The organism is Micromonospora sp. WMMD882 (assembly GCF_027497255.1).
Lineage (GTDB): Bacteria > Actinomycetota > Actinomycetes > Mycobacteriales > Micromonosporaceae > Micromonospora.
On sequence record NZ_CP114903.1, the window covers coordinates 4718529 to 4833871 of the forward strand.

At 71.7% G+C, this 115343-nt stretch carries 116 protein-coding genes and 1 pseudogene (2 of these 117 cut by a window edge); 55 read left to right on the forward strand and 62 right to left on the reverse strand.

Annotated elements, in window-relative coordinates; translation table 11 throughout:
- From O7606_RS20020 to O7606_RS20075, 12 genes are all read right to left on the reverse strand, one after another.
- A protein-coding gene (locus O7606_RS20020) for a choice-of-anchor M domain-containing protein (protein WP_281595556.1) crosses the window boundary here: on the reverse strand, window positions 1–391 show its 5' portion. The gene continues 257 nt to the left of window position 1, outside the view; 391 of the gene's 648 nt are visible here — the first part of the coding sequence; its start codon is at window positions 389–391; the stop codon falls past the left edge of the window.
- A 539-nt stretch (window positions 392–930) separates the two neighbouring features.
- The gene (locus O7606_RS20025; RefSeq protein ID WP_281595557.1) at window positions 931–1839 is read right to left on the reverse strand and encodes an anchored repeat-type ABC transporter permease subunit; all 909 of its coding nucleotides are present in this window, start codon (window positions 1837–1839) and stop codon (window positions 931–933) included.
- Entirely contained in the window at window positions 1839–2582 is a 744-nt protein-coding gene (locus O7606_RS20030; RefSeq protein ID WP_281595558.1) for an anchored repeat-type ABC transporter ATP-binding subunit, read from the reverse strand. The genes O7606_RS20025 and O7606_RS20030 overlap by 1 nt, the downstream gene beginning before the upstream one ends.
- Window positions 2579–3571, reverse strand: a complete 993-nt coding sequence (locus tag O7606_RS20035; protein ID WP_281595559.1) for a choice-of-anchor M domain-containing protein — start codon at window positions 3569–3571, stop codon at window positions 2579–2581. The genes O7606_RS20030 and O7606_RS20035 overlap by 4 nt, the downstream gene beginning before the upstream one ends.
- Window positions 3571–5124: an anchored repeat ABC transporter, substrate-binding protein gene (locus O7606_RS20040; protein ID WP_281595560.1), complete on the reverse strand. Its 1554-nt coding sequence runs from the start codon at window positions 5122–5124 to the stop codon at window positions 3571–3573. The genes O7606_RS20035 and O7606_RS20040 overlap by 1 nt, the downstream gene beginning before the upstream one ends.
- 29 nt (window positions 5125–5153) lie before the next feature.
- On the reverse strand, window positions 5154–6740 hold the full coding sequence (locus O7606_RS20045; protein ID WP_281595561.1) for a TIGR03773 family transporter-associated surface protein: 1587 nt from the start codon (window positions 6738–6740) through the stop codon (window positions 5154–5156).
- Between the two features lie 11 nt (window positions 6741–6751).
- Window positions 6752–7870 (reverse strand): DUF916 domain-containing protein, encoded by a 1119-nt coding sequence (locus tag O7606_RS20050; protein WP_281595562.1) that lies wholly within the window; start codon window positions 7868–7870, stop codon window positions 6752–6754.
- A 126-nt stretch (window positions 7871–7996) separates the two neighbouring features.
- The gene (locus tag O7606_RS20055) at window positions 7997–9469 is read right to left on the reverse strand and encodes a choice-of-anchor M domain-containing protein (protein WP_281595563.1); all 1473 of its coding nucleotides are present in this window, start codon (window positions 9467–9469) and stop codon (window positions 7997–7999) included.
- A gap of 48 nt (window positions 9470–9517) precedes the next feature.
- Window positions 9518–9823 carry a 30S ribosomal protein S14 gene (gene rpsN, locus O7606_RS20060; RefSeq protein WP_281595540.1) on the reverse strand — a complete coding sequence of 102 codons (306 nt, stop codon included), beginning with the start codon at window positions 9821–9823 and terminating at the stop codon, window positions 9518–9520.
- Window positions 9823–9990, reverse strand: a complete 168-nt coding sequence (gene rpmG, locus O7606_RS20065; RefSeq protein ID WP_281595564.1) for a 50S ribosomal protein L33 — start codon at window positions 9988–9990, stop codon at window positions 9823–9825. The genes rpsN and rpmG overlap by 1 nt, the downstream gene beginning before the upstream one ends.
- Window positions 9990–10226 carry a 50S ribosomal protein L28 gene (rpmB, locus tag O7606_RS20070; RefSeq protein ID WP_281595565.1) on the reverse strand — a complete coding sequence of 79 codons (237 nt, stop codon included), beginning with the start codon at window positions 10224–10226 and terminating at the stop codon, window positions 9990–9992. Before rpmB ends, rpmG begins: the two co-directional genes overlap by 1 nt.
- A 68-nt stretch (window positions 10227–10294) precedes the next feature.
- Complete coding sequence (locus tag O7606_RS20075) at window positions 10295–10804, reverse strand: winged helix-turn-helix domain-containing protein (protein ID WP_281595566.1); 510 nt, start codon at window positions 10802–10804, stop codon at window positions 10295–10297.
- Window positions 10805–10927: 123 nt separating this feature from the next.
- Here O7606_RS20075 and O7606_RS20080 point away from each other — a divergent pair, with 123 nt between their 5' ends.
- Genes O7606_RS20080 through O7606_RS20090 form a run of 3 tightly spaced genes read left to right on the forward strand, consistent with a single transcriptional unit; the run spans window position 10928 to window position 11809 of the window.
- Window positions 10928–11176: a type B 50S ribosomal protein L31 gene (locus tag O7606_RS20080; protein ID WP_281599770.1), complete on the forward strand. Its 249-nt coding sequence runs from the start codon at window positions 10928–10930 to the stop codon at window positions 11174–11176.
- The gene (locus O7606_RS20085; protein WP_281595567.1) at window positions 11173–11385 is read left to right on the forward strand and encodes a hypothetical protein; all 213 of its coding nucleotides are present in this window, start codon (window positions 11173–11175) and stop codon (window positions 11383–11385) included. Before O7606_RS20080 ends, O7606_RS20085 begins: the two co-directional genes overlap by 4 nt.
- A 1-nt stretch (window position 11386) precedes the next feature.
- Window positions 11387–11809 carry a transcriptional repressor gene (locus O7606_RS20090; protein WP_281595568.1) on the forward strand — a complete coding sequence of 141 codons (423 nt, stop codon included), beginning with the start codon at window positions 11387–11389 and terminating at the stop codon, window positions 11807–11809.
- A 184-nt stretch (window positions 11810–11993) separates the two neighbouring features.
- On the opposite strand, the gene O7606_RS20095 is transcribed toward O7606_RS20090, so the two are convergent.
- The 18 genes from O7606_RS20095 to O7606_RS20180 all read right to left on the reverse strand — a co-directional run bounded on the left by O7606_RS20095 (window position 11994) and on the right by O7606_RS20180 (window position 30014).
- A complete protein-coding gene (locus O7606_RS20095) occupies window positions 11994–12845 on the reverse strand; it encodes a methyltransferase domain-containing protein (protein WP_281595569.1) in 852 nt (283 codons plus the stop codon).
- Window positions 12832–13209: a hypothetical protein gene (locus O7606_RS20100; RefSeq protein WP_281595570.1), complete on the reverse strand. Its 378-nt coding sequence runs from the start codon at window positions 13207–13209 to the stop codon at window positions 12832–12834. The genes O7606_RS20095 and O7606_RS20100 overlap by 14 nt, the downstream gene beginning before the upstream one ends.
- A gap of 26 nt (window positions 13210–13235) precedes the next feature.
- A complete protein-coding gene (locus O7606_RS20105; RefSeq protein ID WP_281595571.1) occupies window positions 13236–13403 on the reverse strand; it encodes a hypothetical protein in 168 nt (55 codons plus the stop codon).
- Between the two features lie 364 nt (window positions 13404–13767).
- Window positions 13768–15000, reverse strand: coding sequence for a GTP-binding protein (locus tag O7606_RS20110; protein WP_281595572.1), 1233 nt, complete (start codon window positions 14998–15000; stop codon window positions 13768–13770).
- Window positions 14997–15176 (reverse strand): 50S ribosomal protein L32, encoded by a 180-nt coding sequence (rpmF, locus tag O7606_RS20115; protein ID WP_281595573.1) that lies wholly within the window; start codon window positions 15174–15176, stop codon window positions 14997–14999. Before rpmF ends, O7606_RS20110 begins: the two co-directional genes overlap by 4 nt.
- A gap of 186 nt (window positions 15177–15362) precedes the next feature.
- Window positions 15363–16046: a serine hydrolase domain-containing protein gene (locus tag O7606_RS20120; protein WP_281595574.1), complete on the reverse strand. Its 684-nt coding sequence runs from the start codon at window positions 16044–16046 to the stop codon at window positions 15363–15365.
- Between the two features lie 96 nt (window positions 16047–16142).
- Entirely contained in the window at window positions 16143–16613 is a 471-nt protein-coding gene (locus O7606_RS20125; RefSeq protein WP_281595575.1) for a MerR family transcriptional regulator, read from the reverse strand.
- Window positions 16614–16628: 15 nt separating this feature from the next.
- A complete protein-coding gene (locus O7606_RS20130; RefSeq protein WP_281595576.1) occupies window positions 16629–17648 on the reverse strand; it encodes an NADP-dependent oxidoreductase in 1020 nt (339 codons plus the stop codon).
- 683 nt (window positions 17649–18331) lie between these two features.
- The gene (locus O7606_RS20135) at window positions 18332–19015 is read right to left on the reverse strand and encodes a TrkA family potassium uptake protein (RefSeq protein WP_281595577.1); all 684 of its coding nucleotides are present in this window, start codon (window positions 19013–19015) and stop codon (window positions 18332–18334) included.
- Window positions 19008–20306, reverse strand: a complete 1299-nt coding sequence (locus O7606_RS20140; RefSeq protein ID WP_281599772.1) for a potassium transporter TrkG — start codon at window positions 20304–20306, stop codon at window positions 19008–19010. Before O7606_RS20140 ends, O7606_RS20135 begins: the two co-directional genes overlap by 8 nt.
- Window positions 20307–20614: 308 nt before the next feature.
- Window positions 20615–20773, reverse strand: a complete 159-nt coding sequence (locus tag O7606_RS20145; RefSeq protein WP_281595578.1) for a hypothetical protein — start codon at window positions 20771–20773, stop codon at window positions 20615–20617.
- 16 nt (window positions 20774–20789) lie between these two features.
- Window positions 20790–21473, reverse strand: coding sequence for a response regulator (locus O7606_RS20150; protein WP_281595579.1), 684 nt, complete (start codon window positions 21471–21473; stop codon window positions 20790–20792).
- Window positions 21473–24025 (reverse strand): DUF4118 domain-containing protein, encoded by a 2553-nt coding sequence (locus O7606_RS20155; protein WP_281595580.1) that lies wholly within the window; start codon window positions 24023–24025, stop codon window positions 21473–21475. The genes O7606_RS20150 and O7606_RS20155 overlap by 1 nt, the downstream gene beginning before the upstream one ends.
- A gap of 83 nt (window positions 24026–24108) precedes the next feature.
- Window positions 24109–24990, reverse strand: coding sequence for a potassium-transporting ATPase subunit C (locus O7606_RS20160; RefSeq protein WP_281595581.1), 882 nt, complete (start codon window positions 24988–24990; stop codon window positions 24109–24111).
- Complete coding sequence (gene kdpB, locus O7606_RS20165) at window positions 24990–27197, reverse strand: potassium-transporting ATPase subunit KdpB (protein ID WP_281599773.1); 2208 nt, start codon at window positions 27195–27197, stop codon at window positions 24990–24992. The genes O7606_RS20160 and kdpB overlap by 1 nt, the downstream gene beginning before the upstream one ends.
- A gap of 20 nt (window positions 27198–27217) precedes the next feature.
- The gene (kdpA, locus tag O7606_RS20170; protein ID WP_281595582.1) at window positions 27218–28873 is read right to left on the reverse strand and encodes a potassium-transporting ATPase subunit KdpA; all 1656 of its coding nucleotides are present in this window, start codon (window positions 28871–28873) and stop codon (window positions 27218–27220) included.
- Complete coding sequence (gene kdpF / locus O7606_RS20175) at window positions 28873–28962, reverse strand: K(+)-transporting ATPase subunit F (protein ID WP_088984567.1); 90 nt, start codon at window positions 28960–28962, stop codon at window positions 28873–28875. Before kdpF ends, kdpA begins: the two co-directional genes overlap by 1 nt.
- Before the next feature lie 647 nt (window positions 28963–29609).
- A complete protein-coding gene (locus O7606_RS20180) occupies window positions 29610–30014 on the reverse strand; it encodes a hypothetical protein (RefSeq protein WP_281595584.1) in 405 nt (134 codons plus the stop codon).
- A gap of 190 nt (window positions 30015–30204) precedes the next feature.
- Here O7606_RS20180 and O7606_RS20185 point away from each other — a divergent pair, with 190 nt between their 5' ends.
- Window positions 30205–30696: an FAD-dependent monooxygenase gene (locus tag O7606_RS20185; RefSeq protein ID WP_281595585.1), complete on the forward strand. Its 492-nt coding sequence runs from the start codon at window positions 30205–30207 to the stop codon at window positions 30694–30696.
- Window positions 30696–32846, forward strand: coding sequence for an MMPL family transporter (locus O7606_RS20190; protein ID WP_281595586.1), 2151 nt, complete (start codon window positions 30696–30698; stop codon window positions 32844–32846). Before O7606_RS20185 ends, O7606_RS20190 begins: the two co-directional genes overlap by 1 nt.
- A 110-nt stretch (window positions 32847–32956) precedes the next feature.
- Here the strand turns inward: O7606_RS20190 and O7606_RS20195 are convergent, their stop codons facing one another.
- Window positions 32957–34330 (reverse strand): HAMP domain-containing sensor histidine kinase, encoded by a 1374-nt coding sequence (locus O7606_RS20195; RefSeq protein ID WP_281595587.1) that lies wholly within the window; start codon window positions 34328–34330, stop codon window positions 32957–32959.
- 74 nt (window positions 34331–34404) lie between these two features.
- Window positions 34405–35088, reverse strand: coding sequence for a response regulator transcription factor (locus O7606_RS20200; RefSeq protein WP_281595588.1), 684 nt, complete (start codon window positions 35086–35088; stop codon window positions 34405–34407).
- Between the two features lie 786 nt (window positions 35089–35874).
- Here O7606_RS20200 and O7606_RS20205 point away from each other — a divergent pair.
- From O7606_RS20205 to O7606_RS20220, 4 genes are read left to right on the forward strand one after another with little or no spacing between them, the layout of a single operon-like run.
- Entirely contained in the window at window positions 35875–36222 is a 348-nt protein-coding gene (locus tag O7606_RS20205) for a PadR family transcriptional regulator (RefSeq protein ID WP_281595589.1), read from the forward strand.
- 2 nt (window positions 36223–36224) lie between these two features.
- A complete protein-coding gene (locus tag O7606_RS20210) occupies window positions 36225–36608 on the forward strand; it encodes a DUF1048 domain-containing protein (protein ID WP_281595590.1) in 384 nt (127 codons plus the stop codon).
- Entirely contained in the window at window positions 36605–37417 is an 813-nt protein-coding gene (locus O7606_RS20215) for an ABC transporter ATP-binding protein (RefSeq protein ID WP_281595591.1), read from the forward strand. Before O7606_RS20210 ends, O7606_RS20215 begins: the two co-directional genes overlap by 4 nt.
- Window positions 37414–38178, forward strand: coding sequence for an ABC transporter permease (locus O7606_RS20220; protein ID WP_281595592.1), 765 nt, complete (start codon window positions 37414–37416; stop codon window positions 38176–38178). Before O7606_RS20215 ends, O7606_RS20220 begins: the two co-directional genes overlap by 4 nt.
- A 418-nt stretch (window positions 38179–38596) precedes the next feature.
- Here the strand turns inward: O7606_RS20220 and O7606_RS20225 are convergent, their stop codons facing one another.
- The 12 genes from O7606_RS20225 to O7606_RS20275 form a co-directional block, all read right to left on the reverse strand.
- The gene (locus tag O7606_RS20225; RefSeq protein ID WP_348651112.1) at window positions 38597–39598 is read right to left on the reverse strand and encodes an IS3 family transposase; all 1002 of its coding nucleotides are present in this window, start codon (window positions 39596–39598) and stop codon (window positions 38597–38599) included.
- A gap of 5 nt (window positions 39599–39603) precedes the next feature.
- Window positions 39604–40038, reverse strand: a complete 435-nt coding sequence (locus O7606_RS27660) for a transposase (RefSeq protein WP_348651111.1) — start codon at window positions 40036–40038, stop codon at window positions 39604–39606.
- A gap of 47 nt (window positions 40039–40085) precedes the next feature.
- Window positions 40086–40700, reverse strand: a complete 615-nt coding sequence (locus tag O7606_RS20230; protein WP_281595593.1) for a hypothetical protein — start codon at window positions 40698–40700, stop codon at window positions 40086–40088.
- Between the two features lie 140 nt (window positions 40701–40840).
- On the reverse strand, window positions 40841–41749 hold the full coding sequence (locus O7606_RS20235) for a hypothetical protein (protein ID WP_281595594.1): 909 nt from the start codon (window positions 41747–41749) through the stop codon (window positions 40841–40843).
- Window positions 41746–42045, reverse strand: coding sequence for an HAD hydrolase-like protein (locus O7606_RS20240; RefSeq protein ID WP_348651171.1), 300 nt, complete (start codon window positions 42043–42045; stop codon window positions 41746–41748). The genes O7606_RS20235 and O7606_RS20240 overlap by 4 nt, the downstream gene beginning before the upstream one ends.
- Window positions 42046–42054: 9 nt before the next feature.
- Window positions 42055–42666, reverse strand: a complete 612-nt coding sequence (locus O7606_RS20245) for an HAD family hydrolase (protein WP_281595595.1) — start codon at window positions 42664–42666, stop codon at window positions 42055–42057.
- Window positions 42660–43922 (reverse strand): acyl-CoA dehydrogenase family protein, encoded by a 1263-nt coding sequence (locus tag O7606_RS20250; protein WP_281595596.1) that lies wholly within the window; start codon window positions 43920–43922, stop codon window positions 42660–42662. The genes O7606_RS20245 and O7606_RS20250 overlap by 7 nt, the downstream gene beginning before the upstream one ends.
- Before the next feature lie 208 nt (window positions 43923–44130).
- Complete coding sequence (locus tag O7606_RS20255; RefSeq protein ID WP_281595597.1) at window positions 44131–44691, reverse strand: GAF domain-containing protein; 561 nt, start codon at window positions 44689–44691, stop codon at window positions 44131–44133.
- A complete protein-coding gene (locus O7606_RS20260) occupies window positions 44688–45305 on the reverse strand; it encodes an ATP/GTP-binding protein (RefSeq protein WP_281595598.1) in 618 nt (205 codons plus the stop codon). The genes O7606_RS20255 and O7606_RS20260 overlap by 4 nt, the downstream gene beginning before the upstream one ends.
- Window positions 45280–45657, reverse strand: coding sequence for a DUF742 domain-containing protein (locus O7606_RS20265; protein WP_281595599.1), 378 nt, complete (start codon window positions 45655–45657; stop codon window positions 45280–45282). The genes O7606_RS20260 and O7606_RS20265 overlap by 26 nt, the downstream gene beginning before the upstream one ends.
- On the reverse strand, window positions 45654–46076 hold the full coding sequence (locus O7606_RS20270; RefSeq protein WP_281595600.1) for a roadblock/LC7 domain-containing protein: 423 nt from the start codon (window positions 46074–46076) through the stop codon (window positions 45654–45656). The genes O7606_RS20265 and O7606_RS20270 overlap by 4 nt, the downstream gene beginning before the upstream one ends.
- 71 nt (window positions 46077–46147) lie before the next feature.
- A complete protein-coding gene (locus tag O7606_RS20275; protein WP_281595601.1) occupies window positions 46148–47455 on the reverse strand; it encodes an ATP-binding protein in 1308 nt (435 codons plus the stop codon).
- A gap of 439 nt (window positions 47456–47894) precedes the next feature.
- Between O7606_RS20275 and O7606_RS20280 the strand changes: the two genes are divergently transcribed.
- From O7606_RS20280 to O7606_RS20290, 3 genes are read left to right on the forward strand one after another with little or no spacing between them, the layout of a single operon-like run.
- Window positions 47895–48998, forward strand: coding sequence for a radical SAM protein (locus O7606_RS20280; RefSeq protein ID WP_281595602.1), 1104 nt, complete (start codon window positions 47895–47897; stop codon window positions 48996–48998).
- Between the two features lie 8 nt (window positions 48999–49006).
- Window positions 49007–49642, forward strand: coding sequence for a dTMP kinase (gene tmk, locus O7606_RS20285; protein WP_281595603.1), 636 nt, complete (start codon window positions 49007–49009; stop codon window positions 49640–49642).
- Entirely contained in the window at window positions 49627–50430 is an 804-nt protein-coding gene (locus O7606_RS20290; protein ID WP_281595604.1) for an endonuclease/exonuclease/phosphatase family protein, read from the forward strand. Before tmk ends, O7606_RS20290 begins: the two co-directional genes overlap by 16 nt.
- On the opposite strand, the gene O7606_RS20295 is transcribed toward O7606_RS20290, so the two are convergent.
- Window positions 50427–51020 (reverse strand): class IV adenylate cyclase, encoded by a 594-nt coding sequence (locus tag O7606_RS20295; protein WP_281595605.1) that lies wholly within the window; start codon window positions 51018–51020, stop codon window positions 50427–50429. The two genes, O7606_RS20290 and O7606_RS20295, sit on opposite strands and share 4 nt — an antisense overlap.
- A gap of 465 nt (window positions 51021–51485) precedes the next feature.
- Between O7606_RS20295 and O7606_RS20300 the strand changes: the two genes are divergently transcribed.
- On the forward strand, window positions 51486–52079 hold the full coding sequence (locus O7606_RS20300; protein WP_281595606.1) for an ATP/GTP-binding protein: 594 nt from the start codon (window positions 51486–51488) through the stop codon (window positions 52077–52079).
- A gap of 428 nt (window positions 52080–52507) precedes the next feature.
- Entirely contained in the window at window positions 52508–53299 is a 792-nt protein-coding gene (locus tag O7606_RS20305; protein ID WP_281595607.1) for a hypothetical protein, read from the forward strand.
- A gap of 226 nt (window positions 53300–53525) precedes the next feature.
- Here the strand turns inward: O7606_RS20305 and O7606_RS20310 are convergent, their stop codons facing one another.
- The 9 genes from O7606_RS20310 to O7606_RS20350 form a co-directional block, all read right to left on the reverse strand.
- Complete coding sequence (locus O7606_RS20310; protein WP_281595608.1) at window positions 53526–54995, reverse strand: tyrosine-type recombinase/integrase; 1470 nt, start codon at window positions 54993–54995, stop codon at window positions 53526–53528.
- Between the two features lie 99 nt (window positions 54996–55094).
- Window positions 55095–55352, reverse strand: coding sequence for a DNA-binding protein (locus O7606_RS20315; protein ID WP_281595609.1), 258 nt, complete (start codon window positions 55350–55352; stop codon window positions 55095–55097).
- A gap of 93 nt (window positions 55353–55445) precedes the next feature.
- Window positions 55446–55706: an XF1762 family protein gene (locus O7606_RS20320; protein WP_281595610.1), complete on the reverse strand. Its 261-nt coding sequence runs from the start codon at window positions 55704–55706 to the stop codon at window positions 55446–55448.
- Entirely contained in the window at window positions 55684–56049 is a 366-nt protein-coding gene (locus tag O7606_RS20325) for a hypothetical protein (protein WP_281595611.1), read from the reverse strand. The genes O7606_RS20320 and O7606_RS20325 overlap by 23 nt, the downstream gene beginning before the upstream one ends.
- Window positions 56046–56936 carry a hypothetical protein gene (locus O7606_RS20330; protein ID WP_281595612.1) on the reverse strand — a complete coding sequence of 297 codons (891 nt, stop codon included), beginning with the start codon at window positions 56934–56936 and terminating at the stop codon, window positions 56046–56048. Before O7606_RS20330 ends, O7606_RS20325 begins: the two co-directional genes overlap by 4 nt.
- On the reverse strand, window positions 56914–57465 hold the full coding sequence (locus O7606_RS20335) for a DNA cytosine methyltransferase (RefSeq protein WP_281595613.1): 552 nt from the start codon (window positions 57463–57465) through the stop codon (window positions 56914–56916). Before O7606_RS20335 ends, O7606_RS20330 begins: the two co-directional genes overlap by 23 nt.
- Entirely contained in the window at window positions 57462–58328 is an 867-nt protein-coding gene (locus O7606_RS20340) for a hypothetical protein (protein WP_281595614.1), read from the reverse strand. The genes O7606_RS20335 and O7606_RS20340 overlap by 4 nt, the downstream gene beginning before the upstream one ends.
- Window positions 58325–59302: a DNA methyltransferase gene (locus O7606_RS20345; RefSeq protein ID WP_281595615.1), complete on the reverse strand. Its 978-nt coding sequence runs from the start codon at window positions 59300–59302 to the stop codon at window positions 58325–58327. Before O7606_RS20345 ends, O7606_RS20340 begins: the two co-directional genes overlap by 4 nt.
- Window positions 59286–60218, reverse strand: coding sequence for a hypothetical protein (locus O7606_RS20350; protein ID WP_281595616.1), 933 nt, complete (start codon window positions 60216–60218; stop codon window positions 59286–59288). Before O7606_RS20350 ends, O7606_RS20345 begins: the two co-directional genes overlap by 17 nt.
- 828 nt (window positions 60219–61046) lie before the next feature.
- Between O7606_RS20350 and O7606_RS20355 the strand changes: the two genes are divergently transcribed.
- Window positions 61047–61925, forward strand: coding sequence for a hypothetical protein (locus O7606_RS20355; protein WP_281595617.1), 879 nt, complete (start codon window positions 61047–61049; stop codon window positions 61923–61925).
- Between the two features lie 193 nt (window positions 61926–62118).
- On the opposite strand, the gene O7606_RS20360 is transcribed toward O7606_RS20355, so the two are convergent.
- Window positions 62119–63015 (reverse strand): hypothetical protein, encoded by an 897-nt coding sequence (locus O7606_RS20360; RefSeq protein ID WP_281595618.1) that lies wholly within the window; start codon window positions 63013–63015, stop codon window positions 62119–62121.
- 731 nt (window positions 63016–63746) lie between these two features.
- On the opposite strand from O7606_RS20360, the gene O7606_RS20365 reads away from it, so the two are divergent.
- From O7606_RS20365 to O7606_RS20485, 25 genes are all read left to right on the forward strand, one after another.
- Window positions 63747–64118 (forward strand): pilin, encoded by a 372-nt coding sequence (locus tag O7606_RS20365; RefSeq protein WP_281595619.1) that lies wholly within the window; start codon window positions 63747–63749, stop codon window positions 64116–64118.
- Window positions 64119–64124: 6 nt separating this feature from the next.
- Entirely contained in the window at window positions 64125–65039 is a 915-nt protein-coding gene (locus O7606_RS20370) for a conjugal transfer protein TrbL family protein (RefSeq protein ID WP_281595620.1), read from the forward strand.
- A gap of 38 nt (window positions 65040–65077) precedes the next feature.
- Window positions 65078–66004 carry a PrgI family protein gene (locus tag O7606_RS20375; protein WP_281599775.1) on the forward strand — a complete coding sequence of 309 codons (927 nt, stop codon included), beginning with the start codon at window positions 65078–65080 and terminating at the stop codon, window positions 66002–66004.
- On the forward strand, window positions 66001–67788 hold the full coding sequence (locus O7606_RS20380) for a DUF87 domain-containing protein (protein WP_281595621.1): 1788 nt from the start codon (window positions 66001–66003) through the stop codon (window positions 67786–67788). Before O7606_RS20375 ends, O7606_RS20380 begins: the two co-directional genes overlap by 4 nt.
- Window positions 67789–67901: 113 nt before the next feature.
- A complete protein-coding gene (locus O7606_RS20385) occupies window positions 67902–70307 on the forward strand; it encodes a DUF87 domain-containing protein (RefSeq protein WP_281599776.1) in 2406 nt (801 codons plus the stop codon).
- Window positions 70308–70516: 209 nt separating this feature from the next.
- Window positions 70517–71392: a replication-relaxation family protein gene (locus O7606_RS20390; protein WP_348651115.1), complete on the forward strand. Its 876-nt coding sequence runs from the start codon at window positions 70517–70519 to the stop codon at window positions 71390–71392.
- Window positions 71393–71869: 477 nt separating this feature from the next.
- Entirely contained in the window at window positions 71870–72586 is a 717-nt protein-coding gene (locus O7606_RS20395) for a hypothetical protein (RefSeq protein ID WP_281595623.1), read from the forward strand.
- A 25-nt stretch (window positions 72587–72611) separates the two neighbouring features.
- On the forward strand, window positions 72612–73043 hold the full coding sequence (locus O7606_RS20400) for a hypothetical protein (RefSeq protein ID WP_281595624.1): 432 nt from the start codon (window positions 72612–72614) through the stop codon (window positions 73041–73043).
- A gap of 434 nt (window positions 73044–73477) precedes the next feature.
- Window positions 73478–74602, forward strand: a complete 1125-nt coding sequence (locus O7606_RS20405) for a hypothetical protein (RefSeq protein ID WP_281595625.1) — start codon at window positions 73478–73480, stop codon at window positions 74600–74602.
- Window positions 74603–74657: 55 nt separating this feature from the next.
- Entirely contained in the window at window positions 74658–74948 is a 291-nt protein-coding gene (locus O7606_RS20410; protein WP_281595626.1) for a hypothetical protein, read from the forward strand.
- A gap of 353 nt (window positions 74949–75301) precedes the next feature.
- Entirely contained in the window at window positions 75302–75646 is a 345-nt protein-coding gene (locus O7606_RS20415) for an Lsr2 family protein (protein WP_281595627.1), read from the forward strand.
- A gap of 232 nt (window positions 75647–75878) precedes the next feature.
- Window positions 75879–76037 (forward strand): hypothetical protein, encoded by a 159-nt coding sequence (locus O7606_RS20420; RefSeq protein ID WP_281595628.1) that lies wholly within the window; start codon window positions 75879–75881, stop codon window positions 76035–76037.
- A 45-nt stretch (window positions 76038–76082) separates the two neighbouring features.
- Window positions 76083–76475: a hypothetical protein gene (locus tag O7606_RS20425; protein WP_281595629.1), complete on the forward strand. Its 393-nt coding sequence runs from the start codon at window positions 76083–76085 to the stop codon at window positions 76473–76475.
- Window positions 76476–76633: 158 nt separating this feature from the next.
- Entirely contained in the window at window positions 76634–77521 is an 888-nt protein-coding gene (locus O7606_RS20430) for a winged helix-turn-helix domain-containing protein (protein WP_281595630.1), read from the forward strand.
- An 89-nt stretch (window positions 77522–77610) separates the two neighbouring features.
- The gene (locus O7606_RS20435; protein WP_281595631.1) at window positions 77611–78288 is read left to right on the forward strand and encodes a GGDEF domain-containing protein; all 678 of its coding nucleotides are present in this window, start codon (window positions 77611–77613) and stop codon (window positions 78286–78288) included.
- 103 nt (window positions 78289–78391) lie between these two features.
- Window positions 78392–78976 (forward strand): hypothetical protein, encoded by a 585-nt coding sequence (locus tag O7606_RS20440; protein WP_281595632.1) that lies wholly within the window; start codon window positions 78392–78394, stop codon window positions 78974–78976.
- 177 nt (window positions 78977–79153) lie between these two features.
- A complete protein-coding gene (locus O7606_RS20445) occupies window positions 79154–79573 on the forward strand; it encodes a hypothetical protein (RefSeq protein ID WP_281595633.1) in 420 nt (139 codons plus the stop codon).
- A gap of 58 nt (window positions 79574–79631) precedes the next feature.
- Window positions 79632–80672: a hypothetical protein gene (locus O7606_RS20450; protein WP_281595634.1), complete on the forward strand. Its 1041-nt coding sequence runs from the start codon at window positions 79632–79634 to the stop codon at window positions 80670–80672.
- A gap of 275 nt (window positions 80673–80947) precedes the next feature.
- Window positions 80948–82033, forward strand: coding sequence for a M23 family metallopeptidase (locus tag O7606_RS20455; RefSeq protein WP_281595635.1), 1086 nt, complete (start codon window positions 80948–80950; stop codon window positions 82031–82033).
- Window positions 82034–82094: 61 nt separating this feature from the next.
- Window positions 82095–83198, forward strand: a complete 1104-nt coding sequence (locus tag O7606_RS20460; RefSeq protein ID WP_281595636.1) for a hypothetical protein — start codon at window positions 82095–82097, stop codon at window positions 83196–83198.
- Window positions 83199–83353: 155 nt separating this feature from the next.
- On the forward strand, window positions 83354–84232 hold the full coding sequence (locus O7606_RS20465; protein WP_281595637.1) for a hypothetical protein: 879 nt from the start codon (window positions 83354–83356) through the stop codon (window positions 84230–84232).
- Between the two features lie 225 nt (window positions 84233–84457).
- A complete protein-coding gene (locus O7606_RS20470) occupies window positions 84458–84868 on the forward strand; it encodes a hypothetical protein (protein WP_281595638.1) in 411 nt (136 codons plus the stop codon).
- Between the two features lie 391 nt (window positions 84869–85259).
- Window positions 85260–86360, forward strand: coding sequence for an AAA family ATPase (locus O7606_RS20475; RefSeq protein ID WP_281595639.1), 1101 nt, complete (start codon window positions 85260–85262; stop codon window positions 86358–86360).
- 13 nt (window positions 86361–86373) lie between these two features.
- Complete coding sequence (locus O7606_RS20480; RefSeq protein WP_281595640.1) at window positions 86374–88002, forward strand: VWA domain-containing protein; 1629 nt, start codon at window positions 86374–86376, stop codon at window positions 88000–88002.
- A gap of 275 nt (window positions 88003–88277) precedes the next feature.
- The gene (locus O7606_RS20485; protein ID WP_281595641.1) at window positions 88278–89228 is read left to right on the forward strand and encodes an HAD domain-containing protein; all 951 of its coding nucleotides are present in this window, start codon (window positions 88278–88280) and stop codon (window positions 89226–89228) included.
- A 231-nt stretch (window positions 89229–89459) separates the two neighbouring features.
- Here the strand turns inward: O7606_RS20485 and O7606_RS20490 are convergent, their stop codons facing one another.
- From O7606_RS20490 to O7606_RS20505, 4 genes are all read right to left on the reverse strand, one after another.
- A complete protein-coding gene (locus O7606_RS20490; RefSeq protein WP_281595642.1) occupies window positions 89460–90935 on the reverse strand; it encodes a hypothetical protein in 1476 nt (491 codons plus the stop codon).
- Complete coding sequence (locus O7606_RS20495; RefSeq protein WP_281595643.1) at window positions 90932–93847, reverse strand: BTAD domain-containing putative transcriptional regulator; 2916 nt, start codon at window positions 93845–93847, stop codon at window positions 90932–90934. The genes O7606_RS20490 and O7606_RS20495 overlap by 4 nt, the downstream gene beginning before the upstream one ends.
- 233 nt (window positions 93848–94080) lie before the next feature.
- Window positions 94081–96150: a hypothetical protein gene (locus O7606_RS20500; RefSeq protein WP_281595644.1), complete on the reverse strand. Its 2070-nt coding sequence runs from the start codon at window positions 96148–96150 to the stop codon at window positions 94081–94083.
- 41 nt (window positions 96151–96191) lie between these two features.
- Window positions 96192–98042: an Hsp70 family protein gene (locus O7606_RS20505; protein ID WP_348651116.1), complete on the reverse strand. Its 1851-nt coding sequence runs from the start codon at window positions 98040–98042 to the stop codon at window positions 96192–96194.
- Between the two features lie 210 nt (window positions 98043–98252).
- Between O7606_RS20505 and O7606_RS20510 the strand changes: the two genes are divergently transcribed.
- Window positions 98253–98735, forward strand: a complete 483-nt coding sequence (locus O7606_RS20510) for an NUDIX hydrolase (protein ID WP_281595646.1) — start codon at window positions 98253–98255, stop codon at window positions 98733–98735.
- A gap of 108 nt (window positions 98736–98843) precedes the next feature.
- Here O7606_RS20510 and O7606_RS20515 read toward each other — a convergent pair whose 3' ends face one another.
- A complete protein-coding gene (locus tag O7606_RS20515; RefSeq protein WP_281595647.1) occupies window positions 98844–99479 on the reverse strand; it encodes an AAA family ATPase in 636 nt (211 codons plus the stop codon).
- Between the two features lie 26 nt (window positions 99480–99505).
- Window positions 99506–100756: a methyltransferase, FxLD system gene (gene fxlM / locus O7606_RS20520; RefSeq protein ID WP_281595648.1), complete on the reverse strand. Its 1251-nt coding sequence runs from the start codon at window positions 100754–100756 to the stop codon at window positions 99506–99508.
- 419 nt (window positions 100757–101175) lie between these two features.
- On the opposite strand from fxlM (O7606_RS20520), the gene O7606_RS20525 reads away from it, so the two are divergent.
- The 13 genes and pseudogenes from O7606_RS20525 to O7606_RS20585 all read left to right on the forward strand — a co-directional run bounded on the left by O7606_RS20525 (window position 101176) and on the right by O7606_RS20585 (window position 114558).
- Window positions 101176–102627: a helix-turn-helix domain-containing protein gene (locus O7606_RS20525; protein WP_281599778.1), complete on the forward strand. Its 1452-nt coding sequence runs from the start codon at window positions 101176–101178 to the stop codon at window positions 102625–102627.
- Entirely contained in the window at window positions 102624–103547 is a 924-nt protein-coding gene (locus O7606_RS20530; RefSeq protein ID WP_281595649.1) for an aminoglycoside phosphotransferase family protein, read from the forward strand. Before O7606_RS20525 ends, O7606_RS20530 begins: the two co-directional genes overlap by 4 nt.
- 398 nt (window positions 103548–103945) lie before the next feature.
- Entirely contained in the window at window positions 103946–105181 is a 1236-nt protein-coding gene (gene fxlM, locus O7606_RS20535) for a methyltransferase, FxLD system (protein ID WP_281595650.1), read from the forward strand.
- Window positions 105182–105193: 12 nt separating this feature from the next.
- Window positions 105194–105334 (forward strand): FxLD family lanthipeptide, encoded by a 141-nt coding sequence (locus O7606_RS20540; protein ID WP_281595651.1) that lies wholly within the window; start codon window positions 105194–105196, stop codon window positions 105332–105334.
- Between the two features lie 68 nt (window positions 105335–105402).
- Window positions 105403–108141 carry a lantibiotic dehydratase gene (locus O7606_RS20545; protein WP_281595652.1) on the forward strand — a complete coding sequence of 913 codons (2739 nt, stop codon included), beginning with the start codon at window positions 105403–105405 and terminating at the stop codon, window positions 108139–108141.
- Window positions 108138–109211 carry a lanthionine synthetase C family protein gene (locus O7606_RS20550; RefSeq protein WP_281595653.1) on the forward strand — a complete coding sequence of 358 codons (1074 nt, stop codon included), beginning with the start codon at window positions 108138–108140 and terminating at the stop codon, window positions 109209–109211. The genes O7606_RS20545 and O7606_RS20550 overlap by 4 nt, the downstream gene beginning before the upstream one ends.
- Before the next feature lie 14 nt (window positions 109212–109225).
- On the forward strand, window positions 109226–109993 hold the full coding sequence (locus O7606_RS20555; protein WP_281599779.1) for a thiopeptide-type bacteriocin biosynthesis protein: 768 nt from the start codon (window positions 109226–109228) through the stop codon (window positions 109991–109993).
- On the forward strand, window positions 109990–111546 hold the full coding sequence (locus tag O7606_RS20560; protein WP_281595654.1) for a helix-turn-helix transcriptional regulator: 1557 nt from the start codon (window positions 109990–109992) through the stop codon (window positions 111544–111546). Before O7606_RS20555 ends, O7606_RS20560 begins: the two co-directional genes overlap by 4 nt.
- 43 nt (window positions 111547–111589) lie before the next feature.
- A complete protein-coding gene (locus tag O7606_RS20565; protein ID WP_281595655.1) occupies window positions 111590–112681 on the forward strand; it encodes an asparaginase in 1092 nt (363 codons plus the stop codon).
- Window positions 112674–113132 (forward strand): DUF296 domain-containing protein, encoded by a 459-nt coding sequence (locus tag O7606_RS20570; RefSeq protein WP_281595656.1) that lies wholly within the window; start codon window positions 112674–112676, stop codon window positions 113130–113132. Before O7606_RS20565 ends, O7606_RS20570 begins: the two co-directional genes overlap by 8 nt.
- 72 nt (window positions 113133–113204) lie before the next feature.
- Entirely contained in the window at window positions 113205–113408 is a 204-nt protein-coding gene (locus O7606_RS20575) for a hypothetical protein (protein ID WP_281595657.1), read from the forward strand.
- Window positions 113401–114060, forward strand: a pseudogene (locus O7606_RS20580) (dihydrofolate reductase family protein); the annotation flags it as partial. The gene O7606_RS20575 and the pseudogene O7606_RS20580, both read left to right, overlap by 8 nt.
- Window positions 114061–114093: 33 nt before the next feature.
- Window positions 114094–114558 carry a deaminase gene (locus O7606_RS20585; protein WP_281599780.1) on the forward strand — a complete coding sequence of 155 codons (465 nt, stop codon included), beginning with the start codon at window positions 114094–114096 and terminating at the stop codon, window positions 114556–114558.
- A 217-nt stretch (window positions 114559–114775) separates the two neighbouring features.
- Here O7606_RS20585 and O7606_RS20590 read toward each other — a convergent pair whose 3' ends face one another.
- A complete protein-coding gene (locus O7606_RS20590; protein ID WP_281595658.1) occupies window positions 114776–115084 on the reverse strand; it encodes a GNAT family N-acetyltransferase in 309 nt (102 codons plus the stop codon).
- Window positions 115085–115135: 51 nt separating this feature from the next.
- Here O7606_RS20590 and O7606_RS20595 point away from each other — a divergent pair, with 51 nt between their 5' ends.
- On the forward strand, window positions 115136–115343 hold the 5' portion of the coding sequence (locus tag O7606_RS20595) for a helix-turn-helix transcriptional regulator (RefSeq protein WP_281595659.1). Its footprint extends 128 nt past the window's final position; 208 of the gene's 336 nt are visible here — the first part of the coding sequence; it begins with the start codon at window positions 115136–115138; its stop codon lies off the right edge, out of view.

The window sequence follows — 115343 nt, forward strand, 5'->3', positions numbered from 1 at the left end:
GGCTGAGGGTAAGGGTATCGGCGGTGAAGGTGCCGGTCTCGACCTCCTCGGCGGCGATGCCGGGCCAGACCAGACTGGTGTTCTGGATCTCGGGCAGGATCCAGACCTTCGACACGCCGGGCGTACCGAGGAAGCCGAAGGCGGGGTCGTTCGGGACGGTGACCTTGGCTTGCCGCTTCACGACGACCTTGACCTCGTCGGCGGCGTACTCGACGTCGTTGTCCTCGTCGTGGACGCCGAGTTCCAGCGCACCGTCCTCGTAGGCGATGTCGACCAGGTCGAGGTGCCCGGAGTTGAACGTCACCAGGGATGCCTGCACCGGTGGTGCCGCCGCGAGCAGTGCCACGGTCGCCGCCCCGGAGGCAAGCAGCAGGCGGATGGGCTTGCGCACGAAGATCTCCTTCTCCGCGGTCCCGCATGGACCGCAACTAATGCAAACGATAGTCGTTTCTATTAAGCCGGGGAAGGGCTGATCGGTGGAGGCGATCACGGCAACACGTCACGGCACCTGTGGCGGCGACCTGTCACGGTCGGGCCGGTCACCGTCCTCGGCCCACATGGCCTTGCGGCACGTGCGGTCGGTACGCGTCGAGGCGCACGTACTCGCCAGTGCCGTCGGCAGACCTGCCAGACCGTCTCAGCCTCGTTGTCCGGCGCCGCGTCACGGCATGCGAGGCGTACGCGGACGTCGGACGCTGCGCCACGTCGGGTGGCACCTGCCCGACCTGACAAGGCGGCATGTCTGCGGGCCCGGCGGCGCGCAACGACGAAGCGCGCGTCCTGACGATCGCTTCGCAGGAGGCGCCCGAGCCCCAGCCGGGTCGCCACCCTACGACGTGGCGGCCTCGTCACCGAGACCGCCACGTCTCCCCTGATCCGCCCACCGGAGGTACCACGCTCCTCGGCGGATCACGGAAATGATAACGGAATTCATGAGATTCTTCGGGGAGCGGGGTCAGGCGACGACGGCAACAGGTCCTGCCCCTGCGGACGCCGCCACCGTCTGGTCAGCAGGCCGTGGCGGGGGGCGAGCAGCCAGGCGGCGAGAAAGACGGCGGTCGCGACCAGGACGATGGTGCCGCCGACCGGTGTGTCGTAGCTCCAGGACAGGTACAGCCCGACGACCGCTGACGTGCCGCCGATCACCGGGGCGAGCAGCATCATCACCCCGAGGCGGTCGGTGAGTAGGCGGGCCGCCGCCGCGGGGGTGATCAGCAGGGCCAGGACGAGGATGTTGCCGATGGTCTGCAGGGAGATCACCACGGCCAGGGTGACCAGGACGTAGAGCACGATGTCGAGCCAGAAGACGGACAGCCCCATCGCGCGGGACATCTCCCGGTCGAGGCAGACGGCGACGAACTCCTTGTGCAGGGCGAGCACCAGACCGAGGATGACCAGACCGGTGCCGCCGACGACGTAGAGGTCCCGGTCGGGGATGCCGGTGATCGAGCCGAACAGGAACTGTTGCAGCGACCCGGCGTACCCGGGGGCCTGCGAGATGATCACGATGCCGAGGGCGAACGCGCCGACCAGGAAGACACCTATGATCGAGTCTTCCTTGATCCGCCGGTTCTGGGAGAAGACCGCGATCAGCAGGGCGGTGGCGACACCGGCGACGGCCCCACCGAGCACCAGGCTGCCCTGCAGCACGAAGGCGACCGCGATGCCCGGGAAGACCGCGTGGGCCACCGCGTCGCCGATGAAGGCCATCCCTCGGAGTACGACGTAGCAGCCGACGACGCCACAGACGATGCTGGACATCACCGCGATCGCCAACGCCTTGGGCAGGAACGCGAGGTCCGGGTTGAGCAGGTCGGTGAGGAAGTCGGTGATCGACATCAGGCTGCCCTCACGAGTTTCAGCAGGGGGGAGGTCGCGCTGACCCCGAAGGTCGTCGTCCACAGCTCGGGGTCCTGCAGGTCCGCCGGTCGCCCGTCCGCGACGATCCGGCCGTTGAGCAGGACCAGGCGCGTGCAGGAGTCGACCGCCGCGACCAGGTCGTGGGTGGTCATCAGGACCGCGCGGTCCTCCCGCGCCAGACTGGTGAACAGGTCGCCCAGCAGTTCCTGGGTGGGCATGTCCAGCCCGGTGAACGGCTCGTCGAGCAGCAGGATGCTCGGCGCGAGCGCGAGCGCCCGCGCGACCAGGACGCGTTGACGTTGTCCACCGGACAACTCACCGACCGGCCGGCGGCGCAGCCCGGTCAGCTGTACCCGGTCCATCGCCTCACCGACCGCCCGCCAGTCGCCGACGCCGGGCCGGCGGAGCAGGCCCATGCGACCGGTACGACCGGTCATCACGGCCTGCTCGACGGAGATCGGGAAGTCCCAGGTGAACTCGTGACGCTGCGGTACGTACCCGACTCCGGAACGGCCGGGGCGCGACGGCTGGCCCTCCACCGTCACCGTGCCGCCGCGGGTCCGGATCAGGGCAAGGATGGCGCGCAGCAGGGTGGTCTTCCCGGCGCCGTTGGGTCCGAGCAGCCCGACCAGCTCACCCCGGTCGAGATGCAGGCGGATGTCCCGCAGGACCGCCCGGCCACCGAGGTCCACGTCCAGCCCTTCGATGTCGAGTGCTCTCACCGCTGGTCCTCCGGCAGCGCTGCGGCGCGTTCCCGTTCGGCCCGCCGCTTCGCACCGCGTCCACGCACCAGCAGGAACACCAGTCCCCCGACCAGCAGGACGGCCACGCCTGCCAGCGCCGCGAGCAGCACCGCCGGTGACGTGTCGGCCGGTCCGGTGGCCCCGGCCACGTCCTCGTCGGCCGGCGCCGGCTCGGCCGCCGCGGGGATGTCCGCGGTGGCCGCGTACGCCTCGTCGGCGCTGGTGGCGTCGCCCACGGCGAAGCGCAGCGTACGGGTCGCCGAGACCGTCTCGCCGTTGACCAGGTCGGCCGACGCGCGTACGGCGACCAGGTAGACGCCGGGTGCGCTGAACACCCAGTTGGCGTGGGTGTGGGTGTTGACCGCGGCCCAGAAGGGCTGGGCCTTCGGGTCGGTGGATCGCCACAGCGGCTGCGGGGCGGTGAAGTTGCCCGCCTGGAGATAGGTCGTGAGGCTTCCGGGCCCGCGTACGCCGAGCAGGGTCAGGGTGACGCCGCGGTCGATGGTCTGCATCACCCGGGGGTCCTGGGTGTTCCAGCCGAGCCACACGATGTCGGGGTTCTGGACCTGCGGCACCACGTATACCCGCTTGCCGGCGTCGACGCCGAGGAAGGCGTACGCCTGGTCGTCCGGGACGGTCTGCAGTGCGGCGTCGGAAACCCGGAGCAGGACCTCGTCCGGGTTGCGCCACACCGGTCGCTCCTGGGTGCCGTCGTGGATCAGCACCGTCCATCGGTCGTCGACGTAGCGGGGGCCGATGTCGACGTGTCCGGTGGCGAGTTCCGTCCGGCCGGCGGCGAGTGGCTGGTCGGCGGCGATCGACTGGCCGAGGCCCGGTGTCGGTTCAGCGGCCCGCGCCGGAGCCGGGAGCGCCGACAGCACGAGCAGCGCGGCCAGTGCGAGCCGTGGGACGGTGGTACCGGGGCGCCGGCCGAACAGCGTCCGTCCGGTCGTCACTGTTTTCTCCATCAGTTGTCTCCGGTCAGGCAGTCGTGCAGGGAGTCGGCGTTGAACCGCATCATCTGCGTGTACGTGGTGACGTCCCGGTCGAAGGTGTCGCCGTAGATCGGGCAGACCCGCAGCCCCTGTTCACGGGCCACCTCGGTCAGGGTGGTGGACCGGGCGGCCAGGTTCGGTTCCAGGAAGACGGCGGGGATCCTCAGGTTGCGGATCGTCTCGGTGAGCCGGCGGCGATCGGCGAGACTCGGCTCGGTGGCGGGGTTCGGAGTGACGAAGCCGGAGATCTGGATTCCGTACGCCTGGCCCAGGTAGCCGAACGCGTCGTGGGTGCTGACCAGGTGACGCCGCGACGCCGGGATCCGGGCGACGGTCTCCCGGACGTAGGTGTCGACCTTCTCCAGTTCCCGGATGTAGGCGGAGGCGTTCGCACGGTAGACCGTCGCTCCCCGGGGGTCGACCCGGATCAGGGTGTCCCGGATCAGTTCCACGTAGGAGATGGCGTTGCGGACGTTCTGCCACAGGTGCGGGTCGATCTCGCCGTGCACGTGCTTGCCGAGGACCGCCTGCGGAAGCTGGTGGACCGGGGCGCCGGGCCGACCGAGGAACCGGAACCGGCGGTCGCCGGGCACCTCGCGCAGCGCCTTGTTCGGTACCTCGATGACGGTGGTGGTCGGGTCGTGCACCCGCTGACTGGCCTCGCCGCTGCCTTCCGGGTCGGCGAACAGGTAGAGCCGCCGCTCGTCGAGGTCGACGGTGACGTCGGCGTGCCCGGAGTCGAGTACGGTCGCTCCGGTCATGCCCGGCACCGAGCGCGGATCCACCCCGACGGCGAAGGTGAACGCCTGCTCGCCCAGCGGGACGGGCGCCGTGTCGGGGGTGACCGCCAACTGTGCCCGCATGGTCAGCCGGTAGACGCCCGGCTTGGTGAACGCCCAGCTCATGTGCGTGTGCGCGTCGGGTGGCAGCGTGGCGGTGTCGTCCCGGTACCCGTTGGCGGCGTCGAACCCGTCGCCCGAGTCGACGTAGAACGACGGGTTGCCGAACGACTCGGTCAGGTACGCGAACACCCGACCCGGCCCGTCCGCCGCGGTCGCGCTGAGCAGGACGTCCGAGGAGCGGTTCGCGCCCTGCGCCGCCCCGGTGCCGCGCACCCGCATGCCCAGCCAGATGGTGTCCAGCGACACGTCCTCGACCAGCGGGATGATCTCCGCGGCGTACTTCACCGCTCCCTCGGCCAGGGAGATGTTCGGTACGCCGTCGCGCAGGTTCGCGTCCAGCGCCTTGATGACGGCCTGCTCTTCCAGGAGCAGGTAGTTGCTGAACGCGACGTCGGCGTAGACCACGTCGCGGACGTCCCGCAGGGACGGCTCGTAGCTGTGCGGATCGGCGCCGTCCGGCACCAACGAACTCACCGCCACCCGACCACCACCGACGTTGCTCACCAGGTCCCGCAGGATTCCGGTGGTGGTGACGACCTGGACCCGCTCGTCGTTCGCGCTCAGTGCCACCTCCGAGCGGCAACCGGTGCCCAGCAGGACGATCAGCAGCGCCGGTACGAGCATCCGCCACCCCGTGCGCGACAGGTGGACCGTCACGCGGACACCCCGCCGGGCGGATCGGGCAGGACGGTGTGCCGGCGACGGGCGAACACCACAAGCAGGGCGCCGACCGCCACCAGGACGATGCCGGCCGCCGCGGCCGTCAGCACCCAACCGGCACCGGTACGCGGCAGGGGCCCGCCGCCACCCTGATCCGCACCGCCGTCCCCGGAGCCGGTGCCGGCCACCGAGCCGAAGCCGCTGTTCGGGTCGGTGCTGTCGCCGACGGCGATGGTGAGGGTCTTCGTGTCGGTGACCGACTTGCCGGCGGTGGTGGTGCCGCTCATCTGCACCGCGAGGCGGTAGAGGCCGGGCTTGGCGAACGCCCAGTTGCCGTGCGCGTGGGTGTTGAGCGGGATGCTCAGCTGCTGCGGGAACGGCTTGGCGGAGTCGAACAGCACGTCCGCCTTGCCGAACGAGCCGGTGAGGAACAGGGCGTACCGGCCGGGCCCGGTGACCCCCTTCAGCGTCCAGGTGACGTTGCCCTTGACGCCGGACACGACCGTCTCGTGCTGGGTGTTCCAGCCGGGCCAGACGATGCCCGCCTGCTGCGACTGCGGCAGCAGCCACACCGTGTCACCCTGTTCGCCGAGGAAGTCGGCGTCGGCCGGCACGGTGATCTTCGCGTTGTCCTTGACGTGCAGCACCACGTCGGCGGTCTCCCGCCAGACCGGAGGGCTGGTCCGGTCGTCCTTGATCCGGATCGTCCAGCTGTTTCCGGACAGTTGCGGGCCCATGTCGACGTGCCCGTCGGCGATCACCTGGCGGGCGCCGGTCGCGGGCGCTGCTGCCTTCGCGGGCGGCGCGGCGGCGGGCTTCGGCGCGGCTTCCGGCTTCGGTGCGGCGGGGGGTGGGGGTGCGGCCAGTTGCCGCGTTGCCGACTGCCCGCCGGGCCGCGCCGCCGGCTGGGGCAGGGCCGGCAGCGGAGCCTGTCCACCGGGGCTGATGGCCGGCACACGTACCCGGTACGTCGCGTCGGCGCTGACCTTCCGGCCCGAGCGCAGGGTGGCCGAGCCGGTCAGGGTGAGCCGGTAGTCGCCTGTTGCGTCGAAGGCCCAGACCACACCGCCGGTACGCGTGCCCACCGGTAGCTGCGCCGTCTGCGGCACGCCGGGGCGGCTGCCGAGTATCGGGCTCGCCCCGCCGATACCGGCCAGGGCGTAGGCGGTGAAGTGACCGGGCCCCTCGACCGAGCGCAGGGTGAGGGCCACCGTGTCGTCGGTGACGACACCCGGGCGTACCCCGGTGGTGTCCAAGGCCGGAAAGCCGGTGTCGCCGGCGGCCAGTGACCACACCGGCTGGCCCGGCGCGCCGAGGAAGGCGAAAACCTTCCCGGCCGGCACCCGGCCGGCCAGGCCGCCGTCCGGGCCGAGCACCACATCGGCTGGGTCGTGCCCCGGCGCGTCGCCGGCCACCTGCGCGGCATCCCGGATGCGCAGCGACATCGAGTCACCGCCGAGCGTCACCGCGACCAGGTCCGCGCCGGCCGCGGTGACCACGGAAGGTTCGGCCGCCGCCGGCGTCGCCCCGGCGGCCAGCGCCAGAACGGCCATGGCCAGGCCGGCGGCGCCGACACGCATACTTCTCGTCCTCATTGCTTGCTCCCCAGGCGAGGTGGCGTTAAGTCCTGCCGCGAGGTCCGGTCGTCGATCGTCGCGGAGTCGTTCGGGTCGGTCTGCCGGCTGGCCTCGGCGCGGCCCTCCTCCCGGGCGGCTGCCAGCGCCTGCGCGACCTGTCGGGCCCGTCGGCGGCGGGCGGCCACCAGTGCCCAGCCGACGAGGGCCAGCAGCGCCAGCAGGACCAGCTGCGGCCAGGGCACCGCCCAGACGGTGGTCTGCGCCGTGCCGCCCTGCGGCGGCGGGTCGAGAACCTGGTCACCCACGGTGGCAGGTGTGACGGCGGCGCTCGCGGTCAGCCGGAACAGCGGCGGGACGCCCGTCATGCGTACGGTGGTGATCAACTCGCCGCCGGGCAGGATCTCCGGTAGGGCCGCGGCGTCGATCGAGCGCCGACCGACGCCGAACGGGCCGGCCGCGGTGAGCGTGGGCTGCCCGGTGAGCCGGACGTTGCCGGTGTTGCGGATGGTGAAGGTCGCGGTCAGCGTGCCCCCGCCGAGGGGGTTCAGCGAGCCGGCGTGCCGTACCCGGAGATTCTTGACGGTGAGCGCGGGTCGCAGCTCACCGGTGACCCGCAGGTAGATGCGCGCGCCGACCCGGTGGTCCACGGCGACCTGGTTGCCCTGGGCGTCCGCCGTGGTGGCGGCGAGCGAGGCGACGATCCCTCCGGCGTGGTCCCCGGGTGTGGCGTTGGCCGGCACGGTGAGGGTGAACGGGACGTTCAACCGGGATGTCGACGGGATGGTCAGGGTCCGCTGGGTGAAGCGCACCCAGGCGCCGACGTCGGTGGGTCGCCGGTCACCGGCCAGCAGGTCGAACCCGCCCTGTGTGGTGGTGAACGCGTCGCTGGCGTAGAGGTTCAGGGTGAGCGGGCGTGCCGAGTGGTTGGTGACCGCGACGTAGTCGGTGAGGGTGGCGCCGGGGTCGAGCTTGTAGGCGAACGCCGGCCGACCGTTCGGACCCTTCGCGGTCGACGGTGCCACCCCCCAGGTCACGACGGACGGCGCAGAAGCTGCGGGAGACGCCGGTGTAGGTGGCGTCGGGGCCGCACCGAGCAGGGCGATGCCGATGGCGACGGCGGCGAGCAGGCGCATGGCGGAGACGGTTTCCGTTCCTCAGGGTGCGAGAGGTGAGGCGGGTGGGCGGGTCGCGGCAACGGCCCACCCACCCGCGACCGTCCAGCGGCCGGCTCGTCGCCGGTCGCCGGACGGGTCAGGCGATCAGATCGCGGTGAGGGTGAGGGTTGCGGTGTAGGTTCCCGCGGCCGTCTCGGTGGGCAGGCTCAGTCGCAGCCCTGCACCGAGCTGTGCGGTACCCCGACCGGCGCCGCCCGGCGCCGAACCCAGCACCGCGCTGTTGCCGAGGCCGCCGCCGGTTCCGACGACGTACGGCGCCACCTCCGGGCCCGGCACGACACCCTGCCCGGAACCCTGGGCCAGCACCCGGGGGCTCCAGCCGAGGTAGCCGGAGCTGAACGTCGCACCGCCCGGACCGGTGAAGTCGGCCGGGATCTGGCCGGACGCGCTCCAACCCGGTTGGCCGGCGCGGGTGTCGGTCACCGTGACCGGCCGGAGTTCACCGTTGCTCTCCCACCGGTCGCCACCTGCGTTGAGCTGTGCGGGCGGCAGCACCACGGCCCGGTCGTCCGGGTCGACGCTGATCACCAGAGCGCCCTGAGTCTCGTCGATCGACGCGGTGATCGTCTGTGAGGTGCCCGGCTCCTGCGGCGGGAATGCCACCCACAACGTCACCGGTTCGCTGCTCGCGACCACACTGTGGCCGTCGCCGTACAGCTTGGCCACGTATTCGCAGGCGTTGAGCTCCCGGGTCGCGGTGAAGGAGTAGCTCGCGCCGGCCTCACCCGGGACGATGGTCCAGTCGTCCGCACCGGGGCACCTGCTGAACCAGTGGTAGTGGTCCAGCTCGGTCTGTGGGGTCTGCACCGCGTTGAGCGTGACGGTGTCGTTGGGCTGGTACTCGTCGGCCATGCCACTGACCGACAGACTCACCTCCGGCCCGCCGCCGGACAGCTCGCCGACGACGAACGAGTAGTCGACCGGCCCGGTGCTGACCGTCGTGCCGTTGGTCAGCGTGGCGTCGGCCTGGAACTTCAGCGTGTAGTTGCCCAGCGCGCTGAACGCCCAGTTCGAGTGCGCGTGGGTGGGCACCGGCACGTCGATCGCGTCCGGCAACCCGTCGTCGGAGCGGAACTTGATGACCGGATTGGCGAACGAGTCCTGCGTGTACAGCGTGACGTTGCCCGGTCCCTGCACGTCGACCAGGCTAAGCCGCACCTTGTTGCCCTCGAAGACTCCCGTCTTCAGGGTGGTGGTGTTCCAGCCCGGCCAGAGCAGGTCCGGGTCCTGGGTCAGCGGCAGCAGCCAGACCTGGCTGCCCGCGGGCCCGAGGAAGGCGAACCGGGGATCGGCGGGAACGGCCATGGCCGCCTCCGGCAGCACCTGGAACGTCACGTCCGCCGGATCCCGCTTCACCGGGGAGCTGCCCGTGTCGTCATTGACCTTCAACGACAGCGCACCACCCTCGTAGTGCACGTCGACCGCGTCGGTGTGCCCCTTGGAGAGCACCACCTTCTCGGCCGCCGACGCGGCGGTGGGCGCCAGCAACGTGCCGGCGACCACCACCGCCCCGGCCATCAGGGCCGCGAAGCCGCGAGCCCTCCCTGTCACATTCATTCCTCCCCTTTCACCCCGCGCCTACGCGCGGTGGTATCTGTGGTGAGATCACCACGACGCCTTGCGTATCCCGGGGAGCTCGCCGCGTAGGGCCAGCTCGCGGAAGCGCACCCGGGACAGTCCGAACCGGGACAGCACCCCGCGCGGACGGCCGTCGATCTGGTCCCGTGACCGCAGCCGTACCGGGCTGGAGTCCGGTGGCAGCCGGCTGAGCCGGCGGGCCGTCTTGGCGCGTACGTCCGGGTCGGTGTCCGGATGGGCGACCACCCGCTTGAGTTCCGTCCGCGCCGGGGCGTGCCGGGCTACCAGTTTTTCGCGGCGGGCTTGCCGGTTGACCAGGCTTTTCTTGGCCATCAGCGGGCCTCGCGGAACTCGACGTGGCGGCGCGCGATCGGGTCGTACTTGCGCAGCGAGAGGCGGTCCGGGTCGTTGCGGCGGTTCTTGCGGGTGACGTAGGTGTAGCCGGTGCCTGCGGTGCTGCGCAGCCGCACGATCGGGCGGACGTCGGTCTGGCGGGCCATCAGAGCTTCACCCCTCGGGCGCGCAGCTCGGCGACGACCTTCTCGATGCCCTTGCGGTCCACGGTCTTGAGTGCCTTCGCGGTCAGGGTGAGGTTGACCCACCGTCGCTCGGACGGCAGCCAGTAACGGTGGTTCTGCAGGTTCGGGTTCCACCGGCGGCGGGTGCGCCGGTGGGAGTGGGACACGGCGTTGCCGAAGCTCGGCTTCGCGCCGGTGACGTCGCAGCGTCGGGACACGGTGCTCGCTCCTTGATGAGATCCATACGGTAACGAAAACGGTTTTCAGTCTTACATCAGCCGTTCGGTCACATCCCCACCGGGGTGTCGACGATCTCGACGGCGCAGTCGGCGCCGAGGCGGTAGCCAACACCGCGCAGCGTCGTCACCACGGGCACATCCGTGCCGATCTTGGCGCGCAGCCGCCGGACGTGGACGTCCACGCTGCGCGGCCCCGTGTAGGGATGCCCCCAGACCTGGTCCAGCAGTTGCCGTCGGGTGAAGACCTGGCGTGGATGTTCGGCCAGGCAGAGCAGCAGGTCGTACTCCCGACGGGTCAGGACGACCTCGGCCTGGCCGCGGTAGACCGCCCGTGCTCGAGGATCGATCCGCAGGTGAAGGCCCGTCGCTCGCGCCGACGGTGACACCGGTCCCGGGTCGCCGCGCAGAAAGGCCAGTAGGGCAGCGAGTCGATCGACGTCCTCATCGCAGCCGCCCGGGCCGAGCTTGAGGTGGACCGTGACGGTGAGAACCTCACCGGCCTTCCACGCCTGTGCCGCACCCACCCGCGCATCCCTGTTCGCTTCGACGGCTCGCATGCGCTTAGAATGACAATCGTTTCCAGTTAAGTCGAGAGGAAGCCGATGTCGTCGTCACCACAGGCCCCGACCCACACCGGGACACACCGACACCGACGGAGCGCAACCCGCACGAAGCCCGGAATCCACCCCGAGTACCGGCCCGTCGTCTACCGCGACAAGGGCGCCGACCTCGCCTTCCTCACCCGCTCCACCGCCACCAGCGACCAGACCGTCGAATGGACCGACGGCAACACCTACCCCGTCATCGACGTCCAGATCTCCTCCGCCAGCCACCCCTTCTGGACCGGCAAGCAACGCCTGCTCGACACCGCCGGCCGGGTCGAGAAGTTCCGCCAGAAGCACGCCCGCCGCGGACCCCAGAGCGGATGAGCACCGGGACCCCGGTCGACTGGGCCGCGCTGGCGCCACAGCTGGTCGACGCCGCCCAGGACCGGTTGCGGCCCACCGGCCTGTTACCTGCCGTCGACCTCGACGCCTGGGACTGCCTCCTCGACCCGGCCGACGAGGCATGGCCCGGTCACCGCGCCGACCTGTTCCGGCTCTCCGCCCGTAGCGTGCGCCTCGGCGTACGCCCCTGAGATGACCGCCCCTCTCGTTCCGGACGCGCAGCTGCGGGTCGTCGGTCTGACGCCCACCGCGCAGCGCCGTGCCGTCCTGGCGCTGCTGGTCGGAAGATCCCGCCCGCTCACCGCTCAGGAGGTGCACACCGAGCTCACCAGGACCGTGCGGCACATCGGCCTGACCACCGTCTACCGCGCGTTGCACAGCCTCGCCGACGCCGGCCTCCTGCACAGCTTCGACCTCGACGGTCAGCGCGCCTACCGGCACTGCGGCACCGCACCGCACCAGCACCTCATCTGCACCTGCTGCGAGACGGTGACCGAGTGCCCGCCCGAGATCGTGACGAGCTGGCTCACCGAGCTGCATCAGCACACCGGCTTCACCCCGCACCCCGACCGGCTCGACCTCCGGGGCGTCTGCGCGACCTGCGCCGGCACATGACGGCGGCGTCGCGGATCGGGTCGAGGTAGGGCGGATCGCTGTCCCTGCCCGGCGGAGGTCAGCGGGAGCGCGCCGTGTGGACGCCGAAGATCTCCAGGGTGCGGTCTCACCTTCTACCTGCCACGACACCGTCATGCGTCGCGGAACCCGTCACCCCGCGTGGAGTACGCTCGCCGCACGCTCGTTACGACGGCTCCTGTGGCTCGACGCTGAGGTGCGGCGTCGCGACGGTGATCCGGATCGCGGTGGTCAGGGTCAGGCCGTCACCGGGCCGGCGGGCTGGTCCGAGCGCGCGAGCGGCGTCGGTGGTCGCGGCCTGCAGCCGGTCGGTCGGGATGTGCCGCAGCAGGGCGCGTCCGCCGTGGGACCACATCCACTCCATCCAGTGGTCCACGTCCCGGAAGTGGCTGTCCACCCGGTGCTCGGTGATCGTGGTGACGGTGAGGCCGGCGGCCGCCATGGTCGCGGTGATCGCGCCGTCGTCGGCGAACGGGTCGGCCGCCGGCGCCGGTCGGGGCCGGTCGGCCGGCAGATGCCCGGCGAGGGCGTCCAGGGCGGCGACGAACGCCGGGTCCTGGGCGGCGAAGGTGCTGACCGCCAGCCGGCCCGCCGGTCGGAGCAGCCGCGCGTACGCCCGAAGGGCCTGCCCGGGGTCGGATAGCAGGAAGACGACCAGCCCGGCCAGGACCGCGTCGAAGCTGCCGGCCGGGAATTCCGGCTGCTGGGCGTCGCCCATCCGCACGTCTACGTGGGTCAGCCCGGCGCGGCTGACGTCCTCGGCGGTGAGTGCCACCATGGCCGGCGCCAGGTCGATGCCGGTGACCTGACCGGCCGGCCCGGTCGCCCGCGCCGCGGGGAACAGGACCGCTCCCCGGCCGCAGCCGACGTCCAGGACCCGCTCTCCCGGGCGGATGCCGGCACGACGGACCAGTTCAACGCCGAAGGGCCCGAAGAAGGACACCCCGGTGCGGTCATAACTCGTCGCGGCCTGTTCGAACACATCGACGGTCCCGTTCGACCGCTCACCGCTGCTCATCGTCACTACTCCCGTCCTCGTGTCGCACCCGGCTTCCCGTCTGTCGGCACGCGTCGTCGCCAGCGCGGCGGTCACACTGGCTGTTCCGGATGAGGTCGACCACCGCGTCGACGTGCTGGCGTTCCTCGACTGGCCCGACCAGCATGCCGCGCCGGCCGGTCGGGTCGGAACCGGTGAGCAGGAGCAGGGTGGGTGCGCGGTGGCAGGCGCCGAGGCACTCCGTCCGGACCAGGACACCACCGTGGCTGGCCCGGACCGCCTGCCCGAGAACCTCGGCCAGATCCGCCGGCTCGTCGGGCACCTGCGGAAAGGCGCGGTGGCGTAGCGCGCGGCAGCGGTGGCCGTCGCAGTAGGCGACGGTCACGCGGGCACCACGTGGTGAGGGCCGGCTCATCGGCGGAACGCCATCAGGGCATGGCCGGCGTACTGGTACGGGACCGTCGCATCGGTGAACCCGGCAGGCCGGGCCGCCTCGCCGTGCCAGTCCGTCGACGCGACGCACTCCGCCGAGCAGAGGCCACTGAGCGTCGCCGTGCGTTCGGTCAGCAGCGGTGCCATCGTCGGTTCCCCGGCCAGGGCGGTCCACCACGTGGTCCACGGGTCGGTGTCGCCGCTCCATGGCTTCGCCGCGAAGGGCGCGTCGGGCATGGCGTCGGCGACCAGGAGCAGCCCGGTCGGGGCGAGCAGGTTTCGGGCCTCGGGGTACCAGTCGCGGACCCGCTCCGCAGGACCGCCTCGGCGGTGGTGCCCGGCCCGCCGCCGGTGTCGAGCACCCGCTCAGGGGCGCGTCCCTGGGCCTGTTCGGCGGCGGTGAGACCGGCAGCGAGGCGGTCGTCGCGGCCGGGTTGGTGGTGGCGCATCATGGTCTCCCAGTCGCGCCGCCACCGGACCACATCATCGGCTCCCAGGGTGGTCGCCGTCGTCATACCGGGACCGGATCGGTGTGATCATGGTCGTGCAGGTCACCCAGGTCCCATTCGGGGAACGGGTCGGGCAGGACCCGCCAGGCGTCCTCCCCCGCGGCGGTCTCCGCGTCGGTGAGCAGACACGCCGCCAGGGCGGCCCGCAGGCCGTCGCCGTCGAGGTGGACGCCGATGAGGACGAGTTCCTGCTGCCGGTCACCGAAGACGGGATGCCAGCGGGACTCCAACTCGGCCCGCTCGTCGGGATCCTCCGGCCACTCCCCGGAGGCCGTCACCGGCACGCCGACCGGGTCGCACCGCCCGGACGGCCCGGCCTGCGACCACAGCGCCTGGACGTCCGGGCGGCTGGCCAGCCACAGGAACCCCTTCGACCGGACGACCCCGAAGGCGTCCAGACCGGCGGTCAACAGGTTCCACAGTCGCTGCGGGTGGAACGGGCGGTGGTCGCGGAACACGATGCTGGAGATGCCGTACTCCTCGGTTTCCGGCACGTGCCCGCCGTTGAGCTCCGCCACCCAGCCGGGCGCGGTCTCCGCCCGCTCCAGGTCGAACCGGCCGGTGTGCAGGATCTCCGCCGGCGGCACCCGCCCGTGGACGGCGCGGATCTGCCGGGCGGCCGGGTTCAGCCGGGCCAGCAGCGCCTCGACCACCGCCAGGTCCTCCGGCGCGATCAGGTCCGTCTTGTTGACCACCAGCACGTCGGCGAACTCGATCTGGTCCACCAGCAGATCCGCGATTCCGCGGTCGTCGCCCTCGTACGCGGCCAGCCCGCGCGCCTCGAGGGTCTCCCCTGCCTCGATCATGGCCGTCAGGCCCGCCGCGTCGACGACCGTGACGGTGGTGTCCAGCCGGGCCAGGTCGTCGAGGACCTGGCCGTCCTCGACGCCGAAGGCGAAGGTGGCGGCGACCGGCATCGGCTCGGAGATACCGCTGGACTCGATCAGCAGGTAGTCGAAGCGGCCCTGCCGGGCCAGCCGGGCCACCTCGTCGAGCAGGTCGTCGCGGAGGGTGCAGCAGATGCAGCCGTTGGTCAACTCGACCAGCCGCTCCTCGGTCCGTGACAACGCGCCGCCGTCGCGCACCAGGGCGGCGTCGATGTTGACCTCGCTCATGTCGTTGACGATCACCGCCACCCGCAGCCCGTCCCGGTTCGCGAGGACGTGGTTGAGCAGGCTCGTCTTCCCCGCGCCGAGGAACCCGGACAGCACGGTCACCGGTAGCCGGTCCGTCACGGCTGGTCCACCACCGGACGACCCTTGTACAGGCCGCAGTGGGCACAGGCCCGGTGTGGCACCACCATCTCCTTGCGCGGACACGGGCACGGGGTCAACTGCGGCACGCTGGCCTTCCACTGCGCCCGCCGGTGCCGGGTGTTCGACCGCGACATCTTCCGCTTCGGTACGGCCACGAGATCTCCTACGTCGAGAGGGTGGCGTCCAGCATATCGGAACTGATTTTCGTTTTCCTGTTCGCCCCGTGGCGGGCTCTGCCCTCACCTCCCGGCGGCCAGACCGCAGCCGATCGCCGTGCCGGTACCAGGCCGGTACCGGCACGGCGATCAGCGTGGCTCAGGGGCGTACTCCTGCCGCGCCGGTCACCTCGCGCAGAGCGCGGCGTCGACGAGGGCGGCCCGGTCGGCGGCGACAGAGCCGTCCACGACCGACCCGTTGAGCGAGGTGACCACCAGGGTCGCCGCGCGACCGTCGTCGGTGGCGCCGTCGACGGTCGAGTAGCCGGGGATGTCACCGCCGTGGCCCCACGCCACCCCGCCGCAACTCAACGGGGTACGGAAGAGACCCAGCCCGTACCGCACGTCCGACTGCGGATGCACGGCGACGGTGGTCCGCAGCTCGGCCAGTTGCGCGGGTTCGAGCAGCCTGCCAGCCAGCAGGGCCCGCAGGAACGTGTGGAGATCGGCCGGGGTGGAGACCAGTTGGCCGGCGGCCCAACCCCAGCTCGGGTCCATCCGGGTGAAGTCGAGCAGTTCACCGGTGGCTTCGTCGAGCTGGTAACCCTGGGGATGCCGGCCGCGGATGCCTTCCTCACCGACCCCGGGCGCGTAGGTGTCGCGCAGGCCGATCCGCTCGATGACCCGGGTGGTGACCAGCTCGTTGAACGGCCGGCCGGTGACCCGTTCGGCGATCAGGCCGGCAAGCAGGTAGTTGGTGTTGCTGTAGGCCCAGTCGCCGGCCGGCCCGCCCGCCCTGGCATTGGCCATGTCGAGCAGGCCCCGGGGCTCGAAGTAGGCCGAAGCGCCAGCGGCGTCCCTGCGCGGCATCGGCGTACCTTCCGGCAGAGACGATAGCGACGCGGGGCCGACTCCGACGCGCTGCGGCCCGGAAAACAGCCTGCTGTACCAGTCTCCGGGCATCCCTCAGGGCCGGCCCTGTCCCGGTGCGCGGTCGCCGGGTCCGGCAGGTTGCCGATCATGGTCTGGCGCGCGGCTCTCGTCGGCGGGCGGCGCTGTCCCGGCCAACTGGGCGTGGCAGACGGACAGCAGTTGCCGCAGCCTGGTCAGCCGGGCGATGTGCCCGTCGACGACCGCCAACCGGCGGCGGAACATCTCACTCGCCTGGGGCAGCCGGATGCGGTCGGGCACGGTGTGTTCGGGCAGCGTGTCGCCGTCGAGCAGATGAAGGTGGTCGCTGAGCGTGGCGATGTCGTCGACGGTCAGGCCGAGCGACAGCAACTCACGGATGATCTTCACCCGGGCCACGTCGGCAGTGCGGTAGGTCCGCTGCCCGGCGCGGGTGCGTACCGGTGGTGGCAGCAGTCCTCGCTGTTCGTAGAAGCGCAACGCCCGCGGTGTGGTTCCCGCTGCCGCCGCGGCGTCACCGATACGCACCGTGCCTCCCGGCTGTCAGAGCTCCACCAGGACGGCGCCGACATGCCGCCCCTCGACGGCCTCCTGGAACGCGTGAGCGGCCCGGTCGATTCCACGGACGCGGGTATGCGGAAACCGGATGCTGCCGGTGGACAGCCAGGCGCCGAACCGCTGCGTCCACTCGGCGAGCGCGTCGGGATGGTCGGCGGCGTTGAACCCGCGCATGCTGATCCGCTTGAGCACGATGGGCACGAGGTCCAGTTCCAGCGTCGCGGTCGTGCCGGCGCCCTCGGCGGCGAGTTGCGCCGACAGCGCGCCGACCAGGACGATGCGGGCGTGGGGCCGAGCGGCCTGCACCGCCGCCTGGAGTTGTTCGCCGCCGACGGTGTCGAGCGCCACGTCGACGCCGTCCGGAGCGGCGTCGGCGAGCTGCCCGGTGATCGGTTCCGCTCCGCGTACGACGACCGCGTCATAGCCGAGTTCCGTGGTCAGGAACCGGGCCTTCGCCGGTGAGCCGGTGGTGCCGACGACCCTGGCCGCGCCGAGACGACGGGCGATCTGGCCGGCGAGGGAACCGACGGCGCCGGCGGCCCCGGTGATCAGCACCGTGTCGCCGGGCCGGACGGCGGCGGCGCGGGTCAGCGCCGCGTGAGCGGTCCAGCCCTGCGACAGGTGGGCCAGCGGATCCGGCAGCGAGTCGCCGAGCCGACGGCACCTGTCGACCGGGAGGACCGCGTACTCGCGCCAGCCGAGGTCGTGCCCGACCAGCTCGCCCGGACGCAGGCCGCTGGCGGCGGGGGCGGCGACGACCTCGCCGATCGCGGGGCCGGGCAGCGGATCGCCGGGTCGCGGGCCGGGCAGTCCCGCCGCGGCCGCGCCGATGAGGGTCCGGAGCAGGGCCGCGGTGACCAGGAAGGCACGGTTGCGGACCAGGACCTCGCCGGACGCGCGGGGAGGCGCCGGGACCTCGACGACGGTGAAGTCCTCCGGGCGAGGCAGGCCGTCCGGAGTCGTGAGCAACTGGACCTGACGATGGACGGAAGGCAGTGGACGCACCTGACGCTCCTTGTTCGGGTCGGTGGAGCGCGACCGTAAACCCTGACCCATGCGTCAGACGCAAGACCGAACGAGTTCCTGCCCGCCAGCCTTCTTCCGCCCATCGCCGACGACCTGACCGTCTCCATCGGCGCGGCCGGACAGGCCGTCAGCGTCACGGCTCTCGCCGCAGCCCTGTCAGCGCTGTTCATCGCGGTGGTCCTACCCAAGGCCGACCGGCGACGCGTGATGATCAACCTCACACTGCTGGCCGTGCTCCCCAATGTGGCCGTCGCGGTGAGTGGCCACTTCAGCGGCCTAAGCCACATCCGGCCCGCCGCGGAGAGCCTGTCCCGAATCGACGGCGGTGTCTTCGCCGTGTTGCTTCACCGGTGGACCATCCACCCGCCTGTTCACCGCCGCCGCACTGTGAAGTCTTGGATGCGGCGGTAGCCCCACAACGGTCCTGAGTTGGGGCGCCCGGACCCAACCGGACCGCCTCGAGCAGATCGGCGGGCTCATCGTGACGGTCGGCAATGTCGCCATCGCCGTGCCCGCCAGGCCGGGCCCCCGAACAGCGGCCACTTACGGGCGTCATCGGGGGGCACTCCGGCCACCGGTCAGGGGCGTTGGTGGAAGTCCGTGCCGACAGGGGGTAGCCCACGCCACCGACGCCAGAACCGCCCCGTTCGGCGTCGTCCGACCTAATCGGTGGTGGCGAAGCGTTCGACGTTGTCGATGGCGCCGACGACGAGGATGAGGTCACCGTAGGCGAGGACGGTGTCTCCGGTGGCGTGGGTGAAGGTACGGGGTGTGCCGCCGGGCAGGGCTGCCTGGGGTTTGACGGCGACGACGGTGACGCCCCATCTGCTGCGGACGCGGGACTCCCGCAGTGGTACGCCGACGATGTCGCGGGGTGGGGTGGTCTTGATGACGGCGAAGTCGGCGTCGACCTCGACGTAGTCGAGGATGCGGCCGGAGAGCAGGTGGGCGACGCGTTCACCCATGTCGTGTTCGGGCGCGACGACGTGGTGGGCGCCGACGCGGGTGAGGATGTTGCTGTGCTGGGAGCTGATGGCTTTGGCCCAGATGTCGGGAACGCCGAGTTCGGCCAGCAGGCTGGTGGTGAGGATGCTGGCCTGGATGTCGGTGCCGATGGCCACCACGGCGCGGTGGAACTCGGCGACGCCGAGTTGCCGCAGGGCCTCGATGTCCGTGGAGTCGGCGGTGATGACGTGCGGCAACTGCCCGGAAAGGGCCTGGACGACCTTCGGGCGGTGGTCGACGCCGAGGACCTCCGTGCCCCGGTTGACCAGTTCCAGGGCCAGGGCGGTGCCGAAGCGGCCCAGCCCGATCACGACGACGGGTTCGGTGCGTGCCTCAGCCAACGATCGTCCTTTCCTCGGGTAGTTCGAAACGGCGGTTGCGGTCGCGCAGCGCCAACGCCGAGGCCAGGGTCAGCGGACCGACCCGGCCGGCGAACATCAGCGCGACCAGCAGCAGGTCGGCCGCGGGTGGCAGGGTGGCGGTGATACCGGTGGACAGGCCGACGGTGGCGAACGCGGACACCGCCTCGAACAGCACGACGTCGAGCCGGTGCGGGGTGATGGCCAGCAGCGCGAAGGTGGCGGTGACCACGGCGCCGACGCCGAGCAGCGCGACCGCGAGGGCCTGGCGCTGGTTGCTGGCGGGAATGCGCCGCCGGCCGACGTTGACGTGGATCTCGCCGCGCATCTCCGACCAGAGCACGAAGGCGAGCAGCCCGAACGTGGTGACCTTGATGCCGCCGGCGGTGCCGGCACTGCCGCCGCCGATGAACATCAGCACGTCGCTGGCGAGCAGGCTCTCCGGCCGCATCCCGCCGATGTCCACGCTGTTGAATCCGGCGGTGCGGGTCATGGTGGAGGCGAAGAACCCGGCCTGTAGTTTCTCCCAGCCGCCGAGCGGGCCGAGGGTACGCGGGTTGGAGAACTCGGCGAGGGTCAGCACGGCGGTGCCGACCACGAGCAGCGCGCCGGTCAGGGCGAGGGTGATGCGGGTCAGCACCGACCACAGCGCCGGGCGACGCCAGCATCTGAGCAGTTCGAACACGACCGGGAAGCCCAGCCCGCCCAGGATGACCGCGGCGGCGATCGGCAGGCAGATCCACGGGTCGGTCACGTAGCCGACGAGGCTGTCGGCGTTGGTGGAGAAACCCGCGTTGTTGAACGCCGACACTGCGTGGAACACCCCGTCGTACACCGCCTCACCGAACGGTTCGTCGTACGCGGTGGCGAACCGGGCGGTCAGCGTCACCGCGACCACCGTTTCGCTGGCGAGGCTGAACAGCACGATCCGGCGGACCACCGCGCGCACGTCGGTGAGATCGAGACTCTTCGTCTCGGCCTGGGCCAGGAACCGGGCCCGCAGGCCGAGCCGGCGGGACAGCAGCACGGTGAACAACGTCGCCAGGGTCATGATCCCCAGCCCGCCGGCCTGGATGAGCAGCAGGATCACCGCCTGGCCGAAGCCGGACCAGTAGCTGCCGGTGTCGACGGTGACCAGCCCGGTGACACAGACGGCCGACGTCGCGGTGAACAGCGCGTCCACCAGCTCGGCCCGCTCGCCGGAGCGGGTCGCCACGGGCAGCGACAACAGAACGGTGCCGACCGCCACCGCCGTGCCGAAGCCGACAGCGATCACCTGTGCGGGATGCCGCAGCCGGCTGCTCCGCCGCTGCCACGCCGGTGCTCGGCCGATCACGCGCGCGACCCGCTGCTGCGACGGCTGACTGCGGTACGTGGCCGCAGCGCAGCGGTCGGGCGGATCAGCATCATGGACCGCATGCTCTCACGGCAGCGCCGCAATCGAAGCGGGACCGTCGGCGGCCTGCGGCGATCCTGAGCTGGCGTCGTCTCACGTAGCGGCTGCCGGCCGTCGCGAGGCGCAGGGATACCTCGTCGTCGAGGACGGGCTCACCGTCGGAGATCGCCTGCGGTGGCAGCTGTCTATTGGCCTCGCGGATGGTCGTCGTCGTTCTGTTGCGGCGGGGTGTGGGGTGGGCGGCGCAGGGGTGTCCGGTTCAGCAGTCCCGCGCCGGCGGCGACGGCGAGGAAGATCGCTGCGACGGCGAGGACGACCAGGGCTGCGTACGTGAGGGTGTCCATGCTGAGTTCTGCCGTTTCATGGCTGGTAGCGGTAGCCCATGCCGGGTTCGGTGATGAGGTGGCGGGGGCGGGTGGGATCGGGTTCGAGTTTGCGGCGTAGTTGGGCCATGTACTGGCGCAGGTAGCCGGTCTCGGTCTCGTACCCCGGGCCCCAGACGTCGTGGAGCAGTTGGCGCTGGCTGATCAGCTTGCCGGGGTTGCGCAGCAGCGCTTCGAGGACGCTCCACTGGGTGGGGGTCAGTTTGATCGCGGTGCCGTCGTCGTGGGTGATGGTGTGGGCGGCGAGGTCGACGGTGTGCCGGCCGAGTCTCGCGGCCGGGCTGGTCGGGTCGGCGCCGGTCGTATGGCGGCGGGTGACGGCGCGGATGCGGGCGAGGAGTTCGTTGACGCCGAAGGGTTTGGTGACGTAGTCGTCGGCGCCGGCGTCGAGGGCGGTGACCTTGTCCTGGCTGCCGGCTCGGCCGGAAAGCACGATGATCGGCACGGTGGTCCAGCCGCGCAGGCCGCGGATGACGTCGACGCCGTCGAGGTCGGGCAGTCCGAGGTCGAGCACGACCAGGTCGGGTGGGTGGCTGGCGGCGGCCTTGAGCGCGGTGGCGCCGGTGGCGGCGACGTCGATGTCGTAGCCGCGGGTGCGTAGGTTGATGCGCAGGGCGCGCAGGATCTGGGGTTCGTCGTCGACGACGAGGATCCGGGTCATTACTGCGGGCCCTCCGTCTCTGGGGTCGGTGTGCCGGCGGGCAGTCGCAGGACCATGGTCAGTCCTCCACCGGGGGTGGTCTCCGGGGTGATGCTGCCACCCATGGCCTCGGCGAGTCCGCGGGACAGGGCGAGGCCGAGGCCGACGCCGGTGCTGTTGTCGCGGTCACCGAGGCGCTGGAACGGCAGGAAGACGTGGTCCCACTGGTCTTCGGGGATGCCGGGGCCGGTGTCGATGACGCGGAGTTCGACCTGACCGGAGTGGGCGCTGGCGGTGATGGTGGGTGGTTGTCCGGGTGGGCTGTGGCGCAGGGCGTTGGCGACGAGGTTGACCAGGACCCGTTCCAGCAGGCCCGGGTCGGCGGTGGCGGCGGACAGGTCGGCGGGGATGTCGGTGGTGACGTCGGCGGCCTCGGGGCCGAGTTCGTCCAGCGCTCGGGGCACGGCGTCCTCGAGGCCGATCGCGGTGGCGTTGATGCCCAGTGCGCCGGCTTGCAGGCGGCTCATGTCGAGCAGGTTCGCCACCAGCCGGCCGAGCCGGTCGAGGGACTCGTCGGCGGTGGCCAGCAACTCCGCCTGATCGTCCGGGTCGAAGTCGACGTCGTGGCTGCGCAGGCTCGACACCGCGGCCTTCGCCGAGGCGAGGGGGGTGCGCAGGTCGTGGCTGACGGCGGCGAGCAGCGCGGTGCGCATCCGGTCGGCCTCGGCCAGGGGCCGGGCGGTGGCGGCCTCTTCGGTGAGGCGTTCCTGCCGGAGCGCGACGGCGGCCTGCGCGGCGAACGCCTCGACGATACGCCGGTCGGCGGCCTCCAGCCGGCGACCGCAGAGCACGACGGTGAGCCGGTCGTCGACGGGCACCGAGGTTTCGCCCGCGCTCGGGCTGCCCGCCGGCGCGTCGCCGACGCTGGCGACAACCCGCCAGGCGGCGTCCTCACCGGCGCGGCCCGGACGCTTCTCCGCATCGGCTGCGAGTTCCAGGACGCTGACCGCCCGCAGGGCGAAGGTCTCCCGGAGGCGGTCGAGCAGCGCCGGCAGGGGGCGCTGCCCGCGTAGCACGCCGCCGGCGACGGTGGCGAGGGTCTGCGCGTCGGCGGAGGCCCGGGCCGCTTCCCTGGTACGCCGCGCGGCGACGTCGACCACCCCGCTGACCGCGACGGCGACACCGACGAACACCCCGAGGGCGAGCAGGTTGTCCTTCTCAGCGATGGTCAGCGTGTGATAGGGCGGAGTGAAGAACCAGTTGAGCAGCAGGGAGCCACCGAGCGCGGCGACCAGCGCCGGCCAGAGGCCCCCGACCAGCGCCACCCCGACCACTGCGGCGAGAAAGATCAGGATGTCGTTGGTGAGGGTGAGATCGGGTAGGGCCTTGAGGGCTGCGGTCAGGGCGGGCAGCCCCAGCCCGGCGAGGGCGAATCCGAGCAGCCGGCGCCGCCGGGACAGGGCGGCGGGCCCCGCGGCAGTCTGCCGGCCCCGGCCGGCCTCAGGGTGGGTGACCAGGTGTACGTCGATGGGGCCGGACAGCGCGGTCGTGGTGACGCCGACGCCCCGGGAGAACAGTTGCGCGAACCGGCCGCGGCGGCTGGCGCCGAGGACGAGCTGGGTGGCGTTGACGCCGCGGGCGAAGTCGAGCAGCGCGGCCGGCACGTCGGTGCCGAGGACGTGGTGGTATGTCCCGCCGAGGCTCTCCGCGAGGACCCGTTGCCGGGCGAGTTGGGCGGGGTCGGCGCCAGCGAGGCCGTCGCTGCGGGCCACGTGGACGGCGAGCAGGTCGGCGCCCTTGCCACGGGCGGCGATCCGGGCGGCCCGCCGGATCAGTGTCTCTCCCTCCGGCCCGCCGGTGAGCGCGACGACGACTCGTTCGCGGGCCTCCCAGGTGGCGGAGATGCCCTGCTGGGACCGGTAGGCGTCCAGTTGCGCGTCGACCTTGTCGGCGAGCCAGAGCAGGGCCAGTTCGCGCAGGGCGGTGAGGTTGCCGAGCCGGAAGTAGTTGCCGAGCGCCGCGTCGATCCTGTCGGGGCGGTAGATGTTGCCGTGCGCCATCCGCCGGCGCAGCGCCTCGGGGGTCATGTCGACCAGTTCGACCTGCTCGGCGGCGCGGACAACCGCATCGGGAACCGTTTCCCGTTGGGTGGTGCCGGTGATCTGCGCGACGACGTCGTTGAGCGACTCCAGGTGCTGGATGTTGACCGTGGTCAGGACGGTGATCCCGGCGTCGAGGAGCTCCTGGATGTCCTGCCAGCGTTTGTCGTGGCGGGAGCCGGGCACGTTGGTGTGGGCGAGTTCGTCGACGACGGCGACCTCGGGCCGGCGGGCCAGCACCGCGTCGAGGTCCATCTCGGTGAACTCGGCATCCCGGTAGTGGAGCGTCCGGCGGGGCACGATCTCCAGGTCGCCGATCATCGCGGCGGTGTGTGGGCGTCCGTGGGTCTCGGCCAGGCCGACGACGACGTCGGTGCCGCGTTCGGCGCGGCGCTGCGCCTCCTCGAGCATGGCGTAGGTCTTGCCGACGCCGGGTGCGGCACCGAGATAGATGCGTAGTTCCCCTCGTGGCACGGCAGGAGTCCTCTCCCCAGCGGATCAACAGGCGGGCCGACCGGCGCCGGGTCCGGGGAGGGCCCGGACCCGGCGCCGTGGTGTCAGCGTGCCGGGAACTCCTCGTCGAGGGCGAGGTTGAGCTCCAGTACGTTCACGCCGGGCGAGCCCATGAAGCCGAGCGCCCGGCCGGTGGTGTGTTCCTCGACCAGCTCCCGGACCGCCGCCGGGTCCGCGCCGCGCTCCCGTGCCACCCGATCCACCTGAATCCGCGCGTACGCGGGGGAGATGTGCGGGTCGAGACCGCTGCCGCTGGCGGTGACCGCGTCGGCGGGCACTGCGGGTTGCGCAGGGGCGTCGCCCCGGATCGGGACGATTGTCGCTCCGGCGGCCCGGTAGTCCTCGCCCGGTGTGGCGAGTTCGACCGGGACGCCCTCGTACTGGGCGAGGAAGGGGGTGGCGGGTGTGGTCTGGTTGACGCTGACGACGCGGGTTGTCGGGCCGGTGAGCCCGTCGCGGCGGAACACGGCCAGCACCGCGCCTACGCCGTCGGCCGTGCAGTAGGGGCGACCGCCGTCGACGCCGTCGAGTTCGCCGACGGCTTTGCTGCGCCGGCAGACCTGGGTGAGCAGGCTCTGCGTCGAGTCGTCGGGGTTGGCGGCGAGGGTGTCGACGATGTCCTCCGGGCCGAGGTTGCTGGCCGAAGTGGAGGTGGGGTCGTAGCCATCACCGGCCGCCGACGGGCGGGACTGGAAGTAACGCGGCACGGGGTTGCCGTCGGCGTCGGTGAACGACTGCCCGATGATCGAGCTGCCGACCGTCCTGTCGCCGACCTCGACCAGCGAGCCGTTCGCCCGGCCGTCGAGGCCGGGTAGCCGGCCGACGGCGACCAGGGCGAGCGGGTAGGCCAGCCCGAGCAGGACGGTGAAGACGAGCAGCGCGCGCAGGGCGGCGAGGTGTTGGGCGAGCCAGGTGGGTAGGCGCATCACGAGATCCCTGGGACGAACTGGATGAGCAGGTCGATGAGCTTGATGCCGAGGAACGGCACGATGATGCCGCCGAGGCCGTAGACCAGCAGGTTGCGGCCGAGCAGCTGCGATGCGGCGGCCGGCCGGTAGCGCACCCCGCGCAGCGCGAGGGGGATCAGCGCGATGATGACGAGCGCGTTGAAGATGACCGCGGACAGGATCGCCGACTCGGGGCTGGACAGCCGCATGATGTTGAGGGTGTCCAGGCTGGGGTAGATGCCGGCGAACATGGCCGGGATGATCGCGAAGTACTTCGCGATGTCGTTGGCGATGCTGAAGGTGGTCAGCGCGCCGCGGGTGATCAGCAACTGTTTGCCGATCTCCACGATCTCGATCAGCTTGGTCGGGTCGGAGTCGAGGTCGACCATGTTGCCGGCCTCCTTCGCGGCCGACGTGCCGGTGTTCATCGCCACCCCGACGTCGGCCTGCGCGAGCGCCGGGGCGTCGTTGGTGCCGTCCCCGGTCATCGCGACCAGCCGGCCGCCCTCCTGCTCCTTCCTGATGAGGGCGAGCTTGTCCTCCGGGGTGGCCTCGGCGAGGAAGTCGTCGACTCCGGCCTCGTCGGCGATCGCCTTCGCGGTGCGCGGGTTGTCGCCGGTGATCATCACGGTGCGGATGCCCATGGCGCGCATCTCGTCGAACCGTTCCTTCATGCCGGCCTTGACGACGTCCTTGAGGTGGATGACGCCGAGGGCGCGGGCCGGCTCCCCGTCGAGGTGCTCGGCCACGACCAGGGGGGTGCCGCCGATGCCGCTGATCTCGTCGACGATCTGCCCGACCTGCTCGGTGGGGTGGCCACCGTTGTCGCGTACCCACTTCATGACCGCGGCGGCGGCGCCCTTACGGATACGGCGCGCCGGCCCGGCGATGCCTCCGTCCACGGTGGCGTCCGGGGGCAGGTCGACGCCGCTCATCCGGGTCTGCGCCGTGAAGGACACGAGGGTGGCGTGCGGGATCAGGCCGGGCTCCCGCTCGCGCAGCCCGTACTCGTTCTTGGCCAGCACCACGACCGAGCGCCCCTCGGGGGTCTCGTCGGCGAGGCTGGACAGCTGCGCGGCGTCGGCGACCGCCGCGGCGTCAAGGCCGTCGACGGGCAGGAACTCGGCGGCCTGCCGGTTGCCCAGCGTGATGGTGCCGGTCTTGTCCAGCAGCAGGGTGTTCACGTCGCCGGCGGCCTCGACCGCCCGCCCGCTCATGGCGAGCACGTTGCGCTGCACCAGGCGGTCCATGCCGGCGATGCCGATCGCCGACAGCAGCGCCCCGATCGTGGTCGGGATGAGACAGACCAGCAGCGACACCAGCACGATCCCGCTGACACCGGCGTCGGTGATCGCCTGCGTGTCCGCGGCTGCGCCCTGGTAGTTCTTCGAGAAGATCGCGAGCGGCTGGAGGGTGACCACGGCGAGCAGGAAGACGATCGTGAGCGCGGCGAGCAGGATGTTGAGCGCGATCTCGTTCGGGGTCTTCTGCCGGTTGGCGCCCTCGACCAGGTTGATCATCCGATCGATGAAGCTCTCGCCCGGCTTCTGGGTGATCATGACGACGATCCGGTCGGAGAGGACCTTCGTGCCGCCGGTGACCGCGCTGCGGTCGCCGCCGGACTCCCGGATCACCGGGGCGGACTCGCCGGTGATGGCGGACTCGTCGACGCTGGCGATGCCCTCGACCACGTCACCGTCGCCCGGGATGATCGCGCCGGCCTCGACGACGACGACGTCGCCCTGCCGAAGTTGCGGCGCGGGGACGCTCTCGGTGCGGTAGGTGCCGGGGGCGGCGCCCGAGGTCCAGCCGAGGGCCCGGGTGGCGACGGTGTCCGTCTTGGCCCTGCGCAGGGCGGCGGCCTGCGCCTTGCCCCGCCCCTCGGCCACCGCCTCGGCGAGGTTGGCGAAGAGTACGGTCAGCCACAGCCAGACGGTGATGGCGATCGCGAACACCGAGGGGTCCGCGACGGCGAGAACAGTGGTGAAGGCCGCGCCGATCTCGACGATCAGCATCACCGGGTTGCGCCACAGGGTGCGCGGGTCGAGCTTGCGCAGGGCGTCGGGCAGTGACCGGATGAGTTGCTTCGGGTCGAGCAGCCCGCCGCCCCGGTTTCCCTGGCTGGCCGGGGTGCCGGCGGTCGCCGCGTCGGCGGTGCCGTGCGGCGCCGGCGTGGAGGTGGTCATGTCCTTCTCTCTCATGGTGGTCACAGCCCCTCGGCCAGCGGGCCGAGCGCGAGCGCGGGCAGGAAGGTCAGCGCCACCAGGATCACCGTGACGCCGACGACCATCCCGACGAACAGTGGCCGGTGGGTCGGCAGGGTGCCCTCGGACGCGGGGGTGGGTTGCTGACGGGCCAGTGAGCCGGCCAGCGCGAGGACGAAGATGATCGGCAGGAACCGGCCGAGCAGCATGCACAGGCCCAGCGCCGTGTTCCACCACGGCGTGTTCACCGTGATGCCGGCGAACGCGGAGCCGTTGTTGTTGCTCGCCGAGGTGAACGCGTACAGCACCTCGGACAGGCCGTGCGGGCCCACGTTGAGCGCGGTCGAGTGGTTGCCCGTGGCGAACGCCGCGGCGGTGCCGGAGAGCACCAGCGCCGGGGTGACCAGGAAATACAGCGACGCGAACTTGATCTCCCGCGAGCTGATCTTCTTGCCCACGTACTCCGGCGTGCGGCCCACCATCAGGCCGGCGACGAACACGGTGATCACCGCGAGGATCAGCAGGCCGTACAGACCGGCGCCGACACCGCCGGGCGCGACCTCGCCGAGCATCATGTTGCCCAGCAGCATCCTGCCGCCCAGCGCGGTGTACGAGTCGTGGAACGAGTTCACGGCGCCGGTCGAGGTGAGCGTGGTGGCGGCGGCGAAGGTCGCCGAGTTCGACACGTCGAACCGGACCTCCTTGCCCTCCAGGGCCGCGCCGACCGCCTGCGGCACCGTGCCGTTACCGGTCAGCTCGAAGACGTTGGTCAGGGTGACGCTGGCGATCGCGAGGATCGCCATGACGGCGGCGATGGCGTAGCCCTGCCGGTTCTGGCCGACCATCCGGCCGAAGACCCGGGGCAGGCTGAACGGGATCAGCAGGATCAGGAAGACCTCCAACCAGTTCGTCCAGGTGGTCGGGTTCTCGAACGGGTGGGCGCTGTTGACGTTGTAGAAGCCACCGCCGTTCGTGCCCAACTCCTTGATGACCTCCTGGCTGGCCACCGGCCCGCCGGTGATCGTCTGTGCGCCGCCGGTCAGGGTGGTGACGTCGACGCCGGCCGACAGGTTCTGCACCACTCCGCCGACCATCAGCGCGAGCGCGCCGAGCACGGAGATCGGCAGCAGGACCCGCAGCGTGATCCGGGTCAGGTCGACCCAGAAGTTGCCCAACTCGCCGCTCCGGCTACGGGCGAAACCCCGCACCAGGGCGACGGCGACGGCGATGCCGACCGCCGCGGACACGAAGTTCTGCACCGCCAGGCCGGCCATCTGCGCCAGATGCCCCATGGTCGACTCACCCGAGTACCACTGCCAGTTCGTGTTGGTCACGAACGACACGGCGGTGTTCCAGGCGCCGTGGGCGATCACCGGGTCGAAACCGAGCGACAGCCACAGGTGGTTCTGCAGCCGCAGGAACCCGTACAGGAACAGGATCGACACGGCGGAGAAGGCCAGCACGCTACGGGCGTACACCCCCCAGGACTGCTCGGCGGCCGGATTCACCCCGACCAGGCGGTAGACGACCCGCTCCACCCGGGACTGCCTGGACCCGGAGACCACCCGGTACAGGTGGTCACCGAACGGCTTGTGCACGGCGACCAGCGCCACCACGAGAGAGAGGACGAACAGCGCCCCGGCTGTCGTCGTGGTCATCAGAACCGCTCCGGGAACAGCAGGGCGACCACCAGGAACACGGCCAGGCCGATCGCCAGCACCAGACCTACGGCGTCGACGGCACTCACCGCTTCTCCACACCCCTCACCAGCAGGGCGAGCGCCGCGAACAGCGCCACCGTCAACACCACGAACACCACGTCAGACACGCTGACTCCCCTTACCGGAACGAGCTCGGCACGACCGCCGACCGGTCGTGCCGGGCAATCACAACGCTCCGGCCCCGTGCCGGACAGGGGCTATAACGCGACCATCACGGCGAACCGACGCTTTTTAACGCTCTCTTCACGCCGTCCCACGGTCGGGTGACCTGGGCCACCCTCTTAGCGGGGGACCAGGCGAGCCGGCCCCACGACGGCAGCAGCGGTGGCAGGTCCCCCAGCAGGGCCGTCGGGCCGCGGCCCGGCCACGCCTCAGGGGTCTCTCCGGGTACGATCCGGCCGTACTGGTCGGGTAGGTTTCCCCAGCCGCCGACGGGGCGCGGACCACGCGGCGGCGCGAGAGTGGTGTCGGCGGCACCGCTGACGGCACACAGATGCGTCCAGTCCTCACCGAGGTCGAACACGTAGGCGAACGGCATCCGCGGACGCAGCAGTTCCAGCCGGCAGGACCGGCCGTCGCGGGTGCCCCGGAAAGGCGGAACCCGCCCGCCAGGCCGACCAACTCACCTCAACTCCGCCGCCGAAGCCTCCCCGACGCCCGCGGCTGGTACGACGTCAGCGCCCATCGGACCCGCCGGACCTGTTGCCGGACGGACCCGCCACCGGGTTGGTCGCCCGAGGAAAGAGACGGGCTCGCCGCTCCGCACGGTCCTCGGCGTACGTCGTCATGCGCTGGTAGCCGGCGCCGAGGGCCGCGGCGAACGGGATCAGTGGCGCGTACGACCACCCCTCGCCGCCGGTCAAGTCGCCGTACCGGTTGGCGAGGAACCCCACGAAAACCGCCACCGCCAGGGCCGTCACCGCCACCACCGCCCGCAGGTCCCCCACCCGAGCGGAGAACCAGCCGACCACCGCGGCGACGACCAGCACCCGGGCGGGCAGCTCCGCCGCCCCGAAAACCACCACCACAAGCGCGGCGCCGGTCACCGTCACCGCACCAGCGGCCACACTGACGCCCACCGGCGTGGGCTCAGCACAGGCAACATGTTCAGGACCTCGATCGACACTCACCGCACGCCTCCGACGGAGCCTCGGGCCCGCGCCTCGGACCCGCCGTGACCCATGTCAGCCCGGGGCCGCAGCCACCGTCGAGGACTTTCACGCGACCGCTACGCCGACCGGCCGAATTCTCACGGCGATACGACGCCCCGTGCCGACGATCGGCAAACGTCACCGGTGCCCTCAGGAGTGGACGCGGTCAGGCCGGGGATCACCGCGAGCCAGCTCCTCAAAGCGTCGTGGTCACCGATCCCAGTCGCCGCCTACCGCGTTGGGCTGCACGGACCAGGCGCTGGGACCAATCGCGGGCGCCACCGGACAGGGCGGGACGCCCCGGACGACCGGCGGCGGGCGTCGGCTGTGCGCGCGGTACCTGGTCGGCTGCGACGGCGCGGACAGCACCGTCCGTGAGCTCGTCGGCTTCGGCGCGGGCACCGACGCGCCCGTCCCCGGGTGGATGGCGGTCCTCGACCTGGTGGACCGGGAGAAGCTGCGGCCAGGATTTCACTACCCGCCGAACGGCGGGTACGCGCACCCGGCTCGACCAACCAGCCTGAGCTGCATTTTAACGGTCGTCTCAGATTCGCTCGGTACGAAGTCGGCAGCAGACAAGCGATGCAACCCGTATGTAGGAGGCTTGTGATGGCAGTCGACGCAGCGCCGACCGGGGAGGCGCCGGCCGGTCGGTTGGCAGGCCGGTGGGTGCCGTGGTTGGTGATTGGCCTGTGGGTGGCGCTGGCGGCGGTCATGGTGCCGCTGAGCGCGAAGTTGAGCTCGGTCACCACCGACAGAGCCGTGGACCTCCTGCCGGCAGGCGCCGAGTCCACCAAGGTGGCGGCGCTGGAGGACAGCCTTCCCGGCGGTGAGGAAAACACGTTCGTCTTCGTGTACCACCGCGCCGGCGGTGTGACCGACGCCGACCGCGCGACGGTCGAGCGCCAGTACAGCACCCTTGCCGAGCGGTACCCGCCGACGGTGGCGGCTGCGGTCGACGAGGAGGACGAGGGCCCACCGACGAGCCGCTCCACCGACGGCGAGGCGATAATGTTCACCCTCGACGTGAGCACGACCTACGGCCCACCGGAGGACCTCGTCGGCCCGTTGCGTGACGCCGCGAAGGACCGCCCCGCCGGCCTGGAACTCGAGGTGACCGGCCCGGCAGCGATCGACGGCGACATGGACGCCGTCTTCGATGGCATCGACCTGCAGGTCCTCCTCACCACCGTCATCGTCGTCACGCTCCTGCTCATCCTCACCTACCGCAGCCCGGTGTTGTGGTTCATCCCGTTGATGGCCGTGAGCGCGGCCGCGCTGACCGCGATGGCCTCCGTCTACCTGCTCGTCAAGGGCTTCGGCATCGTGGTCAACAACCAGAACTCGGCGCTGCTGACGATCCTGGTGTTCGGCGTCGGCACGGACTACGCGCTGCTGCTCATCTCTCGATATCGGGAGGCACTGCACCACCACGAGGACGTCCGGGTCGCGATGGTCCACGCGCTGCGCGGCGCGGCGCCGGCCATCGTCGCGTCCGCGGCCACCGTGGTCGCCGGTCTGCTCTGCCTGCTCGTCGCGGACCTGAACAGCACCAGCGGGTTGGGCCCGATCGGCGCGGCCGGCATCCTGTGCGCGCTGGTGGCCATGCTGACGCTGTTCCCGGCGGTGCTCGTGGTGCTCGGCAGGCGGATCTTCTGGCCGGCCATCCCGCGGTTCAGCACGAGCGTGGAGGAGAAGCCGGGGCTGTGGGGACGGCTCGGCGCCGCCATCAGTCGCCGCCGGTGGGTGGCGACGCTCGCCTCGCTCGGAGTCCTCGGCGTGCTCACCGTCGGGCTGACGGGCAACACCGGCGCCCTGCGGGAGCAGGACCAGTTCCTGTCCGCGCCGGAATCGGTCACCGGCCTCACTGTTCTCCGCCAGCACTTCCCTGAGCTCGGCGGCATGCCGCTGACGATCTACACGCGGCCGGCGCACCAGGTGCGGGTGCTCAACGTCGTCAAGGGCACCCCCGGTGTGGCCCAGGCATTCCCGGGTGAGACCAAGGGTGGCTGGGCCGACATCTCCGTGTTCCCGAAGGATGCGCCGGACACCGTCGCAGAGTACGACACGATCAAGCGGGTGCGCACCGCCGTGCACGCGGTGAGCGGGGCGGAGGCGATCGTCGGCGGGCCGAGCGCGGAGAACCTGGACACCGAGGTGACCACCAGCCGCGACGAGAAGCTGGTGATCCCGCTGGTGCTCGCCGTCGTCCTGATCGTCCTCGGGCTGCTGCTCCGCGCGATCGTAGCCCCGCTGATCCTGATGGCGACCGTGGTTGTCTCGTTCGCCGCGGCCTTCGGCGGCAGCGTGTTCGTCTTCGAGACGATCCTCGGGTTCAAGGGGATCGACTCCTCGGTGCCGCTGCTGGCATTCCTGTTCCTGGTGGCGCTCGGCGTGGACTACAACATCTTCCTGGTCAGCCGGGCCCGGGAGGAGACCGTGCGTCTCGGCACCAGAGAGGGCATGCTCAGGGCCCTCTCCGCCACCGGTGGCGTCATCACCTCGGCAGGCGTGGTTCTGGCGGCCACGTTCGCGGTCCTCGTCTCACTTCCGCTGGTGATGCTGGTCGAGGTCGGGTTCCTGGTCGCCTTCGGCGTGCTGCTCGACGCCCTGCTGGTGCGGTCGGTCCTGGTGCCCGCCCTCACCCTGTTGATCGGCCGGCGGATGTGGTGGCCGAGCCGGCTCGACCGGCCGACGGCGGAATCGCCTACCGGGCGACACTCGCTCCCCGACGATGAGGACGTCGCGCTGCAACGGTGAGCGCGGCGGCGCGGACGAGATCCGGGACGGGGACCCAGGCCCCGTCCCGGATCTTCTCATCGGCACGACGGTCGCCGCCCGTTGGTCCTGCGCCATGCCGCAGGGGCGGGTCAGCGCACCGCGGTGTCCTCCCCGGCGGCGCGGCGCCCGATCGGGGCGGGCAGGGCTGCGGCCGGAAGGTCGACCCGAAGCAGCGCGCCACCGCGTGCGGAACGGGCGACGGTGGCCCGGCCGCCGTGGGCGTCGACGACCCGCCGCACGATCGACAGCCCCAGACCGGATCCCGGCATCGCCCGGGCGCTGTCGGCACGGTAGAACCGGTCGAACACCCGCGGTACGTCGACGGCGTCGATGCCCGGCCCGGCGTCGTCGACCTCGAGCACCGCCGACGCGCCCTCGGCACGAAGCCGGACCTGGACCGGCTGGTCGGCGGGGGACCACTTGCCGGCGTTGTCGATGAGGTTGAGTACCGCCCGCTGAAGCGCGGCCGGACGCCCGCTCACCCACACGGAGGTCACGTCGAGCGCGATCTCGATGTCGGGCACGCGGGAACGGGCCCGGGTCGCGGCGGCCACGACCACGTCGGCGAGGTCGAGCAGATCGGTATTCTCGTCGCTGACGTCACCACGGGCCAGGTCGGTCAGCTCGGCGGCGAGGGTGCTCAACTCGGCGACCTGGGCGCCGAGATCTTTGAGCAGCCGGGTCCGGCTCTGCGCCGGCAGTCCGCTGTCCAGGGTGCCGCGCCGATCGAGCCGGATCAGCAGTTCGATGTTGAGGCGCAGGCTGGTGAGCGGGGTTCTGAGCTCGTGGGCGGCGTCCTCGGCGAGCAGCTGCTGGGCCTGCCGGGAGTCCCGGAGCGCGGCGAGCATGTCGTTGATCGATTGGATCAGCCGCCGGATCTCCCCACCGCCCTCGTCCGGGATGGCGGCGTCGAGATCCCGGGTCTGCGCGACGCGTACCGCGGCGGCGGTCAGCCGGTCGACCGGTGCCAGCCCGGTCCGCGCCACGGTCCGTCCGACAAGGGCGCCGCCGCCCGCGCAGAGCAGCCCGATCAGCAGCATGCCGAACCCGAACTGGTTGATCGCACTGTCGTCGGCGACGCGGGCCACCTGGACCGCGCCGTCACCCGCCCGCAGCGTGTAGATGAGGTAGCCCTCGTCCTCGATGTCGTTCGACTCCATCAGGTCGGCCGGCCCGCCCTGCGCCACGCGCCCGGCGTGCTCGCTGACCGGGGGCAGCGCGGGTTGGCCGGCCGGCGTCCGGGTCGAGCCGTCGGGCAGGATGACCCGCACCAACCGACCGGATCCGGAGTACGGCGGTAGCGGGACCCGCGCCAGACCGGCGCGTTCCGCGTCGACCGCCAGAAAGCGGGAGTCGGCGCGCAGCTGATCCTCCGCGGTGCTCCGCAGCTCCCTGTCCATCAGCTCGCTGGCCACCTGAAAGGCCACGAACACGCTGACCGCGATGGCCGTCGCCGCGATCACCGTCAGCCTGGTTCGCAGGGACCGCCGGCGCCACCATCGGGTCAGCCGGCGCGGTTCCCGGCGGGCGGGCCTGTTCACGGAGGAGCCTCCCGCAACGTGTACCCCAGGCCGCGCAGCGTGTAGATCAGTCGCGGCTCACCCTCAGCCTCCATCTTGCGGCGCAGGTAGCTCACGTACACCTGAAGGTTGTTGGCGGTGGCGCTCATGTCGAAGCCCCAGATCGCCTCGAACAGCGCGTCGCGGGTCAACACCCGGGTCGCGTTGCGCACGAGGACCTCCAGGAGGGAGAACTCGGTTCGGGTCAGGTGCAGCGGCCGCCCGCCACGCCACGCCTCGAACCTGTCGGGATCGAGCCGGACGTCGGCGAACGACAGGATCTGCGACTCGCCGTCGGTCGGCGTGCGCCGGCGCAGCAGGGCCCGCACCCGGGCCAGCAACTCCTCGGTGGCGAACGGCTTGGGCAGGTAGTCGTCGGCGCCCGCGTCCAGCCCCGCGACCCGGTCGGAGACCTGGTCACGGGCGGTCAGCATCAGCACCGGCAGATCCCGACCCGCGGCCCGCAACCGCCGGCAGGTCTCCAACCCGCCCAGGCGGGGCATCATCACGTCGAGGATCAGCAGATCCAGGGTGTCACCGCCGGCCCCACCGACCCCGTCGAGCACGGCGAGACCGTTGGCGACGGTGCTGGTGTCGTAACCCTCGACCTGGAGCACCCGCTCCAGTGACTCACGGATGGCCACGTCGTCATCCGCGATCATGATCCGCACGCCGGCCCGCCCCCTTCTCCTACGGCCCTGGTGGGGTGTCGGCGTTCTCCCGCCGCAGCGACGCGAGCTCGACCCGCTCCTCCTCGCACAACTGCCCAGCGGCCGCCTCGCCGCGAGCCGCACGATCCTTCTCCACCCAGTTGCGAGGATGCCGCTGTTGATCCCCAGACTACGCGCTACCTGCGCGATCCGGTCTCCCGCACGATCCGGACCGTGCCCGGACGGAATTCCGGATCGAATCGGCGTCTCGGCTCAGCCGTGAGCCTCTGTCCCTCAGGTCCTGGCCTCCACGCTCGAGGGGAACCACACAGGCGATTCCCGCGATCCCGTTCGCGGCAGCCAACTCACCCGGGTAGCCGGCCAGGTAGGACCCCAGAGCCCGGCCAGCCGGGAGGTGATGAGAACCAAGTCCATCGACTGCGCCGGCAGCGGCGTCCGCAGTCCGATGGTGCGGTGCATCTGGTGGCGGCATCCGTCCGTGTCCGGCTCGAGGGTCTCGTCGAACTCGAACAGCTCAGCATCGGGAAGGTCCGCCGGCGCGGCACCTCCGCGCCCGAAACGGCCAGCCGATCCGGCCGTACCTGGAGACCCGACCGTGATTCCGCCTTGACGTCGAGATCGCGAGCCCTGCCCGTCCAGGTCACGACGCCCCCGCCTGGGCAGCGGGCGGACCGTCCCGACACGGCTCTGCGTCGGTATTCAGCGTTGCTACCTAGCGGTACCTAGTGCTACTGTCTACCGGTAGTCAGCGTCGCTTGGTAGCGAGGGGATGGCGGCATGGGCAACCAGATGACAGAGATGCTGAAGGGCACTCTCGAAGGCATCGTCCTGGCGATCCTGGCCCGCAGATCGGCGTACGGCTACGAGATCACCGCGTGGCTGCGCGACCGCGGGTTCTCGGACATCGCGGAAGGCACCATCTACGCGCTGCTCGTCCGCGTCGAGCAGCGCGGCTTCGTGGACGTGGAGAAGGTTCCCTCCGAGAAGGGGCCCCCGCGAAAGGTGTACTCGCTCAACGCGAAGGGGCGAGAGCAACTCGCCGAGTTCTGGAGGACGTGGGGCGTCCTGACGGAGCGCATCGAACAACTTCGTGACACCGACAACCGACAAAGCCAAGGAGCATGAGCATGGCCGCCGCGAAGTGGATCGAGACGCTCGTCGGATCGCTCGACCAGAAGAAGCAGTACAAGCACCACATGGCCCGCATGGAGGCCCTGCCGGAGCCGCACCGCAGCGCGGCCAAGGCGCTCCAGCGGTACTTCATGTATCAGGGCGGGATCGTCGACGGGAACACGCTCATCACGATGCTCGGCGACTTCGTCGACCTCTGGGAACGTGCGGCGGCCGACGGCACGCCGGTCCGCGCGATCGTCGGCGACGACCCGGTCGAGTTCGCCGAGACGTTCCTGCGGGCGTACTCGGGCCGGCAGTGGATCGACAAGGAGCGCGCACGCCTGCGGACGGCGATCGACACCGCCGCCGGCGACACCAGTGAGGAGAGGGACGCATGACCACCGGAACGCGCGAACCCGCGATCAGCGTGCGGGCCGTCACCAAGTCCTACCAGGACCTGCACGTGCTGCGGGGCGTCGACTTCGAGGTGGCAGCCGGGAGCATCTTCGCTCTGCTCGGCTCGAACGGCGCCGGGAAGACCACGCTGGTGCGGATCCTGTCGACGTTGCTGAAGGCGGACGGCGGCACCGCGACCGTGCACGGCTTCGACGTCTCCTCGACCCCGGCCGACGTACGCAGGTCGATCAGCCTGACCGGCCAGTTCGCCGCAGTCGACGACGTGCTCACCGGCCGGGAGAATCTGGTCCTGGTCGCGAAGCTCCGCCACCTGAGGAACCCGGGTGCGATCGCTGACGACATGCTCGCCCGTTTCTCGCTCGCTGAGGCCGGGAACCGCCGGGCGGCGACGTACTCGGGCGGCATGCGCCGGCGGCTGGACATCGCGATGAGTCTTGTCGGGAACCCGCCGGTCGTGTTCCTCGACGAGCCGACCACGGGCCTCGACCCGCAGGCCCGCATCGAGGTCTGGCAGACGGTGCGCCAGCTCGCCAAGGATGGCACGACCATCCTGCTGACCACCCAGTACCTCGACGAGGCCGAGCAACTCGCCGACCGGATCGCGATCCTGCACAACGGCACGATCATCCAGAACGGCACCCTCGCCGAGCTGAGGCGGCTCCTCCCGTCCGCCAAGGTCGAGTACGTCGAGAAGCAGCCGACCCTCGAGGACGTCTTCCTCGCCCTGGTCGGCGGCACCGATGACACCGCCGGCCCGGCAGCCATCTCCGTAGGAGAGGAATCTCGATGAGCGCACATGTCCTCAGCGACACCGGAACCCTCACCGGCCGCTCTCTGCGTCACATCCTCCGCAGCCCGGACACCATCATCACCACAGCCGTCACCCCGGTCGCGCTGATGCTGCTCTTCGTGTACGTGCTGGGTGGCGCCATCAACACCGGATCGGACCAGTCGTACATCAACTACATGCTGCCGGGCATCCTGCTCATCACGATCGCGTCCGGCATCGCCTACACGGCGTACCGCCTGCTCCTCGACCTGCAGGGCGGTATCTTCGAGCGCTTCCAGTCGATGCCGATCCCACGACCCTCCGTGCTCTGGGCGCACGTCCTGACCTCACTCGTCGCCAACCTGGCCTCGCTCGTGATCGTCACAGGCGTCGCACTGATCATGGGATTCCGCACCAACGCATCCACAGCCGACTGGCTCGCCGCCGCCGGCATCCTGATCCTGTTCACCCTCGCCCTCACCTGGATCGCCGTGATAGCGGGCCTGTCCGCCAAGACCGTCGACGGCGCGAGCGCCTTCAGCTACCCGCTGATCTTTCTGCCCTTCGTCAGCTCGGCGTTCGTCCCTACCGACTCCATGCCCGGCCCGGTCGCGTGGTTCGCCGAGAACCAGCCGGTAACGTCCATCGTGAACACTCTTCGCGCGCTGTTCGCGCAGCAACCCGTCGGCAACGACATCTGGATCGCCCTCGCCTGGTGCGCCGGCATCCTCATGGCCGCCTACGTCGCCGCGACAGCGATCTACCGCAAGAAGACCAGCTGACCGGTCGCGGGCGGCAAGGTCGATCTGTGCCACAACCTTGACTCATACGACGACAGGGAAGATAGCCGAACGGCTATCTTCCCTGTCGTCACAAGTGCGCCCGAAGGGACTCGAACCCCTAACCTTCTGATCCGTAGCGAGAAGCATCAATGCGCAAAGTGATTCGTTTAGCCCAGTCCGACCGCGTCCGACCCAAACCGAACACGTTATTGCTGGTACGGCAATAGCCCGTTGAAAATCAATCAGATTACCACTTGCAAATAGAGTCGGAAGTCCGGTGCAGTCCAGCCTGCCCACCCCCAGTGCCCCGACGTCCGAGCACCCACGCATGCGGCCGACCGGGCCAGATCAGGGTCCGGTGCGAGGGGCGCGCTTCGCCGAGCAGGGAGTCGCTGGTGACGCACCGGTAGTTGTCAAGTCAAATTGAGACGGTTTGGTCCTGTTGGGTGGGCTGGTTGATCCAGGCACGGTCGGGTAGTTGCGGTGGGCGTGGCCGGTGGTTGAACCGGTCTGGGTGGGTGGCGTGGGCCGCGTCGAGGGTGTTCTGGCGGTGCTCGCGGATCTGCTCGGCGGTGCCGTAGTGCACCGACGCCGGGGTGTGCCAGCCGATCCCGGAATGCCGGTGCTCGTGGTTATAGGCGGTAAAAAAGCCGTCGCAGAAGGCTCTCGCGTCAGCGAGGGATCCGAACCGGGCCGGGAAATCCGGCACGTACTTCATAGTCTTGAACTGGGCCTCGGAGTACGGGTTGTCGTTCGAGGTCCGGGGTCGGGAGTGCGAGCGGAGGACACCGAGGTCGACGAGCATCTCCGACACCGGTTTCGACACCATGGCGCCGCCGCGGTCGGCGTGGATGGTGTGCGGCTCGATCCCGTTACGGTCGATCGCGTCGGCCAGGAAGTCACGGGCGACGACCGCGTCCTCGGCGGCCGCGACGAGCCACCCGGTGACGTACCGGGAGTAGATGTCGATCATGACGTAACACCGGTACCAGACGCCTTTGACGGGTCCTTTCAACGCGGTGATGTCCCAGGACCACACCTGACCCGGCCCGGTCGCGACCAGCTCCGGCCGCACCCGGGGCGGATGGGTCGCCAGCCGGCGTCGTTCCCGGCTCTGCCCGGCCGCGCGGGCGATGCGGTACATCGTGGACATCGAGCAGTGGTAGCGGCCCGCGTCGAGTTCCCTGGCCCAGACCTGCGGGATCGCCAGGTCGGCATAAGCAGGCGAGTTCAACACCGCCAGGACCCGCTCCCGCTCGGCGGTGCTGAGCGCCTGCGGCGGCGGGGTCCGCGGCAGCCACGGCCCGTGCCGCGGCCCGACCACCGGCTTCGCCCGCCGGTAGTAGGTCGCCCGCGATGTCCCGGTCAACGCGCACGCCCGCTGCACGGAGATGTCCGCGTCGCGTAACTGCCCGAACACGGCGGTCAGGATCTCCTCGGCGGGTTGTCGTTGTCCGCGCTCTCGGAGAGTTCCTCCAAGAGCGCGTGCGCTTTTCCCATGATGTCCAACGCAATGCGGGTCTTCTTCAGATCCGCCTGCAGCTTCTCGTTCTGCCGGCGCAGCTTCTCCAGCTCGATCTGTTCTGCGGACTTCTTCACCCGCGACCCGGCCGACGCAGCGCCGGAATCCGGAGTCCCTGCCTGGCCGAGGTGCCCGGCATCCCGAGCCCGTGTCCACTCGATGATGTGCGACGAGTACAAGCCTTCCCGGCGCAGGATCGCACCCTTCTCTCCGTTCGCGGCGTTCTCGTACTCGGCGACCATCGCGAGCTTGTACTCCGGGCTGAAGACCCGCCGCGACGGCTTCGGCGCCGGGTCCCCGCCGCCGGACGCCGGCTGCTTGCCAGATGAAGTGGACACGTACACAAGGATCTCCGATCCCCGCCCTCAGCAGGTCAGCACCCCACTCACACGGGGTGTCTCACGCCATCCTGACCGAGAGGGGCGAGGAGGACGCCGTTGGTCGCGTCGATGGTGAGGATGTCGTGCCTTGGCACGCCGGAGTGGTCGGTGTACGGGACGATGACGTTCACGCCGGGGCGGTGGACGCGGTCGGTGACGCCGGTCTGTGCGAGGAGGCCGGGCTGCTGCGCGAGGAGCCGCAGGATCGCGGCCCGGGCCGGGCGGGTGGGCGCGTGGCGTTCGTAGAGTATCGCGATTCCGCCGACGATGTGCTGGGGACCGGTGTCGCCGGGACCGGCCGCGGCGAGCAGGTGGGCGCGCAGGGCGGCGGGTCGTCTCGGTGGTGGTTGGTCGAACCGGTCCCCTGCCCGGCCGGTCCAGCTGTTGTCTCCGCTGTCGGGGGTGCAGCTGTCGGCGTCTATGTGCACGCTGACCTGCCGTCCGTCGGCGGCGTCGTCGGTGCGCCAGAGCTGGTTGACGCGGACCTTTTCGGGCCATCCGGTGGGGCGGGGTGGCCCGATGATGTCGCGGTACCAGGTGCGTTGTTCGACGTACTGGTAGTCGCCGCGGGTGGTGTCGGCGGGTGCGTCGGTGAGGGTGTCGGCCAGGCGGGTCAGCACCGGTCCGGCTGGGACCGGTGGTGTGCTGGTCGGGGGCGTTGTCGGAGACGGCGGGTCGGGGCTCACGCCGGCGGAGAGTCCGGTACAGGCGGTGAGGAGGAGTGACGCGGTGAGCAGCATCGCGCCGGTGCGGGTTCGGGTCACCGCGTGGCCTGCGCCGTGTCGATCGTGGGTTCTGCGGAGCGGTCGATGACGAGGGTGTAGGAGCGCAGGCGTGGTGCGTTCTTGTCCATGCCGGGCGGCGGGCCGAGGTCGGTGCTCTCGTGGGCGAGGACCCAGCCGGCCCGGTCGATGATCAGGGTGTCGCGGGCCCGCTGGTGGGCGACGGCGACGGCGATACCGGGCCGACCGGCCCGGTCCGCGGTCGTGCCGTGGCAGACGACGGCGTCGGCGGTGGCGAGTAGGCGGAGCAGGGCGATCCGGGTGGCCGGTGCCGGGTGTTGGGTGAGATGCACGTCCGCGACCGCGCGGATGATCCACTGCGGTCCCATCCCGGGCGGCTGGACCGCAGCGAGGTGGGTGGTGAGGGTGTGGGGGTCGGTGGGGGTCGGCTCGGGTAGCGGTGCGGGGATTCCTCCGGCGGGGTGGTCGGTGACGGTGTGGCCGGCGGAGCCGGGTGTGGTGCTGACGGTGCGACCAGACCCGTCGGCGGCGCGCCACTGCCAGGTCTCGGTGGTGACGATCGTGCGGCTGCTGGTCCCCGACGGGATCAGGGTGTCCTGCGCGGCCCAGGCCCGAGTGTGTGTGCGGGCGTACGTGGCGGGGCGCGCCAGGGTGGCGTTGGCCGAGCGGCTCGCGTCGGCCGCCGTGGTGAGCATGTCGGCCAGTTCCGCGAGGCACGGTGCGGTGACGCCGGCTGCGGGCGGTACCTTGCCGGGGCCTGCGGGGATCACCGCCGGTTCGGCGCCCGGGCGGTGGCCTCCGGGGAGGTACGGGTGCGCGATGGCTGCCGTCAGGGCGATGGTGACGGCGGCCAGGGCGACCCCCAGTAGGGGACGCCGCGGTTTGCCCGTGCGCCTGTGCGGGGTCTGCGCGTCGAGTGGGGTCATGGTTGTTGCCTCGTCGTCGGTTGTTCGGATGTGACGGGGAAGCGATCGACCCGTGCCGCGGGGCGGGCCGGGTCGGCTGGCTGCGGCTGTGTTGCGGCGTCGCTGGAGAGAAGCCGCAGGAGGTCGCGGATGGCGTGGGTGACGGTGGGATACGAGGGCACGGATGGTGGCCGCGGCCGTGTGGCCGCCGGAGGGCGGGCGATCCAGATCGGGACCATGCCGGCGGCGAGGGCGCCTTCGACGTCGGCGTGCCAGCTGTCGCCGATGTGGAGACAGCGTGCGGGGTCGACGTTCAGCGCTCGGCTTCACGCGTGAAAGGGGCCGGGGTCGGGCTTCGCGAGTCCGCGGTCCGGACCGCAGATGGTGGCCGTGACGAACTCGGTGAGGGCCGCCTTGTCCAGCTTGCGCTGGATCGAGGCACGTGGCCCGTTGCTGCAGACCGCTACCGGCGCGAGGTCGGTCAGCTCTCGCAGGAGACCGCGTAGTTCCGGGTCCGGGGTGATCATGGCGAGTTGGGCGGCGACGCATGTGCGCACCAGCCGGTCCAGGCCCCTGGTGTCCAGCGAGACGCTCACGCTCCGTAGAGCCGTCCGCCAGACGCGTCGACGAAGGTCATGCAGGCCACGGGCGCCCGCTGCGGCAGGGTACCGCCAGTGGGCGGCGAATGCCGCGTGGTAGGCGGTGATCAGCGCGCCGGGGTCGACGCGGGAGGTGAGGGTGGCCGCGAGCTGGGCTCCCGCCCGCACCCCGTGAGCCAGGCTGCCGCTGGTGTCGATGAGTGTGTCGTCGATGTCGAAGCTGATGGCCGCGAGTGCTCGGGCCGGTGGCGTGCCGAGTCGCGTGTGCAGGTACCTCGCCAGGACCGGCAACGTGTCGGCGGGCTGGTCGCTGACGAGGGCGCGGGAGGTGGTCAGCACGCGCTGAAACCCGTCGCGGTCGTGCCTGCCCGCAGCGTGGGCTTCACCTCGCCTCGTTGTCGCCTCCGCAGGGAGACGGAGGAGTGGAACCGGGTCGACCAGGGTTGTCTCGCGGCGCCGAGGGCGTGTTCGGCCAGTCGGAGGAGTTGGATGTCCGAGGTGCCGGCGGGGGCGACGATGTGCAGGGCGTCGCGGAAGTAACGCTCGATGGGCGACCGGGCGGGATGCAGGCCGTGTGCGGCGTGGATCTCCATCGCGGTGCGGGCGGAGTCGATCGTCTGTTCGGCGTTGACGAGTTTGGCGTTGACGAGTTCGGCGTCGCAGGGTAGTCCGCGGTCGAGCAGGTGTGCGGCGTGGTAGGCGGCCAGGCGGGCGACCATCAGCCGGGACTGCATGGCGCCGATGCGCTGCTTCACCGTGGGCAGGTCGGCCAGCGGTTTCCCGTAGCGGTGTTGGCTGGTCGTGTAGGTGACGGTGGTGTCGAGGACGGCTTGGTGGATGCCGAGGGCGACGGCGGCGAGGTTGGGTCTGCCGTACAGGACGCTGGAGGAGTAGGCCACATCGAGGCCGTCGCCTTCGACGCCGAGCCGGTTCGCCGCCGGAATCCGGCAGTTGTCGAAGACGATCTCGCCGAAGCTGAAGCCGTGCAGGCCCATGCTCGGCTCGTGCGGGGTGAGGCGCACACCGGGCCGGTCCGCTTCGACGAGGAAGGCGGACAGTCCAAGGGTGCCGGGGCCGGTGCGGGCCACGACGCCGTGCAGGTCGCCGATGTGGCTGTTGCCGACGAAGGTCTTCGTGCCGGTGATGAGGTAGTCGTCGCCGTCGCGGACGGCGGTGGTGGTGATGCCGAGGACGTGGCTGCCGGATCCGGGTTCGGTGACGGCGATGGTCGGCAGGCAGTCACCGGCGGCGATGGCGGGTAGCCAGGTCTGTTTCTGCGTGTCGCTGCCGAAGTGGATGATCTTCGCGGTGCCGAGCTGGGACGCTTGGAGCATGGCGCCCATGGCGGCGCAGACGCGGGACAGTTCCTCGATGATGATCGTTTTGGCGAGGTGGCCGAGTCCGAGTCCGCCATGGGTGGGGTCGATCGTGACGCCGAGCCATCCTTGGCGGGCGATGTGCCGGGACAGGTCGCGCGCCACGCTCCGGCCCGCCTCCAGCTCTGCGACGCGGGGTCGGATCTCGGCCTCGGCGAACGCCCGGACCGTGTCCCGCAGGCGTGTGTGGTGGGGGGTGAGGTGGTAGCCGTCGACCATCTGCCGCTCTCCTCGTGGGTCGTCCCCGGGTGTGTTCCGATGGCTGCGGGTCACGCCATCGGTTGCAACCGTGGTGGGGGGTGGTGTCACCGGCAGCGCCTGGAACGCCGGGTCGCCGACTCGGGCGGCGGGGGCGACGTGGGCGTGTCCCGCGCTGGTCGCAGTGGGATCGGTGGCGCCGTCGGCGGTCGCCGGACGTACCCGGTTGTCACCGGGGGTGGTGTTCCCGCTGTTCGATGAGCGCCGACAGCTCGGCGGCCAGGGTCTTGATGGTGGTGAGCCCTTTCTGGCCCCAGGCGCGGGGCTCGGGGCCGACCACGCAGATCGTCCCGAGGGCGGTGCCGGTGTGGTCGATCAGCGGGGCGCCCAGGTAGGTGCGGATGCCGAGCTGGTCGACGACGGGGTTGCCGGCGAATCGCGGCCAGGCGCAGACATCCTCGAGGACCAGGGCGCGGCGTCGGGCGACGACGTGTGGGCAGAAGCCCTGGTCTCGTGACATGCGGCGGCCGGGTTCGAGTGGGGTGACCGGCGGGGACACCCCCGGCTGGGTGGTTCGGGCGGTGTAGAGGCCGGCGAAGAACTGGCCGTGCTCGTCGAGGAAGTTCACCATCGCCCAGGGCATGTCGGTGGTCTGGGCCAGCTTGCGGGCGAAGTCGTCGAACTCCGGCTCCGCTCGTCCGAGTCGCAGGGCCCGCAGGCGGTGTAGCCGCTGCGGTGCCTGTACGTCGGGTGGGGTGAGGAGTCGGGGTTCGTAGCTGTCATTGATCATGCCGGGTTACCTGCCTCTGTCGGGTCGGCGCTGGCGAGTACGGAAGGCGGCGCGGTGAGCAGGTACTGCACGAGCGTCACCAGGACGGCGGTCGCGGATCGTTGGTGGCGGGCGTCGCACGTCACGACCGGCACCTCCGGCCGCAGGCTCAGGGCGGCGCGTACCTCTGCGGGGTCGTATCGGTAGGCGCCGTCGAACTCGTTGACGGCGACCAGGAACCGCATGCGGCGGGACTCGAAGAAGTCCACGGCGGCGAAGCAGTCCGGCAGGCGGCGGGTGTCGACCAGCACCACCGCGCCGAGCGCGCCGTGACACAGCTCGTCCCACAGGAACCAGAACCGGTCCTGCCCCGGTGTGCCGAACAGGTACAGGACATTGCCGGCGTCGATGGTGATGCGGCCGAAGTCCAGGGCCACGGTGGTGGTCGTCTTGGCCTCCACCCCGGCGAGGTCGTCGGCGCCGACGCTGGCCGCGGTGAGGATTTCCTCGGTGCGCAGCGGCGGGATCTCGCTCGTCGCGGTGACGAAGGTGGTCTTCCCGACTCCGAACCCGCCGGCGATCAGCACCTTGAGCGCGTTCGGCGTGCGGTCAGAGTCGTCGTTGTAGGCCGGCAAGGAGCCGCTCCAGGATCGTCCGGTCGTGGGGGTCGACGACCGGGCTGGGTGGGCGGGTGCGTACCGCGCCGACCGCCACCAGGTCCGACAGCACCACCTTCGTGACCGCGGCCGGCAACCTCATCCGGGCGGCGATCTCGGCGACCGTGGTCGCCTCGCCGCACAGACCCAGCGCCACGCCGTGGTCCGGCTCCAACCGCCCGCGCGGCCGGACGCCGGTGGCGACGACCCACGACAGCAGGTCCATGGCCGTGGTGGGCCGGGTCCGGCCGGCGCTGACCGTGTAGGGGCGTACCAGCCGCCCGGCCGCCTCGTCGACCCACGTCTCCTGATGCGCGCCGCCGGAGCTCATCGGACGGCAGGGGATATGACGCCGGCGCTGCGGGCGGGGGTCGCCAGATACGGTCGGACGCTCTTGACCATCTGCGACATCTCGTAGCCGAGGACGCCGACGTCCGTCTGACGGCCCGCCAGCACCGCCAGCACCGCGCCCTCACCGGCGGCGGTGACGAACAGCAGCGTGTCGTCGAGTTCGGCCACCACCTGCCGCACGCCGGAGCCTCCGTCGAACATCTGCCCGGCGCTGCGGGTCAGGGAGAACAGCCCGGAGGCGATCGCCGCCAGGTGGTCCGCGCCGTCGCCGGCCAGGCCGTGGGCGGCCCGCGGCAGCCCGTCGGAGGACAACAGCAGCGCGCTGTGGGTGTGTGGCACCCGTTCCAGCAGGGCGGCCAGCAGCCAGGCCAGCTCCTGGCCGGGCGTCGTGGTGTTCACGGGATGGCTCCTTGTCGCGTCACAGTGGTCACGGGGTGGGAGGCGCTGCGGACGGGATGCCGTTTCCGGCGTCAACGCCGCGCAGGAAGTCGGCCATCAGCGTCGGGTCGTGGCCGCCGCGGGGCTGGTTCACCGCCCCTGGGCGGGGCTGCCGTAACGGGGCCGCCATGTGTGCCTGCCGGGTCCGGCGCGGCAGCACGGGCCGCGACCCGTCGCCGTGCGCGTCCTGGCCGGTGAGGGAGCTGTGGTAGGTGGCGGGCGTCGGTGTGGTCGGTGTCGCTCTCGCCGGGGGCGTGGGTGGGCGGTGGCGCGGGACGGCCGGTGACGGCGGGACACCGGTCATCGGTGGTGGCGGCGTGGTCGGCGCGGTGCGTGGCGGTGTTCGGGCCGGGTCGACGGCTGGCGGTTCCTGGGTCGTATGGTCGCCTAGCAGCGGCGTTGGCAGGATCACCACCGCCTGGGTCGTAGACGTTGGTCTGCAGTTTGACCGTGATGGCGTGCCGGCGGGCCAGCGCTGATACCACCCACGCGCCGATACGGCCGTCGCGGAGCAGGTCCCCGACGTCGACGCGGCCCGGATCCGCCAGCAGGGTGTTGAGCCGGTCCTGCTCGGGGTGCGGCATGCCCAGGCCGCGGTCGTCCACCTCGACCGCCACGCCGGCCGCGACCCGCCGGGCCCGCACCGTCACCTCCGTGTCCGGAGGCGCGAAGACGGTCGCGTTCTCGATCAGCTCGGCCAGCAGGTGCACCACGTCGGCTCCGGCGTGGCCGCGTACGGTTCCCTCGACCGGGGGCGTCACCCGTACCCGGGCGTACTGCTCGACCTCGGCGGTGGCCGAGCGTAGGACCTCGACCAGCGGCAGTGGTCGGCTCCACTGCCGCCGCGGCACGGCCCCTCCCACCACGGCGAGGTTCTCCGCGTAGCGGCGGGTGCGGGTGGCGAGGTGGTCCACCTGGAACAGGCCCTTGAGCAGGTCCGGGTCCTCGACCTGCGCTTCCAGGGTGTCCAGCAACTGGATTTCGCGGTGCGCCAGGCCCTGCAGCCGGCGGGCGAGACCGACATACACCTCCTGCTGACCCACCATCGGGGCGACCGACTCCCGCGCGGTGGCTGCCGGTGTCCCGGCGACAGACCGGGCGAGCTCACGACCGCGCACCGCGGCGCCCGCGACGACCGCGGAGCACGCCACGACCGCGCACACGATCATCAGCGCGGCCGTCACCGGGACGGGCCCTGGTGTCAGGGTCACCGCCCACGCCGCCGTCCCCAGTGCGATCACCGCCACCACCGCGGCCGGTCCCACGGACAGTCGCAGCAGGCGGGCGCGCAGGCCGGTCGCGGTCGGCTCTCCAGCCGGCGCGTCGGGTCGGACTTCCACCCTGCCTCCTCACATGCTCGAGGCGGCGTGGGCATCGGCCCCGCCACCGGCCGCGCGCCCAGCCCGGCCCACCGGGCCGTGGGATGGCCTGGCGTCGCAGCGATCGATGCCGTTGGAACCCATTGGCGGGGAAGCGCGGGGTGTCGACCACCGTCGACACGAAGAACCGACACGGAATCCGCGCGACCCGGCCACTCCGGGAGGACCAAGGCCACCTTTCGGCCGGCCGCCCCGATCATTCGACGTCAATCGATGCCGGTTGGTCGGGCGCGGGTGACGATCGGCGGCGACGCGAGCGCGGCCGGCCCGCCGTGGTGTCGGATTTCGGTGTCGAGGGTGTTCGACACGAACAGGCACCCGTTTCCTGGACGAGGATTCCCCGTGACCCGGGCCGGGTGACATCGACGCCGCCGGGAGCGGGCGGACGCTGGGAGGGATCGTGAGCAAGCGTCTGGTCGTCGAGACCCATGCCAGCTCCTGCTATTTCCGCACCTCCGTGGAGGGCGACGAGCGTAAGGCGTTGGTGCAGATCACGGAGCGGTGCAACCTGCACTGCGCCCACTGCTTCGTCTCCTCCACCCGCGTCGGGGCGGACATACCGCTGGAGGTGATGGTCGAGACGGTGCTGCCCCGACTGCGGCGGGCCCGGGTGCGGCGGTTGACGTTGACCGGCGGGGAGCCGTTCGTGCATCCACACCTGGTGGAGATCTGCGCGGCGGCGGCCCGGATGGACCTGCCCGTCAAGATCTGCACCAACGCCACCCGGACCAGTGATGGGCAGATCGCCGCTCTCGCGGCGCTGGGCAATGTGCGGGTCAACGTCAGCTTCGACGGGTTCCGGCCCGCCTCGCACGGCCGGTTCCGGGGCGACCGCGACTCGTTCGCCACCACCCGGGAGACGACGCGGCGGTTCGCCGAGGCTGGTCTGTTGCACGGGATCCTGTCGACGCCGAACGTGCTCACCCGGCCGGAGGAGTTCGCCGAGCTGTGCGCGTTCGCCGCGGACCTGGGCGCGGAGTACGTGCTGATGAACCCGCTGTCGAGCTTCGGGCGGGGCGTGAAGTCCCACGGTCGGCTCGCCGCGCCGGAGCAGACGATGCGGGCGATCGCCGCCGCCACCGCGCCCCTGGCCGGCCGGGTGGAGTTGGTGCCGATCCGGTTCCCGAACGACGAGCGGCCGTTGTCCGGCTGCGACGCCGGCACCCTGATCTACGTGTTCGCCAACGGCGACACCGCCGTCTGCCCCTACCTGGTCTTCGCCGCCCGGACCCCGCAGTCCCGGCACGCCGACCGTGAGTTCCTGGTCGGCAACATCCTCGACGGGGAGATCGCCGACGCCCTCGACCGCTACCGCTTCCAGGACCGCTACCAGGTGGGTGCCGACCCGACCTGTGGGGCGTGCGCGTTGAGCACCTCGTGCGGCAAGGGCTGCCCGGCCGCCGTCGTCGCCGCCGGCCAGCGCATCGGCGTCCGGGACGCCGAGCAGTGCCCGCCCGAGACCGTACGGCGTCCGCTGATCCCGATCCAACCGGTCAACAGGTGACCACGGTCATGTTCATCGTGATCGAGGGACCCAACGGGGTCGGGAAGACCACCATCGCCGGGCGGTTGGCCGACCGGTTGCGCCACGACACCGGCCGGCCCGTGCACCTGACGACCGAGCCCACCCGCACCCGGCTCGGGGAGCTGCTGCGTGAGGCGGAGGCCGTCATCCACGGACGGGCCCTCGCCCTCGCGATCGCCGCCGACCGCACCGCGCACGTCGAGGACGAGATCATCCCCGCCCTCGACGCCGGCGCCATCGTCATCAGCGACCGCTACGTGCAGTCCTCACTGGTCCTGCAGCGGGTCGACGCGGTCGACCTGCGCGAGATCTGGAGCTACAACAGGTACGTCCTGCAACCCACCGTCTCCCTCTACCTGATCGACGACCCGCAGGTCATCGCCGCCCGCCTCGCCGCCCGCCACCGCCTGACCCGACTTGAGGCCACCGGCAGCCCCGAACGCGAGCTGCGCCTCTACGACCAAGCGTTCGACTTCCTCCATCGGCAGTCCTGGCACCAGGCGAAGATCGACTGCCGGAACCGGAACCCGGAACAGGTGGTCTCCGCCGCCCTCGACACGCTGACCCCATGCTCGCCCGACGCCCCGCGGCCTGACACCCTCACCCCGTGCTGTCGATCCTGACCCTGAACATCCAGGCCACCTCCCGGCGGCGCGCCGAACCGCTGCTGCGGTGGCTCGCCGCCCGCCCGGAACAGGTCCTCCTGCTCACCGAGACCAGCGGCGGCGACGGCACCGCCCACCTGGTCGACCAGTTCCGCCGCGCCGGCTGCCACGTCCTGCACCCGTCCCTGCCCGGCGACCGCGGCGCGGCAATGATCAGCCGGGTGCCGGTCACCGCCCGCCCGGACCTCACCGCCGGACTCAGCATCCCCGGCCGGGCCGTCGCCGCCACCATCGACAGCGACCCGCCTGTCACCGTCCTCGGCGTCTACGTGCCCTCCAGCGACCGCGCCCCCGCCAAGGTCCAACGGAAGAAGACGTTCCTCGCCTCCCTCGTCGACACCCTCGACCACCTGAATGCTGACGAGCGGGCGCACCTGGTGCTCGGCGGGGACTACAACGTCATCCCCCGCGACCACCAACCCCCCTACCCCGGAGTGTGGCTACCGTTCGAGTACGGCCTATTCGACGCCCTCGCCGACGCCGGACTCACCGACACGCATCAGCACCTCGCCCCCGGCGTCCCGCAGCACAGCTGGTTCGGCCGGGCCGGCAACAGCTACCGCTTCGACTACCTCCACGTCGGCGCCGCACTACGCGACCGAATCCACGGCGGCGACTACCTACAGGAGCCCCGCGAGCAGCGCCTCACCGACCACGCCGCCGTCACGTTGAACCTCGACCTGCCCGCCGACACACTCGACATGCGGCCCATGCCGCAGGCAGCCGAGCCGGCGACCCTGTTCTAAACCCCGATCAGCCCCGCCGCGCGGACCAGTGAGTCATAGGTGTCGCTCGTCCGCCGCAGCGGCGCCTCCAGCGCGACGGCGAACCGGTCAAGCTCGGCCTGGACCCGTTCACCGGACCCGTCACCGGAAACGATGCGCTCGATCTCCAGAAACGCGCCGATGCCGTCCACCTCGTCAACGCACAACGACATCAACCCGACGGTCGCGGTACGCCGGGTCTTGCGGATGCGCACCGTCGGATAGAAGCCCAACTGTTGGATCGCGGCGTGCATCTGCTCCCGATCGGCCACCTCGGTCTCGTGCTCGACACACGACTGCTCGTTGGCCACCGGCGTCTTGACCGTCAACAGGTGCCGACCCCGCTCGGTCCGCAGCCGCGCGAACGGCACCCCGATCTTCGACTGCCCGTAATCCCAACCGACCGGCGCGTACGCCTGATCGTCCTGCACGACCGGCGCCGACAGGACGACACCACGGGCGGCCAGAGCCGCCTCCAGCACGGCGAGGTCACCGACCTGGTACTTGACCTCCACCTCGCACGCGGCCACTGCGGTCGTGCCTGTCGTCTGGGCGGTGTCAATGCTCGTCACGTCGTGGCAGCCTACGACGCGACCGCCGAACCGGCGTCTCGACCCGCCCGCTCCCGCGGGCCCGGAACGCTACGCGGCACCAGCTCGACGATGTGGGGTATGGGCGGGCCATCGCCGACATGGTCGATACGAATCGGTGTCGAGATTCTGTGTCGGAGGTAGTCGACAGGCACGCCGAAGCGATTACGTGAATGCCGAGGCACGAGTCCCCGCGACCGTCGGTGACCACGCAATGCCCCGAATCCAACACTGCTCGCGAGCGGCCCTCCGGGAGGTATCGATGATTCCGCAGCCAGCACAGGCGGCCACCAACGGGCGGCCTGCCAGCCAGCAGCGGGCACCCGGTCGGGACGTGGGCCTGCCGGCCGGGACCGCCGAGCGTGACCAGTACGCCGAGCCGATAGGCGACCAGCGCGCGCCAACGTCGTGCAACGCCAGCCGTCTCGTCGCCTCAGGAGCCAACCAGTGAAGACGTCCGTCGCGTCAGCAGCAACTGTGTCGGGGCAATCCGGGTTGAAGATCGCCTTGACGGGGCCGTTCGGGGTCGGAAAGACCACGCTGGTGCAGGCGGTTTCGGATGTCGCCCCGCTGAGCACCGAGGTCGCTGTCGCCTCCGACGAGGTGTCCCACGCACCGGGCAAGACCACGACCACGGTGGCGATGGACTTCGGACGACTGGAGGTCAACGGCGTCACCCTGTTCGTGTTCGGCACACCGGGGCAGCGGCGCTTCTGGTTCATGTGGGACGCGATCGTGCGCGGCGCGGTCGGGGCGGTGGTACTCGTCGACGTTCGTCGTCTTCAGGACTCGTTCCCGCACCTGGACTACATCGAACATGTCCGCTTGCCGTTCGTCGTCGCGGTCAACACGTTCCCCGGCGCCCGCCATTTCGCCGCTTCCGACATCCGCCAGGCCCTGGCCCTGTCGGGAGAAGTACCAATCGTCGAGCTCGACGTGCGGGACCGCGACAGCGTCCGACGGCTGTTGATCGCCCTCGTCCAGCACCTGCTAACCCGCCAGCGCGGCACGGTCCGTGCTAGCGGGTCTGTGTCCGCCTGAGCCCCCTAATCGGCGTCCACGCCCCTGTTGGCCGGCGGCGTGATCGTCATCGCCGTCGACCTCCTGCCCAACGGGCCGGCGGCCATGCCATCGACGCTCGTCGAGCATAGCCGGACAGAGACCGCCCCGGCCGGGGACACGCACCCAGCCCATGCCCCGCGAGGGCCGCTAGGTGAACATTCGTCACCACCTGCGCCTCACGCTGCTCCGCGAAGGCCCGTCACGTACCGACCCGGACCGGTGCCTTCGAACTCATGGCCGCCCCAAGATGCAGGTACGTGGTTACCGGTTCGCCTCCACGATTGCCCGAAAGCCCAGGCGAGTCCTGTTTGTTGGTCCCCTTGCCGCCCACCACGACAGGAGCGGAAGCGCCTCCACGCCCGGACCGCGACACCAATGAGTAGGCCCACGATCCAGGAGTTCCGACCATGATGACCCCGTACCTTCGCCTGGCTAACCGCGACGATCTGCAAACCCCGGTCCACCACTACATCCATCCTGTCAGCGGACGACGGGTCACCCTGGTTACCACCATGCCCTTCGGTGAGCCCGCCTACTACAGCCGTCTCACCACGGTCATCGGCGACTGCGAGTCCGACGGGGCCGTGGTGCACCGCGAGGGGTCCGACCATGTGCCTGTGGCCGAGGACACCAGCACCGCGGAGGAACAGAAGCTGCTCGCCGACTGGCGACGAGCACATCGGATGGAAGCGAACCGCGTCGCGCTCACCGGCCTCGTCGGCCACCACAGCGGCCTCGGTCACCGCCCCAGCTGGCGGTACATCGACCTCAGCACCCTGGACATCATCCGCATCGCCGGCCGCCGAAGCATCACCGACAGGATCCAGCCCACCCTGGCCGCCTCGAACTGGCCGCTGGACGACCCCCGACCCGTCTACGCCTTCCGCCTCCTCATAGCCGTCGGACTGCGACTGGGCGCGATCACGGCTCGATTCGGCACCCCGCCCCGCCACCGCCGCGGTTTTGAGACCGTCGTGGCCAGACGCACCGCCGTCGCGCTGGACGGCGTCGCCGGCACCCGCCAAGACGTAGTCCTCGTCTGGAACGCCGCCTACACCCCCAGCCTCGACAACGGACTCCGCAACGCCGGATACCAGCGCATTGACACCGACTGGTACACCGCCATCACACTCCCCACCGTCTTCCGCGCCTGCCGGGACCTCATCCACAATCTCAGACCCAAACTGCCTGGATCATGATCCTGCTGCTGGTCGACAGTCTCGTCTGCCACGACGACGTACCACTCCGGACCCTCACCGCGCCGCTGCGGCAGCCCCTGACCCTGCCTTGAAGTCTGCGTTCGGTTCCCACCGAGGGGTGACAGGCAGGCAGTCAAGTCCGCCCGATATCATCCAGCCCGGGTGCCATCGCGGGCCGCCCTCATCGGTGGGCTACTGGCCCGCGACGGCATCGTCGGCCGGGGCGCTACGCGGCCTTCGGGCGGTTACGCCGAGGGATGATCTTGGTCGTGGCCTCGGCGGTTGTCTTCTTCATGTCCTGCAGCACGGAGGTGTAGACGTCGGCGGTCATCTTGTAGGAGGAGTGGCCGAGGGTGTCCTGGATTTCCTTGATGCTGGCTCCGGCGGCGAGCATCAGGGTCGCGGCGACGTGCCGCATGTCGTGGAACCGGATGGGGGGTAGGCCGCTGCGTCCGACGAGCCGGTCGAAGCGGGCGGCGACTGTTTCCGGGTGCCAGGGTTGGCCGTCCGCCCGCCGCACGAAGAAGATGTCGCTGTCGGTCCAGGCCTCGCCCGCGGCGATCCTCCACGCCGCGCGCCGGGTCAGGTACCTGCGCAGGTTGGCGACGGTGTCGCTGCTGAGGTCGATGATCCGGTCTCCGGCCGCCGACTTCACCGGTTTCTCGATGACCTGGTAGCCGACGCTGGTGCGTTGGCTGGTGATGGTGACGGCGGCGGCCTGCAGGTCGACGTCGTAGTCGTACAGGCCGCACAGTTCACCCCGTCGTGGGCCCCGGTGGATGGCGAGGTCGAACAGGGCGTACAGCTCGGGGTCCTCGGTTTCGGCGAAGTCCAGAAACTCGCCGACCTGGGCGGGTGTCCAGACCATGACGGGGCTGGGTCGTTGCCGGGTGTGGCGCCACCGGTTGACCGCCGCGTCCGTCCAGAGCCGGGGCCTGGGCGTTCTGCCGGACTTCAGTTCGACCGACTCGGCGGGATTGTGGTCGACGAGCCGGTGGTGGTAGAGCCGGCGGGCGTCGTTGAGGGCCTTGCGGAGAGTCGCGAGGATCCGTTGCTGACTGGCGTCGCCGACCGTGCGGGTGCCCTTGACCGCGTCGCGGACCTTCGGCGCCGGGCTGGCCTTGGCCGCGAGGATCTCGGCGTTGTGGGCCTCGATCGTGGTGAAGACCGACTGGATGTGCGCGGCGGTGAGTTCCTGCAAGGGCACCTGGCCCAGATGGGGTGTCCAGTACTTGGTGATGTGGTCCTGGTAGCTGCGCCGGGTCGCGGGCGCCAGCCTGGTGCGGTTGGTGATCCATTCGGTGAGGTACTCGCCGAGGGTGAGCCGGCTGCCGGCGGGCACGTCGGAGCGGCGGATGCGGTGTGCGACGTGGTCGCGGTCGGGCAGCGGCTGGCCGGGCTTGCACGCCTGCAGCAGGTCGGCGATGTGTCGACGCAGGATCTCGTCGCGGCCGGCGAGGTCGAGCAGCGCGCGGGCGTGGTCGCGTTCGGCGGCGGCCTCCTCCCGGGTGTCGAAGCCGCTGCGGCGTAGCTGCCGCCGCCCGGTGGTGGCGTCGGGCGGGAGTTCGAGCTGGTAGCGCCATACGCCGTGGTGGGGGTTCCACCCGCTGCCGCGGCGTAGCTTGGGGCATTGGTTACCGAGGCGTCTGCCGTCCTTGCGGCAGCTGCAGCGCTTGGCGATGGATCCGTCTGCCATGACGAGTCTCTTTCTCCTCACGCCGATGCTCACAAGGGGTGAGCATCGGATTGTCGGGTGTCCGTTGGGTGGTGATCACCGCTCGCGCGGGCGACGTGATCAAGTCGCGGGCGGCGGAGGTTCGCTGGGAACGCCGAGGGCGGTGAGGATCGCGGCGACGGAAACCCGGTAGCGGGATCCGACCCGCAGCACCGGCACCGGCAGCCGGTCACGGCGAGCCAGCTCGTAGGCGCTGCTGCGGGACATACCGAAGATCTCGCCGACGGTCACGACGTCGGTGACCGCCCCGAGCGCCCGGATCCGCTCGACGGTCCATACAGGCGGTTGCTCTGCGGAAGTGCTGGCCGTGCTGTCCATGGGATTGGCCTCTCTCTTTCAGCGAGGGGTGAGGGCCCGCCACCGCGGTGGTGACGGGCCCTCGGGAAGGGGTGGGGTTTGCTGGTGTGGTGGTCAGATGGTTGGCGCGGTCGGCTCCCACCGCAGCCGGCCGATCCGGGCAGTGCCGTGGTCGATGCGGGGGCGGCTCGGTCGTGACCAGCCCGGTCGCGTCGGCCGGGAGGCGACGACGCGCCACCCGGTGGCTCGCAGATTGGCCCCGCTCTCCCCGTCCTGGGTGTAGGTGACCAGGCGCCGGTAGCCCAGCGCCCGGGCGGCCGTCCACACCGCCCCGTACAGCAGGGAGCAGGCGTTACGGGTACCGTCCGTCGCCACTCTGGTGACCTCGAGGGGCAGCCCGTCGCGCCAGGCGGTCGACGTACTCGCCCACGGTGGGCTCCAGCCCGTACTGCGGGTCTGCCCACGTGGCCCCGCACCGACCGCACGACGCGCCGTCGCGGCGGTGCCTCCCAGGTACCGGATGCGGGCAGGCGGGGGTGCCGCCCTGCCACACACCGGTGCCGTAGTCCCGCAGCGACCAGAACGGCGGGCTGGTCACGATGGCGTCGACGCTGCCGTCGGGCATCGCGGCGAGCACCCGCCGGGCGTCGCCGAGATACAACTCGACCGGCCCTACCGTCCGGTACCGGTAGGTGTCCAGCGAGGTGGGGTCGGTCATGCCGGCACCGCCCACCGGCGCGGGCACAGCAGCAGCCGCAACGCTGCGGCTGCCTGGTGCGGGACGACGCCGTTGCCGAGGACCCGCAGCGCGGCGGTGCGCGGCAACGCGAGCGTCGGGTCGGTCACCCACTGCTGGTCGAGGCCCATGAGCCATTCCACGAACGGCGGCGCCAGGACCGGCTTGCCGTGCCGCCCTGGTTGGGTCGGCTCCGGCGCCGGCCGGCCGAGCAGCAGTTCCCACCGCGCTACCGCTTCGGCGTAGACGCCCCATCGGTCGGCGTCGGGCTGGCCCAGTCCGGCCACCGTGGTACGCAGGTCCGCGCCGCCGTCGCCGTGCCGGCCTGGTCCCCGCGCGTCGGAGGCGCGTGGGGTGGGCAGAGTCCGGGCCGGCACCCGGACGGCCGCTGACGGCAGCGTGAGGTCTCCGTGCGACCCGCGCTGGCCGGGGCAGCCCTTGGTGCCGTCGGTTGCCCTCGGGGTGGGCAGCAGCACCTGCGACAACGGGGGCCGCCATCCGGCGCCGGCACGCCGACCGGGAGTGCCGGTGTCGCTGGCGCGCGGGGTGGGTAGCAGCGTCGGCTTGTCGCCACGCCGCGGTCGGTAGCCGCGGACCGCCGATTCCACGGCCGGTCGACCGGTGTCGCGGTTGGCGCCGCTCGTGGAGCCGGTGCCGCCCCCCTTGGTGGGTGTGGGCGGCGCCTGCCCTGCGATACCGGCGAGGCTGGGCCGACGGGCAACCCCGGCCGAGGGCAAGCTGTTCGACCCGTACGGCACCGCGGTCGGTGTCGGCAGCAGGTGGTGGCGGGTGCCGGTCGGTTCGAGCAGGTCCGGCAGCCCGTACTGGTGGCCGGGGCCCTTGCCGTCACGGGCGCAGGGTGTCGGCAACGTCCGTACCCCCTCCCCGGCGGTCGGTGGGGGCGGCCAGCAGGAACAGCCTGTCCCGCTGGTGGGCGGCGCCGATGTCGGATGCGCGTAGGCATAGCCAGCTCGTGTCGTACCCGATCGCGGCCAGGTCGGCGTGGACGACGTCGATTCCTCGTCGCAGGAGTGCGGCGACGTTCTCCACGAACAGCAGCTGCGGTCGTAGTACGCGAACGGCTGCGGCGACGTGGTTCCAGACGCTGGAGTGCTCGCCGGTAATGCCGACGCGTTTGCCGGCGTTGCTGATGTCCTGACAAGGGAATCCGGCAGTGAGGATGTCGACCGGCTCGACCTGGTCCCAGTGGACGGTGCGGATGTCGCCGAGGTTCGGGATGCCGGGCCAGTGGTGGGCGAGGACGGTGGCGGCGTGGCGGTCGGTCTCGGCGTACCAGGCGAGTCGGCCGCCGAGCACCAGCTCGACGGCCAGGTCGAGGCCTCCGTACCCGCTGCAGACCGAGCCGACTCGTGGGGAGGTGGCGTGTGCACGGTTCACGCCACCTCCCCACGTCCCGCGGCGGCGGGTGCCGTCGCGTCGTGCGGGCAGGTCCACGGCCCGCAGCCGGGCGCGTCCTGCGGCCGTGGGCGCGGGCGCAGTACCACTTCGTCGAGTGGCACCCGGGCTCTGTGCAGGAAGAACTGCCCGCGCAGCGGGTGCCCGTCGGCGTTGGCCTTCGCGGAGCCGCCGCGGATCGCCCGGTCGAAGGCGACCGCGTCAGCCCACTCCGCAGGGCTGTCCACCCTCAGATCGGCCCAGAACCGGTCGTCGTGGAACGGGCACCCCACGCACGACGACTTCGGAGTGTCCCCGAGGCCCTGCTCGGCCAGGAATCGGAGACAGTCCGTGCGCCGCCAGCCCAGGTCGAGCAGCGGGAAGACGTTGCGCATGTAGGCGACGTCCGCGTCGCGTGCCCGGTCGATCTCGTCCAGGCTGATCCCGATCGCCATCTGCGCCCGTAGACCTGCCGGCACCCTGCTGGGGTGCGGGTAGCCGAGGCGGCGTCGTACCTCCGCCTTGATCGGTTTGATCTTGTACTCGGAGGTGCACTGCCGGCGGGCCATGCCCCGCTCGCCGTTCGGGCCGAGCGTGAACAGGGGCATGGACGCGAAGCGGTGCTCCGGGTCGAGGGCGTCGGCCCGGATGTTCCCGGTGCCGACGCGCACGACCTCGATATCCGCCCGTGCGGCGATGCCGGTCAGGCGGTCCAGATGGCGGTAGACCGTGACCGGTTCCCAGCCGGTGTCGGCGAAGATCGCCGCGTCGAACCCGGGGATCGCGCCCTGGGCGGCGAGCAGCAGCAGCGTGGTGCTCTGTACGCCCGCGCCCAGGGACAGGTACCGGTGGGTGGGTGTGGTCACGCGACCACCCCGGTTCCGCCCCTGCCGAGTGCGAAGATCAGGACATCCTCGTGCGCGATGAGGTGCATCGGAGTTCCGCTGGCCCTGGCCTTGCGGACCTGCTGGAGTTGGAAGAACGAGGGTCGGGCGACGAGGTGGTCGTCGCGGACCGCGGCGAGGAGCGCCACGCACCGTTCGGTCGGGACGAGGCCGGCACGCCGGCCGGCGGCGATGACCACGCTGGGCAGGTCGATCAGCTCGCCCTGTTTGCGCCAGGGCCGGGCCGTGACCACGACGACTCCGCCGGGGCGGAGCAGGGTGGCGCAGCCGGCCAGGATCTGGGCGAACCCGTCGGCGAGGCCGGTCAGGTCGCGGTAGGCGAGGTTGCCCTTGTCGTCGCCGTACCGGTCGTCGTACTTGACGACCCCGCCCTCACCGGGCCGGACCAGGCCGTGCACCGTCGGCCCGTACGGCGGTGAGGTGACCACGAGGGCCACCTGTCCGGTGAGAGCTGCCGGGACGAGGGACATCAGTCGGGTCGCGTCGCCGCGGATCACCGACGCGCGTCCGGTGGCGCCCTGGTCGTGGGCGTGGCGGATGTTGGCGTCGGCGACGTTGCTCCACTGCGGTTCGTACTCGATGCCGAAGGCGTCGCGGCCGGCGTGGACCGCTTCGACCAGGGTGGTGCCAATGCCGCACATCGGATCCAGGACCAGGTCACCGGGCCGGGTGTAGGCGTGCACGGCGTGGGCGGCGATCGCGGGCAGCATCCGGGCGGGATGCTTGACCGACTCCGGCACGTACCGGCCGCGTCGCTGGACCGGGCCGGTGGACTGCGCGGTGGCCCAGACGGACAGGCCGTAGGGGTCGGCGCGGTGGCGGCCTTCGTACTCACGGTGCCGGCCCTGGTGGTCCTCGCCGACGGCGCGGCTGTTCGTGTCCAGCTCGTTCGGGTCGGGGTGTCCCGTGCTGGTGGGCTCAGGCACGGCGCTCACCCCCGTCGCGGTCGCGACGCCGCCGCTGCCCGGCCGCCGGAGTGGCGTGTCGTGGGGTGAAGACCAGCAGGTCGGCGTGCACCCGCAGGTGGGCGACCCGCCACTGTTCGGGGCTGGCGTGGGCGAGGGTGAGCAGTTCCTCGTCGGTGACGACGTGGTAGAGGAACTGGTCGCCGTCGGTGTCGGCCTCGACGGCGACGATGTGCTGCAGGTAGCCGAGTCCGACCCGGGAGGCGGCGGCCACGAGAGGGCCGAAGTCCTCCGGCGTGGGCTGCATACCGGTGGGAACGCCGACGACGAGGACGAGGCAGCCGCCGGGTCGCAGCAGCCGCGCGCAGGCGGCGAGGAGCCAGGCGAACCGGACCCGGGCGGTCGTGTCCGCCTCGTGCAGCGGCCAGGAGGCGACCACCAGGCTGGTGGCCGCGTCCAAGGGCCCGTTGACGGCCGGCCGGACGACGTCGGTGTCGTTGGCGGACAGGTCGAGGTCGGTGAGGTCGTCGCCGAACCACTCGACCAGCTCGGGTACGTCGTCGTCTCCGCCGCCGTCCTGCGGGGTCGGGGGAAGCGGGTCGGCGCCGGTCGGCACCGGCAGGGTCGTGGCCGGGCCGATGAGCAGGCCGGAGCTGGTGTCGGTGAACCAGGCGCGGTGGTGCCGGCGGTGACCCGTCGCGCAGGTCGCGGTCAGGGCGTGGTCGATGGTCAGGTCGACGACCGCCTCCCCGGGCCGGCTGTAGGCGGCGACGAGGCGGTAGGCCAGACGGGCGGGCAGGCTGGCGTGGTGCTCGGCGTCGGTGCGGGCCGTGCGCCAGACCGTGATCGGCACCGGCGGGTCGCCGGCGATCAGGTCGATGAGGTCGGGGTCGGCCGGTTCGCTGTGGTCGACCTGGTTGTGCTGGTGCGGCGTGTGCTCGCTCATGTGATGTCGGCTCCGCGCCGCGCCGTGAAGCGCTGACACCCCCAAACCGGGGATTGTGAGCCCTGGCGAACACTTGCCGCGCTCACCGCCGCTCACAGACGCCGCGCCGCATGGCAGCCCGTCCCGGTTCGGATAGCTTTCTCCGGCCCGATCGACACGGAGACGACCAGCGGGAGCCGCCGAGCGACCCGGAACCTTACCTGTTCTGTCAGTTACCGTGCGTTACTGCCAGAACATGGCAGGGATGCCGGTCTCGACCTGTAAGGACGCCACAGGGTCGGCGTGGATCACCGCGTTGACCAGCACTGTGAGAGTGGTGTGAGTGTCACCGGGAGCGGCCCGGTGCTCACCGGTACGGCGGCTCTGCCACAGGTTGGTTGTGTCAACGATGGCAGAGCCTCTGCCGCTCTACCGAGGTGCGGCCGGCGAGCTGGCACGGCCGACCGACGGCGACCGGTGACAGCAGCGTGTGAGCGGGCCGGACTGTCACAGGCTGCCGTCCGCGAGCGCTGTGAGCGTCGCCGACGTCGTGTCACGGGACCGTGGGGTTGGCCGGTGACAGTGCGCCGCGAGCGTGCCCAGTGGGCTCTGTCAGCCTGTCACAGGGCAGGTCAACCCGCCTTTGCCGGAACCAACGTCAACGATCATGGTCGATAAACAGCGGTAGGGGTGGCCCTGTGACAGAACCCGCCGGACGGGTGGCGATCGGAGGTCTGAGCAGCTCTGTCAGAGGCTTGTGCGCCTCGTGTGGCGGAATCGGTGCCACCGCTCGCCGCGATGACACCGGCGACGGTCATCGCATCCCTTCACTGTCACAGGAGTTTTGACATGAGCGTGTCCGACGCTACGGACTGGCCGACCTCCGCCCTTGACGCGGCGGCGACCGCGTTCGCCGCGCTGACGTGCGAACCCGCGCCGCTGGTGCTTGACGGTGCGGCGTTCAGCCCCGACACGGGTCTCCCGCAGCGGGTGATGCCGCTGCCCGCGCTGCGGGACTGGCTGCTGCGCCACCCCCGCGCCTACACGGCGCGTGACGAGGTGTGGCGGGAGCTGATCCGCCGTGCCCGGCTCGGTGGGCCGCACTGGGTCGTCGTCGCGGTCGGCATGGCGCTGCCGGCGCTGCGGCAGTACGCGGCCCGGCTCTGCGAGGGCTACGACGGTGACCCGGCGGACGTGGACGCCGAGATCCTGACCGGCTTCCTGACCGCGCTGCGCGACCGGGCCGACCTGACCAAACCGGCGCCGTACGCGGGCCTGTGCCGGGCGGCGTGGCGGGCCGGGCGGGACCTGCGCCTGCAACGGCAGGAGTACCTGCTGGTGGAGGACATCGACCACGCCGCCGCCAGGCCCCAGACCCCGAAGACGCCCTATGGCCACCCCGATCTGCTGGTCCGCCGTGCGGTGACCCTCGGGATCCTCGACCCCGAAGACGAGCAGGCATACATCGACGTACGGCTCGGGCACCGCGCGATCGAGCCTATCGCCGCCATTCTCGGCGTCAGCGTTGACGCGCTGCGGATGCGAATGTCGCGCATCGATGGCCGTATCGCCGATGCCCTCGCCGACGGGCTGCTGACCGGTGTCGCGTCGCCGCAGACCCTGGAACGCCTGCGTGCGCACGCGCAGCGGCGCCGCCAGCGGCGGGCCGGGCGTACTGCGGCCTCCCGCCGCGATACCACTTCGGCACCGGTCATGACGGCTGCTTGACAGCAGGCACTGGTGGTTTGTGGCCCGACGCGCGTCGCGTCGGGCCACCATCGTGTCGGTGTCCGTCTGCCCTGACGGTGCGCCCGACGGCAAAGAACCGCAGTCCCGCAGGGCGCGGACCTAGCCGGCAACGCGGACCGGGCGACCGGCGACAGGGGCGGTCGAGAGCCCGCCCCGCCCGACAGGTCCGCGGCTATCCGGCGTGGGTGTCCGGCGCCTCACCATTCCGGTACTGGTCGGCGGCGTTCCAGACGCTGGTGAACTGCTCGTAGAAGTAGTCGAACCACTCTGCGTCCCGTTTGCGAATCAGTCGGAAGGTGGGTCGTAGATCGTGCTTGCCACCGACGGAGCCGAGGCGAAGCTCCATCGAACCGTCGTCCAGACCAGGGTCGTAGGCGTAGAGCGTGTACGGGGGCAGATAGTCGACCAAGCGAATCTCCAGACCGTCGCGCTCCTCCCGTCGCTGCTCGAGCAGCCCGAGGTTGATGGCCAGTCGCTCCCGCAGTCTCTGCCGGCCCCACGCGGGCCCCGCTCGGAAGGCCAGCATGGACATCGCCGCCCCACCGGGATTGATCAGTAGGACCTTGACCCGTACGTCGCGGGCCAGCGCCTGACCGATGTAGTAATCGAGATAGGGGATGTGCATCGACAGGGTCGTCCCCCACAGCCACACCTCGTCCTGCGCCTGCTGGATGAGGTGAGAGATCTCGATCAGGTCATCCTGCTCGGCGAAGAACCGGTTGGCGGACACGGGTTGCGTCAAATCACCGAGACTCCGCTGGCGGGCCTGGACCGACTTCGACCTGTTGATGCGGTCGAGCGCGTCAAGCCAGGCCGAGACCTCCTGGTCGTCGCGCACCTTGCAGGCGGCGAGGAGATTGAGCAGGAGCTGCCTGCTGGGCGGCCTGACTCCGGAGCGCGCCTCACTGAGAGACGTCCGCGGCATCGGCCGGTTGTATGCGATGCCCCACGACTCCAGTTCCCGCAGGGAAAGATTCCCGTGGCGGGACAACAGGTCACGGATGCACCCTGCCAGCCCCTCCGCCGTCTGCACCGATGATAGTTCAGCCGCCATGGTGCGGTCAGACATTGTTCCTCCCGGCAAACTTCGATACGGCGAGTATCGATAGCCCTGGGGCCGTCCGGCACCTGACGGAGCGTCCGACCGGACACGCCCCGACGGCCTGATGTCCGGCCGTGCCCAGGTGGATCGCCGAACGGCATCGGTGTCCAACAAGCAAGCAATGATCTTGCTGGACGGGTGACCGCAGGTGCCTGCTGGTGACATGCCCTCCGACACGCCTCCCTCGCCGCGCACCTGCCGACACGACACGCACCCGGACGCCGACGGCGACCGCACTCGCGACCCGCGGGCCAGGCTCATCCCGGCGGTAACCGCCGGTATTGCCGCTGGCATCGCCCGCGCAGTCACCGCCTGGCTCCTCGACCACCTCAGCCTCTAGCACACCGTCGCCTAACGTGAGCGTGCTGTGAGCACGGCAAGTGTTCGCCACGGCTCACAAGTCCCGGTTTGGGGGTGCGGGACTTCTCCGGGCGGCGCCGCTGCTCGTTGGTTCCGCCCGCCGCCGGGCGACAGGAGGAGCGCGATCCGCGTGCCTCGGGTGCCGCGCCACGTTGATGCGCTGACACCACATTGATGACCGCAACCCACCCTGAGGGAGGACGAGCTCCTCCCGGGGCTCGCGGTTCGTTCCTCGTTCCTGTGCTCCCGGCGGCGGCCCCTTGAACCGCTTCGAGTCATCGCCGCGCCCCGGTCACGCCACTCGGCGCCCCCGGGAGCGCGGCGGGAGGTGAACCGTGATGTCCCACACCCCCGCTCACACCCGCCGTACCGGTCGTATCGTGCTGCGCGCGACCGTCTCGGTGGCCGCCGTCGGCCTGCCCCTGACCATCCCGGCCGCCGCCCACGCCGACCCCGGCGGCGCCGTCTACCTGGCGGCGAACTCGCTGCCGGTGGTGATCGCCAACCTGCAGGCCTGGCTCATGGGGATCCTCGCCGCGATCGCCACGCTCTTCCTCGTCCTGGCCGGCGTGTACTGGGCGACCGCCGGTGGTGACCCGTCCCAGGTGGAGAAGGCCAAACTCGCCCTGCGCAACGCGCTGATCGGCTATGGATTGGCCGTCCTCGCGCCGATCCTGCTGCAGGTCGTCCAGGGCATCGTCGGCGGCTGAGTCGTCATGGGATGGTTCCTCGACCAGGCCCTCGACTGGCTCACCATCGCGGTCCTGGCCTGCATCACCGCGATCTTCGACCTGATCACCGGCATCCTGCTCCACACCCCGAAGGTCACCGCGCTGCCGCAGGTGCAGGCCCTCACCGGCCGGTCGGTCTGGATCGTGGACACCGTCTTCGTCCTGGCGTTCGTCGCCGCCGGCGTGCTCGTCATGGTCGCCGGCGGCGGCGAACAGTCCCGGTACACGATCAAGGACCTCCTACCTCGGCTGGTCGTCGGGTTCACCGCCGCGCACTTCTCCCAGCTCGCCTGCGCCCAACTGATCGACGTGGCCAACGGGTTGACCGGAGCGGTCAGCGAGGGCGGCTTCGACGACGCCGGGGCGTTCACCGCGACCCGGACGCACCTCGCGGCGGCACAGGACCACATGGTTCCGCTGTTGTTCCTGGTCCTGGTCCTCATCATCGCCGTGCTGGTCGTGACGACCGCGTTCCAGGTGATCGGCCGGGTCGTGGCGCTGCTGGTGATGACGGCCGTCGCGCCGCTGGCGCTGGCCTGCCACGCCCTGCCCCAGACCGACGGATTCGCCCGCCTGTGGTGGCGCGCCTACGGCGGATGCCTGGCGATCCCCGTCGCCCAGGCGTTTGTCCTCACCGCGGGCGAACAGACGCTCCTCGACCCGGCGGCCATGCTGCCGGTGTTCGGCCTGCCGCTCGACCCCGGCGGCGCCCTGAACCTCCTGGTCGTCGTGGTCCTGCTCTGGACCACCGTCAGGATCCCCACCCTGATGGCCCGCTGGGCGGGCCAGAGCGGACGCGGCACGACGAACATGCTCGGCGCGGTCGTCCGCGTCGTCGTGGTGCAGCAACTCTCCCGCGCCGTCCCCGGCCTGAACACCCTACGGAGGACCATCCGATGACCCGACCCGAACCCGACGGTGACCTGACCCGGGCGCGGATGCCCGCCGACGTCGACGCCCCCGCCAAGGTCGCCTACGGCCTGACGTTCCACCAACTGGCGATCGTCGCCGCCGGCGCCCTGCTCTTCTACGCCGCGTGGCGCACCCTCCACGCGGTCGTGCCGACCCCGGTGCTCATCGGCGCGGGTGTGGTGCTCGGCGGGCTCGCCACCGGCTTGGCGCTCGGCCGCCGAGACGGCCTGTCCATGGACGTGTGGCTGCTGCACGCGATCCGCCACACCCGCGCCCCCCGCGCGCTGTCCAACGCCGGCATCACGGCGGACACCGGGGTGCCGGACTGGGTCGACACGCCCAGGAGCGGGCGGGAGCCGCTGCCGGCGCCGTTGCGGCTGCCCGCCGACGCCATCGACGACGACGGGGAGATCAGCCTCGGCGCAGGCAGGGCGGCGATCGTCGGCGCCACCACGGTGAACCTCGCCCTGCGCACCCCCGCCGAGCAGGCGGCCCTGATCGACGGGTGGGGCAGGTGGCTCAACAGCCTGTCGACGCCCACGCAGATCGTCGTGTCCGCGCAGCCGGTCGACCTGGCCTCCCACGGCCGGGCCCTCGCCGCCGCCGCGGACGCCCAGCCGCACCCGCGACTGCGGGCGGCGTGCGCCGACCACGCCGCGTTCCTCGCCGACCTCGCCTCCCGGCGGGACCCGCTGCGCCGGCAGGTCCTGATCGTCCACCGCACGACCGCCGGCGAGAGCAGCCGCCGCGCTGGCCTGCGCCGCGCCGACGACACGGCACGGACGCTGTCCGGCCTCGGCGTCGGCCCGCAGGTGCTGGACGGCCCGGCGGTCACCGCCGCGCTGGCCTGCGCCACCGACCCCTACCGGCCACCGCGCCCGGGCGGCCTGGCCGCGCCCGACGCCGTCATCACCGCCGCTGCCCCCGCCCACACGAAGAGGAAGACGTCATGATCAGGAAGAAAGGAACCGCGGGAGGCGGCGCGCCGCCGCAGGCGGCCTCGTTGGCGTCGGCGGTCGCGCCGGCCGCGGTCGAGGTCACCCCACGGTGGCTGCGCGTCGGCGACGGATATGCCGCCACCCTCGTGGTGACCGGCTACCCCGCTGAGGTCGGCGGCGCGTGGCTGGAACCGCTGCTGTCCTGGCCTGGCCGCCTCGACCTGGCCCTGCACATCGAGCCGCTGCCGGCGCCGATCGCCGCCGCCCGGCTGCGCACCCAACGGGCCCGCCTGGAGTCATCTCGTCGGGCGGACTCCGACCGGGGCAGGCTGGCCGACCCCTACGTCGACGCCGCCGCCGAAGACGCCGGTGACCTGGCCGAACGACTCGCCCGCGGCGCGGCGAAACTGTTCCGGGTCGGGCTGTACCTGACCGTGCACGCCCGATCCGAGGCCGACCTGGCGCAGGCGTGCGCGCAGGTGCGGGCCGCCGCCGCGTCGACCCTCCTGGACGTGCAGCCGGCGACCTGGCGGCAACTGGCCGGCTGGACCACCACCCTGCCGCTGGCCACCGACGGGCTGCGGATGCTGCGGACCATGGACACCCAGGCCTTGGCCGCCGCGTTCCCGCTGGCCAGCCCGGACCTGCCCGCGCCGCTGCCCGGCGACCCGCCGGCCACCGGCGGGGTCCTGTACGGGGTCAACCCGGCCAGCGCCGGCATCGTCTGGTGGGACCGGTGGGCGCAGGAGAACCACAACTCGGTCGTTCTGGCCCGATCGGGGGCGGGGAAGTCGTACTTCGTGAAGCTGGAGATCCTGCGCAACCTCTACCAGGGTGTGCAGATCGCGGTCGTGGACCCTGAGGACGAGTACCTGCGGCTGGCCGACGCGGTCGGTGGCAGCGTCGTCCGGTTGGGCCTGCCCGGCGTGAAGATCAACCCCCTCGACCTGCCCGTCGGCGACCGCCGCCCCGACACCCTGACCCGCCGCGGGCTGTTCCTGCACACCCTGATCAGCGTGATGCTCGGCCATCAGCCGCCACCGGCGGAACAGGCCGCGCTGGACCGGGCCATCCTCGCCGTCTACCGGGCCGCCGGCATCACCGCGGATCCGGCCACCCACCACCGGACGGCGCCGCTGCTGCGCGACCTCACGCAGACGCTGCGCGCCGACGACGACCCGGCCGCCGCGACGCTGGCTGCCCGGCTCGCGCCCTGGGTGCAGGGCAGCTTCGCCGACCTGTTCGACGGCCCCACGACCCAGGCCCCGGTCGGACACCTGGTCGTGTGGTCGCTGCGGCACCTGCCCGACGAGCTGCGCACCGTCGGCACCCTGCTCGCCCTGGACTCGATCTGGCGCGCCGTCGACGCACCGCGACGCCCGGCGCAGCGGCGGCTCGTCGTGGTCGACGAGGCGTGGCTGCTGATGCGCGACGGCGAGGGTGCCCGGTTCCTGTTCCGGATGTCGAAGGCGGCACGCAAGCGCAACGCCGGGCTGACCGTGGTCACCCAGGACGCCGCCGACGTGCTGAACACCGACCTCGGTCAGGCGGTGGTGTCCAACGCCGCCACCCAGGTACTGCTGCGGCAGGCCCCACAGGCCATCGACGCCGTCGGGGAAGCGTTCGGGCTCACCGGCGGCGAACGACGCCTGCTGCTGTCGGCCCGCCGCGGCCACGGCCTGTTGATCTCCGGGGTGAACAGGACAAGCTTCGAGTCGATCTCCTCCGACGCGGAGCACGCCCTGTGCACCACGGACCCGGCCGAGCTGGCCGAGGGCGACGAGGAGGACGACCTGTGACACCACCCCTCGACGCCCTCGGATCCGTGCTCACGTCGCCGCCACCAGCTCCCAGCTCCACGTTCGGGCCGGGCGCCGGCGCCGTTCCACCTCCTACAGGACCGGGGGCTGCCCTGGTCGACGCCGCCGTGTGGGCCACACAGCGACCGTGGTTGGCGGCTGTCGCCGCCGGGCTGCTGGTCGTCTGGGTCGCAGCCCGGAACATGGTCGAGATCTGGCGGCACCGCCACCACGGCCAGGGCGCGCGGCTGGTGACGATCGCGCCGCCGCCCGAGGTCGACCCGCGTAGCGCGGGCGCGTTGTGGGCCAACCTCGCCGGCGTGCTCACCCCGTCGAGGCGGCGACGTCTGCTCTACGGCGCCCCGCACGTCGTGTGGCAGTACACGTGGTCGGGCCGGCAGCTGCTCATCTCGATCTGGGTGCCCGGCACCGTCCCGCCAGGGGCGGTCGAGGCGGCGGTGCGGGCAGCGTGGCCCAGCTCGGCCACCACCACCGACACCAACCCGCCACCGCCGATCCCCCTGCACGCGCACCCCGCCACCGGCGGACACCTGCTGCCGGTGTTCGCGGAGTGGCTGCCGCTGGCCGTCGATCACGACGCCGACCCGCTGCGTCCGCTGATGTCGGCCGGCGCGCAACTCACCCCCGGGGAGTACGCGTGCGTGCAGATCCTTGCCCGCCCGGCCACACCCCGGCGGGCGGCACGAGCCCGCCGCGCCGCCGGACGGCTACGCGCCGGCAAGACCGCCGCCCCGGCCAACAACCCGGCCGCGCCGCTGCTGTGGCTGCTCGACGCGTTCCTACCCGGCAACAGCGGTGGCGGCCGGGCCACCGCGCCCGCCGCCCGACGGGATCCGACCATCGAGCGGGACGTGCGGGCGATCCTGGACAAGACCGCGCACCCGTTGTGGCAGACCGGCATCCGGTACGCCGCCGGCACCACCAACCGGCGGCGTACCGGCGCGGACCCGGGGGGTCGGCTCCGGGGCATCGCTGACACGCTCGCCTCGGCGTTCGCCGTCCACACCGGCCGCAACCGGCTCACCCACCGGGCCCGGATGACCGCGCCGGCAGCTGTTCTCGCCGCCCGCCGGCTCGGCCCCGGATTCCTCACCTCTACCCCGGAACTCGCCGCCCTGGCGGCGTTGCCGCAGGATCTCGCCGTGCCCGGCCTGGACCGGGCGCGGGCGGCGTCCATGCCGGCACCGGTCGCCGTCCCCGGCGGCGGACGCGGCGTGAAGATGCTCGGCGACGCCGAGATCGGTGGCCACAGTGTCGGGCTGTCGGTGGCGGACGCGAGATATCACACGCACGTGATCGGATCGACGGGCTCCGGGAAGACCACCCTGCTGGTCAACCTGACCCTCGACGACATCAAAGCCGGCCGCGGCACCATCGTCATCGACCCCCACGGAGACCTCGTCCTGGACATCCTCGACCGGCTCCCCGCCACCGTCGCCGACCGCGTCGTGCTCTTCGACCCCGATCAGCCGAACCCGCCGACGCTGAACCCCCTTGAAGGCGATGATCCTGACCTGGTCGTCGACAACCTGGTCAGCATCTTCGGCAGCATTTTCCAGAAGGCGTGGGGGCCACGGATGGACGACGTCATGCGGGTGGCGTGCCTGACCCTGCTACGGCACAACAACGTCACCCTCCAGCACATCCCCCCGCTGCTCAACAGCCCCCAGTTCCGCTCCGCCATGACCGTGGACCTGGACGACCCGGCCGGGCTCAGCGGCTTCTGGCAGTGGTACGACGGCCTCAACGACAGCCTCCGCTCCCAGGTCATCGGGCCGGTCCTCGCCCGGCTGAGGTCCTTCCTGCTGCGCGACTTCGTCAAACGCACCATGCGCTACCCGCGCTCCAGCTTCGACATGGGCAAGGTCCTCGACGACGGGGTGCTGCTCGTCCGCATCCCCAAAGGCGTCCTCGGCGAGGACACCAGCCGGCTCCTCGGCTCCCTGATCCTCGCCCAGGTATGGCAGGCCGCCACCGCCCGCGCCGCCACCGCACCCGAACGCCGCCGCGACGCCACCCTCATCATCGACGAGGCCCAGAACTTCCTCACCCTCGCCAACAGCCTCGACACGATGCTCGCCGAAGCCCGCAAATACCGGCTCTCCCTCGTCCTCGCCCACCAGGACCTCGCCCAGTTCCCCCGCGACCTGCTCGCCGCCACCTCCGCCAACGCCCGCAACAAGGTGTACTTCACGGTCGCGCCGGAGGACGCGAAGGTCCTCGCCCGGCACACCCTGCCCGAACTCGGCGAGCACGACCTCGCCCACCTCGACGCCTACACCGCCGCCGCCCGCCTCGTCGTCGACGGCCGCCAGACACCGGCGTTCACGATGAAGACCCGCCCACCCAAGCCGGTCGTCGGCGAGGCGACCGCCATCCGGCAGGCCGCCGCGGCGGCGGTACCGGTCCAGGACACCAGCGCCGTCGACGACCTCGTCGAACGGCTCAGCCGCAAACCCGACGACCGGCGCAACCGCCCGAAGAGCGACCGCGCCTGACCGTCCTCTGCCAGCCGGTGGCGTCGCCCGGGTCGCCCACCGGCTCGTCACCAGGATCGCCACCCGTGACCGCCCGACACCCGCCGCGCACCCCTGACCTGGGCTGTCAGTGCCGCACACACCCCCTGACAGCCCCTCCGCGCTGCCCTCTCCGGTTCCAGACACCCCTCCCGATCGGGAGGGAACCCCTTCGCCTAGGAGCAAACGCCGTGTATTCCCGTGTCCCGCCCCTGTCCAGCAAACCGGACCCCCTCGCGGTGTTCGGCCGTATCGTCCCCCGCGACCACGCCCTCCTCGCGCTGCTCGCCGAGCACTACCTGCTCTCCACCGACCAGATCACCAACGCCTTCTTCGACAACCGCCGCACCGCCCAACGGCGGCTGACGATCCTGCACCGCCTCGACGTGCTGCACCGCTTCGCCCGCAGCGGCGCCCACGGCCGCTACGGATCCCTGCTCTACACCCTCGGCCCCGTCGGACTGCAACTACACCCGACCAGCTACCACGACCCGAACAGCCCCGGCGGCAGGACGCCCCGCAGCTCCCTGGAACGCGCCAAGCGGATCGCCGCCAGCGGACAGGTCAACCACCTGCTCGGGGTCAACCAGTTCTTCACCGACCTGATCGCCACCGCCCGCCGCGCCGACACCGTCCGGCTGTCACGGTGGTGGTCCGAGCAGCACGCCACGACCGTCTACGCCCAGGCCGGCATCCGCCCCGACGGCCACGGCGTATGGACCGTCGGCGACACCTCCACCGGGTTCTTCCTCGAGCACGACAACGACACCGAGAACCTCGCGCGGGTCGTGGCCAAGCTGCGCGGCTACGAACGCCTCACCACCTTCGGCCCCCGCTACCCCGTCCTGTTCTGGGTCCCCAGCCGACGCCGCGAGACCAGCCTCCTCAACGTGCTCGCCGGACTGCGCACCGTAAGCCCCATCGCGACCGCCGTGCACGGCCCCGACCCCGCCGGCCGGGTGTGGACCCTCGTCTCGGACCCCACCCACCGCAGGCACCTACACGAACTGCCCTGCGACCACGGCCCCGACACGGTCACCAACCCGCAGCGCTTCGACGACCTGTAGGACTCACACCGCAGGTCAGCGGCACCGACCTCTCGGACCGAGGGCCTCCGCGCAGGTCGACCACCGACCGCGTCTGCCAGCGGCCACGATCGTTTGTGGGAGGCCCGGAGTCTCACAGCGTCCGCGCCGACGGACGGCCAGCCCGGGCCGGAACGTCTCACCGTGCAGGTCAACCCCATTCTTCGGCGACCATCTCGCCGGAGCGGCCTGACAGAACAGGCCGCTACCTTTCACGGCACCAACAGCACCCACACATATCTCCACCCGGTTCGGTCCCACCTCGGAACCACCGCCGCACCCACCGGTGCGCCACGCCCACCCGCCCCACCCAGGGCCGGTCGGCGCCGCGCCGCGCGGCGACCCCAGGTCGCACCGCGCCACCCCGCACCACCCCTCTCCCTTGCGACCGACCCACGCACCCGGTGGGCCGGTCATCTCCGCGCGTCCTCACGCGCCCACACCCCAGGAGGATCTGCCATGGCCAAGAACCCGGCCCGCAAGGCCACCCCGCCAGCTGCCACGCCGACGGCAACGGTCAGCACCATGATCGTCTGCGTTCCGGACGACCTGCCCCGGGAAGCCCTGACCACGCACCAGCTCGACCGCAACTTCGGTGTCCAGGGCACCCTGTCGCCCCGGTTCTGGGCCTCTCCCGCCATGTACCTGTGGCAGCGCGGTCAGATGTTCGGATTGCGCAAGGGCCGTCCCGCCTACTGCGCGGGCGGACCGGTGCGACTGCTCGACCTGCACGGCATGCGCCAGGCCGCCGCCATGGGAGCGGGCATCCGCCACCAGCTGTTCAGCCAGGTCGTGCACGGCACCAGGCCGGCCACCCCGTGGCACGTCTACGCGGCCCGCCACCTGGCGGACCCGACCAACTACCCCTACGACAGGGCAGCGGCGGACTTCACCCACCAGCCCCGGGTCAACGCGATCCGGATGCACAACGCCGCCGCCTACGGCACCGGGCGGATCGCCCTCGGCGAGCTGGAGATGTACCAGGCCGGCTCCATGGCCTACCAGCACCACAGCGCGTTGACCGCGATCGCCGGCGACGCGCTGATCACCGCCGAGGGAGCCAAGCTGGCCCCGGCCAGCGACGCCCTGGCCGACCGGGTCACCTACCTCGACCAGGCCCACCGCCTGCTCGCCGCCATCGACCCCGACCAGCGGCTGCTCGCCGTAGCGCTCTGACAGCCTCGACAGGAAGGACACTGCCATGGGCCGCGTCATGTTCCTGCTCGACGAGGTCGAGCAACTCGCCGACGCCTGCCTGCGCGCCCAGCACGGGAACACAGGCGACCGGGAGGCGCCCCACCCGGCGCTGCGGGTGATGCACGACGAGTTCCAGCGGATCTACCTGACCGGTACCAGCGCCTCCGCCGGTGAGCGCCACCGCCTGCGGCCCGTCACCTGCAGCCTCGCCGGCTGGCAGGAGACACCGGTGCTGACCGGACAGCTCACCGGCAGGCGCCACCGACGGCTGCGCCCGGGTCGTCTCGGCGACATGCCGCTGCGCGGGCCGGAGAGCGACCTGCTGCGTCTCATCCAGTCCGGCGTCGACGCCGGCTGGAGCACCTTCGTCGTCGACTACGTCGACGGCGCCGTCATTCCCGGTGTCGGCCGCGGACGCTTCCGCGCCCCGCACTGACACCGTCCGGAACCGATCGGGCCAGCAGCCGCCATCCCTGTACCCGAAGGATGCGCGCTGCTGCCCGGTCGGGCTCCGCCACCCACCTCTCGCCCCAGGGGCTACCGCGACCGCCGCAGGTCTCCGACCAGCCGGCGGTCCCTACGGACGGGTGTCCGCCGAGCACCTCGGCCGCGACCAGCCGGCCCAGGTTCGTCGTCCCGGCCCCAGCCCCAGTCCTCGTACCCGAGGCGCGGCGCCTGGCCTTGATCCGCCGGCCGCCCCAGGCAGGGGCGCCTGTCGCGCTGTCGGCCGGCGGGACGGCCGCCCTTTCCCTCTTCCGCAGCCGCGACCGCATCGCCCGGCAGGCCGCTGGCATCCCGGTCGCGCCCACACAGCCTGCGGCGAACCATCCCGGCTCGCCGTGATCATCCTGCCCGAAGGGACGAAGCATCATGATCCGAATCCCGATCTGCCCCGCCTGCGCCGAGCCGGTGGCAGACCAGCCAGCCCAGGGCTGGACCGGCGCCTACCGCAGCCGCGACTGGTGGTGGCACCTCACCGACAACACCCCCATCTGCTTCGACACGAACGGCAGGCGCTCGCAGGCGGTGTTCGTCGAGGACGGCCTTCCCGCCGACAGCCAGTCCAACGCCTGGCTCGACGCGATGAGCGAGTTGTCCACGATCGGCGGCCCCTACGACCCCGCCCGCCTGGGCGGCGCGGTCACCGCCGCTGAGCACCTGCACCGCTGGCTGCACACCGCCACCGGACCGTTCAGCGCCCTGACGGCCCTGCCCGCGCCCGCCGACGTCGCGTTCCTGGTCGGGCACCTGCACCGCACCAACCGGCTGCTCGCCCGAATCCACGCACAGGTCGGGGCCTACGTCCTCGACCAGGCCCGCCAGCCGCAGTTCACCGGCCTCACCGACGACAGCGACCTCCACGACGAGGTCATCGACACGGCCGACGACATCCACGAGTGCCTCCAGGACGCCGCCGACGCCTGCGCCCAAGCGGCCCAGACCGTCGGCGCGGCGTGGTCCGACACCCGCAAGCTCACCACCCTGACCGCCACCGAGCACGGCCGGCAGGCGTACCACGACACCCTCGCCACGGACACCGGTCACGAGCCGACGAGCGCACAGGTCGCGCCCGAGCTGTTCGACACCCACGAGCCCTCACCCGGCCGGCTGGCCGAGCTGATCGGTGCGGCCTTCGGAGACGAGGCCGGCTTCAGCCCGGAGCTGACCCACACCGCCGCGCGGATCCTCGGCACCGCCGCCAGCTATCTGGCCGACTGCCTCGGCCCAGCCCGACCAGCTGCCATTCCCACCCCGCACGACCTCGCCGATCTCACCACTTCCCTGACCTACCTCACCCGCACCCTCCTGGGCGGGCTGCGGCGCCTCGCCGACAGTCCACGCGGCAGCGAGAGCGACGGCCTCGATGACGCTGACGCCTCCGCCATCCGGGCATCCCTCACCGACGCCGCCGACGCCCTACGCTCCGCCGCGAGCCACCTCGCCACCGTCTCCCACACCGCCGCCCCCGGACAGCGAGACGAGGAGCAGCGGTGACCGACGGCAGCGCCCCCACCGGCGACACCGGCACGACCCCACGGGGTGCCTGACGGTGGTGGACCGGAGCTTCGGCGAACGCGGGGGAGGCTACGGCCTCACCGAGATCCGCCGCACCGGCGGCGGCCACCGGCTGCGGGTCCGGATCCACCGCGACCCCTACCCGCAGCAGAGCCACGCCCTCATCGAGGTCCTCACCCCCGCCATGACCTGGACCGTGCTCGCGGACGAACCCGCCTCGGCCTGGCACCCGGCCACGCCGTACCGCAGCACCAGCCCGACACCGCTGGAGAACCTCGCCGAGCGGCTCTTCCAGCGGGCACTCGCGATCCTTCACGCCGGGTAGGTCAACCCCCTCAACGGGGAGCAGCACTTCAGGAGCGACGCTCCCGCGGTGACCAGGGGCGCGAAGCGCGCACCTTGGTCCGTTCTCGACATCCCCCAGCACGCCAGCTCCGGCCGGTGCCCGGCCGAAGACCGCACTGCGCCCACGGCCCGCAGAACCACCCGCCGACGCGCCCACGGAGGGCGTCCACCTCGCGGTCGTCGTCGGCGGCGGTCACGGGACTGAACCACCACGACCGCGGACGACGCGATCCCGCTTCCGACGCCACCTCACCCCCTTGCCCACCCCACCGCTGTCCCGGCGCTATGCCCGGCGCCCGGGTCTTATCCGTATCCGATGAGAGGAAACCCCTGATGGCAACCACGATGACCGTCGTCGTCACCGACGACCTGGACCACAGCACGGACAACGTCGGCACCTACCGCTTCGCCCTCGACGGCGTCGTCTACGAGATCGACCTCGCCCCGCACAACCTGGCGCGGCTGAGGGAGGCGCTCGCCCCGTACGTCGCGGCCGGACGCCGACTCCCGAAACGCGCCGCCGCCACCCGCAGCAGCGGCGTCCGCGGCAGCCGCCGCGCCGACGCCGAGGTCCGCGACTTCTGGGCCACCCACCAGAAGCAGATCGGGCTGCCACCGCACCGCGGTCACGGCCCGATTCCCCCCACGGTCCGCGCCGCCTACCGCGCCGCCCACTGACCTTCACCACCGAGGAGACCGACAGACATGCGCGCTATCGATGCGCCGCCGCGGCCAGCAGGGGGTTCCACCGCATCCCCGCGACCGTTGCCGTCGGTGAGTCCGTGGTCGTCACCTGGTGTTCGGGAGATCGCGGCCGACGTCACCACCTGCGTCGGCCAGCCCTTCGACCACGCCGAGCACCTGCTGTACGGGTGCTCCTCCATCGGCGGGCCGCACGGTCGCGGTCTCGGTGCTGCGGGAGGACCTGTGGGGCGATCCGGTCCACGCCTTGGCCGTCGACGGCCAGCCGGCGCCCCTGGACACCAGGAGCACGGCCCGCCCCGCGGCCGTCATCGCCTACGCCGCCTGGCAGGCCACCCTCACCCCGGCGACCCGGCGGAACCGCTGATGGGCCGTCTCCGCTTCGACCCCGCCGGATGGCCGGGGGCAGCCGATGCCGACCGTTGACTACGAGCCGGCCCGGGGGAGCACGGCCGTGTTCTCCGGCCGGTGGCTGCGCTACGAGCCGGTCCCCGGCTTCCACCGCTACCACGAGGGCTACCGGGCCACCGTGGTCGGCTGGTGGAACGGGGCCTGCGAGTTCACCCTCGACCGCGACGCCGTGACCGCCCTGGCCCAGATGTTCACCGCGATGGCCGACCACGTGGGCGGGGACTGGCGCACCGTCGACTTCGACGGTCACATCCTCACCATCGTCCGGCCGGCATCTCTCGGCGGCGGCGTCCACCTCGCCCATCCCGCCGACGGGCGTTACCGCATCGGCTGGGGCCTGCCCTGGCGGCCCGTCGACCCCCACCGCTGCGACCGCGTCTTCGGCCAGCCGTAACCCCACGCCCCACCAGAACGGGCGTGAGGGCCCCACCGCAAGCGTCGACGGCGTCCCGAGATCCGGTCACCGCACTTGATCACGGGGCGCCGTCGAAGCGTGCATCAGTGCACGCCACACACCGCCACGGACCGACCAAGACTAATGAGGAGGACATGATGGACAGCGAACCGGAGCAGACCAGCCCGCCCAGCGCGCTCGACCGGATCGCCGCCGCTCTGGCGGAACTGGGCCAGGACACGGCCGCCGCGATCGCCCAGCAGGCCGGGGTGGGTTACTCCACGGCCACCAAACGCCTGCGCCTGCTGGAGGAGGCCGGCCGGGCCGAGGCGTTCCGCGCCGACGACGGGCGCACGCTCTGGCGGCAGCCGGCCAACGCGACAGCCAGCGGCGACAGCGGCGCCCCGCCGCCCGCCGCCACGACCGCCGCCGACCCGGAACGCGACAACCCGACTAGGCCCCCCGCGCCGGAGCAGGACACCGGGACCGCGGTGGCGGCGGGACCGGGAGGGCAGCCCGCCGGGGACCTGCCCGACGGTGGGCCGTCGCCGGCCCCGCAGGCCGGCCTGGAGCAGCCGTCCACGCAGGACGCGCCACGTCAGCCGGAGGACAGCCGGAGCGGACCGGCCGCGACCGCGATCGACGGCGACGCCACCGCGGCCCGCGCCGAGGACGGCGCCGCCGCCGAGAACCAGGGTCAGGCGGACTCCGGTCAGGACCCCGACCTGGCGGGCAGCAACGCCTCGGTCGTGGCCAGCGGCCCGGAAGACGCCGCGAACGCGCCGGCCGGCGGGAAGCCGCCCCGCCGGTCCAAGGGCAGCCTGCGCGGGGCGATCCGCGATGTGTTGGTAGCCCATCCCGGCCGGCCGTTGCGGATCAGCCAGCTGTGCAAGGCCATCGACGCGGCCCACGAGGGCAGCGGCTCGGCGAGGGCCAGCGCGGGCGCGGTCGTCAACGCCGTGCACAAGCTCGTCGCCGACGGCGTGGCCGTCCAGGTGGCCGAGAGGCCGGCGGCCTTCCAACTCGCCGCGACGACCGACGACTGATCCCACACCGTGGTAGCCCGGGGTGGGCGTCAAACTTGGCGGCTCACGCCCACCCCGGTGCTCCTTCACCAACCAAGGAGCGATGCCGAGTGTCTCACCTGTACTCCTACCTGACGGCGGCCGGCGGTGTCCTCGCCGGTCTCGCCGCCGCAGCGGCCCCGCTCATGCGGCAGCGGCGAATCATCCACCACCAGCGACAGGCCCTGGCCGCCCGCGAACGGGACCGGTCCCACTGGCGCCACCTGGCCACCCACAGCGACACGAGTGACCTGCCGAACCGGCGGGCCCTGCGAACCGTCCTCGAGGCCATGTTCTCGCTCGGGGAACCGCTCGGGCTCGTCCTGATCGACCTCGACCGGTTCAAACAGGTCAACGACACCCACGGCCACGAGGCCGGCAACGACCTGCTGCACGCGGTCGGCCAGCGGCTGGTCGCCATCGGGCCACCGGTGGCCCTGGCGGTCCACCTGTCCGGCGACGAGTTCGCCCTCGTCATCCACGGCGACCACGACGACATCGAGACCGCCGCCCAGGCCGCCCACCGGGGCGTCTCGGACAGCCCGTACGACATCGAAGGCCAGCAGATCGCGATCACCGCCAGCGTCGGCTACGCCGCCGCCGAGCCGCACATGCTGCCCCGCGACCTCCTGCGCGCCGCGGACCAGGCCATGTACCTGGCCAAACGCGCCCGCGGCGGCACCCATGCCCACGACCCCGGCCACGACCCGACCCCGGGCGGCAGCGTCCGCTACCGCGACCTGCGGTAACCCGCCCGGCGCCCGCCTCACCGGCAAGCGCTCGGCAACCCCTGAAGCCCCGCGGGCCAGCCGGCCTGCGGGGTCCGCACACGTCAAGGAGCCGACCACCGTGATGTCCTTCAACGCCGTCCGCGCCCTCACCGGGTGCCTCCTGGACGTCGAGGCCAACGCCGACCTCCTCGGCTGGGGCCAACCACCTCTGCTGTTGCTCGTCCAGGAGCGGCCCGCCCCGTCAGCGGCCAGCGGCACACGACGCCAGATGCGCGTCGCCCACCTCCCGCTCAACGACACCCGCCTGGGCCGCTACCGGGCCGGACTCGCGGACTTCCTGCCGGACCTCGCCGCCGCGCTGCGCGCCGACCGGCCGGTCGGCCGGCCCACCCTGGCGGCCTGCGTCGACATCGGCCTCATCGCCGACCTGCTCGCCGACCCCGCCCCCGGGCTCCGACTGCTGGCCTGGGCCGTCCGCTACGAGGACGTGCTCGTCGAATCCGACGACATCCACGAGATCCGCCGGATCGACGCCGTCGACGCCGACCGCCGCGGCTACCAGATCACCAGGCAGCGGCAGGAACCGTATCCCGTGGTCTGCGTCGACGAACCCCACTGCCACGGCGACGCCCCGGCCACCCGCTCCGGGCTGACGCGTCTCGTCGCAACCACCAGACGGCCCGACCGGCGCGCCCCGCGCCCATGACGCACACCACCAACGACCAGCGCGGCCGGCCTCGGTCTCGCGCGAGACGACTTGACCTTCATGGAGAGATGAGCGTCGATCAGACCGGTCATCGTCCGAGCCGTTCATCAGGCACGACACCGCCGAACTCGGTCGGACGCTGCCCCCTGCCCGGAACCTGAAGGAAGGTCGCCCGCCATGTCCGACCGGAGCCGAATCCGCCCGTCCCACCGCGCCCTGTTGCCCGGCGACGTCACCGATCCGCTGCTGTGGCGGCTGGCCGTCGACGTCCTCACCGCCCACCAACCCGGGCCCGACAACCGGTGCGTCAACCTGCAGTGCGCCGACCAGGGGCCCGGCCCGTGCACGGCCGCCAGGCAGGCACAACGGGCGATGCGCGCCGCCCGCGCCGCCGCGCCCCAGCCGGCGGCCCTGCCGCAGCCGGCGGTCGACAGCCGCGAACGCGCGCCGCAGCGGCGTGCGCGCGATGTCTGCGGTTTCGTCGGCTGGTTCACCGCCGGACTCGCCGCCACCGCCGGACACCTGCGGTCGCGGGTCCCGCAGCGACTGCCGCGCCGGGTTCCCGGCGCGGCGCTCACCGCCGCGTACGCCGCCTGATCCCCGACCCCGGGCCGCGAACAGCCCACGGCCACCCGACCTCGACCAGGAGGACAGCATGACCTTGCGCACCGAGACCACTCTCCCCGGCTACGCGCGAGCCGCCGTCGCGATGAAGACCCGCATGCACGAGTACTGCGCCAGCGCCGCCGGCCACGAGTACCACCGGGCCTTCGTCGAGACCCGCTGGGCGGCGCTCTTCCCGACCGGCGGCGATGACGCGGCCGACCCGAACCACAAGCTCGTCGACGTTCTCGACCGGGCGAACAGCATGGTGTGGGCCCACGGCGAGGCGTTCGTGATCGCTCCCGCCATGACCGCCGTCGTCGCCGCGGGGGCAGCGGCCCTCGACCTCACCGGCGACCTGCTCACCGCCGACGCCGCCCCCACTGACGGCGGCGTGCTGTTCCTCCCCGAACCCATCTACCACCGCACCCTGACCGGCCGGGTCAGCGGCATCGCCGCGATCACCTGGACCACCATCGCCTCCCCCCGTGGGCGGTCCTGGCTGATCTGCGGCTGGGCCCACCGCGACGACCCCGACGACCCCCACGCCGCCCGCATCCAGACCTACGCGCGGCAGGACCCCACCCTGCTGTCACGGCTCGGCCCGTACGTGCTCACCGACGTCAACGTGCTGCCCATCGCGCAACCGGTGCCCGCCGTCGACCAGCCGGAAGTCGAGGAGCCCGACCGGGACTGGGAGACCGCGCCCGACGGCCGGTACGTCATCACCGACGCCACCGCCCGCACCCACGTGTGCGCCGCGATCGCCTACGCCTTCTGGCGCATCCAGGACCAGCCCATCGCCGTCGCCGCCCCGGCGCCGCTGGACCGGGCCGCCCGCCGCCGCGCCGCACGCGCCCGCATCGTCCACGACACCCGCGTGGTCATGCTGCGACGCACCTCGCCCCTGACCGAACCCGCCGACGGACCCGCCAAATGGCACTACCGGGTCCGGTTCGTCGTCCGCGGCCACTGGCGCCGCCTCACCGACCGACACGGCCAGGCGTACCGGATCTGGATCCACGCCCACATCAAGGGACCCGACGGCGCACCGCTGCTGCACGGCGAGAAGGTCGCCGTCCTCGCCCGCTGAACCAGCCCCGCGCCCACCCGCACGCCAGCGACCGCGCGGCCCGTCGGGGGCCGCGCGGTCGCCGACGTGCCCACACCCTTGCGCGCCTGACCAACCAAGGAGACACCACCCGTGGGAACCACCTCGCACATCGGCGCCGCCGACCCCGACCAGCCGGCGACCGCCAGCCACGACCACGGCGACGGCCGCCCCTCGACCCCCGTCCCGCGATCGCGCGCCGCCCGCTCGCGACCGCACCGGACCCGCCACCTCACTGCCGGCTGCCGCAGGCCCGGATGAGACTCCGATCGCTGGTGTCCCTGGCCGTGGCGCTCACCGCCGTGTTCATCCTCTGCGCCGGCGGCCTCGGCGGGATCCTCCTCGGCGGCGACGCCGCCGCCGGATGCATACCCGCACCCCCCGCCTCCTCGTCACCGGTGCCGTCTCCGCCCGTGCCGCCGACGGGGTGGCCGGCGGTCGGTGACTGGGACAGCGACCAGGTCGGCAACGCCGCCGCGATCGTCACCACCGGCGCCCGCCTCGCCGTACCGGCCAGAGGGTGGGTGATCGCGGTCGCCACCGCAATGCAGGAGAGCACCCTGCGCAACCTGCCCGGCGGCGACCGGGACTCGGTCGGGCTGTTCCAGCAGCGTCCCAGCCAGGGCTGGGGCGCCCCGACCCAACTCCAGGACCCCGTCTACGCGGCGGAGAAGTTCTTCGGCAAGCTGGCCACGGTCAGCGGCTGGCACACGATGCCCCTCACCGACGCCGCCCAGGCCGTGCAGATCAGCGCCTACCCCGACGCCTACGCCAGGTGGGAGGCCCCGGCCACCGACCTCGTCACCGCGATCGCCGACGCCACCGGCCTACCCCCTGCCAGCCTTGCCGGGTGCGGGGCCGTCGGCCCGTGGACCCAGCCCGTGCTCGCCCCGGTCGGATCCGGGTTCCGCACCGCGGGTCGGCCCGGCCACGACGGCGTCGACCTCAGCGCACCACGCGGCACCCTCATCCGCGCGGCGTCCGCCGGCACGGTCCGCGCCGTGCGCTGCGACGCGGTCCACGCCGGCACCGGAGCGGAGTGGGGCTGTGACCGCGACGGCGACCCCGACCTGACAAGGGGTTGCGGCTGGTACGTCGACATCGACCACAACGCCGGCCTGCTCACCCGCTACTGCCACATGGACCAGCCCCCGATGGTGACGGTCGGACAGAAGGTGAGCGTCGGCCAGCCGATCGGCGTCGTCGGCTCCACCGGCCACAGCTCCGGCCCGCACCTGCACTACGAGGTGCACCACCACGGCGCCCCGAGCCCCGAGGGCGCCGTCGACCCGGTGCCGTTCATGGCCGCGCAGGGCGCCCCGCTCGGCACGCCGGCCACCTGAGCGGCCCGTCACCATGCCCGATCCCCGCTCGACCCCGAGCGGCCCGAGAGAAGGAGAAGCTGTGCCTGATCAGAACAACCCCGCGCCGGACCGCGACAGCGGGCCCGAGTCCCATGCCGTCGCAGCGGGCGACCACCTTGCCGCCGCCCACATCATGATCGGCGACGTGGGGGTCTTCGCCGGGGACTGGGGCGCCTACGAACACCACGGCCGGAACCGTCACCGCACCGGCTTCGTCGGCCGCCTCGACGCCCAACGAGGACGCGACGGCCGCCACGCGGTGTTCTCGTGCGACCGTGACGTCGCCGAGGAGATCGTCGCCGAACAGGAACGCCTCCGCGACGAGATCCGGCAGCGCCTGCGCGCCGCAGGTCTGCGAGGGCCCGACCTCGACGCCGAGCTGGACCTGGCGTACGCGCCGCTGCGTTTCGACGGCGACGACGTCGTCCTGGACGAGCGGGGCGTCCACGGCGACGCCGAAGGGCTGTCCCGGATCTGCCCGGACGCCGAGGGCCGGTACGCGATCCGCGGCCAGCGGGGGCGGTGGGAGTGGCAGGCGGTCGATCCGGCTGACTGCGACCGGGTCGCCGGCACCCCTCCCACTGCGTCGGCGCAGCCGGCCCGGGTCCCCCTGCGGCACAGCCGGCTGCACGTGCCCCACCGCCGGCTCTCCGTCACCAGCCTCACCGACAGCGCCACCCACGACGGGGTCTTCACCGCCACGCTCTGCCTCGACGGCACACCGGTCGGGGTGATCGACAACTACCTCGACGAGGGAAAGACCCGGCTGCGGCACCACGACCCGACCCGGTTCAGCGAAGGCGACCTGCGCGAGTTCGTCGCCGGTTGCCGATTCCGGCGCGAGCCGACCGACACGGAGACGGTGCTGGACCGTCTGGTCGCGGAGCACGAGCTGGACACCCAGATCGCGACGCTGCCGGCGAACGGGATCCTGGCCCGGACGGTCGACGCCGACGGCGACTTCTGCGGTGCCGTCGCCGCCCTCGAATCCCTCACCGGCCTCGACCAGTTTGACCAACCCGCCACGTGGGCCGGCCTCGCCGTCTACCTCATGACCTTCGACACCAGCTCGTGCTGCGCCGGCTGGCAGGTGTGGCTCGGCGACACGTGGCGCCCGGTGCCCGCCCTGATCACGATCGCCTAACTCCAGCGGGTGCCACGGAGCCGCGCGTCGTACCGCCGAGCCTAAGGCCGCCCATAGCGAAGGCGGCACATCCACACAAGATCAACATCGCGCGAATGGTGGGGCGAGCCAGCAATCAGGCCGCCCCACCAGCGCACTCCCGAAAGGAACAACAGATGAGCGACTCCACGCGATCCCACACCAGCCCTCCGGACGGCGAGGACACGAACTGGTCCGCGCTCGGCCGCCGGTTCCAGGAGATCCAGGCCACGATGATCCACGGCGACGGCGAGCCGGCCCTCGGCGGAGACGCCTTCTACGGCGAGGCACTGCGACGCCTGCTCACCCGTGGCGACTCGGGCTGGATCACCCGGGCCGCCCACGACCAGCTCATCCAGGCGCACCACGTCTTCAGCGGCTCGGCGCTGGAGATCGCCCGGCGGCAGGCACGCCAGGCGCGGGCACGCTACGCCGTCTCCGCCAGGGGGATCCGCGCCGAGCTGGCAGCCTGGCTGCGCGAGGCGGGATCCAACGAGCGGGTCGTGTCCAGCCGTTACCGGCGCGACGGGGTGCTGCTCGCCGCCGACTGGATCGACCCGGCCATCCCGGCGTGGCCCTACACGCGGCCCGAGCGCGGCCAGGAGTCCACGCCACCGCCCTCGGCCGGGGACCACCGGTGGCCGCGGGCGCTGGAGGCGCTGCGCCGCGCGGACGAGCAGGACGGTGAGCAGGCCGCCGCCTGGTGGGCGCAGTACGCCGTGGGCGGGCGTAGCCGAGGCGACGTCACTGCCGTCGCCCGCGCCGTGCTGGCCGGCATCGACGCCGGGGACCCCGCCGTCCTGGACGGGCTGCCCGCCTTCGACGTCGCCGGCTACGACGCCGACCGGTACCGCAGCCAGGCGCCCGACGACGCCCCCGACTGGGACGACCTGTCCGACGCCGCCCAGGCCGCCGCGATCGACGCCGCCCGCGACGGTTTCACCACCGCCGTTCAGGACGGCGTCGCCGCACGCTGCGCGGCCCTGCTCGACGACCACATCGAGACCACCGGGTAGCCCCGTCACCCGCCGGACGCGGTAGGCATCCGACCCATCGCCCTCGGCCGACCGGCCCGAGGGCCGTTCCGTTCACGAGAAGGAGCATCACGTGAGGAAGCCCAGGTACGACCCGCGCGAGCCCACCGGAACCGCCGAGGAGACGGCCGCTCGCCCTCAGGCCCGCCCGGCGAGCAAACCGCCCGAGGCGAGGCTCGACCGCGGAGGCGGGAAGGTGGCACGGCGGTGATCGACGACGACTACGTTCCCGGCGAGGGTGACGTCATGCCCGCCCTCTGGTGGCGCCTGCCGGACGACGTCGGCCTCAGGAAACGGTGGCGCAGCAGCCAGATTCCCGGCCACCCACTTATCGCGTTCGCCGACGAGTTCACCTCCACCCTCCGTACCGCCGGTCCGCTCTACATCGACCTGCACGGGTACACGGCCTGGGACACCGCCCCCTCGACGGACTCCGTCAAGCGGGAGTTCTTCGAGGTCCTCACCGGCACGTTCCCCGGCATGTTCAGCGTCGTCGTCGATGCCGGCAGCCCGACGGTGTGGCTGGCGCTACGCCTAACGCGGCTCACCGCACCGATCGCCACCGCGATCATCGACCACCACGACCGCCACCGGGCCCACCGCCACACGACGGCGTAGCGGCCACCAGGCCCCGCCGACCGGCACGGCCGCGCCGGCACATGGTCTGCGCCGGCCAACGGCAGAACCCCCGACCTGAACACCCGCTCCACGTAGCCGAGCACGGCTCCGCGCGCCCTGTCCCGCCCGCTGCGGCCCACCCTGCCGCCGCGCGCCCCGGGAAGGGGCGCGCGGCGGCTTCATCCGCCAAGGAGCAACCCATGTCCCCTCTGACCTGCACCCCGATCCGCCAGCGGCTGACCAGCCCAACGCCCACGCCCGCGCCGCGCGGACACGACTTGATCACCTCCGACAGCGCGGGTATCCGTTGCACGCCGACCGCGACCACCGTCGGAGGTGCCCGGTGACCTCGCCCGCTCGACCCGCCACGCCCAAGGCCAAGCCCCGCCCCATGTTCGGACCCGTCCTGGCCCTGCTCGCGGCCGAACCACACCGCGCCTTCTCCATCGGCGACGTGGGCAGGCACCTGCCCGGCCGGTCGTCCGGGGCGATCGGCTCCGCCCTGAACCGCCTCGCCGACCGCGGCTGGGCGACCATGTCCCCAGGGTCGCCACGCCGGTACACGATCACCGCCGAGGGCGTCGACGCGTTCACCGCCGGAGCCGGCGCTAGCCGCGCCCCCTCGACCACCACACCCACGCCCGCGCCACCCGTCACCCCCGCGCCGTCCCCGACCGGCCCGGTTCCGCCACGCCCCGGCGCGGTCCTGCGCCCCAACGGCATCTGGTACCTGCCCCGCCGCCTCGGCGAGGACACCGACGTCGAGGTGCTGCGCCGGCTACGCCGCGACAACATTCCCGTCCTGCTCTACGGGCCACCCGGCACAGGGAAGACCAGCCTCATCGAGGCCGCCTACCCGGACGCGATCACCGTCGCCGGCCACGGCGACACCACCGTCGAGGACCTCGTCGGCACCTACGTGCCGCTGCCCGACGGCGCCTTCGAGTTCTCCCACGGCCCCCTCGTCACCGCCATGCGTCAAGGGCGCGCCCTGTTCATCGACGACGCGACCCTCATCCCGCCCCGCGTCCTGGCCGCCCTCTACCCCGCCATGGACGGCCGGGAGACGATCACCATCGCCGCCCACCACCACGAGGTCGTCACCGCCGCCGACGGGTTCTTCGTCTGCGCCGGCCACAACCCCGGCGTCCACGGCGCCATCCTCACCGAAGCCCTCGCCTCCCGCTTCGCCGTGCACATCGAGGTCACCACCGACTTCGACCTCGCCCGCTCCCTCGGCGTACCGAACGGCGCGGTCAACGCGGCGATCGCCCTCAACCAGCGGATGCGCAAACACGAGATCGACTGGGCGCCGCAACTGCGTGAGCTGCTCGCGTTCAAACGCGTCGCCGCGAGCCTCGGGCTGCCCGCCGCCGTGGCGAACCTCGCCGCGGTCGCCCCAGAAGCCGACCGGCAGGCGGTCGTCGAGGCCCTCCAACGGACCTACCGCGGCGCTGCTGTCACCCCGCTCACCCTCGGCAAGCAGAAGTGAGGTCGACCCGACCATGACCAGCGTCTCCGCGCACCGGAGCACCTCCGGGCCCACCCCCACCACCCCAGCGGCGGCCGCGTCGCCGTGGCACCGGTGGACGGCGGCCTGGACGAAGCAGGCCGCCCAGATCACCGGACGGGCCGACGCCACCGTCACCGTCACCCCCGCCGCCGCCGGCGGCCCACCCGGCTTCAGCTACCCCGCCACCGCGCAGATCCACATCGACGCCGACCTCATCGCCGACCCGACCATCGCCGACCCCCGCCGACCCGCCCACCGGTCCAAGGCCCCCGTCGCCTACGGCGTCCTGCTACACGAGTGCGCCCACGTCATCCACACCCAGTGGGACCCGCCACCCGGCGTGCCCCCCGTCGTCCGGGAGGCCGCGATCCTGCTGGAGGAAGCCCGCGTCGAACGGCGCTACCGCGACACCCGACCCCGCGACCGGCGGTGGCTACGCCGCGCCACCACCAGCATCATCGACCCCGCCGACACCCCCACCGACACCCCGTGGAGCGCCGCCTACGCCGCCGGACTGCTCCTCGCCCGCGTCGACGCGAAGATCCTCTACCCCGCCGACGTCCGCGACCCGAGAAGGGCGATCACGAAGGTTCTCGGCCGCAAGCTCCTCAACGGGCTGCGCGGCATCTGGCGGGAGGCCCAGACCGTCGGCAACACCGACACCACGCGGATGATCGACCTCGGTGAACGCTGGTGCCGCCTGCTCGGCATCGACCCCACCACCAGCCCTGGCCTGCCCGCCGACGACGCGGCCACCAGCACGATCGCGGCGGCCATCGCCGCCGCCCTCGACGCCATCCTGCACAACCCCGCCGACACGCCCGACCCCGGACGCGGCGGCCCCCGGACCGACGTGCCCGGCATCCACGTCGACACCGACGTCACCTGGGTCGAACGCAACCCCGTTGACGCCGAACGCCACGCCGCCAACCGGCTCACCGCCCTGCTACGCCGCGCCCGCCACCGCGAACCCGCCCGCACCCGCGAACCGAGCAGAACTCCGCCCGGACGGCTGCGCACCCGCGCCGCGGTCACCCTCGCCGCCCAACGCGCCAGCGGCGCCATCCCCACCACCCAGCCGTGGCAGCGCACCGTCCGCCGCCCGGTCCCCGATCCCGAACTGACCGTCGGCATCCTCATCGACGCGTCCGGCTCCATGACCGACTTCGCGAAACCCATGTCCTCCGCGGCGTGGATCGTCGCCCAGGCCGCCACCCGCGCCGGAGCCACCACCGCCACCCTCGCCTACGGCGACCGGATCACCGTGCTCATCCCACCCGGCCGCCGCCCGGCCAAGGTCCGCGACATGCGAGCCGACGCCGGCACCGAACGATTCGTCGAAGCCTGCGCCGAAGCCGACCGGCTCCTGGGCCTGTCCACCCCCGGCACCGCCCGGCTGCTCGTCGTCGTCTCCGACGGCCACTACGTCAACCCCGACGACAGCCAGGCCGCCATCACCCGCCTGCACCACACCGGCTGCGCCGTGCTGTGGCTCGCACCCGCCAACAACAGCTGGCCGGCCCGCACATATGAGCACACCACCACCGTCACCGTTGACGACCCCACCACCTGCGTCAACCTCATCGGCCACGCCGCCATCGACGCCCTCAACAGGGCCTGAACCCGGCGGGGATCGGCTCCCGGCGCGCCTGGTCGGGAGCCGGTCCCCGCCAGCCCACCAGGCCCGCCGAGCAATCCCCTCGCACGCCCCGAAACGGAGAGCAGCATGCCCGACAGCGCCACGCCCCCTCCCGACCTGGATCCCCGCAACCGCGACAACCCCGCCGGCCTCTTCACCGACCGCCGGGCCACTGCAATCTGGCGCCCTCCACCGTCGAAACCCCACACCCAGCGGGCGGTCCCGCCGACGGACCGCGCCGCCGGAATCGAGGCCCGATGAACCCGACGCACACCGCGGCCGACAAGGCCCGGCCGGTGGTCGCCATCGACGTCGACGGCGTCCTCAACCCCGACCACCCACCCACCGCCCGCCACCTCGGCTACCAGCGACACCACTACGACGGCCCCGACCCCACCGGCCAGCACGTCTCCGGCGAGGTGTGGCTGCACCCCGACCACGGCCTCTGGCTCACCGAACTCGCCCACCACGCCGACCTCGTCTGGTGCACCAGCTGGGGCGCCATCGCCGCCACCTGGATCGCACCCCGCCTCGGCCTCCCCACCGACCTGCCCGTCATCGACACCGGACCAGGCGGCGTGCGCTTCGGCCGCCAACTCAAACTCACCGCCCTGTACCGCGCCATCGGCGAACGGCCCGTGGCCGTGCTCGACGACGAGTTCGGCGGCCGGGACCACGCCGAGGCCGACGACCGCACCGCCCGTGGCAGCGCCACCCTGCTGGTCGGCGTCAACAGCGTCACCGGCCTGCGCCGCGAGCACATCGACCAGATCGCCCGCTGGCTCGATCAGACGACCACCGACGGTGGGCTGTCCCCGGGCGATGCCGTGCTCGGACGGACTGCGGCACCTGACGGAGACGACGCCTCTCCGGACGAGGGCTGCGACCTCAGCGTCGGCGACCCGGTGCTGCGCAAGTCCCGACTGCTGTCCCGGCAGTGCGCCACGTGCATCTTCCGCCCCGGCAACCCGATGCGCCTGGCCGACGGGGGCCTGCGCGATCTGGTGGCCGAGGCGCGGCAGAACGAGTCGTTCGTCATCTGCCACGACACGATGCCCTCCCACCGGGGTGCAGGGGTCAAGCCCGCCATCTGCCGGGGGTTCGCCGACCGTTATTCCACCCAGGCTCTCCAGGTGATCGCACGGCTCCTCGGATTCATTGAGGTCGACCCGCCCGGTGAGGAGGGGGGACCGGCCGGCAGCCGGTGACGGTGCAGCCGGGAGGTCCACGGCCGGCTCGGCGAGAAGATCGGTGGCTTCGGGGGTGGGCTGAGCGGGTAGACGCTCAGCCCACCTGCGGAGTCGAGTGAGAAACCGGCCCTTTTCGCGTTTGTCGGACCGGCTGTCGGTGGGTTCCCGTGCAGGGGCGGACACGCCGAATGTGCGGAGGTCCGGGACGCGAAACGTTAGGCCCACCGGCCGTCGTGACGGCTGTTGACGTCACTCGCTCTGACCGTTCTGTCGTGGACGGCTGGGGCGTCGCCGGGTTCGTTCCCTGGCGACCCCCGGTTGTCGGGGGTAGTCCGGTGGCAGGTAGCGGTAGACCGAGCGCAGAGACTTGCCGATCTTCTCGGCGAGTCGTTCAGGCTCGATGTCCGGTTCTCGGCGCAGCCAGTAGGCCACTGCCTGCGCGGTTGCGGTCGGCACCTCCGAGCCCCCGTCGTCGTCCTCGTCGGCGCGGGGAGCGTCCTGATCGTCGTCTTTCCCGTCGTGGGCATCGTCGGTGGCGTTGTCGATTCCGCCGGTTCGGCCGGTGCCGGTCAACTCGTCCAGCGGCAGGTCGCCCTGTGGTTCGACAGCATCGTCCTGGCTCTGTGCACCGTAGCCGTCCTGAGGAACGGGTTCGGGGTTCCGACCGGGCGCTGGCTGGGGTTCTCGCGGGGGGACGGCTGGCGGGTGTGGCGAGGGCTGGGCCGATGGTGAGTGGGTCGTCGGGATCGAGGTGGCTGGCGCTCTTCGTCGGGGCCAGCGACGACGGCGGTCACCGGCTGTGGAGGTGGTGACCTTTTCGGGAGCGAGGTCGGCGGCGAGGATCGCGGTCAGTGCGTCGTAGTCAGCGGCGGCGGAGAGGCGGGTCGCGATCTCGTTGAGGTCGTATACGCGTACGGCGATGTCGGCGGTGGTGGGATCCACGGCGGCGCGGATCTTGCGGTGCAGGACGGCGGCGATGGCGGCGTCGCGGCGTTCCCGGGCGATCGCGGCGCGGGCGGCTGCCATGGATTCGTACAGGTCGAGGCCGTGGGCTTTGGCAATCGTGCGGGAGCGTGAGGTGATGACGGGGTGGCGGATCCAGTGGCCGAACACCTCGTAGGCGGGTGGGGTGGGTGGCAGGTCGCCGGTCGCGCGGAGGCGGTCGCGGCGTTGGTTGCCGGCGTGCATGAGCCAGACGAGGTAGCCGAGGGCGGACATGCCGGCGTAGAAGCCGCCGACGAGGTGGTCGGGGTGGACGGTCCAGTTGAAGGCCACGGCGCCGGCGGCGATGGCGGCGGACAGGGTCCGGGAGGCGATCGCCCGTTCGCCGAGGCGGCGGCGCACGTCGGCGTTGGCCATCACCACCACGCCGCCGAGTTCGAGGGCGGCGACGGCCGGGACCGCGACGACCGTCGAGATGCCGAGGGTGTGGACGGCGCCGGTGACCTGTCCGACGAGGGCGACCAGCAGCACCAGGACGTAGAAGGCCATCCGCGTCTGGGCGGTGCGCCGTACGGCGTTGACCAGGTCGGCGTCGAGCGCGTCGCGGGTCATCGGGGTGGTGGTGCGGCTGCCGGTTGCCGGCGGCCCGCCGGGTCGCGGCGGGGCAGGGCTGGCGGCGTTGGGCGGTGTCGGCGTGTGCGCGGTGGTGCCGTTGGCATGGGCACGCGGGTCGGACGGGATCTCGTGGCTGGCCCCGGGCGCTGCGGGAGGATGGAGAGTCACGGGCGTCCTCCGCAGGAACCGGGTTGTCCGCTGGGGTGCCGTTGCCGCAGGTCGGTGATGAGCTGGTCCGCGAGGGCGGTGGTGTCCTCGCTCGGTTCGACGTCGATCTCGCCGAGGCGCCGGGCCAGTGTTCGGCGCAGGGCGCGGATCTCGTCGAGGTGGCCCAACGCGGCGCGCACGCGCATGGCCTGTTGGTAGAGCGGCTCGGCGTACGGGTCGTGGCGGATCGCGGCTTCCAGCACGGTGAGGGCCTCGGCCGGGTCGGTGGTCGCGGTGGCGAGGGCGAGGTGGGCGTCGACGGCCTGCCGGCGGATGCCCTCACGGTGTGCCTCGATCCACTCGTAGTCGAAGCCTTCGGCGAGACCGCCGCCGTAGGCGTGCACGGCGGCGCGGAGCGCGGTGAGCCGGTCGGTGGGGTCGGTGGCGCGTTCGGCGTCGCGCAGGGCGTCGCGCATCCGCCACAGGTCGACGTCGAGCATCTGGCGGTTGAGGGCGTACCGGCGGGGCGGGTGGGTGAGATAGGCGCCGGCGCCGCCGGTGCGGGAGAGGGTCTTGCGTAGTGCGGACACGTAGGTGTGCAGGCGGTGCGGTGCCTTCGACCGTGGGGCGTCGGGGAGCAGGTCGTCGAGGATCGCGTCCTGGGTGGCGTCGCCCTCGTGCACGACGAGGTAGACGAGCAGTTCGAGGGACTTCGCCCGCAGCGGCACGGTGGTGTCCATGTCGACGATGCGCGCGTCACCGAGCACCCGCACCGCGACCGGTCCTCCTGGCTGCGTGCCCGTGTCGGCATCGTCGCCGTCTGCCGGATCCTCGGCCGGGTCACGGCGGTCCGTGTTCGGGGTTGACGCGGTGTGGGGCGGCGCATCGGCGACAGGGTCCGGCGTCGTATCGGCGTCCGCGGGCGCCTGATCGTCACGTTCAGGCTGTCCGACCCGTTCGGGATCGCCGGCGTCGGTTGGCGGGATGTCGGTCGGGGCCGGTTTCGGCTCCCGTGTGCGGCCCGTGCTCGTGGACTCAGCCGCCGCCGGTGTCTGGCGTGCGCCGGTGTGCGCCTCGGCGAGCATCGTGATCAGGTCGATCGTCTCGGCGGGAGTGAGAACGGCCAGCCGGCCCACGTCGGCGGGAGAGATGCCGGGGCGGTCGCCGGCCGTGGAGGTGGTGGTGCCGTCCGTGTCGACGACGACCGAGTCTTCCTCGGGCCCGGCCGCCAGAAGAACCGCACGGATGTCGAGGCGGTGGCCCTGAGCCAGGATCACGGCGATCCGGGAGGGTTCACGGCCGGCTGCGGCGTCGGCGATCAACAGGATGGGCGGCAGTGGTTCCCCGCAGTCCCCAGTGCGGCGCAGCGCGGCGACGGTGTCGACCTCGTGCTCCTCGACGAGCCGGCTGCGGCGCATGATCTGCGCCTCAAGGAGCCGCAGGGCGGCGTCGAGGCTGCCGGTGACCGTCAGCCTCGGCGTCTCGGGCAGGGCGACGGCGTCACCGAGCAGGGCCGTCGCGGTCGCGGACGACATGACCACCCGGGCACGCGCGTCGGGGTGCTCTCCATGGCCTGAGGCGAGGGCGGCGGTGAGCAGACCACGGGCAGCGGCCGGCGCGCCGGGCCCGGTCAGGGCCAGCCCGCCAGCAGGCCACCGTGCTGCCAGCCGATGCGCGGGAGCCGGCGCCTGCACCTGCGGGACCGTCACCGTCAGGTCCGGGGCGAGCTGCCCGGAGGTGGCCGCGCCGGAACGGCTGCCGCCAGCGTTCTCGACCGCGCCGGCGTCGGCATGATGCTGGTCGCCGATGTCCCCGTCGCCCGGGTCGTGTTCTGTGGGGTCGGGCGGGGCAGCGCGGCGCAGGCCACGGCGGATCTGGTCGACCACGCGGGGCATGGGCGTCAGGTCCGGGTCATCCGAGCGCAGCGCGGCCGACGGCGTGCCAGGGACGTGGCGGCGCCGCCGGTGCGCCCAGACCAGCGCTACCGCTGCGGCGATGGCCCCGGCAAGACCAGGACCGAGCCAGCTTCCGGACGGAAGCGTCACACCGCGGGCTGACTCCCCGCGGTTCTCGGCGGCGTCGGTGTCGCACGCTGCGCCTGGCGGGCCGGCGGTGTTCGGAGGCGCCGGGCTGGCGTCGGAAGCAGGCGGTGGGGCGCCGCCTGCCGATCCGGTGCTCGGCGAGGCTGACGTGGGCGCGGACGACGGCGCTTCCAGCTCCGGCTGGGCGTCGGCGGGAGGCTCTGGCGGAGGGGGTGGGATGTCCTGCCCGTTCGGGGGGACGTTCGCGGTGGCGGGCAGGTCGAGCACCCAGCCGGGGTGGATGACGTCCGGGTCGGTGAGGGCGCCGCCGGTGGGGAACCGGGTGCCGAGGTTGAGGGCGTAGATGTCGTCCCAACGGTCGCGGTCACCGAGGCGGTGCTTCGCGATGCTCGACAGTGACTCGCCGCGCCTGACGGTGTGGGTGGGCCTGTCGTCGACGACGGGACGGACGCCCGTGCTTGCGTCGACCAGAATGTTCGTCGTCTCGGCTGCGGGCCCCTGGAACGTCGCGGTAGCCGGTGTCGGCGCGGGTGCGGCGTGGGCGGCCACGCCGCTGGTGGTGATGGCCGACGCGCCGAGGATCGCCGCAGTCAGGCCCTGCAAAGGTCGGGGCAGGTGGACCGGGGGCAGCCACCGGGCCAACCGGCGGGTCGCGGTGTAGACGCGGGCCGCGACGGCGACGGCCAGCAGCGCCCAGACCAGCCACGCGGCGGCCAACCCGAGCACGGTCAGGAAGGCGGGGGTGAGGGGTTGGTGGATCCACTCCCGCAGCAGCCCCACAGAGGGACGCGGGAGCGTGGCGTCGCCGACGAGGACCAGGACGACGGGCGCCACGGTCACGAGAGCGGCCACAGCCGTGGCCTGGGCCAGGACGAACGGCGAACGCGGCACGGTGCCTCCTTGCAGGGCGCAGAGCCCGCCAAGGCTCCGGCCGACACGCCGAAGCCCCGAGGCGGACGAGAAGGGGTTGGGGATGCCGTCGACGGTATGGCCGTTGCCCGTCACGGGGACACGGTCAGCGACCTGACAGCACCTCACACGGCCTTACACAGCCTCACAACCCCAGCTCAGAGACCCTGCCAAGGCAGTGACGTGGAGGGGAGTGGGTTGTTGGTGGACGGCTGTCAGGCGCCGTTCGGGAAGGCCGGGTAACGGCGTGCGCGGCTCAGGCCGGCGTGTGCGAGTCCGGCTTCGGTGAGCCGGTCGCGGTAGCCGTCGAGGAGGGCGGTGGCGGTGTCGTGGTCCCCGAGAACGGTCAGGAGGCGCGCGGCCCGCTGGTGCAGGTTCTCGTTGTAGGGGTCGACGCGGATCGCGTCCTGCAGCAGCGTCAGCGCCTGACGTGGGTCGGTGCGCGTGTCGGCCAGGGCGACGTGGGCGTCGATCACATGCCGGCGGACGGACTCGCGGTGCGGGTCGAGCCAGGGCCAGGTGTGTCCGTCGGCAAGGACCCCTGGGTGCTGGTCGATGACCGCCTGCCATGCCCGCTGTCGGCCGTCGACGGCGGTCGCGGCCTGCCGTGCCGCGTGGTGCAGCCGCCACAGGTCCACGTCCAGGTCGGGGTGGAGTCGGTAGCGGTCGTCGACATGCTCGACCACCGTCGCCCCGTCGCTGGTGTCGCGGATCGTCTTCCGTAGGTCGCTCATCGTGGTGTAGAGGCGGCCGGTGAGCCGGTGTGCCGGTAGTCCCGGCCAGATCGCCTCGATCAGATCCCGCCCGGTGGCGCCGTCCGGATGGACCGCGAGGAAGACGAGGGCCTGCAGGGCGGCGCTGCGGCGGACCGGCGCCGGGATGTCCTGGAAGAACAGGCCGACGCCGCCCAGGACCCGCAGCCGCCACGCCGGCGGCCCGGGCCGGCCGGTGTCGCCGCGGGTGCGCCGGTTCGTCTCCTGGTCGGGGGTGCGGGGGCGCGGCGGCGGTGTGGGTGCCGGGGTGGGCGCACTGCTCGTGGCAGGGGTGTCGGGCGGGTTGATCACCGTGAGCAGGTCCCGGGTGGCCGCCGCGTCCAGGACACACATCCGGTGCCCGTCCCACGGGTGGAGGGTGTCGGTGTGCCCGGAGGCGTCCACGGTCCAGACCGTGAGGCCGGGACAGTCGCCAACGACGACCACGGTGAGGTCGCTGTCGGCCACGGCTGCGGCGAGACGGTCGCCGGCCGGGGTGTGGGTGAGCAGCAGCCGGTCGGGGCTTGCCCTCCGGTCGCCCCCGTGCGGGGGTGCGGTGGCGGGGGGCGTGGCCGCCAGGGTGAGGGCGTCGTCGAGGGTGGCCGCCACGTGGATACCCGCCGGGGCGGGCACCGGAGGATGCGGGCCGAGAAGCGCGTCGAGGTCAGCGCGGGTCGTGATCAGACGCACCACAGGGGCGGGGTCACGCAGCGCCCGGAGAGCGGCGGTGACCAGGATGCCCCGTGCCGCGTCCCGCGCGCCGGGCCCGGTCAGAGCCACCACCTCGCCCGGCGGGAACACCGCCGCCGCTGCCGGCCCCGCCCTGCCCTGCCCTCCTACCGGGTGGTTGCCCCGGCTGGTCCGGTCGTCGGTCTGGCCGGTGTCGGTGGTGACGGCCGTCTGGGCGACGGCCACCACAGCGGGCAGTGGCGCCAGGTCGGCGTCTCGGCGGCGCGGGTCGACCACGGCGCCGGGTTGGTAGGAGCGGCGGCGCCACAGCCACAGCAGCACGCCGGTAGCGGCCACCAGCTCGGCGGTCTCCCGGGGCAGCCAGCCACCCGGCACCACCACCCCCGCCGCCTCACCCTCCAGGTCCGACGCCTGCCGGTTCGAGGGCTCACGGGAATCGTCACCAGCGGCAGGGGTGGTGGTGGCGGTGGGCTGCTCCGTCGCCGGGGCGGCGGCAGCCGCGGTGTTCGTGCCGAGGACCGCGACCCCGGCGAGCCCGGTGGCCGCGGCCTGCCACGGCGTCGGCAGCGGCATCCGCCGCACCCATCGGGCGACCGCCCGCACCCGGACCAGCACCCGCAGGACCACCACCGTCACGACCAACAGCCACAGCAGCCACGCACCGAGCGTGAGGGCCGCCGTCACGGTGCCGGTGGTGATCGGTTCCGCCACCCACCCCCACAGCTGCTCACCCGTCGGCCAGCCGGGCAGCGGCCAGCCGGTGAGGTTCAGCAGCAGCACCGGAGGCGCCGCCACCACCAGCACGGCCCCCACCAGTGACGCGACCTGCCTCGGCCACCGCACCGCCGGTCACCCCGCCCCGGCCGGCAGGGCCGTGATCACCATCAGGCCTTCGCCGGAGCCGGCCCGCCGCGGTGCAGGACGCGGGTCCACAGCCGCCGCAGCCACCACAGCGTCACCGCGATCGCGTACACGGCCCCGAGGATGCCCGACGCCCGCCAACTCACGACCGCCGCCGTGATCACCGCCACCGGCGCGGCCAGCACCAGCCGCAACACCAGCGGACCCACCACCGCCGTCACCACCGCGACACCCAGCAGGCCACCACCGACCCGGCCGGCCAGATCGATCCACACCACCATGTCCGGCCACCGGTCGGCGGTCAACGAGTACTGCACCAACCCCATCCCGACCGCCGCCGTCACCACCGACCCGTTCGGGAACGCCAGGAACTCCGCCCAACCACCCGCCGGGATCCGCCAGCCCCTCGTCGCGACCACCGCCGCCACCAGCGCGCACACCACCACCGGCGCCACCGGCAGCAGCGCCCACCGCAGGAACGGACCCACCTCCAAACCCAGGTACAGGGACCCCACGATCGCGTACACGCCCGCGACCGCGACGCCCAACGACACCGCCGCGAGAATCCCCGTGCCGACCTGACCACCACCCGACCGGCCGGCCCCAGCCGACGGGGCACGCGCGGCAGACAACACGCCGAGGACCGTGCCGGCGTTCAACGCCGCCACGACCGCGAACACCGCGGACAGGGCGAACTCACCCCAGTTCAGCAACGCCCACCGGTACACCAGCGCGCCGTTCCACTCCGCCGTCAACAGGAACTGAGCCAACAGACCCAACGACACGAAACCCGGAACCACCATCGCCGCCGCCCGCCGCACCGACGGCACCACCACATCCTCAACCACCACCGGCAGGACGGGCCTCCCCGCGCCGGCGGCGCCCCGCACGGCAACGGTCACCGGATCGTCCACCACCACCGCAGCCACCTTCGCCGTCTCACCCACCGCCCGGGCCGCCACCGGCAGCAGAGACGTCCCACCCACGCAGTAGACGGTCGCCACATCGTCAGGCAGCAGATCCGCCGCCGCGACCACGTCCGCCGTCAACCGACCCGCCCGCTCGAGCACCGGCAGGGCCACCTGCTCCACCATCGCCCCGTTCACCACCACGCCTGTCCCGGACGGCAGGGGAACCGTCACCGCCGGCTGCCACGACAGCGACTCCTTGGCCGTACGCACACTCGCCAGCACCGCCCACCGGTCACCGCCCCCGCCTTCGCTACTGCTGCTGTCCAGCGCGTTGACCAGGGCCCGGTCGACGGCGTCACCACCCGCGTCCGGATCCGCGAGCGTCGCCAAGACCTCGAAACCGGCCGGGCCACGCCGCAGCACCGTCACCTCCGCACCCGCACCCAGATCGCAGACCACCACGAACGCGCCCACCGCGATATGCGTACCAGCCGACACCAAGTGCTCAGCGACAGCGACCGGAGCCTCCACCAACGACGGCTGACCCAGCCCCGCCCGATACGCGGCATGACGCATCCACGTCCGCCGCCGAGGCCCCCACCCCGCCGGCACCACCAGACACACCTCACCCAACGGCCCACCGATGATCCGAACTGCCTCATCAGCCACCCGACGCAGCACCGCGGCCATCACATCCGCCGAATCCACCCGACCGTCAGCCACAGTCACGCGCTCGCCACAGGATGCGGCAGCCGCGATGAACCGGTCCGGACGCGTCGACGCGGACCGCCACGCCGCCTGCCCCGTCAGGAACGACCCGTCCTCGGCCACTCCCACCGCGCCCGACAACACCGGCCCACCATCGAACATCACCGGCGTCCATGCGCCGTCCGGGCCCGCGACCACCGCCACGACACCGGCCCGGCCGACATCAATCGTCAGACGTGCCCCCGCAGGTCGCATACGAGTTAGTCAAACATGAATCTCTCACTCATGTCACTCCAGCTCGACTCCGGTCACGGCCCTCGCCTCAACTGCAGTGATGCGCCGGGGCGTGTCATGCAAGGCGTGTGGTGGGCCGTCGGTAGGGTGCCACGGATGCCTCCCGCCCGGTGCCGGACCGCTGATGCGAGGGGCCGGCGTCGTTGACCTGCGCAATGAGGACGGGTGGTTGTGACCGCGAAGCCGACGGTCGCCGCGATGGCGGTTGTCCCTGTTCCCTCCGGCGAGGTGGTGTTCGTGCGACAGCAGCGCGGCCCGTATGCGGGGTGGTTGCTGTTGCCGGGCGGCAAGGTGGAGTTCGGAGAGTCGGCGCAGGACGCGGCCCGCCGGGAGACGGTGGAGGAGGCCGGCTTCGAGGTCGAGAAGCTGACGCCGACCGGGGTGTACGAGATCCGCGCCGAGGACGGTTCCTACCACTTCGTGATGTTCGCGTTCCGTGCCGGCACGGCGACACGGGTGACGTCCGGCGGGCATCACGTCGATGGGATCGTCCAGGCGCCGGTGGACGAGGTGCAGCCGCACCCGACGGTGATGCGGATCCTCAACGACGCCGGCGTCGGCCGCTACTCGGCGCGGGATATCGAGGAAGGGCTGCGCCGTGACGGGATCCTGATGCGCGGACACCTGAGCGCAGCTTCGGCCGACCTGGCCTGAAAGGCTCGCCGGCCAGCCTCCGCAGGGGCGGGGTTCCATCGGACGAACACCGCCCGGACTGTGTCGTCCTCGGCCGCCATGTGGTGCGCCCGCCGATCCGCGTGGCGCCTACGTCTGGGTGGTGGGTGTCTGGGTCGTCACGGCTTCGGTGCGGCGACGATCCGCAGGCGGTGTCAAGGAAGCCGCTTCGGTGGCGGAGGCGTCGGACTTGCGGTCGCAGTGCCGGCAACGTCGTGGGCAGGGCGTCTGGGGTGTCGCGCTGGTAAGGCCGCCGGTGTGCAGGATCGTGGTGACGGTCTGTTCGAAGGTGCTGGTCTCGGCGATGACGGTCTCACCGGGTACGTCGAGCAGGTCGCGGTGGGTGTACCAGAGGCGCATCTCGTCGGGGGTGACGGGGATGGGCTCGGCGCGGGTGAGGTGGCGGCGGACGGTCTCGTCGAAGGACACGTCCAGGTAGAACACGACGGATGGTCCGGGATGGTTGTCGATGAGCTGGCGCAGGACGTCGGCGTATCGCTGGGTGTGCATGATGCCTTCGAGGATGACGTGGTAGCCGAGGTCGAGGGCGGTGCGGGCGGTCGCGGTGATGAACGCCGGAGCGACCGGGTCGATGTGTGAGCTGTCGTGTTCGCGGAGCACGATCCGACGCAGGTGGTCCTGTTCCAGGAGCGCGATGCCACGGCCGTAGCGTCGGCGGGCCTCGCGGGCGGCGGTCGTCTTTCCGCTGCCGGAGTTCCCGCGCACGACGACGAGTGTCGGCGCGGTGGCGGTCACCGGTGATCTCCGGCGGCGGTCCAGGTGATCGCGGCGGTGGTGTGGCGGCGGGGAACGAGTAGTCGTGGCCGGTCGGTGGGCGGGATGGTGACGCCTGCGGGGTACACCCTGATGTCCGGGCCGGGCTGATGGCGGTGGTCACGGCCCCAGGCGGTGATGAGGTCCACGACGTGCCGGGTCAGGGCGGTGGCGTGGGGGCCGTAGCCGGAGGCGCCGAACTGCCAGGTGCTGTCGTCGAGTTGGCGGATGGTGAGGTAGGCGATGCTGTCGCCGGTGAGCAGGGCGGGGCAGGACACCCAGTTCTGCGGGTCCAGGTCTCCGGCGCGGTCCCGGTCGGCGGCGAGCAGGCCGTAGGGGCAGGGTTGGCTGGCCAGCCAGAGGTGCAGTGACTCGAACGACGACGCCGGTGAGACGGTCACCTCCGACCAGTCGTCGACCCGGGGGCCCTCCAGCGCGGAGGCCACGGCGTCGAGGCCGAGGAGCCGGGTGTCGGGGTCGTCGACGCGCAGGATCACGTCGTCGCCGCGCAGCGCCCGCCGGGTCACGGGGTCGGCCCCCGCGCCCTGCATGGGCACGAAGCCGCAGAGAACCGCGTCGGTGGCGGTCAGGTGGTCACCCTCGCGGACGAGGGTCAGGCACCGGGTGTTGCCGCGCATCCGCAGCGGGACGACGAGGACCCCGTCGGGAGCGAGCTGGCCGGTCCAGGCCGGTGGGACGTCGCTGGCCTCGACGGTGACGATGATCGCGTCGTACGGAGCCCCGCCCGGCCAACCGGTGTCCGCGTCTGCCTGCGCCACGTGGACGTCCGGATAGCCGGCGGCGTCGAGGGCGGTCCGGGCGCTGGCGACGATGTCGGCGTCGATGTCGATGCTGGTGACCGTGCCGCGCGGGCCGACGACCTCCGCGATCAACGCGGCGTTGTAACCACCGGAACCGATCTCCAACACCCGCCCACCCGGGCGCGGCCGGGCCGCTTCCAGCATCAGGGCCTGCAACCACGGCGCGGAGATGGAACTGCTCGCGCGTCCGTCCGGACCACGTTTGGTCACCACCACGTCATCGGCGTACGCGGCGTCGACGCTGACCCCGTCGGGGGCGAACAGGTGCCGCGGCACCCGACGAAACGCCGCCTCCACCGCCGGCGAGGCGAGCCGGCCGTCAGCGAGCAACCGGTCGGCCAGCCGGGCCCGGGCCTCCTCCGGACTGCTGTCGAGTTCCGGGGTGGTGTCGAGCGCGGAACCAGTCATGACCTCGGACCTCCGTCGGTGCGGGCGCGGACGCGGGGCGACACTATAGGGCGCATGTGACAAATGGGTGTCTACCGGCGACGGATGCCGCCCTTCGCGCCGCACCCATTCTTTGGCCTGATCTGCCTGTGAGGTTTCCGGTCGTGTCGAAAATTCGTGTCGAGGGTGTTCGACATCGACTCAACAGGCGTTGGATAGTTGCGGTTTGGAGCAGCTCATCCAGTTGGGATCCCGATGAGCGCGTCTGTCCGCGAGGCGACCGCCGTTCCGGACCGCAGTTGCCCCGTTGACCGGGCCACGTCCCTGTTGGACGAGTCGGATCATGCCGCTGCGGTCCGGTAGTGTCGACGCATCGTGTGCGGCACCGCGTCCAGGGCATGGTCGGCAGTCTCGGCGTAGGTGGAGGGGCCACAGCCATGATCGACCGACAGGAGCTTCACGAGGCTAGGCAGGCTCTCGGCCGCAAACTCGCCGCATGGCGCAAAGCGCGGCAGCTCATTCAGGACGACTTGGCGCGGCAGATACCCAGCAGCCGCAGCACTGTCGCCATGGTCGAACGCGGTCGTCAGGTCGTGGACCGGATCTTCTGGCTGCAGTGTGAAGCGGTGCTGGACGCCCAGGGTGAGTTGATCAACGCCTATCAGGCCTATCGGCAGCTTGACGACCAGCACAGGGTGGAGAAAGCCGACGCCGCGCGCCGCGCCCGGTGGGGGCTACTGGCCGACAGCGTCACCGAGACCGGTGATCCTGACACCGGTCCCACAACCGCCGCTTGCGGGGAAGACGGCAACGCGCTGGACCACTCCGTGGCCACCAGCGACGCCGATGGTCAGATGGTCGGTCCCAGTGGCTTGGAGGGCGACAGGCAGCGGCAGAAACTACTGGCGTCGATCGCCGCGGTTGCCGCCGGATCGGGCCTGTCAGGCCTGACGCCGAGCACCACCCCTCGACGTGTCGGCGCCGGCGACGTCGCCCGCATCGAGGCCATCACCGCCCTGTACCGGTCGGTGGACTACGAGGTCGGTGGCGGGGCGCTGCATGCGGAGGCCGGCCGTTTCGCCGAGGCCGCCTCTGTCCTGCTCGCTTCGGTCGACACGGGTCCAGGGACCGCGAGCCTCGCCACCGCGGTCGCCGGAGCCCGCCAGCTGGCCGGTTGGACTGCCTTCGACGCGGGACGGCACAGCGACGCAGGCCGCCACTGGCTCGCCGCCGAACGCACGTCCGTTGCCGCCGGAAACCAACTCCTCGCTGCCCGAACCCGCTACTGCCAGGCCCGCCAGTTCCAACATCTGCACCACAACCAGGACGCCCTCGCCACCGTGCGCCTCGCTCACGACCAGCTCGGCCGCGAGGCCACCCCTGCGCTGCTGGCCATGCTGCGCGGCGCCGAAGCCGCCTCGCTGGCCGCGCTCGGCGAGCACGCCGCGGCAGTCACCGCACTCGAGCAGGCCAGCGGGCACTTCGAGGACATCGACCCGGACCAGGAACCAGACTGGATGCGCTTCTATGACCGCGGCGAGCTGCTCGCCCAGTACGGTCGCGTCTACCGCGACCTGGCCCGCCACGACCGCCGTCACGCCGACCGGGCCGTGGAGTGGACCCAGGCCGCGATCGTCGCGTTCGGCCCGCAGAACGTGCGCAGCACCGTGCTCAACACGGTCGGGCTGTGCAGCGCGCTCGCGCTGGCCGGCGAACCCGACCGGGCCATCACCGTCGGCTCCACCGTGATCCGCCAGGCGCAGCGGTTGACGTCACGGCGAGTCCGGGACCGCGTCCGTAACCTCGCCCGCGACATCAGCCCGGACATTCACCACAGCGGCATGGCCGACTTCCGACACACCGTCCTACGGCTCTCCGAGGCAGCCGCATGACGAACAGCAGCACAGGCCGCCAGGAGGTCGGTGGCCGGTTCGGCGAGGCATCGATGCGGCAGGCCGCGCAGCAGGTGGCGGCGCGGCTGGGTGTCAACGGCGAGCACGCACGGCTGCTGCGGCTGACCAACAACGCCGTGTTCGCCTTCCCCGACGCTGGCGTCGTCATCCGGATCACCCGCTCCCACAAGCTGCGACGGGTCGCGAAGGTCGTCACGCTCGGCCGATGGTTCGCCCAGATCGACGCGCCCACAATCCGGCTCGCCCCCGGGTGGGAGCAGCCGGTCGACGTCAACGGGCTACAGGCCACCATCTGGACCTACCTGCCACCCCAACCGCCGGCACCGGACGTCACCGATCTCGGCAGAGTCCTGCGCGCCTTCCACAACCTCGGCGCACCCCAGGTGCCGCTGCCCGTGTGGGATCCGGTCGGCGACGCCCGCGCCCGCATCGCCGACGCGGAGGCCCTTCCCGACACCGACCGACGATTCCTGCTCGACTGGTGCGACCGGCTGGAACCCCGGATCACCGCGCTCAACCAGCAGTCACCACCCGCACTGGTACACGGCGACGCGCACGTGGGCAACCTGCTGCGCCGCCCCGATGGCCCCGTCGTGCTGTGCGACTTCGACGCCACCTGCCTCGGACCCTGGCAGGTCGACCTCGTCGCCGTCCCGGTCGGAGAAGTCCGCTTCGGGCGACCCGGCGCCCACGCCCGTCTCGCCGCAGCCTACGGCTACGACGTCACCACCGACCCCGCCTGGCCGCTGCTCAGAGAAGCCCGCGAGCTGAAGATGGTCGCCGCCGCCGTGCCGCTGCTCGCCTCCGGGCCCCATATCGCACGGGAGTTCGCAGTCCGGCTGCGTTCCGTCCACGAACGCGACGACACCGCACGCTGGACCCCGTTCGCCGACCTGTAACGGCCCGCCATCGGTCGACGGCAGCCCGGCCGGGACTGCGCAAGTCAGTGCCCGCGCGCTGCGCGGTGTCGAGATCTCGTGTCGAGGGTGTTCGACATCGCGCGGCAGGCGTTGAGTGGTGGACAAGCCTGGCGCGGAGCCAGGCGTACAGACGATCGGGTACGGCCCCACTCCGAAGGAGGTGATCGCCATGACTCACCCCGCCTCAGGCGCTCGACGCTGCTGCGGGGCACCGGGACGGCGGTCCATACCTCGCCCTGGGCGTCTGGCCCCGCAACTGTGGATCCGCTCACGGGCTGGTGTGAGTGCGTCGTCCACGACGGTGTCCATCCTGAGGACAACGAGAAAAGCAGGTCGTTCGGATGGGGCGGCCTTGGCGATAGGAGAGTGGCTTCTACATGGGTGTCGACACGATGAGCAGTCACGGTCTTCGTGACGCGATGGTCGACCAGTTGGTCGCTGATCATGCGGCGAAGGGGCTGATCATGCGGCCCGAGGTGGAGGCCGCGCTGCGGACTGTTCCCCGGGATCTGTTCACGCCAGGTGTCTCGCCACAGGAGGCGTACCGCGACGCCCCTGTCGTCACCAAGCGACACGGTGACGAGACCGTCAGTTCGGTGTCGGCTCCGTGGCTGATCGCGGAGATGCTTGGTCAGGCAGCCGACGCTCTCGACGGCGGCCTGCGGGGCCGCCGGGTGCTGGAGATCGGGTCGGGCGGTTACAACGCGTCGCTGCTGCGCGAGCTGGTAGGGCCATCGGGTGCGGTCACGACCGTGGACATCGACCCGGACGTGACCGACCGGGCCGTGAAGTGCCTGGCGGCGGCGGGCTATGACGATGTCACCGTCGTGTGCGCTGACGCCGAGCAGCCGATCGAACCGGGCCGCCGCTACGACCTGATCATCGTCACGGCTGGGGCCTGGGACATTCCCCCGGCGTGGACGTCCCAGCTCACCGAGGACGGGGTGCTGGTGGTGCCGCTGCGGACGTTCGGGATGACGCGGTCGTGGGCGCTGCGCCGCGTGGACGACCGGCTGGTCAGTCACAGTCAGCGGCTGTGTGGGTTCGTGGCGATGCAGGGCGCCGGAGCACACGAGATGCGGTATGTCGACATCGCCGACGGCGTTCACCTGCGGCTGGACGAGGGCCAGCAGGTCGACCCGTTGGCCGTCGGTGGGCTGCTGTCCGAGCCGCGGGAGCAGGCGTGGGCCGGGGTGGGTCTGTCGCCTCGTAGCGTTCTGGCCAACCTGGACCTGTGGCTGGCGGTTCGCCTCACCGCCGAGGCGGACCAGTTCGTGGTGCTCTCGGCGCAGCAGGAGGCCGTTGACGCCGACATCGTCGCCCCAGCCTGGCGCTTCGGTACGCCCGCCGTCCTGCACGCAGGCACGTTCTCCTACCGGTCGGCGCTGCGCTGGACCGACGACATGTTCGACCTGGGCGCATGCGCTCACGGCACCCACGCCACCGCAGCGGCTGGGCGCCTCGTCGAGCGCATGCGCGCATGGGTGGACGCTGGTCAGCCCTCCCCGGTGCTGCACGTCCTGCCCGCACGTACTCCCGACGGCGACCTGCCGGCCGGGACGGTGCTGGACAAGCGGCACAGCCGCGTCGTCCTCACCTTCACCTCCGCCTAGGAAGGAACGCGAATGGAGACCACCGAGCTCGAGGAGTTCGACCTGGACATCACCCTGGTGGACGCCGGCCCGGCCGCGAGCGGGTACGCCACCAGCACCGACGACGGCTGCGGCTCGGGTAACACCGGCTCGAACGCCTGCACCGGCAAGTAGCCAGCCCTCACGCCTTCGGGGCCCGGCGTCGGTCAGACGCCGGGCCCTTCCCTTCTGGGTGGTGCCTCATGTTCCCCACGGCTGGTGCGGCACTGATCCGAGTTGCCGCCTACCCGAGTGACCTGTCCTTTCCTCCCTGGCCCGACCTGACATCCGGTGGACCCGAGCAGTGGCAGGGGTGGCTGAGCCAGGCCTGGGCGCTGCCGGGGTTCGCGGCGGCCGTCGCCTCCGCCACCCCTCAGATGGCCGAACAGATCACCCGAGCCGTGACCGGCGAGCCGATCCCGCGGCACCGGCTTCGACGCCTGGTCGAGTCGACGGTCCGGTACCTGCTGAGGTGGACCACCCGCGCGACCCCGTTCGGCGCCTTCGCCGGGGTAGCTCCGGTCGAGCTCGGCGCTCGCGCGACAGTCCGCTGGGGCGAGGCGCACCACGAGGTGCCCCGGCCGGACGGGCAGTTCGTCGCCGAGCACACCGCGCGAGCCGAGCAGGACCTGACCCTCCTTCGCGACGTCGCCGTGGTGACGAACTCGCTGGGATACCAACGTGGCGAGGTGTGGGTGCTGCCCTGCGCCCACGCCGCCGACGATCGCCGGTGGGACGTCGAGATCCGGCTGACCAAGCCGGTCCAGGCGGCGATACGGGCAGCGAGCTCCCCGATCGGGTTCGCCGATCTCGCCACGAGAATCAGCCGGCTGGCGCCCGTCGGCATGGGCGCGGCCGAGCGGCTGCTGGCATCGCTGGTACAGGCGGATGTACTGCTGTCGGCGCTGCGGCCGGCGATGACCGTCACCGACCCAGCCACGCACCTGGCCCACCACGTCACGCTGCCCGACCCCGGCGATCAGGTCGCCGTCGATCTGCGTGTCGACGCCTCGGTGACACTGCCCCCGGCGGTACTCCGCGAGGCGGGTCATGCGGCGTCGACGCTGGTGGCGGTGGCACCGCCCCTGCCGGGATGGGCGGAATACCACAGCGCGTTCGTTGAGCGGTGGGGTCCGGGTGCGGCGGTGCCGTTGCGCGACGTGCTGAACGTCCTGGGCTTTCCCGCCGGGTACCGGGGTTCGACCCGGCGCGTACCGGCGGTGTTCACCGCTCGCGACCGGCTGCTCGCGCAGCTCGCCCAGCAGTCGGCGTTGAACGGCTGCGCGGAGGTGATCCTCGACGACGAGCTGATCGGCTGCCTTCGGAAGGACGACGACCGGCCGCCGATCCCGCACGCCGAACTACGCTTCACCCTCGCCGCCGCGACCCCGCAGGACCTGGACCGAGGCGCGTTCACCTTGACGGTGGTCAGCGGATCCCGCCACGCCGGTGTTGCCGCCGGCCGGTTCCTCCACCTGCTCACCGGCACGGAACTGGCATCGTTCCAGCGGGTCTACCAGAACCTGCCGACCGCCCTGCCCGACGCGCACACGGTGCAGCTGTCCGGCCCACCGCTGGACGCTCGCCTGGCCTCGGTCGCCCACACCCCTGAACTGCTGCCCGTCCTGCCTGTCGGGGACTTCCACCCCGACCCGCCCTGGACGGTCGCGGACCTCGCGGTGACCGGCGACGGCCAGCGGCTGTGGTTGGTGTCGCGGACCACCGAGCGGCCGGTCGAGCCGCTGCTGTTCAACAGCGTGCTGCTACCCGGTCTCCAGCAACCGCTGATGCGATTCCTGACCGAGATCTGGACGGCGTTCACAGCTCCGTGCAGCAGATTCGACTGGGGGCACGCCCACGATCTGCCGTTCCTGCCCCGCGTTCGGCGCGGACGCAGCGTCCTGCATCCCGCCCGCTGGATCATCGATCGATCGGCCCTCCCGGCCACGGGGCCGTGGCACCAGTGGCGCGACGCCTGGCAGCGCTACCGCGACCACCACCGGCTCCCGGGCGAGATCATGGTCGGCGACGACGATGTGCAGCTGCGTCTGGACCTGGACGACAACACCCACCTGGCAGTGCTGCGCACCCATCTCGGGCGGCACGCCCGTACCGTCGTCACCGAGGCCCCCGGACCGGCTGGCTGGATCGGCGGCAGGCCCGCCGAACTCCTGCTCACCCTCGCCCACGATTCACCAGCCAGGCCGCGCCGACCGGTCCGGGTCGCGACCACCGGGCTGCACCGGCCCGGACAGTCCCTGTGGTTGGAGATCCGGCTGTACGGGCGGCAGGACGACATCCTCACCGACCTCGCCCGCCAGGCCACCAACCTCCTACCCGAGGGCTGGTGGTTCCTGCGATACCCCGAACCCGAATCCCACCTGCGGCTCCGCATCCCCCTTCGAGAGGAAGGGCAGTTCGCCGGCGTCGCCAGGGATCTCGCCCAGTGGGCACAGCGCCTGGAACGCGACGGTGTCCTGCACGACTACACCCTGCACAGCTACCGGCCCGAGACCCGCTACGGCGCCGGGCCGACCCTCGCCGCCGCCGAAGCGGTGTTCGCCGCTGACTCCCGCGCCGCCCTGCAGCGGCTGACCGGCGACCGGCAGGCCACCACCGCCGCCGGAATGATCGCCATCGCCGACGCATTCACCGCCGACGGGCCGCGCTGGCTCGCCGAACGGGTCCCCCACCGCAGCGGCCCGCGCCTGAACCCCGCCCAACTCGACCTCGCCCGCACCCCCTACCGCGACCACGGTCTAGCAACGGCGTTGGCCACCTACCGAACTCTGGCCCACGCCGACGGCCTCGACCTCGACCAAGTGCTGGGCGACCTGCTGCACCTGCACCACGCCCGCATGATCGGCGTCGACACCGCCTCCGAACGGCACTGCCTGCGCCTGGCCCGAGCCATCGCCCGCACCCGCCAGGCAACGACATGAACACCGGCCAGTCCCTCGCCGAAGGGGCGGCCGGCGTCGCCCTCCTGCACCTGGAAACCGGCAAATGGCCGGCCGCGTACGCGGCACTGCGGGACGCCACCGCCAACGGCGTCAGCATCGCCGCGGGCGCCAGCCTCTTCTACGGCGCCCCCGCGCTCGCCTTCGTCCTCGCCACGACCGACCACCCACGCCTCGCCCGCGCACGATCGACCGCCGCATCCGGAACCGCCACCGTGACACGCCACCGGCTGCACGCAGCTCACCGCCGCATCGACTCCCGCCACCAACCGCACTACGCCGAGTACGACCTCATCCGCGGCCTGACCGGCCTCGGTGTCGCCCTGCGTCATCTCGGCGACCACGACCTGCTCCGCCAGGTACTGGACTATCTGGTCCGGCTCACCGAACCCCTCAACGACCTCCCCGGCTGGTGGTGCGCCGACGGACCCGACCGCAACCAGCCGCCACCACCCGGAGGCCACGCCAACCACGGGCTCGCCCACGGCATCACCGGCCCCCTCGCACTACTCGCCCTCGCCCTGCGTGACGGCACCACCGTCGCCGGACACGCTGAGGCGATCACCCGCATCAGCCGATGGCTGGACACCTGGCAGCAACACACCGGCGACACCACCTGGTGGCCGCAAACCCTCACCCTCGCCGACCTGCACCACGGCACACCAGCACAGCAGCAGCCGCTACGCCCGTCCTGGTGCTACGGCACCCCCGGCATCGCCCGCGCCCAGCAACTCGCCGCCCTCGCCCTACACGACACCACCCGCCAGCGCCTCGCCGAAGCCGCGTTCACCACCTGCGTCAACGACCCCGCACAGATCCGCCGCCTCACCGACCGCAGCCTCTGCCACGGCACCGCCGGGCTCCTCACCACCGGCCGCCGCATCGCCGCCGACGCCCTCTCACCGATACCCCTCACCCCACTGACACGCCTCCACCAACACACCGCCCCCGCCGACGACGAACCCACCGGACTCCTCGACGGCACCACAGGCTCTGCCCTCGTCGCAGCCGCCACCACCACCTCGTGGGACGCCTGCCTCCTGCTCAGCTGACGAAAGGCACCCCGTTGAAAGAAACCCCCTGGGAACAGATCACCATCGCCTACCCCGGACAGAGCCGCCAAGAACGCGAACAGCAGGCGATCCCCCACCTCAGCCGGGTTCTACCCGCCGCCGAGACCGATGGCCTCATCACCGCCTGGTGGTTCATGCGCAAAGGACCCTGGCGAATCCGCTACCTACCCGCCACGACGCACGACGGCTCCGACCCGGTACGCCGCCTGCTCACCGACACGGTCACCTGGACCAGCGACATCTACGAACCCGAGACCCACGCCTTCGGCGGACCCGACGCGATGGACGCCGCCCACACCCTGTTCCACCACGACAGCCGCCACCTGCTCACCTACCTCGACGCTCATCCGACGGACCGGCGGGAACGCTCACTCATCCTGTGCACCGCACTCATGCGCGCCGCCGGACTGGACCTCAACGAACAAGGCGACGTATGGGCACGAGTCGCCGAACACCGTGCCGAGCACCTCACCTGGCAACCCGCCCCCAGCACGTGGGCGGCTTTCACCGGCAAGGTCCGCCACCTGCAACTCGGCACAGCCCGCACCACCGACGACTGGCAAACCGCGTTCGACAACGCCGGCACAGCCCTCCGAGGCCTACGCGAAACCGGGAAACTCACACGTGGACTACGCGCCGTCATCGCAGAACACGTGATCTTCCACTGGAACCGGATCGGGATCCCCGCCACCACCCAAGCCACACTCGCTCAAGCGGCCAACGAAGCCATCTTCGGCAGCGCGGAGGAGCCACGAGCATGATCGATCCACAACAGCTCCAAGAGACCAAGCAGGCGCTCGGCAAACGACTCCGTGACCTGCGGAAAGCCCGTGGCCTCCGGCAGAAGGACGTTGCGGAGCAGGTCCTCAGCACCCGCAGCACGGTGGCGAACGTCGAGGCCGGCAGGCAGGTGGTCGACCGAATCTTCTGGCAGCAGTGCGACGCTCTGTTGCAGGCGGGTGGCCAGCTGACCAGCGGTTACGACGCCTACCGCCGGCTGGAGCAGCAGCACCACGCGGAGCGGGACGAGGCCGCGCGGCGAGCCCGATGGGGCGCGGCCGCAGACACCACGCCTGCCCGCGACGACCGGGGCTCCGGCCTCGTGGCGCTTCGCCAGCTGCTTTCGTCGAAGGGTCGACCGGATCCGGATCCCTCGCTGGCGACGGTGTCCCTCCTTGAGCAGGCCGCAGGCGGAGTGGGGCAGGGCCTGACGCTGGCCGCGCCCCGTGGGCAGTATTTCCCCGGTGCGGCCATCGATGTGGAGGTGTATCCGGCCGTAGACGACGGAAGGATCCTCGCCACGATCCCCCGGGCCGATGCTGGCCGGCAGTGGCAGCGTTCCCTGCAGCGTCGCCTCGTCGCCGGGCGGGTCAGCAGCCCCACCGGCGACGGCCTGTTCGCGCTGGACTCCCGGCAAGCATCACGGCGCCTGGTTGATATCGGCGACGACGCCCGCCTGCTCATCCCCCGCGTCTACCGGCTCGACGCGATCACCGCGGCGGTGCTGTGGGCCGTGGCAAACCTCGACCAGGCGCTGCTGCTCGACGACGCCCCGCTGGAAGCGTCGCGGGCCGCCGCCGCGCGGTACAGCCACCTGACCCGGTCCGCCGTGAGCGGCGACATCGCGCAGGACCTGGACACCGTGTCGCGGATGTGGCTTGGCTCCGCATTCTGCGCTGACCACATCAGCCGCCACTCTGCCGAGCTCACCGAGGTGCCCACCTACTGGACGCGGGAACAGCACGGCGAGGAGGCCAGCACCTGGCTGCTGTTCGGGCACAAGCTGCGCTACCTGGAGGAGACCGCCGGACGGCTCGCGAACAGCGCCCAGCACGCGACGAGAATGTTCTGTGTCCCCCCGGCCGCCGTTTCGACATCGGCGGAGCCGGAACGGATCCTCCTGCTGCTGGCGGTCGCGTTGATGGAGTCCTTCGGCATCAACGTCGCGGTCACCGACGAGCCGGAGTACAGCGTACTTCCCGGCCTGGTCCTGACCCAGCGGCGTGCGATCGTGGCGAGCTGGATCCGGGCGGACGGCGTCTGGCACGTCGACGTCACCGACCAGCGCTCCACGCTGGCCGAGTACCGCGACGCCGTCGGACACGTGCGGGCACACTCCGTGATCGACGCCGACACCGCCTGCCGCCGCCTGCAGGCCTTCGCCGACTACCTCGACCTCGACTGGGCCTGGCTTCGCACCCGCTGCGCCGAACTCGGAGAGCACGGCCTGGCCGGAATCGCCGAACCCCGTAGCCGCCTGCTCTCCCTCGACGGCGTCGACCGCGCGTGCCGCTTCGTCGCCTCCCTGCCGTAATAGGCTCCCCGCACCACCAGCGAAACGCCGGAAGGGATCCTCCATGTCCTCGATCTCGACAACGTCCGCGCCACGGGTGGTGGTGTTCGGCCTCGGTGGCACCATCGCCATGAGCAGCACGGACGGCGGTGCCGTCACTCCGGCCCTGTCCGCCCAGCAGCTCGTCGACGCCGTGCCCGGGCTGGCCGCCACCGGGATCGAGATCGAGGTGACGGACTTCCGCCGCCGCCCCGGCGCGTCGCTCACCTTCGCCGACCTCACCGAACTCGCCACCGCCGCCACCCAGCTGCTGGCGAACGGCGCGGTCGGCGTCGTGGTCACCCAGGGAACCGACACGATCGAAGAGACCGCCTACCTGCTCGACCTGCTCCACCACCGGCCCGAACCGATCGTCGTCACCGGCGCGATGCGCAACCCCACCCTCGCCGGCGCCGACGGGCCCGCCAACATCCTCGCCGCCATCCGCACCGCCGCCGCCCCGGCCGCCCACGGGCAAGGCTGCCTCGTCGTTCTCGCCGACGAGATCCACGCCGCCCGCTGGGTCACCAAGACCCACTCGACCAGCGGCGCCACCTTCCGCTCCCTCGACACCGGCCCACTCGGCTACGTCCTCGAAGGCACAGCGCGGATGCTGACCCGGCTGCCGCACCGGCTGACCATCCCGCTCCCGAGCCCGACCGAGCAGGCCAAGACCCTCGTCGGCCTCTACACCGTCACCCTCGACGACGACCCCGCCCTCCTCGACGCCATCGGCGCCCGCGTCGACGGCCTCGTCATCGCCGGCTTCGGCGTCGGCCACGTCCCCGAACCACTCGCCGACGCCCTCACCACCCTCGCCGGCCGGATCCCGGTCGTCCTCGCCTCCCGCACCCCAGCCGGACCAACCCTCACCCGCACCTACGGCTTCCCCGGCTCCGAACAGGACCTCATCAGCCGCGGCCTCATCCCCGCCGGCTGGCTCCACCCCTACAAAGCCCGCATCCTGCTACGGACCCTCCTCGCCACCGGAGCGAAACCCCAGGACATCGCTGCGGCGGTCACCACCGCAGGCGGGACCACCGAGCCCGCCGCCTGGCCCTGGCCCACACCCATTACCAGCAACGACCAGTCGGAGACGAGCACGACGGATGCGTAGCCACGACCTCACCCCCGGACGCATGATCGGCGTCGTCTTCGACCACGGCGACGACTTCCACACCGCCCTCACCGACGCCTGCCGCACCCACGACATCAAACAGGGCTACATTCCCGTCTTCATCGCCGGCCTGTCCACCGCCAAGATCGTCGGCACCTGCCAACGCCTCGACAACCCCGAAGCCCCCGTCTGGTCACACGTCGACCTCACCAACATCGAAGCCCTCGGCGGCGGCACCATCGCCTGGGACGACACCACCCAGACCATCCAGCCCCACATCCACATCACCGTCGGCCTGAAAGAACACAGCGCCACCGCACACACCAGCCACCTGCTCGACGCCACCGTCCAGTTCCTCACCGAGATGCTCATCATCGAGATCACCTCACCGCATATGCACCGACTACCGAACCCGGACCTGCACGACGTGCCACAACTGCGCTTCGATTAGCGGACGGCTCATTTCCTGCTCATCATCGGTGGTGGTCGGGGCACACTGGACGAGGTCGATGTCGCTACGTCGATGGGCAAGAAGATGCTGCCCTTCGCCGCGACCGGCGGGACAGCCCGTGCTGTCATGGCCCGGATGCGGGCCGACGTAGCCTTGCGGTCGTGGCTGCCCGGGGACATGTTCGCCGCGCTTGAGGCCTGCGCCGTGGCGGAGGATTTCACCAGGCTCGTCGAGCAGATCATCTCCACCGACCTGAGGAGCTCGCCCCGTGAGTAGTAGGCGGCCGTACGTCCTGCTGAGCTGCGCCATGTCCATCGACGGCTACCTGGACGACACCACGACGACGAGGCTGTTGCTGTCCAACGACGCCGACTTCGACCGCGTCAACGCCGTACGGGCCGGGTGCGACGCGATCCTCGTCGGAGCCACCACCATCAGGAAGGACAACCCCCGGCTGCTCGTACGGTCCCAGGCCCGCCGGGACGCCCGGACCGCACGCGGTCTGCCGGCCTCACCCACGAAGGTCACCATGACCGGTCACGGCGACCTCGACCCGGACGCGCAGTTCTTCCGCGCCGGTGACACCGAGAAGATCGTGTACTGCGCCACCCCCGGATGGGACAAGGCCCAGCGACGACTCGCCGGTGTGGCCACGGTCGTGGACGCCGGCGACCCGGCCGACCCACGCCGTGTCGTCGAGGACCTGGCGTCGCGTGGCATCACACGGTTGATGGTCGAAGGTGGCGGCAGCATCCACACCCAGTTCCTCACCGCCGGACTCGCCGACGAACTCCACCTCGTCATCGCGCCCTTCTTCGTCGGCGACTTGAAGGCGCCCCGCTTCGTCAGCGACGGGGCCTTCCCCTGGAACCCCGGCAACCACGCCCAGCTCGTCGAGACCCGCCGATTCGGCGACGTCGTCCTACTGCCGCTACGCCTTCTCCCCCCGGCAAGGCCAGGCATGACCGACCAGCAGGACCTCGACCGGCAGTGGCTGCAAGCCGCTATCGATCTGTCCCGCCGCTGCCCGGTGGTGGAGACCGCCTACGCCGTCGGCGCCGTCATCGTCGACCGCCACGGCCACGAGGTCAGCCGGGGCTTCTCCCGGGAGACCGACTCCCACGTCCACGCCGAGGAATCCGCCCTCGCCAAACTCGCCGCCACCGGAGTCGACCTGACCGGCGCGACGATCTACACGTCACTCGAACCGTGCAGCGTCCGCAAGTCCCGCCCCCACCCCTGCGCCGTGCTGATCATCACCGCCGGGATCACCCGGGTCGTCCTCGCCCTACGCGAGCCACCCCTCTTCGTCACCTGCCACGGCGTCGAACTCCTCCACACCGCAGGCGTCGAGGTCATCGAGATACCCGAACTCGCCGACCAGGTCAGAACGATCAACGCACACCTACCCGGCATCGGCGGATAGCCGGCAGGTCATGGGGCAATGGCAGCGGCCCTCGTGATGGAGCAGGCCACGATCGTGCCCGTCGGCAGAGGTAGATGATCGACGCGCTGATCGACACTGCCCGCCGGTAGCACGGCGAACTCCGCGCGGGTGGGCTTCCTCGGTAGTCGTCGCAGTAGGCATGAAAATCCCGCGTTCAGCACGCGTCCCCGCAACCATCACGGTCAGGGACGCACCCTTACCTGGCGTCGGTCGCCAGGCCGAGTTGACCCTCAAGCCGGTAGAAGACCTTGTTGTCGTTCTGCGCGACGCCGAGCTTCTCGTAGAAGTGCTGCGCCTGCGCGTTGTCGCGGTCGGTGGTCCACTCGATCCGGCTGCAGGAGTTCGTGGCCGCTACCTCGACGAGCCGGTCCATGAGGAGCTTCCCGACGCCGCGCCTCCTGGCCTCTCCGCCACGTACAGCTCCGTGCGTGCGGCTGGCGGTTAAGGCGGTCCGAGTGGGCGGCGTGGGCCGCGTCGAGGGCGCGTCGTAGGCGGCCGATTCCATTGCACTCGTGTCACACTTGAACTCTAGCTAGGGGCTAGCTAGAGTTAGGGCATGGCTCCGAAGATGACTGTGCAAACGCAGCTCGTACTTCGCGCGTTGCTGGAAAACCCAACCCGGGAGTTGTACGGGCTGCAGCTGAGTGAGGCGGCAGGGCTGGCGACCGGCACGATTCACCCCATTCTGGCTCGGCTGGAAGGTCTCGGTTGGCTGGAATCGCGCTGGGAAGAGATCGACCCCGCGATCGAAGGTCGTCCGAAGC

What these genes read in the sequence shown, in the direction of transcription:
- O7606_RS20585 (WP_281599780.1), top strand. Translation starts at nt 114,094, where the DNA reads ATGACCGACCAGCAGGACCTCGACCGGCAGTGGCTGCAAGCCGCTATC.
- O7606_RS20055 (WP_281595563.1), bottom strand. Translation starts at nt 9,469, where the DNA reads ATGAATGTGACAGGGAGGGCTCGCGGCTTCGCGGCCCTGATGGCCGGG.
- O7606_RS20200 (WP_281595588.1), bottom strand. Translation starts at nt 35,088, where the DNA reads ATGATCGCGGATGACGACGTGGCCATCCGTGAGTCACTGGAGCGGGTG.
- O7606_RS20405 (WP_281595625.1), top strand. Translation starts at nt 73,478, where the DNA reads ATGATCCGAATCCCGATCTGCCCCGCCTGCGCCGAGCCGGTGGCAGAC.
- O7606_RS20590 (WP_281595658.1), bottom strand. Translation starts at nt 115,084, where the DNA reads ATGGAATCGGCCGCCTACGACGCGCCCTCGACGCGGCCCACGCCGCCC.
- O7606_RS20255 (WP_281595597.1), bottom strand. Translation starts at nt 44,691, where the DNA reads ATGATCAATGACAGCTACGAACCCCGACTCCTCACCCCACCCGACGTA.
- O7606_RS20085 (WP_281595567.1), top strand. Translation starts at nt 11,173, where the DNA reads ATGAGCACCGGGACCCCGGTCGACTGGGCCGCGCTGGCGCCACAGCTG.
- O7606_RS20190 (WP_281595586.1), top strand. Translation starts at nt 30,696, where the DNA reads ATGGCAGTCGACGCAGCGCCGACCGGGGAGGCGCCGGCCGGTCGGTTG.
- O7606_RS20145 (WP_281595578.1), bottom strand. Translation starts at nt 20,773, where the DNA reads ATGGACACCCTCACGTACGCAGCCCTGGTCGTCCTCGCCGTCGCAGCG.
- O7606_RS20215 (WP_281595591.1), top strand. Translation starts at nt 36,605, where the DNA reads ATGACCACCGGAACGCGCGAACCCGCGATCAGCGTGCGGGCCGTCACC.
- O7606_RS20425 (WP_281595629.1), top strand. Translation starts at nt 76,083, where the DNA reads ATGCCGACCGTTGACTACGAGCCGGCCCGGGGGAGCACGGCCGTGTTC.
- O7606_RS20445 (WP_281595633.1), top strand. Translation starts at nt 79,154, where the DNA reads ATGTCCGACCGGAGCCGAATCCGCCCGTCCCACCGCGCCCTGTTGCCC.
- O7606_RS20205 (WP_281595589.1), top strand. Translation starts at nt 35,875, where the DNA reads ATGGGCAACCAGATGACAGAGATGCTGAAGGGCACTCTCGAAGGCATC.
- O7606_RS20315 (WP_281595609.1), bottom strand. Translation starts at nt 55,352, where the DNA reads ATGGACAGCACGGCCAGCACTTCCGCAGAGCAACCGCCTGTATGGACC.
- kdpB (WP_281599773.1), bottom strand. Translation starts at nt 27,197, where the DNA reads ATGACCACCTCCACGCCGGCGCCGCACGGCACCGCCGACGCGGCGACC.
- O7606_RS20480 (WP_281595640.1), top strand. Translation starts at nt 86,374, where the DNA reads ATGACCAGCGTCTCCGCGCACCGGAGCACCTCCGGGCCCACCCCCACC.
- O7606_RS20455 (WP_281595635.1), top strand. Translation starts at nt 80,948, where the DNA reads ATGAGACTCCGATCGCTGGTGTCCCTGGCCGTGGCGCTCACCGCCGTG.
- O7606_RS20045 (WP_281595561.1), bottom strand. Translation starts at nt 6,740, where the DNA reads ATGCGTGTCGGCGCCGCCGGCCTGGCCATGGCCGTTCTGGCGCTGGCC.
- O7606_RS20440 (WP_281595632.1), top strand. Translation starts at nt 78,392, where the DNA reads ATGTCCTTCAACGCCGTCCGCGCCCTCACCGGGTGCCTCCTGGACGTC.
- O7606_RS20350 (WP_281595616.1), bottom strand. Translation starts at nt 60,218, where the DNA reads ATGAGCGAGCACACGCCGCACCAGCACAACCAGGTCGACCACAGCGAA.
- O7606_RS20570 (WP_281595656.1), top strand. Translation starts at nt 112,674, where the DNA reads ATGCGTAGCCACGACCTCACCCCCGGACGCATGATCGGCGTCGTCTTC.
- O7606_RS20305 (WP_281595607.1), top strand. Translation starts at nt 52,508, where the DNA reads ATGATGACCCCGTACCTTCGCCTGGCTAACCGCGACGATCTGCAAACC.
- O7606_RS20040 (WP_281595560.1), bottom strand. Translation starts at nt 5,124, where the DNA reads ATGCTCGTACCGGCGCTGCTGATCGTCCTGCTGGGCACCGGTTGCCGC.
- O7606_RS20485 (WP_281595641.1), top strand. Translation starts at nt 88,278, where the DNA reads ATGAACCCGACGCACACCGCGGCCGACAAGGCCCGGCCGGTGGTCGCC.
- O7606_RS20450 (WP_281595634.1), top strand. Translation starts at nt 79,632, where the DNA reads ATGACCTTGCGCACCGAGACCACTCTCCCCGGCTACGCGCGAGCCGCC.
- O7606_RS20430 (WP_281595630.1), top strand. Translation starts at nt 76,634, where the DNA reads ATGGACAGCGAACCGGAGCAGACCAGCCCGCCCAGCGCGCTCGACCGG.
- fxlM (WP_281595648.1), bottom strand. Translation starts at nt 100,756, where the DNA reads ATGACTGGTTCCGCGCTCGACACCACCCCGGAACTCGACAGCAGTCCG.
- O7606_RS20220 (WP_281595592.1), top strand. Translation starts at nt 37,414, where the DNA reads ATGAGCGCACATGTCCTCAGCGACACCGGAACCCTCACCGGCCGCTCT.
- O7606_RS20360 (WP_281595618.1), bottom strand. Translation starts at nt 63,015, where the DNA reads ATGTCTGACCGCACCATGGCGGCTGAACTATCATCGGTGCAGACGGCG.
- O7606_RS20365 (WP_281595619.1), top strand. Translation starts at nt 63,747, where the DNA reads ATGTCCCACACCCCCGCTCACACCCGCCGTACCGGTCGTATCGTGCTG.
- fxlM (WP_281595650.1), top strand. Translation starts at nt 103,946, where the DNA reads ATGGGTGTCGACACGATGAGCAGTCACGGTCTTCGTGACGCGATGGTC.
- O7606_RS20160 (WP_281595581.1), bottom strand. Translation starts at nt 24,990, where the DNA reads ATGCGCCTACCCACCTGGCTCGCCCAACACCTCGCCGCCCTGCGCGCG.
- O7606_RS20400 (WP_281595624.1), top strand. Translation starts at nt 72,612, where the DNA reads ATGGGCCGCGTCATGTTCCTGCTCGACGAGGTCGAGCAACTCGCCGAC.
- O7606_RS20150 (WP_281595579.1), bottom strand. Translation starts at nt 21,473, where the DNA reads ATGACCCGGATCCTCGTCGTCGACGACGAACCCCAGATCCTGCGCGCC.
- tmk (WP_281595603.1), top strand. Translation starts at nt 49,007, where the DNA reads ATGTTCATCGTGATCGAGGGACCCAACGGGGTCGGGAAGACCACCATC.
- rpsN (WP_281595540.1), bottom strand. Translation starts at nt 9,823, where the DNA reads ATGGCCAAGAAAAGCCTGGTCAACCGGCAAGCCCGCCGCGAAAAACTG.
- O7606_RS20545 (WP_281595652.1), top strand. Translation starts at nt 105,403, where the DNA reads ATGTTCCCCACGGCTGGTGCGGCACTGATCCGAGTTGCCGCCTACCCG.
- O7606_RS20090 (WP_281595568.1), top strand. Translation starts at nt 11,387, where the DNA reads ATGACCGCCCCTCTCGTTCCGGACGCGCAGCTGCGGGTCGTCGGTCTG.
- O7606_RS20415 (WP_281595627.1), top strand. Translation starts at nt 75,302, where the DNA reads ATGGCAACCACGATGACCGTCGTCGTCACCGACGACCTGGACCACAGC.
- O7606_RS20475 (WP_281595639.1), top strand. Translation starts at nt 85,260, where the DNA reads ATGTTCGGACCCGTCCTGGCCCTGCTCGCGGCCGAACCACACCGCGCC.
- O7606_RS20310 (WP_281595608.1), bottom strand. Translation starts at nt 54,995, where the DNA reads ATGGCAGACGGATCCATCGCCAAGCGCTGCAGCTGCCGCAAGGACGGC.
- O7606_RS20505 (WP_348651116.1), bottom strand. Translation starts at nt 98,042, where the DNA reads ATGCGACCTGCGGGGGCACGTCTGACGATTGATGTCGGCCGGGCCGGT.
- O7606_RS20530 (WP_281595649.1), top strand. Translation starts at nt 102,624, where the DNA reads ATGACGAACAGCAGCACAGGCCGCCAGGAGGTCGGTGGCCGGTTCGGC.
- O7606_RS20050 (WP_281595562.1), bottom strand. Translation starts at nt 7,870, where the DNA reads ATGCGCCTGCTCGCCGCCGTCGCCATCGGCATCGCCCTGCTCGGTGCG.
- O7606_RS20355 (WP_281595617.1), top strand. Translation starts at nt 61,047, where the DNA reads ATGAGCGTGTCCGACGCTACGGACTGGCCGACCTCCGCCCTTGACGCG.
- O7606_RS20035 (WP_281595559.1), bottom strand. Translation starts at nt 3,571, where the DNA reads ATGGAGAAAACAGTGACGACCGGACGGACGCTGTTCGGCCGGCGCCCC.
- O7606_RS20575 (WP_281595657.1), top strand. Translation starts at nt 113,205, where the DNA reads ATGGGCAAGAAGATGCTGCCCTTCGCCGCGACCGGCGGGACAGCCCGT.
- O7606_RS20540 (WP_281595651.1), top strand. Translation starts at nt 105,194, where the DNA reads ATGGAGACCACCGAGCTCGAGGAGTTCGACCTGGACATCACCCTGGTG.
- O7606_RS20380 (WP_281595621.1), top strand. Translation starts at nt 66,001, where the DNA reads ATGATCAGGAAGAAAGGAACCGCGGGAGGCGGCGCGCCGCCGCAGGCG.
- O7606_RS20075 (WP_281595566.1), bottom strand. Translation starts at nt 10,804, where the DNA reads ATGCGAGCCGTCGAAGCGAACAGGGATGCGCGGGTGGGTGCGGCACAG.
- O7606_RS20120 (WP_281595574.1), bottom strand. Translation starts at nt 16,046, where the DNA reads ATGCCGCGCAGGGACGCCGCTGGCGCTTCGGCCTACTTCGAGCCCCGG.
- O7606_RS20370 (WP_281595620.1), top strand. Translation starts at nt 64,125, where the DNA reads ATGGGATGGTTCCTCGACCAGGCCCTCGACTGGCTCACCATCGCGGTC.
- O7606_RS20395 (WP_281595623.1), top strand. Translation starts at nt 71,870, where the DNA reads ATGGCCAAGAACCCGGCCCGCAAGGCCACCCCGCCAGCTGCCACGCCG.
- O7606_RS20560 (WP_281595654.1), top strand. Translation starts at nt 109,990, where the DNA reads ATGATCGATCCACAACAGCTCCAAGAGACCAAGCAGGCGCTCGGCAAA.
- O7606_RS20550 (WP_281595653.1), top strand. Translation starts at nt 108,138, where the DNA reads ATGAACACCGGCCAGTCCCTCGCCGAAGGGGCGGCCGGCGTCGCCCTC.
- O7606_RS20025 (WP_281595557.1), bottom strand. Translation starts at nt 1,839, where the DNA reads ATGTCGATCACCGACTTCCTCACCGACCTGCTCAACCCGGACCTCGCG.
- O7606_RS20095 (WP_281595569.1), bottom strand. Translation starts at nt 12,845, where the DNA reads ATGAGCAGCGGTGAGCGGTCGAACGGGACCGTCGATGTGTTCGAACAG.
- O7606_RS20250 (WP_281595596.1), bottom strand. Translation starts at nt 43,922, where the DNA reads ATGGTCGACGGCTACCACCTCACCCCCCACCACACACGCCTGCGGGAC.
- O7606_RS20325 (WP_281595611.1), bottom strand. Translation starts at nt 56,049, where the DNA reads ATGACCGACCCCACCTCGCTGGACACCTACCGGTACCGGACGGTAGGG.
- O7606_RS20235 (WP_281595594.1), bottom strand. Translation starts at nt 41,749, where the DNA reads ATGACCCCACTCGACGCGCAGACCCCGCACAGGCGCACGGGCAAACCG.
- O7606_RS20375 (WP_281599775.1), top strand. Translation starts at nt 65,078, where the DNA reads ATGCCCGCCGACGTCGACGCCCCCGCCAAGGTCGCCTACGGCCTGACG.
- kdpA (WP_281595582.1), bottom strand. Translation starts at nt 28,873, where the DNA reads ATGACCACGACGACAGCCGGGGCGCTGTTCGTCCTCTCTCTCGTGGTG.
- O7606_RS20465 (WP_281595637.1), top strand. Translation starts at nt 83,354, where the DNA reads ATGAGCGACTCCACGCGATCCCACACCAGCCCTCCGGACGGCGAGGAC.
- O7606_RS20210 (WP_281595590.1), top strand. Translation starts at nt 36,225, where the DNA reads ATGGCCGCCGCGAAGTGGATCGAGACGCTCGTCGGATCGCTCGACCAG.
- O7606_RS20265 (WP_281595599.1), bottom strand. Translation starts at nt 45,657, where the DNA reads ATGAGCTCCGGCGGCGCGCATCAGGAGACGTGGGTCGACGAGGCGGCC.
- O7606_RS20105 (WP_281595571.1), bottom strand. Translation starts at nt 13,403, where the DNA reads ATGGCACCGCTGCTGACCGAACGCACGGCGACGCTCAGTGGCCTCTGC.
- rpmG (WP_281595564.1), bottom strand. Translation starts at nt 9,990, where the DNA reads ATGGCCCGCCAGACCGACGTCCGCCCGATCGTGCGGCTGCGCAGCACC.
- O7606_RS20565 (WP_281595655.1), top strand. Translation starts at nt 111,590, where the DNA reads ATGTCCTCGATCTCGACAACGTCCGCGCCACGGGTGGTGGTGTTCGGC.